This window comes from Streptomyces sp. NPDC057280, from assembly GCF_042668605.1.
Classification (GTDB): domain Bacteria; phylum Actinomycetota; class Actinomycetes; order Streptomycetales; family Streptomycetaceae; genus Streptomyces.
Map to the genome: position 1 here is coordinate 1,419,171 of NZ_JBHUYR010000002.1, position 114,749 is coordinate 1,533,919.

Below are 114,749 nucleotides of genomic sequence, written 5' to 3' on the forward strand. Positions count from 1 at the left end.
TGAGTGGGTGGAACAGCGGAATTCAGGCCGATTCGCCCTGTCCGCATTTTGAGAACCCGCAGGACGTGACCGGGGGTGTTCAGGTGTCTCAGGGGTTTTGGTAATTACCCGGAACCGTTGCTGCAGGCTACTTGTAGGGCCTCTGACAGGTGTTGGGCGTATCGCTGTCCGAGGATGAAACTGTGAACTTCTATTGCGCGCGTATTACGTAGAGTTACGTCAAGGAAAGGGAGCCCGGCGTTCCATGGCACTTTCCTGCATTGCGACACATGCATCGTGATGACGACCTTGCGGCTCGTCCCCGCCCTCGTCCTGAAGGGGACCTCGGGTGTGGAAGTCACCGACATGCCCGCGAACGGCTGCGACACGCGGGTCACGGTGACCGGCGGCCCGGCGAGCACGCTCAGCTCCACCCCGAAGCTGAAGCTGTGCCGCCCGGCGCCCGCGGGGGTGGCCTCGCCGCTGAGGTAGTGCAGGTCCGTCACTTGAGACGGGTACGGCGGGGCGGGAGGCGCCGGCGGCTGGGGCCGGGTCGCGTAGAGGCAGGCGCCGCCCGCGAGGAGGGCCGTGGCGGTCGCGGTGGCGAGGGTGGCGCGCCGGTGCCGGTCGTACCACTCGCCGAGGCGGCCGCGAGGCCGGGGCGGGGCGGTGGCGTCCAGGACGTCCCAGGGGTGCGTGCCCTCGCCCGGTTCGACCGGCCCCACGCCACTCACTGCCAGGGCCCCTTGCCGGGGCCGCCGTCGCGGTACCACCGCACGCAGCCGCTGCGGGCCTGACGGTCAATCAACTGGTCGGCGGCCGCGGTGCCTTGCTTCTTCTTCTCGGCGCGGGCGGCGTCGACGACCTTGATGAGGATGTCGTACTGGCCGTTGGACAGGCCCATCGACTGGTAGTCGCCGTAGGTGTTCTGGTCCAGCACCTCGCGGGACCAGTGGGCGACGAGGCGGGTGCAGAGGTCTTCGGGGGGTGTGGGGGCGGCCGTGGCCGCCGCCGTGGTGGTCGTCCCGGCCCGCGGGGCGGCGGCGGAGCCGGATCCTCCGCATCCGCCGAGGGTCAGCAGGACCGCCAAGAACCCGACCCCGGCCCCGAGCACCGGGGCTCCTCCCGTTCGCATGCCCCGACGCTAGGCCTTGCGGCACGGTCGGGGCCAGAGGTCTTCACCGTCAGGCGCGGGCCCCGACGTGGGCACCGTCGCCCGGGTTCACGTCCCGCAGCAGACAGGTCAGCCGCGCCGTGCACACCCGCCGCCCCGCCTCGTCGCTGATCACGATCTCGTACGTCGCTGTCGAGCGCCCCCGGTGCACGGGCGTGGCCACGCCGGTCACCAGGCCCGAGCGGGCGCCCCGGTGGTGGGTGCAGTTCAGGTCCACGCCCACGGCGATCTTCGAGCTGCCGCCGTGCAGCATCGAGCCGACCGAGCCGAGGGTCTCGGCGAGGACGGCGGACGCGCCGCCGTGCAGCAGTCCGTACGGCTGGGTGTTGCCCTCCACGGGCATGGTCCCGACGACCTTCTCCGCCGAGGCCTCGACGATCTGGACGCCCATACGGGTGCCGAGGTGTCCGGCGGAGAACAGGGCCGGGAGGTCCACGCCGAGCGCGGCGTACTCGTCGATGACCTCTTGCGGGAACTTCACGTGCTGCTGCTCGCCCATGGGGCCCGGCTCCGTTCGTCGGGATCGCTCACGTCGGTGTCACTCCACTGAGCAAACGCTCAGTCGGTCGCCGATTGTTCCAGACGGACCACGACGGACTTGCTGGCCGGGGTGTTGCTGGTGTCCGCGGTCGCGTCCAGCGGGACGAGGACGTTGGTCTCGGGGTAGTAGGCGGCCGCGCAGCCGCGCGCGGTCGGGTAGTGCACGACGCGGAATCCGGGGGCCCGGCGCTCGACGCCGTCCTTCCACTCGCTGACCAGGTCCACATAGGAGCCGTCGGCGAGCTTCAGCGCGGCCGCGTCCTCGGGGTTGACCAGGACGACCCGGCGGCCGTTCCTGATGCCGCGGTAGCGGTCGTCGAGGCCGTAGATCGTGGTGTTGTACTGGTCGTGCGAGCGCAGGGTCTGGAGCAGCAGCCGGCCCTCGGGGAGCGCCGGGTACTCGACCGGCGCGGCCGTGAAGTTGGCTTTGCCGGTGGCGGTCGGGAAGCGGCGCTCGTCGCGGGGGGCGTGGGGGAGGGTGAAGCCGCCGGGCTCGGCCACCCGCGCGTTGAAGTCCTCGAAGCCGGGGATCACGCGCGCGATGCGGTCCCGGATCGTGGCGTAGTCCTTCTCGAACTCCTCCCACGGCGTACGGGAGGCCTCGCCGAGGACGCGGCGGGCGAGGCGGGCCACGATGGCGGGCTCGGACAGCAGGTGGGTGCTCGCGGGCTCCAGGCGGCCCCGGGAGGCGTGCACCATGCCCATCGAGTCCTCGACGGTCACGAACTGCTCTGTGCTTTTCCCGTTCGGGCCGACCTGGAGGTCGCGCTCGGTGCGGCCGAGGGTCGGCAGGATCAGGGCACGCGCGCCCGTGACGGCGTGCGAGCGGTTGAGCTTGGTCGACACGTGCACGGTCAGGCGGGCGCGCCGCATGGCCGCCTCGGTGACGTCGGTGTCGGGGGTGGCGGAGACGAAGTTGCCGCCCATGGCGAAGAAGACCTTCGCCTTGCCGTCGCGCAGCGCCTCGATGGCCCGTACGACGTCGTAGCCGTGCTCGCGCGGGGGCGCGAAGCCGAACTCCTTCTCCAGGGCGTCCAGGAAGGCCGGGGCGGGGCGCTCGAAGATGCCCATGGTGCGGTCGCCCTGCACGTTGGAGTGTCCGCGCACCGGGCACACGCCCGCGCCCGGGCGGCCGATGTTGCCGCGCAGGAGGAGGAAGTTGACCACCTCGCGGATGGTCGGCACGGAGTGCTTGTGCTGGGTCAGGCCCATCGCCCAGCAGACGATGGTGCGCCGCGAGGCGAGCACCAGGGAGAGGGCTTCCTCGATCTCCGCGCGCGTGAGGCCGGTCGCGGTGAGCGTCTCGTCCCAGTCGGCGGCGCGGGCGGCCGCGGCGAACTCCTCGAAGCCGTGGGTGTGTTCGTCGACGAAGGCCTGGTCGACGGCGCCTTCCGTGTCCAGGATCAGCTTGTTCAGGAGGCGGAAGAGGGCCTGGTCGCCGCCGATGCGGATCTGGAGGAACAGATCGTTGAGGGCGGCGCCCGTGAGCATGCCCTGGGCGGTCTGCGGGTTCTTGAACCGCTCCATGCCCGCTTCGGGCAGCGGGTTGACGCTGATGATCTTCGCGCCGCCCGCCTTGGCCTTCTCCAGCGCGGAGAGCATGCGCGGGTGGTTGGTGCCCGGGTTCTGGCCGGCGACGATGATCAGGTCGGCCTTGTAGAGGTCCTCCAGCAGGACGCTGCCCTTGCCGATGCCGATGGTCTCCGACAGGGCCGAGCCGGAGGACTCGTGGCACATGTTGGAGCAGTCCGGCAGGTTGTTGGTGCCGAGCTCGCGCGCGAAGAGCTGGTACAGGAAGGCGGCCTCGTTGCTGGTGCGCCCCGAGGTGTAGAAGACGGCCTCGTCGGGGGAGCCGAGGGCGGCGATCTCCTCGGCGACGATGTCGAAGGCGCGCTCCCAGGTCACCGGCTCGTAGTGCGTGCCGCCCTCGGGGAGGTACATGGGGTGGGTGAGCCGTCCCTGCTGGCCCAGCCAGTAGCCGCTGCGCGTCGCGAGGTCGGTGACGGGGTGCGCGGCGAAGAACTCCGGGGTGACCCGGCGCAGGGTGGCCTCCTCGGCCACGGCCTTCGCGCCGTTCTCGCAGAACTCGAAGGTGTGCCGGTGGTCCGGCTCCGGCCAGGCGCAGCCCGGGCAGTCGAAGCCCTCCTTCTGGTTCACCCGCAGCAGCGTCAGCGCGGTCCGCTTCAGCCCCATCTGCTGCTGCGAGATACGCAGGGTGTGGCCCACGGCCGGCAGCCCCGCCGCCGCGTGCTTCGGCCCGGCGACCTGCGGAGCGTCCTGGACCGGATCACCCTTGGGCGGCTTCGTTGCCATCGCGGCGCTCTCCTTCGCATGCACATGTGAACTACGTCTCCGATCCTCGCACGCACCGCCGACAGCGAGGGTCGCCGGGGCGTGGGGAGGACGGAGACCATCGTTGCGTATTGAGCAATAGTTGCGAAAGGGGGAACGGTCGCGGTCGGGTGGCCCCTGCCGGGGCTTGGCCGCGGCGGGGCACGACTGTCAGTGGGGCGTGGCAGGATCGGGGGCGTGGCAGAGACAGCATCGAAGAAGACCGACAACAGCCCCGGCGGCAGCCGCCCGCGCCTGATGCTCATGGACGGGCACTCATTGGCGTACCGCGCGTTCTTCGCGCTGCCCGCGGAGAACTTCACGACCGCGACGGGCCAGCCGACGAACGCGATCTACGGCTTCGCCTCGATGCTGGCCAACACCCTGCGCGACGAGGCGCCCACGCACTTCGCGGTGGCCTTCGACGTGTCGCGCAAGACCTGGCGCTCCGAGGAGTTCACGGAGTACAAGGCCAACCGCTCCAAGACCCCGGACGAGTTCAAGGGCCAGGTCGAGCTGATCGGTGAGCTGCTCGACGCGATGCACGTATCGCGGTTCGCCGTCGACGGCTTCGAGGCCGACGACATCATCGCCACGCTCGCCACCCAGGCCGAGGCCGCCGGCTTCGAGGTGCTGATCGTCACCGGCGACCGCGACTCCTTCCAGCTCGTCAGCGAGCACACCACCGTGCTCTATCCGACGAAGGGCGTCTCCGAGCTGACCCGGTTCACCCCGGAGAAGGTGTTCGAGAAGTACGGCCTGACCCCCGCCCAGTACCCCGACTTCGCGGCCCTGCGCGGCGACCCGTCCGACAACCTCCCGGGCATCCCCGGCGTCGGCGAGAAGACCGCCGCGAAGTGGATCAACCAGTTCGGTTCGTTCGCGGACCTCGTCGAGCGTGTCGAGGAGGTCAAGGGCAAGGCCGGCCAGAACCTGCGCGAGCACCTCGAGGCGGTCAAGCTCAACCGCCGCCTCACCGAGATGGTCCGCACCGTCGAGCTGCCGAAGACGGTCGCCGACCTGGAGCGCGCCCCGTACGACCGCAAGACGCTCGCGATGATCCTCGACACCCTCGAGATCCGTAACCCCTCGCTGCGCGAGCGCCTCCTGGCCGTCGACCCGGGCGCCGAGGAGGCCGAGTCGACACCGGTCGTGACGGCCGGTGTGGAACTCGACGGCACGATCCTCGGCACCGGCGAGCTGTCCGCCTGGCTCACCGAGCACGGCACCCAGACCCTCGGCGTCGCCACGGTCGACACCTGGGGCCTCGGCACCGGCTCGGTCGCCGAGATCGCCCTCGCGGCAGCCGGCGGACCGGCCGCCTGGATCGACCCCACCCAGCTCGACGAGGCCGACGAGAAGGCCCTCACCGGCTGGCTCGCCGACGCCGCCAGGCCCAAGGTCTTCCACAACGCCAAGGGCGCGATGCGCGTCTTCGCCGAGCACGGCTGGAGCATCGCCGGCGTCTCCATGGACACCGCGCTCGCCGCCTACCTCGTCAAGCCGGGCCGCCGCTCCTTCGACCTGGACGCCCTGTCCCTGGAGTACCTCGGCCGCGAGCTCGTCCCCGCCGCCGCGGCCGACGGCCAGCTCGCCTTCGGCGCGGACGACGGCGCCGAGGCCGAGGCCCTCATGGTGCAGGCCCGCGCGATCCTCGACCTCGGCGAGGCCTTCGAGGCCAAGCTGACCGAGGTCGGCGCCGCGGACCTGCTGCGCGACATGGAGCTGCCCACCTCCGCGCTGCTGGCCCGCATGGAGCGGCATGGCATCGCCGCCGACCGGGCCCATCTGGAAGCCATGGAGCAGATGTTCGCCGGCGCCGTCCAGCAGGCCGTCAAGGAGGCCCACGCCGCCGCCGGGCACGAGTTCAACCTGGGCTCGCCCAAGCAGCTCCAGGAAGTCCTCTTCGGCGAACTGGGCCTGCCCAAGACGAAGAAGACCAAGACCGGCTACACCACGGACGCGGACGCCCTGGCCTGGCTCGCCACTCAGACGGACAACGAACTGCCGGTGATCATGCTCCGGCATCGCGAGCAGGCCAAGCTGCGCGTGACGGTCGAGGGCCTGATCAAGACCATCGCGGCGGACGGCCGTATCCACACCACGTTCAACCAGACGGTCGCCGCCACGGGACGCCTCTCCTCCACCGACCCCAACCTCCAGAACATCCCCGTGCGCACGGACGAGGGCCGGGCCATCCGCCGCGGATTCGTGGTCGGCGAGGGCTACGAGTCGCTGATGACGGCCGACTACAGCCAGATCGAACTGCGCGTCATGGCCCACCTGTCGGAGGACGAGGGCCTCATCGAGGCGTTCACCTCCGGCGAGGACCTGCACACCACCGTCGCCTCGCAGGTCTTCGCCGTCGAGCGCGACGCCGTGGACGCGGAGATGCGCCGCAAGATCAAGGCCATGTCGTACGGCCTCGCCTACGGCCTGTCCGCCTTCGGCCTCTCCCAGCAGCTGAACATCGAGGCGGGCGAGGCGCGGGCCCTGATGGACACCTACTTCGAGCGCTTCGGCGGCGTCCAGGACTATCTGCGGCGCGTGGTCGACGAGGCGAGGGCGACGGGGTACACGGCGACCCTCTTCGGCCGCCGCCGCTACCTCCCCGACCTCAACAGCGACAACCGCCAGCGCCGCGAGGCCGCCGAGCGGATGGCCCTCAACGCGCCGATCCAGGGCACGGCCGCCGACATCGTCAAGATCGCGATGCTCAACGTCGGCAAGGCCCTGAGCGAGGCGGAGCTGACCTCCCGCATGCTGCTCCAGGTCCACGACGAAATCGTCCTGGAGATCGCCCCCGGCGAGCGCGACCGCGTCGAGGAGATCGTCCGCCGCGAGATGGCGGGCGCGGTCCAGCTGCGCGCCCCGCTGGACGTCTCGGTGGGCGTGGGCCCGGACTGGGAGTCGGCGGCGCACTAGCCTCCGGCGGTGGAGCGGGGGGCTGCGGCGGGGGGTACCGAGATGCTCGCGGCGTTCGGTAGCCGGGTAGCCCGGTGACCCGGGGTCCGGTGGCCCGGTGTGCGGAGGCCTGATGGGCCGGTGATCGGCGGCGGAGGGATTGCGGGGATTCGACCCCCTCCGCCGCGACGGTGTCCGGGGCCGTGCCGTCGCGGCCGCCGTGCGTGGGCGCAAGCCGCGCCGCGGGGCCGCCGTGCCTGGGCGCAAGCCACCGCGTTTCGCCTCTGTGGCGGTGCGCGCTACGCCGGTTTCGCCTCTGTGGCGGTGTGCGCCACCCTGGTTTCTCCGCCGCGGCGGTGCGCGCCACCGCGGTTTCGCCTCCGCGGCGGTGCGCGCCACCCCGGTTTCTCCGCCGCAGCGGTGCGCGCCACCCCGGTTTCTCCGCCGCGGCAGTGTGCACCACCCCGGTTTCTCCGCCGCCGCGGTGCGCGCCCACCGCGGCGCGCCCGGCGCTGCCGGACCCGCCCCCACCCCCGAAAAGCCGTCACTCAGGTGGCCCCCGCGAAAACGCCCTCACCCACCCCCGCCCGTAAGGATGCGGACATGGGTATACGCACGCTCCACCGCCAGACGGCTCCGGCGCAGGCGACCACCGATGCGACCGCGTCCACCCCAGCCGTGCACGTCCCGCCCTTCTCGGCAGCGGCAAGCACGCCCCGCATCCCCACGGACCTTGCCACCACCCTGCGCAGGGCGGCCACAGACGTCCGTCACCGCCTCACCCGGAGGGACTGGCTGAGCCGCAGGGACCTGCGCCTGTGGGCCGACCAGGCCCGCGGCTACCTGGCGCTGCTCCTCAGCGCGGTCCCGCGCTCCCGCCCGATGCGCACCATGACCGTGTTCATCGCGACCGCCGGCACGGTCACGGCCCCCTCAGACGGCCCGGCCCCCGTCGAGACCGTCACCGACGCCCCGGACTGCTCGGCTCCCGTCGAGACCGCCCCTGACCCTTCGGACTGCCCGGCCCCCGTCAGCACCGCCACCGCCCCCTCCGCCGGCCCGGTCCCGGACAGGATCGTCACCGACGCCCCGGACGGCTCGGCTCCCGCTCGGCCGGCTTCGGCGTCCGGACCGGACGCCACGCCCTGATCGCCGCGGTGTACCCCAGCACCCCCACCACCAGCCCCGCGCCCACGCCGAAGCACAGCGTCGGGATCAGTTCCCACGGCTTCGCGGAGGCCCCCCAGTAGGCCCACCACCGCGAGGCCCGCTGCACCGCCGCGACGAGCACACAGCCGCCGATGCCGACGGCGGCCCAGCACCGGTCGCGCACCGAGAGCGCGGGCACGCCCGTCGGCTCGCTCACCGGCGCCCGCCGTACCGCGTACACGACGAACCCGGCGATCACCACCGCGGCCACCGCCGAACTGCCGTACTGCAGGTACCAGTACAGCGGTGACCCGGCGATCGTCTCGCCCAGCACCGGGAACAGCCGCATCCCCCACCGGTCGTGATGCGTGAACGCGTCCCACACGACATGCGTCAACGCCCCGAGCGCCGCCGACACATACCACCGCGCCAGCCGCCCTGGCCCTACCCGCGCGCGGGGCGTCCCGCAGCGCAGCAGTGCCGCCACCCGCCCCTGCCGCGCCCTCGGCAACAGCGCCACCAGGGGCTCCCGCACGAGCAGCCAGAGCCCCACCAGCGCCCACGCGATCAGCACGTCGACGCTGAAGACGCCCGGGAACGAATGCGTGAAGGTCCCGAACTCCATCGCCTCGGAGAACGCGCTCGCCGCGAAATAGGTCATGTCGGGAGCGAAGGAACCCGCCACGAGAACGGCCGGAACCAGCCGCCCCCGCCCGGTTCCGTCGGCACGCACAGCAGGTAACACCGCGGCCGCGTGACTGAGGGTGAACGGCAAGAGGGCCTCCCGAGGCAGGGAACGGACCGGCCCAGTATGGCCAACCGGTGAAAACCGGGCACGAACGGGTGCCCGAGCAAAGGAAGTTGCCGTAGGGTCGCCTGGGTCCCCCCGCCGGGGAGCGGGGTCGAACCGAATCACCGAACAACAGAACCAAACAGTAGAACCAACAGCAGAACCGAGCAGTAGAACCGAACAGCAGAACAACGCAGGGAAAAAGCTCCACGAGGGCAACCCGCGACGCGGGTCGATCGTCACATCATGACGAGCACGTCGGACGGAGACGGGCGCTCGGCGTCCACGGGAGGGGTTCACTTTATGTCGGCGCAATTCGGCAGGCGGCTGCGCAAGGGGGCGGTGGCCACCACCGTCGCCGCCGCGGCGGTCGCGGCACTGTCCGCGTCCCAGGCACCCGGCGTGTCGGTCGACGACAACGGCAGATCGACCACCGCCGACGCCCAGCCCACTCCCGACCTGGCCGCTGACGACGACGGCGCGACCGGCGGTTCGCCGTACTACATGGACCTGCCGCCTCTCAACAGCCCGAGCCCCGTCCCGACCGCGGGCAGCGGCGGCACCGGCGTCACGGGCACCGGCGAGGCCGGCATCCCCGCGACCGTCCTCGACGCCTACAAGAAGGCCGCGGCGGCACTCCAGGAGTCCAAGCCCGGCTGCAACCTGCCCTGGCAGCTCCTCGCCGCCATCGGCAAGGTCGAGTCCGGCCAGGCCCGCGGCGGCCGCGTCACCGCCGACGGCACCACGATCACCCCGATCCTCGGCCCGCAGCTCGACGGCAACGGCTTCGCCCTCATCCCGGACACCGACCACGGCGTCTACGACGGCAACAGCACCTACGACCAGGCCGTCGGCCCCATGCAGTTCATCCCCTCCACCTGGGAGTGGGCCGGCCGCGACGGCAACGGCGACGGCAAGAAGGACCCCAACAACGTCTACGACGCGGCCCTCGCCGCCGGCCACTACCTGTGCCGCAACGGCTGGGACCTGTCCGTGCAGGCCGACCTGAACCGCGCGATCCTCAGCTACAACAACTCCCAGGACTACCTGCACACGGTCCTGTCGTGGCTGGAGTACTACCGCAAGGGCACGCACGAGATCCCGGACGGCACCGGCAGCCTGCCGAGCCACCGCAGCGACGACAACGACACCGCGAGCCCCTCGCCGTCGCCCACCCCGCCGTCGACGCCCAGCATGCCCAGCACGCCGACGACGCCCTCCACCCCGAGCAGCCCGTCGCCGTCGGACCCCCCGTCCACGCCCGGCACCCCCACGCCCACCCCCACCCCGACCGACACGGTGGACCACCTGGAGGACGCGGGCACCGCGAAGCTCACCGCGCAGGCGGGGGACACGTTCAGCAAGCGGATCAGCACCCGCGCCGAGACCTCGGCCGGCAAGGCCGTCGGCAAGGTGCGCATCCGCTTCACGATCGTGGGGGACACCGACACCACCTTCACCGGCGGCGAGAGCGTCGCCACGATCGTCACCAGCAGCTCCGGCGTCGCCGTCGCGCCCGCGCTGAAGGCCGGTGAGAAGACGGGCGACTTCACCGTCCGCGCCACCGTCGTGGGCCGCGCGGTCGCCGGCCTCGACTACAAGGCCACCGTCACCGAGCGCGTCGCCGACGACCTCGTCCGCACCGGCGACACCGCGCTGACCTGCACCCCGGGTGGGGAGTTCGCCGACCAGGTCGAGGTCAAGGCGACGTACGACGGCGCCGTGGCGGACGGCGTCGCCGCCACCGCCACCCTGATCACCTCGGCGGACGACCCCACCGAGAACACCAAGGGCCCCTACTTCAAGGACGCGGACGGCAAGACCGTACGCACCCTGACGGGCCTGGAGACGGACGCGAACGGCCTGCTGAAGCTGCCGAAGCTGTACGCCGACGACACCACCGGCACGTTCCTGCTCCGCATCACCACCGCGGGCGGCGCGTCCCTGACCGTCGAACTGACGGTCGCGGCGGCCGCCGAGCCGACGCAGTCGCAGTCGCCGAGCCCTTCGGCCGGCACCGGCGCGTAAGTTCCCGTACCACCTCGACGGCGTCCTTCCCCGGAAGGGCGCCGTCGTCGTGTGCGACGTGTTCTCATCTCGGCCGCCCGTTGCTACGGTGCCGGACCTGACGATGTATCAGTTCCGGGCTCATGGGGTCCGGTCGGGAGGCCGTCATGCGTGCCCTCATCGCCGCCGGGATCGGCCTGGCCGTCGCGCTCGCGCTGGTGTTCACGATCACCGCGATGGGCTCGCCGACCGGCAGGACGTCGCCGAAGCCGCTGCTCACGACCGTGCCGTCACACCCGTAACCGCCCGGGAGGGAGGCCGAGATGCGCCGCAAGGCCAGCCTGATCCTGCTCGCCCTCGCCGTGTTCTTCGCGGCGCTGTCCCCGATGCTGCGCTGGTACGCCTTCCCGCGCCTGGCGAAGATCCCGGCGAACCAGTACCAGGACATGGTCCTGGAGGCGAGGGACGCCACCCTCGTCGACAACTCCCTCCAGGAGAAGAAGGTCTCCAAGATCACCATCGTGCAGACCCTCAAGGGCAACGTGGAGGCCTCGGAGAAGATCGAGAAGACGCTCGGCCGGGACGTCGTCGTCTGGGACAGCCTGTCGTACGCCCAGGACCCCGACGGCAAGATGGTCGCCTACATCCCCGAGCGCTACATCTTCGACGCCCACAGCCAGGACCCCGTCCACGCCACCGGCGAGATGGTCGACGGCGACCCGGTCAAACGCGAGGGCATCGAGTTCAAGTGGCCCTTCCGGACGGAGAAACGGGACTACGAGTACTTCGACGCGCAGACCCGCACCAGCAACCCCATCCACTACAAGGGGACGCAGAACTTCCGCGGTCTGGAGGTCTACTACTTCGAGCAGACCATCCCCTGGACCCAGGTGAAGTTCCCCAAGAAGCTGCCCGTCGCCGGCATCACCCCCGAGCAGATCGCCAAGACCGGCATGACCCGCTGGTACACCACGGTCCGCAAGTTCTGGGTCGAGCCCGTCACCGGCGCCCCCGTCTACGGCGAGGAGATCCACAAGGAGGAGCTCCGCGGCGGCACCCTCCTGGGCGACCGCGAGAAGGTCACGGCGTTCGCCGGCCACGTGAAGATGCGCGAGGACTACATCGAGCACACGGTCGACCTGGTCAAGTCCAACCGGCTGCTGGTCCTGCTGATGACGACGTACCTCCCCTGGGGCTTCCTCACCCTCGGAGTCCTGCTCCTCGCCCTCTCCCTGTGGCTCGAGGCCCGCAGCCGTCGCCCGGACGAACCGGCGCCCGCCGACGCCGACGAACCGGAACCGATCACCGCCTGAGGCGCGCGTTGGTGTGCCGCGTCGGCTCCGCGGCCGCCGGGTCCTCCGGCCACGGGTGCTTGGGATACCGGCCGCGCAGCTCCGCCCGTACGCCCTTGTAGCCGTCCTTCCAGAAGGAGGCGAGGTCGGCGGTGACGGCCGCGGGCCGCCCGGCGGGGGAGAGGAGATGGACGAGCAGGGGCACCCCGGCGACCCGCGGCGACTCCTGCAGCCCGAACATCTCCTGCAACTTGACGGCGAGAACGGGCTGTTCGGGCTCGGAGTAGTCGATCCGGATCCTGGACCCGCTCGGCACCGCGATCCGCTCGGGCGCGAGCTCGTCGAGCCGCCCCGTCTCACCCGAGGCCCAGGGGAGCAGCCGGTTCAACCCCGCCCCGGCATCGATACGCGCCAGATCAGCCCGCCGTCGCGCCCGCCCGAGCTCCGGCTCCAGCCACTCGTCCACGCGCGCGTGGAGCGCGTCGTCGGAGACATCCGGCCAAGGGTCGCCGACCCGCAGCCGCAGAAAGGCGAGCCGCTGCCGCAGTACGCAGGCCTCCGGCGACCAGCGCAACAACCCGAGCCCCTCCTGCCGCAGCCCTTCGAGCAGCGCCTCGCGTACGAGGGTGGCGTCGGCGTCCTTCAAGGGCCGTGCGGCCAGCTCGATCGCCCCGAGCCGCTCGACGCGCCGCGCGACGACGTCCCCGTCGGCCCAGTGGACCTCCTGCGCCTCGGAGTACATCGAGGCGGCCGCCAAGCGTGCCGTGTCCTCGTCCACGCTCGCGGCGAGCTGCACGCGCGCGTGCCCTTTTCCGACGGGCCGGTCGGCGACGGCCACGGCGATCCAGGGCGCGCCGCGAAGCGCGGAAGCCTCCGGCAGTTCGGCGCGAGTGCCGGAGGCCATGAGATAGGAACCCCCGTCGACTTTGGCGACCCGCTCGGGGAAGGCGAGGGCGGCGACGACACCGACAAGCCGCTCATCGCCGCCAGGGTGCCGCTGACCGGCGACGACCTTGTCCGTGCCGTTCGCGGCATCGGCCGTCGAGACCGCCCGCAGTCGCCGTACCTCCGCGCGCCACCGCCCCGCATACGCGTCACCCCCACGCCGAGCGGCCCGAAGAGCCGCCGCGAGGTCATCCCCGTACTCCCGCGGAACGTCCTCCGACAGCAGCGCCACCACCTCGGCCGCGTCCCCCGGCGCGTCCAGCAACGCTCGTCCCAGCCGCGGATGCACCCCCGTCCGAGTCAACCGCACCCCCCGCTGCGTGGCCCGCCCGGCGGAGTCCACGGCGTCCACCGCCGCGAGCGCACTCCGCGCCGCCGCCATCGCCCCACCCGGCGGCGGATCCAGCAACGCCAGCCCGGACGCGTCTGGATCGCCCCAGCAGGCCACCTGGAGCGCGAACGCCGTCAGGTCGGCCACCTTGATCTCCGGCGCCGGAAACAGCGGCAGACGCGCGTCCTCAGCCTCCGCCCAGCAGCGGTACACCGCCCCCGGCGCCTCACGCCCGGCACGCCCCGCCCGCTGCCGCCCGGCAGCCCGCGAGGCCCGCACGGTCGTCAGCGCGCTCAACCCGCGCGCGTGATCCACCCGAGGTTCCCGGGCCAGCCCGGAGTCCACGACCACCCGCACCCCGGGCACCGTCAGCGAGGACTCGGCGACGGACGTCGCCAGCACCACCCGCCGCCGCTCCGCGGGAGCCAGCACCGCGTCCTGCACGGCCGCCGGAGCCCGCCCGTGCACCTGGAGCACCTCGACATCACCCAGGCCGCCGAGCTGACCGGCCACCCGCGCGATCTCCCCGACGCCCGGCAGGAAGCACAGCACGTCCCCCGACCGCTCGGCCAGCGCCCGCCGCACCACCGACGCCACATGCGCGAGCAGCGCCGGGTCGACCCGCATCCCGTGCGGCGGCCGCACCGGCCGTACCGGCGGCGCCCACACCACCTCCACCGGGTACGACACCCCCGCCGCCTCGACGACCGGCGCCCCGCCCAGCAGCCCCGCCCAGCCCTCGGCGTCCGTCGTCGCCGACGCGGCCACCAGCCGCAGCTCAGGCCGCAGGGTCTGCCGTACGTCCCACAGGAAGGCGGCGGACGTGTCCGCGTCCAGATGCCGTTCGTGGCACTCGTCCAGCACCACCACGTCGACGCCCGTGAGCTCCTGGTCGCGCTGGAGCCTTTGAAGCAGCACACCGGTCGTGACGACCTCCACGCGCGTGTGCCGCCCGACGACCCGCTCCCCGCGCACGGTGTATCCGACGCTCTGTCCGGCCTTCTCGCCGAGCAGCCACGCCATCCGCCGGGCGGCGGCGCGGGCGGCGATGCGGCGCGGTTCGGCCACGAGCACCCGCCGCGCGGGGGCGTCGGCGTCCAGGAGACCGGCCAGCGCCAGCGGCACCAGGGTCGTCTTGCCGGTGCCGGGCGGCGCGACGAGGACCGCGGTGCCGTGCCCCTCCAGGGCCTCGTTCAGACCGGGAAGGGCACTGCGTACGGGAAGGGCGTCCAGGGCGTCGTAACGGATCACGCACTCAGTCTCGTACGCACACGAAGATCGCCGTCCCCGGGATCAGGTTCCCGCGCAGGGGCGACCAGCCGCCCCACTCCGAGGTGTTCCAGGCCGGCCACTCCGGTTCCACCAGGTCCACGAGACGGAAGCCCGACGCCGCGATGTCCCGCACCCGGTCGCCGATCGTCCTGTGGTGCTCGACGTAGACCGCGCGGCCAAGCTCGTCCTGCTCGACGTACGGCGTGCGGTCGAAGTAGGAGGCGGACACCGACAGCCCCTCTGGACCCGGCTCGTCCGGGAACGCCCAGCGGATCGGGTGGGTCACCGAGAAGACGAAACGGCCGCCCGGGCGCAGCACCCGCCGCACCTCCGTCAGGACCCGTACCGGTTCGGCGACGAAGGGCAGCGCCCCGTACGCCGAGCAGGCCAGGTCGAAGGAGGCGTCCGCGAAGGGGAGGGCGCCGGCGTCGGCGCAGACCAGGGGGAAGGAGCCGCCGATGCGCAGGGCGTGCTGGAGCTGGCGGTGCGAGATGTCGAGCGCGACCGGGCGGGCGCCCTGCGCGGCCAGCCAGCGCGAGCACTGGGCCGCGCCGGCGCCGATCTCCAGGACGCGCCTGTCCTTGAGCTCCTCCGGCGGGCCGAGCAGCTCGGCCTCCACCTCGTCCAGGCCCTCGGGGCCCCACACGAAGCGGTCGTCGCCGAGGAACGTGCCGTGTTCCACCTGGTACTCGTCGGCGTTCCGGTCCCACCAGCCGCGGTTGGCCCGGGAGCTCTCGGCGGCTCCCGCGTCGCGCCGCGTGGCCTCCGGCTCGAAGTCGGACTCGGAAGAAGTGGGCTCTTGGATGATCGGCTCCCTCGTCGTACTCTTCCCTCCAACCCGTCCCCACGGGTGTCACGGGAGAGGTGTCTCAGGCCTGCGTGGCCTCCAGAGACAGTTCTTGTGCCGGGTATGCGGCGATCCGCCCCGGGTGTGCGCCTTCGCGCATTGACCCTGCCCGGCTGCCCCCGTATGCTACAAGTTGCGCTGCGGGCCTGCGCACCTCAGACGTAGCAGGCTGCGCTCGCATCTGTTGTATGTCCCCTCGGTTGTCGAGGCGCCATCACCAGTTTCTGGTTTGGCGCTTCCTTGGCTGTCCGGCTTCATCAGAGCGATACGGGCTCCCGGCGTAGCAGTACCTACGACTTTCTGTCCGTAACCGGAGCCCTTTCCCACATGACGAGCAGCACCGAGACCACCGCCACCACCCCGCAGGTTGCGGTCAACGACATCGGTAACGAGGAAGCCTTCCTCGCCGCGATCGACGAGACGATCAAGTACTTCAACGACGGCGACATCGTCGACGGCGTCATCGTGAAGGTCGACCGGGACGAGGTCCTGCTCGACATCGGTTACAAGACCGAAGGTGTCATCCCGAGCCGCGAGCTCTCGATCAAGCACGACGTCGACCCCAACGAGGTCGTCGCCGTCGGTGACGAGATCGAGGCCCTTGTTCTCCAGAAGGAGGACAAGGAAGGCCGCCTGATCCTCTCGAAGAAGCGCGCCCAGTACGAGCGTGCCTGGGGCACCATCGAGAAGATCAAGGAAGAGGACGGCATCGTCACCGGTACCGTCATCGAGGTCGTCAAGGGTGGTCTCATCCTCGACATCGGCCTCCGCGGCTTCCTCCCGGCCTCCCTGGTCGAGATGCGCCGTGTCCGCGACCTCCAGCCCTACGTGGGCAAGGAGCTCGAGGCGAAGATCATCGAGCTGGACAAGAACCGCAACAACGTGGTCCTGTCCCGCCGTGCCTGGCTGGAGCAGACCCAGTCCGAGGTCCGCCAGACGTTCCTCACGACCCTCCAGAAGGGTCAGGTCCGCTCCGGTGTGGTCTCCTCGATCGTCAACTTCGGTGCCTTCGTGGACCTGGGTGGCGTCGACGGTCTGGTCCACGTCTCCGAGCTGTCCTGGAAGCACATCGACCACCCGTCCGAGGTTGTCGAGGTCGGCCAGGAAGTCACCGTCGAGGTCCTCGACGTCGACATGGACCGCGAGCGTGTCTCCCTGTCGCTGAAGGCGACGCAGGAGGACCCGTGGCAGCAGTTCGCCCGGACCCACCAGATCGGCCAGGTCGTCCCGGGTAAGGTCACCAAGCTGGTTCCGTTCGGTGCGTTCGTCCGCGTGGACGAGGGCATCGAGGGTCTGGTCCACATCTCCGAGCTGGCCGAGCGCCACGTGGAGATCCCGGAGCAGGTCGTCCAGGTCAACGACGAGATCTTCGTCAAGGTCATCGACATCGACCTCGAGCGTCGTCGCATCAGCCTCTCGCTGAAGCAGGCCAACGAGTCCTTCGGTGCCGACCCGGCCTCGGTCGAGTTCGACCCGACCCTGTACGGCATGGCCGCGTCGTACGACGACCAGGGCAACTACATCTACCCCGAGGGCTTCGACCCCGAGACCAACGACTGGCTCGAGGGCTACGAGAAGCAGCGTGAGGAGTGGGAGCGCCAGTACGCCGAGGCGCAGACCCGCTTCGAGCAGCACCAGCAGCAGGTCATCAAGAGCCGCGAGGCCGACGCTGCCGCTGCCGCCGAGGGTGGCGACGCCGCCGGTGCGGCTCCGGTCGCGGGTGGCGGTTCGTACTCCTCCGAGGGTGCGGACACCTCCGGTGCCCTGGCTTCCGACGAGGCGCTCGCCGCGCTTCGCGAGAAGCTCGCGGGTGGCCAGAGCTGAACGCTCACTGAGCACTAGCTCCTGACTGAGGGGCCGTACCTTCCGAGGTGCGGCCCCTCAGCCGTGTCCGGCCTCCGGCGTTCCTCGTGACACGGCGGAGCGACGCATGAAAACGCCGTAAGAGATGCCTGATCAGCTCCGCTCGTGGGAATGCCCCTGCTTCAGGGGGCGTTGAAGCGTATGAACACGAGGAGGAGCGGTCACTGTGCTTGATCCGCAGGGTTTGTACGCATGGGAGCCGAAGGGCCTGGCCGTCGTCGACATGGCGCTCGCCCAGGAGTCGGCCGGCCTTGTCATGCTCTACCACTTCGACGGATACATCGACGCGGGCGAGACCGGCGACCAGATCGTCGACCGGGTGCTCGACTCGCTGCCCCACCAGGTCGTGGCCCGCTTCGACCACGACCGGCTCGTGGACTACCGGGCCCGCCGTCCGCTGCTCACCTTCAAGCGCGACCGTTGGACCGACTACGAGGTCCCCTCGATCGAGGTGCGACTCGTCCAGGACGCCACCGGGGCGCCCTTCCTGCTGCTGTCGGGGCCCGAGCCGGACGTGGAGTGGGAGCGCTTCGCGGCGGCCGTCCAGCAGATCGTGGAACGGCTCGGTGTCCGCCTCTCCGTGAACTTCCACGGCATCCCCATGGGCGTCCCGCACACCCGCCCCGTCGGCCTCACCCCGCACGGCAACCGCAACGACCTGGTGCCCGGCCACCGCAGCCCCTTCGACGAGGCGCAGGTCCCCGGCAGCGCCGAGTCGCTCGTCGAGTACCGCCTCATGGAGGCCGGACACGACGTCCTGGGCGTCGCCGCGCACGTCCCGCACTACATCGCGCGCTCCCCGTACCCGGACGCGGCCCTGACCGTCCTGGAGGCCATCACGGCGGCCACCGGTCTGGTGCTGCCGGGCATCGCGCACGCGCTGCGTACCGACGCGCACCGCACGCAGACCGAGATCGACCGCCAGATCCAGGAGGGCGACGAGGACCTCGTGGCTCTCGTCCAGGGCCTTGAGCACCAGTTCGACGCGGCGGCGGGCGCAGAGACCCGCGGCAACATGCTCGCCGAGTCCACCGACATCCCGTCCGCCGACGAGATCGGGCTCGAGTTCGAGCGCTTCCTGGCGGAGCGGGAGGGCGACAACTGAGCCCGGCCGGGTACGTTGTCAGCGGGACCGCCTAAGCTGCGGCTCATGCTGAAGGTGGGCCTGACCGGTGGGATCGGTGCCGGTAAGAGTGAGGTGTCGCGGCTGCTCGTCGAGCGGGGGGCCGTGCTGATCGACGCGGACCGTATCGCGCGCGAGGTCGTCGCGCCCGGTACGCCCGGGCTGGCCGCCGTCGTGGAGGCCTTCGGGCCGGGTGTGCTCGCCGAGGACGGCGGCCTGGACCGGCCCAGGCTGGGGTCGATCGTGTTCGCCGATCCCGAGAAGCTCGCCGTGCTGAACTCGATCGTGCATCCCCTGGTGGGCGCCCGCTCCCGCGCCCTCGAATCCGCCGCCGACGACAACGCGGTCGTCGTCCACGACGTCCCGCTCCTCACCGAGAACGGCCTCGCCCCGCTCTACGACGTCGTGGTCGTCGTCGACGCCGCCCCCGAGACCCAGCTCGACCGCCTCGTCAGGCTGCGCGGCATGACCGAGGACGACGCACGCGCGCGGATGGCCGCCCAGGCGACGCGGGAGAAGCGCCGCGAGATCGCGGACATCGTCATCGACAACGACGTACCCCTGGACGACCTGCGGCGACGCGTGGCGGACGTATGGGACGAGCTCGTACGAAGAGTTCGCGCGCCCCGCGCGGACGAGGGCTCGCCCCGGACGTCCCAGGAATAGCGGCCCCCTGTCCGGGCGTTGAACCCTTCCAGTGAGGGAAGGACTCTGCCGTGCCCGAGACCAGCGGTTCGACCGGACGTACTCCGGAGACGCATGTCATCGACTTCCGTGCCGCCGAGCAGTTGCTGGCCGCGCGGGACCCGCAGGGCGCGGTGAAGCTGCTCGACCAGGTGATCGCCGCGCACCCCGAGAACACCGCCGCCCGCCTGCTGCGCGCGCGTGCCTTCTTCGCGGCCGCCCAACTGCGGCCCGCGGAGCTGGAGTTCACCATCGTCCTGGAGCGCGAGCCGGACAACGCGTTCGCGCACTTCGCGCTCGCCCGGACCTACGAGCGCCAGGCCCGCCCCGACCAGGCCAAACGCCACTTCCGGCTGGCCGCCGCACTGGACCCGAACCCGCAGTACCTGAAGGCGGCGCGGTTCGACGCGTAACGGCTCAGGGCGCGGGCCGGTCCGGGGGCCGGTTCCCCGGTCGCCGGTACGGCGGCCGCTGTCCTGGTGACCCGCGCGGTGGCCGGTGCTCCGCCGGCCGGTACGGTGGGACGTCCGGGCCCGGCTGGTAGTGCGGGCCCTGTCGGATGTGCCGGAGGATCAAGGTCAGATCGACAGTGATGACCAGCCAGAGCACCCCGCAGGCGGCGGCCCACCCGGGGCGGCCCGCGAGGGCGAACGCGGCTGTCCCGAAGATCGTCCAGACCAGTCCCCACACGCTCAGCCAGAACCGGGCCCGCAGCGCACTGCGCGCGGTCGCCGGCTCACTGCCCGTACGCATCGGGATCACCACTCCTCTCTGCCAACGTACTCCTCGTACTCCTCGTACTCTTCGTACTCCTCGTACTTTTCGTTCGCCTGGTACTCCTTGCCGGAGGGCGCGTGCTGCCGGACACCGATGAGCTCGCCGAGGTGCTGCTCGACCTCGCGGTACCCCATGAAGACATCAACGCGCTCGTCGCCCGGCGGCGGACGCTGGCGGCAGACGCCGGAGCGATGCGGCTGGTGGCGGAGTGCGTCGAGGCACTGGTGCGCGACATGGGGGAGATCGTCGAGTACGGCGACGGCTTGCAGCTGACCGCACGGACCGCCGAGGCGCCGGTGGCGCTGCGCCGGATCTTCCCCGCGTACGTGTTCGTCGCGGCGCTTCCGCACACGCGCGCGTACCACCGGGCACGGGGTGTCCCCGCCGACGTCTCCCGGCGCACCCTTACCGACCTCGGACGGAACATGGCCGTCCACCGCAGGCGGTACGGGACGGCGGGAGTCCAGTCCCCGCAGTGGCTGATGCTCCATCTCCGCGGTGAGATCTACCAGTTGGGGAGACTGCACTTCCAGCGGGCGCGGCTCTGGTCGGGCGCGGCGCGGGGGCTCGCGGCGGCGGGGATGCGGGCGACGACCGGCACGCTCTGTCTGGACCTGCACATCCCCGACTTCCTCGGCCCGCTGACGCCGGACGCGTGCGACCGGGCGGTGGCGCTGGCGGGGGAGTTCTTCGCGAAGCACTACCCCGAGGAGGGGTACCGGGCGGTGATGTGCCACTCGTGGCTGCTGGATCCGCAGTTGAAACGGTATCTGCCCGCCGACTCCAACATCGTCCGCTTCCAGGAGCGGTTCCGGATCGCGCCACGAGACGCCGAGTCGGCCGACACCGAGCCGGTCCAGTTCGTGTTCGGGGACCCGGAGCTGCCGGTGGCGGGGTTGCCTCGGCGTACGTCGGTGGAGCGCGCGGTGGGCGACCATCTGCGGTCGGGCGGGCACTGGTACATCGGGCACGGGTGGTTTCCGCTGCCCCAGGAGGGGCTTCAAGCGGGGCTTCAGGAGGGGGCTCAAGCGGGGCTTCAGGAGGGGTCTCGAGCGGGGCTTCAGGAGGGGGCTCAAGCGGAGCTTCGGGAGGGGCTTCGTCCCTCGGACGGGTGAATGCGTTCGGGTGGGGAACGGCCTTGCGGATGCGGGCCGTTGTACGGGCATGGAACTGAAAATGCGTGAGGGGTACGAGGGGACGGGACCGGGCGCGATCACTCCGGACGGCTGCGCGGTGGAGCTGTACTCACGGCTCCCGGTGTACGACGAGCCGGACATCATCGCCGCGGCCGTGCCGGCGGGGGCGCACATCCTGGAACTGGGCTGCGGCGTGGGCAGGATGACCCACCCGCTGCTGGAACGGGGCTTCACGGTCACGGCGGTGGACGAGTCCCCGGAGATGCTGGCCCGCGTCCAGGGGGCGCGCACGATACGCGGCAAGGTCGAGGAGCTCGACCTGGGCGAGACGTTCGACGTGGTGATGCTCGCGTCGTTCCTCGTCCACGCCGGCGACGCCGAGGTGCGACGCGGGATGCTGCGCGCCTGCGCCCGGCATGTGGCGGAGGGCGGGTGCGTACTGATCCAGCGGGAGGGCGAGGACTACCACACCAACCTGCCGCGCGAGCGCGTCGACCCCAGCGGCTTCACCCTCCGCATGGTGTCGGCGGAGCCGGTCGGCGACGGGGTGAACTCGGTCCGCGCGGAGTACGAGTTCCCGGACGCGGTATGGACCCAGACGTTTCTGGCCCGGCCGCTGACGAAGGACCAGTTCGAGGAGGCACTGGGGGAGGCGGGCCTGCGGGTGGACAAGTACCTGACGGAGGACCGGATATGGGTGCGGGCGGTGCGTGCGGAGACGGTGTCGGTCTGAGGTCGTTCGCCGGGCGCCGATGAGTTTCCGTGCGGGGGCCGGTCTACCTCTGTGACAGCACAACGGACCGCGTCCCACAGGAGCCCCCGATGTCCGAGACCACCGTATCCGTCACCGCCGCCGCGTCCGCCGACTCCGGTACCGGCACCGTCGTCGCCGAGTCCGCGACGGCCCGTGGGCGCCGCGCCAGGGTCGCCCTGCGCACCATTCAGGTGCTGCTCGCCCTGTTCTACGCGTTCGCGAGCGCGCTGCCCAAGCTGATCGCGCACCCCACGGCGGCCGACGCCTTCGCCGAGATGGGCTGGGGCAACGCGGGGATGTACACCATCGGCGCGCTCGAACTCGCCGGTGCGATCGCGTTGCTGGTGCCGGTGCTGCAGTCGGTGGCGGCGGTGGCGCTGAGCGGGCTGATGGTGGGCGCGTTCGTGGTCCAGGTCTCCTACTTCGACGGGGAGAACGCCGCGACGCCACTGATCCTGATCATCCCGCTGGCCCTGATCGCCTGGGCGCGCCGCGGTCAGAACGCGCAGCTGCTGCGGCTCCTCCGGCACCGCTCGTGACCACTGCTCCGGCGTCCTGCGAACCCCGGACGGACTGGCCAGCCCAGCCCGCCCGGGGTTCGCAGGACGGACGTCCCCTTCTCAGCGCCGGCCCGCATCTCTCAGCCCGTCCGGCGTTCGAGGACGAGGCCCTCACCGCCCGCCCGTGCGGCCACCCTTACGGCCACCCGGCATCCCGGGCACCCCGCCAGGCACTCCACCCATCCCCCGCAGCCGTTCCATGTCCCGCCGGTCCCGTTTGGTCGGGCGCCCGGCGCCCCGGTCACGGATGCCCGCCGGAGCGACCGCCTCACGCGGCGGAGGCGGCGGGCTGTTGTCGACATAGCACTGCACGGCGACAGGAGCCCCCACCCGCTTCCGGATGAGGCGCTTGACGACGACGATCCGCTCCCGCCCCTCATGGACCAGACGGACTTCGTCACCGACCCGGACGGAGTGGGCCGGCTTGACCCGCTCACCGTTCACCCGGACATGTCCGCCCTTGCAGGCGGCCGCACCGGCGGACCGGGTCTTGATCAGCCGCACGGACCAGATCCAGCTGTCGACGCGAACCGTCTCGCCCTGCTGCGGTCCGGCGGCCTCGGCGGCGGCCACAGCGGCGGCGATCTGCGGATCCTGCCCCGCACCGCCCTCACGACCGGCCGGCTCCGCTTTGGCGGACGCCGACTCCGCCCGGGCGGGCGCCGGCATCGCGCCAGGAGCGGTCGGCGCGTCCTCGACACCGTTCCGAGCGGCTGCGACGGCGTCCATGCCCTCGCCCGCCCCGCCTTCCCCACGTTCAGCAGCCATGCCTCGACCTTAGCCGCCCGCCCCCGCCCGCCCCGACGGCATTTCCCCACAGCCCCCGCTCCCCGCCACTCGTGATTCCGGGGCGGCGAGGACAGGGTCGTACGGTGGTGACGTGGACGCTCTCGACGACCTGGACCAGCGCATCGCGGGCTGCCGCGCCTGCCCGCGGCTGGTCGACTGGCGGGAGGAAGTGGCCCGTACGAAACGGGCCGCCTTCGCCGACCAGACGTACTGGGGCCGCCCGGTGCCGGGATTCGGGCCCTCGGACGCCCGGATGCTGATCGTCGGCCTCGCCCCCGCCGCGCACGGAGGCAACCGCACCGGCCGGATGTTCACCGGCGACCGGTCGGGAGACGTGCTGTACCAGGCGCTGTACGACGTCGGCCTGGCCTCGCAGCCCACGGCGGTGAGCATCGACGACGGCCTTGAGCTGCACGGCGTCCGCGTCACCTCGCCGGTGCACTGCGCCCCGCCCGCCAACAAGCCCACCCCGGGGGAGCGGGACACCTGCCGCCCCTGGCTGGTGCAGGAGCTGAGGCTGTTGCGGCCGACGCTGCGGTCTGTGGTGGTGCTGGGTGCCTTCGGCTGGCAGGCCACGCTGCCCGCGCTGTCGGCGGCGGGGTGGGACGTGCCCCGGCCGCGGCCCGCCTTCGGGCACGGGGTGCGCGTGCCGCTCGACGGGATCGAGCTGTTCGGCTGCTTCCACGTCAGTCAGCGCAACACGTTCACCGGCCGGCTGACCCCGCAGATGCTCCGGGACGTGCTGCGCACGGCGGCGGCCGTCGATTGAGGGGACCTGGGTCGCGGTACGGGAGTGGGGGCAGGGAAGTCAGCTGGGTTCCCCGAACAACTGCCGTACCGTCGACTCGTAGTTGGTCCGTACGTGCGCGAGGGCGTGGGCGCGGGCCCGCTCCGGGTCGCCGGAGGCGATCGCCTCGTACAACTCTCGGTGTTCTATGAGGAGTTGGGGCCATTCCTCGTTCCGCCGGGTCATCCAGCGCAGTCGGCCGGCGACCGGTTCGAGGGCTTCGATCAGCAGGGTGTTGTCGGCCATGGCCACGATGCGGTCGTGCAGCCGGCTGTTGATGTCCGTGATCGTCTCCGCGTCGCCCGCCTCGGTCGCGGTCGCCGCCTCGTCGAGGAGGCGCTCGACCTCGGCGAGATCCTGCGGTGTCGCGCGGGCCGCGGCCAGCCCCGCCGCGTAGACCTCCAGCGCCTCGCGCAGTTCGAAGAGCTCCTTGACGTCCCGCGGGTTCAGCCGCCGTACGACGGTCCGGCGCGGGGTCTCGAAGTGGACGAACCCCTCGGCGACCAGGGCGCGGATCGCCTCGCGGACCGGCACCCGGGAGACCCCGAAGCGTTCGGCGAGCTCTCGTTCGACCAGCCGGTCGCCGGGGCGCAGCCCGCCCGCGATGATCTCCTGCCGTAGCGAGGCCAGGACGCGTTCGCGGACGGCACCCAGGGGTTCGATCTTCGTCGTGGAGCTCATGGGGCCATCTTCGCCGACTGTGGAGGTGTTTTACGGAGCGTTAACCGAGACGACATCGGTCGGAACGCTTGACGGGAGGACTATGACCGCAGTTTGGTATACCAAACGGCGTTCCAGGCGGCCGTATCCGGCCACCCTCCTCCGTCCCCGGCTCATGGAGGTCCCGTGTCCCTCGCCGACCGCGCCACAGTCACCGGCGCCCCAGCGTTCGTCCCCGATCCGCGCCTCACCAACGAAGACCTCGCGCCCGCCGAGAAGCGGAACTGGAAGGTCTTCGACCTCTTCGCGATGTGGATGTCCGACGTCCACAACCTGGGCAACTACACCTTCGCCGCCGGTCTGCTCGTCCTCGGCATGAACGTGTGGCAGGTCTTCACCTCGCTCCTCGTCGGCTTCGTGCTCATCTACATCGGCATGAACTGGATGGGAAAGATCGGCCAGCGCCACGGCGTCCCGTTCCCGGTCGTCAGCCGCATCAGCTTCGGCATCTGGGGCGCCAACATCCCGGCCCTGATCCGGGCCGTGATCGCCATCATGTGGTACGGCATCCAGACCTATCTGGCCTCCGTCGCGGTGAACGTGATGCTGCTGGCCGCCTGGCCGGGCCTGGAGTCCTGGACGCACAGCTCCTTCCTGGGACTCGACGCGCTGGGCTGGGTCTCCTTCCTCTCCCTGTGGCTGATCCAGGCGCTGATCATCAGCCAGGGCATGGAGTCGGTACGGAAGTTCCAGGACTTCTGCGGGCCGGCGATCTGGATCGTCATGATCGCGCTCGCGGTCTGGGTGCTGGCCAAGGCCGACTGGACCATCTCCCTCACCACCACCCCGCACCCGGTGTCGGGCGGCGAGCAGTGGCGGCAGTGGTTCGGTGCGATCGGCCTGATCCTCGCCACGTACGGCACGCTGATGCTCAACTTCTGCGACTTCTCCCGCTTCGCCCCGGACTACAAGACCGTCCGACGCGGCAACTTCTGGGGCCTGCCCATCAACTCCACGGCGTTCGTGGTCGTCTCGGTGATCGTCACGGCCGGCTCGCTGGAGGTGTTCGGCGAGGCCATCACCGACCCGGCGGAGCTGGTGGCCAAGGTCGGCAACACCTGGGTCCTGGTCGTCGCCGCACTGACCTTCGCCATCGCCACCATGGGCGTCAACATCGTCGCCAACTTCGTCTCACCGGCGTACGACCTCGCCAACGTCTGGCCGCAGAAGATCAGCTTCAAGGTCGGCGGCATGATCAGCACGGTCGCCGCGCTGGTCGTCACCCCCTGGAACCTCTTCTCGAACCCGACCGTCGTCAACTACTTCCTCGGCGGCCTCGGCGCCTTCCTGGGCCCGCTGTTCGGCGTGATCATGCTCGACTACTACTGGATCAAGAAGGGCCGCGTGGACGTCGACGAACTGTTCTCCGGCGCCCCCGGCTCCCGCTACTACTACAAGAAGGGCGTCAACCCCAAGGCGCTGTGGGCGTTCCTGCCGTCGGCGGGCGTCGCGGCCGTCCTCGCCCTCGTGAAGACGTTCAGCGACGTGGCCCCGTACTCCTGGTTCATCGGCACCGCCCTGGCGGCCGGACTGTACGCGCTGCTGTGCCGGGACGAGCGCACCGCCGCCACCAAGGCTGTGGAGGTCTGACGGACGTGCGGATCGTCGTCACCAACTGCAACACCACGCAGGAGATGACCGAGGAGATCGTACGAGGTGCCCGGGCCGCGGCAGGCCCGGGCACCGCCGTGACCGGGCTGACGCCGAAGTGGGGCCCCGAGTCGGCCGAGGGCTGGCTCGACAGCTACCTGTCGGCGGCCGCGGTGATCGACCTCCTGCGGACCTACGAGGGCCCCGCGTACGACGCGGTCGTCATGGCCGGTTTCGGCGAACACGGACGGGAAGGCGTCCGGGAGCTGGTCGACGCCCCCGTCGTCGACATCACCGAGGCCGCGGCCCACCTGGCCTGTCTGCTCGGCCGGCGCTACGGGGTGATCACCACCCTGGAACGCTCCTGCGGTCAGATCGAGGACAGCCTGGAACTCGCCGGCGTGGGCCGCAACTGCGCCGCGGTGGTCGGAACGGGGCTGAACGTCCTCGAACTCGGCGACGCCGAGCGCACGGAGGCCGCCTTCGTGGCCGCCGCGGAACGGGCCATCGCCGCGGGCGCCGAGGTACTGGTGCTGGGCTGCGCCGGGATGACGGGACTGCAACGGGCGGTGGGGGAGAAGCTCGGGCCGCCGGTGGTCGACGGGGTGGGGGCCGCGGTGAAGCTGGCGGAGTCCCTGGTGGGGTTGGGACTGAGGACGAGCCGGGTGGGCGGGTATGAGCGGCCGTTGCCCAAGGGGCGGGTCTGGGGGAGGGGAGCGGGGTGAGGGGAGGAGAGTGAGGGGAGGAGGGTAGGGGAGCAGGGTGAGGGGTTCGCGGCCCTGCTGGGGGGGGCGGGCCGGCGATGCAGCGGGGCCTCGAGTCGGTGGAGGGGGGCGTCAGGGTGTGTCCGTGGTGTCGCGGTGCCTGGAGTCGTGAGAAGCCGTCGTCAGGGTGTGTCGGCGATGCCACGGCGCCCCCGGCCGGTGAGGGGCCGCCGTCGGGGTGATCCTGGCGTGGGCCGGTCGGCGGTGCGCCGAGGGCGGAAGCGGTACGACCGCACACTTCCGTCGGGACGTGGCGCCGCCCCCGCGTCTCCCCACTTCCTGATGCCCGGCGGCGGGAACGGGAGTCGCCGGTGTTCAGGTGGTCGTCGGTAGTGGATGGCCGGGCTCCGCGTACCGTGTTCGCCGCGCTGCTGCTCGTCGGGTTGTGCTGCACCGGCGCCTCGGGAGACGAGGCCGAGCCCTTCTGGGCGGACCCCGACTCCCCGGCCGCACGGCAGGCCGCCGAGTGGCGGCTGGCGGGGCGGGACCCGGACGCCGCGTTGATGGACCGCATCGCGACGCGTCCCCAGGCCGAGTGGCTGCACGGTCCGAACCCCGGCCCGGTGGTCCGCGCCCGCACCACCGATGCCGCCCTGGCCGGCCGGACCGCCGTACTCGTCGCGTACTACATCCCCCACCGAGACTGCGGCCTGTTCTCCAGCGGAGGCGCCCCGAGCGCGGCCGACTACCGCGCGTGGGTCGACGAGTTCGCCGACGCCCTCGGCGACCGGGGTGCCTATGTGATCGTCGAACCCGACGCCGTCGCCCAGGTGGTGGCGGGCTGCACCCAGGTCGTGGCGGAGGACCGCTACGCCCTGCTCGCCTACGCCGTCGACCGCTTCACAAGCAGCCCGCACACCCACGTGTACCTCGACGCGGGCAACTCGGGCTGGATTCCGGAGGCCTGGCGCCTGGTCGACGCGCTCGCGGCAGCGGGCATCGCCGAAGCCGACGGCTTCGCGCTGAACGTCTCCAACTTCCAGACCAACGCGGCCAGTGCCGCGTACGGCGACTGGCTGTCGGCGGACCTCGGCGGCAAGCACTACGTCATCGACACCAGCCGCAACGGCAACGGCCCCTACTCCGGCACCGACAGCTGGTGCAACCCGCCCGGCCGAGCCCTCGGCGAACCCCCGACGACCGACACGGGCAACCCCCGTCTGGACGCCTACCTCTGGATCAAGCGCCCCGGCGAGTCCGACGGCACCTGCCGGGGCGGCCCGGCGGCGGGCACCTGGTGGCCGTCGTACGCGCTGGAGCTGGCCCGGAACGCCGTCCGCTGAAGCCCCAGGTCGCTCACGGCCGCCATACGTACCGCACGTCCGGCTCGCGCTCCTCGTTCCCCCTCCCGTCCGTGTGCTCGACCGCGACGAAGCCATGGCGCTCGTAGAAGCGGTGGGCGGGCTTGTTGACCTGGAAGGTCCACAGCTGGAGCCCCTGGGGACTGCGCTCCTTGGCGAGCGCGACGAACCGGTCCCCGATGCCCTGCCCGCGCCGGTCCGGGGCGAGATAGAGCTGGGAGAGCAGGTCGCCGTCGAGCACCATGATCCCCACGATCTCCCCGGCCCCTGCGATCTCCTTATCCCCCACGACCTCCCGCTTCCCCGCAACGGTCGTCTCCGCGCCCTCCCGGCTCCCGGGACCGGTCGTCTCCGCGGGCTTCCGGCTCTCGGGATCGGTCGTCTCCGAGGGCTTCCGGCTCTCGGGACTGCTTGCCTCCACGCCCTCCTGCTCCCGCGGACCGGTCGTCTCCGCGACCCATGTCTCGCGCAGCGGCACGACCACGTCCCGGATGTAGGCACGCACCTCGTCGTCGGACCGCGGTCTGACGACGGTCGGGAGCGCGGCGTCGAACGACCGCAGCCAGACGTCGGCCGCCGCGGCGGCGTCGGCGGGGGTGGCGCGGCGAACCGTGACGGCCAGGGTGTCGTCGTTCATCACGCCTCCTCCGGGATCGCGGCCGTCGCCGTGATCTCCACCAATTGCCCGCTGTACCCGAGGCAGGCCACACCGATCAGCGTCGACGAGTGCGGACCGGTGCTGAGCCCGGACGCCTCCACCACCTCCCAGACGGCGGAGAGGACCGAGGTCTCCTGGCTCACGACGTACACGTCGGTGGCGAGCACATGGGCCAAGTCGCTGCCGATCGCGCGCAGTTGCTCCTCCAGATTCGCGAGCACCTGCTGGGCCTGCCGCACCGGGTCCCCTTCGCCGACGAGGCTGCCCTGGGCGTCCAGCGGCACGGCCCCGGCGAGGAACGCGAGCTTCGTGCCGGCCTCGACGACGGAGGCGTGGGAGTAGGTGGGCGGCGGGAAGAGGGCGTGGGCGGTGACGCGCCGGATCATAGGGGCTCCCGAGATGCTGTGCGGGTGACGGACAACCTGGCGATCATCCAAGGGGTGATGGGGCAGCGCATCCAGTTTTTCCGGCACGGCCGTCCGCCCCGGCCGCAGCCCGCGCCCCCGCTCCGCCGCCTCGACCCGCTCGACGCGATAGAGCCGCACCGGGGGCGCCGCCCTGACCCGCGGATTCACACTCAGCCGGTCCGGCGGCCCGAGCAGCCGGTGCACCATGCCCCCGGCCCAGCCGCGCATCCGCAGTCCGGCCAAGGAGACGTACCGCCGCCCGTCCTCTTCATGCTCCCCGCGACCCGCACTCGCCATCGCTGCCTCCCCCATGGCACACCACAGCCCTCCGGCCGCGGCCCGCCGTCACGCTCTGTGACGACGCATCCCATTGAAACGCGTCCCACTGACAATCGCCCGAGGCAGCGGTCTCCTGTGGATAACCGTTCGACGGAAAGGGGTGACGACTGTCAGCCTTCGTCGGACGTCGCTTCGCCCGACGGGCGTCGGCAACCGCACGGTGTGCTCGGTCCCAGGAGGCTCAAGCGTGTCCCGCACCGCCCACCACGTCCCCAGTCGGCACCGCACCCTCCCCGCGTACTGGTCGCTGGGCCTCCAGGGCCCCTGGACCGGCAACGACGTGCCTGAACTCCGCTACACGAACGAGGAGTTGACCCGCGCCCGGCGAGAGGGCCGTCGGCCGATGCCGAGGCGGGTCGTGCGGGGCTTCACCTCGTACACGTACCCCCGGGCGATGAACGACCGGGTGTTCAGCCCGTACGAGCGCCGCGCCCGAGCCGCTCTCCAGGCCTTCCGGTCCGCCGCCCGCCTCGGGTTGCGCGCCGCTCCCGTGGAGGAGCTGGTCCAGTGGCCCGAGGAGCTCGACCATCCACCCACTCGGCATCGGCACCAGGACCTCTGGTGAGCTGAGCGCGCTCCCCGCGTCGGACGACCGCCGTTCAGGCCGCGAGGCCGAACCTCCGTGAGGCCGAACCTCCGGCCTCCGAGCGCGACTTCACACGCCGGAGCCGTCAGGCCCCTCTGACCTGCCGAGGGGGGGTACCCCGCCCCCGAGGGCCGCGGAGTCGCAGGTCGATGAGATCGCTGACGTCCGCCACCTCCTGAAGGGTCCGGGCCGGCGAGATCAGGGTCTGGCGGAGCTCGGCGATCCGCTCCCGCAGCGCGCCCGCGTGTTCCCACCCCCGCTCCCACGCCACCGGATCGTGTCCCTCCGGCCGCTGCGACTCGTACGCCGCGAGCCGCGGATGCCAGGCCGCGAGTGTCCTGGCGGCGGACGGTCACGATGTCGCCGTCGCAGATCGCCGCCTCGATCATCGAGTCACCAGAGACCGTCAGCGCGAACAAATCTCCCTCACCGACCACCTGCCGGGGCAGGGAGTGGACGTCCTCGACCATCTCTTCGGCGAGCAGCGGGGCACCGGCGGCGATCCGGCCGACGAGCGGCACCTCGACAGGTACGGCGCCGCGGTGTCCCAGGTCGGGCGCCCAGGAGCGCCGGACCTGGCTGGGAGCAGTCGGCGCCGGCTTCGGGGTGGCCGCGGCGCCGTAATCGCGTGGAAGTGCGCCACCCGGCTTCGTACGCTCCGTCCATGCCTCCCATGCCCCCCACGCCGCCCACCCCCTCCGACGCCGCCTTCCTCGACACCACCGCCGACCGCCTCGCCGCCCTGCCGACCGTCCGGGCGGTGGCCCTCGGCGGCTCGCGCGCGCAGGGCACACACCGCCCCGACAGCGACTGGGACTTGGCGGTGTACTACCGGGGGCCGTTCAACCCCGCGGACCTCCGTGCCGTCGGCTGGGAGGGCGAGGTGTCGGACGTCGGCGGCTGGGGCGGGGGCGTCTTCAACGGCGGCGCGTGGCTGACCGTCGACGGGCGCCGCGTCGACGTCCACTACCGCGATCTCGACGTCGTGGAACACGAGTTGGCGGAGGCGGAGGAGGGACGGTTCCATGTGGAGCCGTTGCTCTTCCATCTCGCGGGGATTCCCAGCTACTTGGTGGTGGCCGAGTTGGCGATCAACGAGGTGCTGCGGGGTGATCTGCCGCGCCCGGCGACCTACCCCGAGAAGCTGCGCCGAGCAGCGAGCGGCCACTGGCACGGCACGGCTCGGGCGACCTTGGCTTACGCACGTGCCAACCACGCCCCCTCGGGCCGTCTGACGGAGACCGCAGGCGCTGTTGCCACAGCCGTCGTACAGGCCGGACACGGGGTGTTGGCGGGACGCGGAGAGTGGGTGACCAACGAGAAGCGGCTGGTGGACCGGGCCGGCCTGAGGCCGGTGGACGGCATCGTGGCCTCGCTCTCCGAAGGGGCGAGTGCCGATGCGCTGAGGCAGGCCATCGATCAGGTGCAGGCGCTGTACGAAAAGGCGGCAACCTGACGCTCTGCGAAGCAGCGCGAGCATCATGCTTTGGTGTGAACAGCGGCCTACGCCGTGTGGCCGGATCAGATTCCTCCTGGTGCTTCCTTGAGCACTCGAGGCCTTCCCCCTGATGGGATTCGGCGGACTGCGAGGCCACACAGCCGTCTGTTTCCGGCCGTCTCTGCATATTTCTCCAGCATGTACAGTCCGATCCCCACTTGAGGGGATATGCGGCTGGCGCGGGTGCGCCGTGAACACGGGGAGAGACAAGTGAAGAAGACCCTGCTGACCACCGGGATCGTAGGCGCTCTGATGGCAGGAACGGCCGCACCGACCGGCGCCATCTCCGACACCGGATCGACGGCGCTGCCCGGCACGGGTGCGAAGGTCGTCGCCAGTGCGTGGCACTGCAACGTCTATGCCGACAAATGCTCCTTCAAGACGTCGACCAAGGCCATGAAGGGCGGCCGCAGGTACAGGGTCAGCAAGATCACCAACGTGGCGACGGTGAAGGCCAACGGCTGGCAGGCCACCCTTTCGCTCAGCCCGAGCGGCACGATGGTGAGTGAGAACACCCGGCAGGTCAGCTGGACGAACAAGAACTCCTGGATCGCCGACATCAGCGGGATCGCCGACCCGGGTGGCTCGCTCAACACGAGCATCACCACCTGCTCCGACGGCGGTGCCTTCAAAGCCGGTGTCAAGGCGTTCGCCTCGGCGTGTGCCAACGACTGACCCGGCGAAACGCCGTGAAGAACAGCCTTCTTCCGCGCCGCACAGGACGCCGCGGCCGAACGATCGCCGTCGTGGTCGCGGCGTGCGCCGCGGGTGTCCTGGGAGCCTCCATGTGGGGTGGTGGGACGGTCGGCCGGCCCGCCCGCCCTGGCAGCGAACTGGCCGAGCACCTCGATGCCCTCCGCGGAGCCAATGACCTGGTCCGCGCCACCCGGGCCGACGTCGGACGGGACCCCGCGCTGTACCCGACGGCGTACGGCCGCCTGGAAGCCGAAGTGCCTGCGGGCCGACGGACCGGCGAACCGGTGCCCGAGGTCCGTTCAGGTGCCCTCGCGGAACTTCTGCGCACCGACATCCTGGACACCCCCGCGTGGCGGGCGTACTACGTCTGTCTGTCGCTGGCCGGCTCCAGGCCGGGCGACGCGGTGACCGTGCTGGAACGAGCCGGGCTCCGGAAGCATGCGGAGAAGGAGTCCCTCGCCTATCTGCGCTCGCCGGACCCTGAAGACGATGCCCCAACCTCACTCGCAACGCGGGCCGCTTTTCTGGAAATGCTGAACTGCACCGGCCGCCACGGTGAGGTACCCCGTGCAGCCGTGGACCGCCTCGCCGCGGACACCACTCGCGTCGGGCAGCCCGTTCCAGCGCTCTACGCGGTGGAAGCATTGCGGACGCTCGGCGTGCACGTCCGTCCCGCACGGGCTCTGCGGGACGCCGACGGGCTGCTGAAGGCCGACTGCACCGCGCTCGACCCCATTCAGCGAGCCGCTCTGGCGTTGCTGCGGCAGCAGTCGACGCCGCAGACCCGTGACTGCCTGACGCCCGCGCTGCACAGCTCCGATCCCCAGACCCGGTGGCTGGCCCGACGCGCGCTTTCGATCAAGGCCGGCCGTGGCGCGCCGTCACTTCCCCCACCGATGGGGCACATCCGAGCCGACGGCCTCGTCGCCAAGTCTCCGGCACAACTCGGCACCCTCACCGCGACGTACGACGCTGCCCGGGCGCTCACCGCTGGTGCGCAACACGGGCGAGTACCGGACTGGTTGACGCGACAGCTGAAACAACTGGGCTCCGACCGCGCCCTCGAACCGTCCGACCGCATCCTGCTCGCCATGACGTGTCACCGGTTGTCCCTGACCTGTGGCCCACAGGCGGAGAAGGGAACCAAGGAGGTTGCCGGGCTCCCGGTACCTCGTCGATTGACGCAGGAGAACCAGCGTCGCTGGTACGCCGCCATGGTGGCGCGAGCGGAGTTCGGTCTGCCGTGCCGCCACGCGTCCATCGGGCTTCTGCGGGGTGGGGAGTCCGCGTTGTCCACTCGATTGCTGCGCATTGTGGTGGCCCTCGCTGACGCCGGCTGTGCGGCAGAGGCGGAGCGGCTCACCGAGAATGTGGATCTTGTTGCCCAGGCCCGCCGCAGCCTGGGCGAGGGTGATCTCCTCGGCGCTTCGGACGCGGTCCAAGCAGCTCTCGCTTCCGACCAGAGCGTCCCGCAGACCTTCTGGGACGAACTGCCCGGACTGGTGAAGCGCTACTGCGACACCAAGTACCCGGACCTGTACGCCGATTCACCGGGCGGCACTGCTTCCGCGGACGCGACGAGAGCCGCGTACTACCTCCTCGCCTGACCCCCCACGCCCTAAGGAACCCCGCGACATGAACACAGCCTCCCCACCCGCGGTCATGGCCGAAGGCCTTGGCTTCACCTACGCATCCGGCGCCGGCCTGAAGCGTGCCGAGTTCGCCCTCGCGCCAGGAGGGACGGCCGCCGTCGAAGGCCCCTCAGGTTCCGGCAAGAGCACCCTGCTCGCCCTGCTCGGTCTCATCCTCACGCCGGCCGTCGGCTCCCTGCACATCGGTGGGACGGACACCGGCCCTCTCACGCCGAGTGAGCGGGATCTGCTGCGGCGGAGGGAGATCGGGATCGTTCTTCAGGACCTCGGGCTCCTGAGCTTTCTCAACGCCTGGGAGAACGTCGCCGCCGCCTTCGGGCCGCGGTTCGGTCGGCACCGCGCTGTGGCCCGGGATCTGCTCGGTGACCTCGGAATGGCGGAACTGGTCGATCGTCCGGTCGCCGAACTCTCCGGTGGGCAGCGGCAGCGCGTGGCCGTTGCCCGGGCCGCCGTGAAGCAACCCGTGCTCGTCCTGGCCGACGAGCCGACCTCGGGGCTCGATCCGAAGAACGCCGACCTTGTGATGCTTGCCCTGCGTTCGTGCGCCGCGCAGGGCGCCGCCGTACTGCTCGTCACCCACGATCGCGGCGTCACCGCGACCTGCGATCGGCGGTACGTGCTCGACGGGGGAGTGCTGTCCCCCGCCTCCATGGAGAACGTCCGCACCGACAGCGCCCGCAAGGAGAACCCGGCATGAGTCTCTGGAGTCTCCACACCTGGAAGCGGGACCGGCGTTCCCTGCGCAGGGCCCTGCCCACGCTCGCCGTCATGGCCGCGCTGCTCACCACCGCCGCGGGCGTGGCCGCCGGCGCCGCCGGGGCCGTGGAGCGGGACGTGCTCGGCTCGGGTGGGCTCACCCAGGTCGAGCTGTCGTCGTTCGAGGGGGACGGCTCCGTTCGGCCGCTCACCGACTCCGCTCTTCGGGACGTAGAGCAGACGCCCGGCGTCCGTCGTGTCGTCGCCGACTACCCCGCCACCCTGTACGCCCAGGACGAAGGAACATACGACCTCACCAGCCACACCCTCACCCCGGGCGACGACCTGCCCGTGACGAACGGTGCTCTTCCCGCCGAACTCGGCCGGGATCAGGTCGTGTTGCCCGCCTCCGCCCAGGGAACCGACTTCGCGCCGCTTCTCGGTCGTACCGTCGCCTTCGGTTACACCAAAGCGACCGGAGCCGGGTCCGGCACCACCGCCGTCGTCAAACTGACCATCGTCGCGCTGTACGACCCGAGTTGGCAGGCCGACGGCCCCGGCGTCGCGTATCTCTCCGAGGACACCGCCGCCCTGCTCTCCGCGGCACGCGCCGGGCAGAGCGTGGATGCCTTCCGGGGCAAGGAGGGTGCCCAGTCCGCCGTCGTCGTGGTCGGGCATCAGGGGCAGGTCGCCGGTGTCGTCAAGTCCCTTCAGACCGATGGCTTCTCCGCCTCCGCCGTGTCCGACCGGGTCCGGAACCTGCCCGGTCTCTTCGGCGCCGCCGATCTCGCGATGCGTATCGGCGTGCTCGTGCTGGCACTCGGCGCCTTCTGGCTGGGGGCCGTCCGGGCCGCCGACAGTGCGCGGGCGCGAATCGGGCAGTTCGCGATTCTGCGGATTCTCGGGTCCGGGAGGGCCGAGCTGCGGAGGATTCTGCTCGGTGAGGCCGTGTTGTCCGGGGGAGTGGCGGGGACGGTCGGGGCGGTGGTCGGTACGGGGGTGTCCGTCGTGCTCGCCGGTCCGCTCAGCGATGTTCTCGGTCTGCCCATCACCGTTCCGGACGCATTGCCCCGCCCTGGGTGGGCAATTGCCGCGCTCTTGCTGCCCGGTGTCGGGCTTGCCGCCGGAACTCTTCTCGGAAGCCGCGAAGTTCTTCGCCGGGATCCTTATCTCACCGCCCGCGCGCACAGCTGACGTCGCCCTCTTGCCCGAGAGCCCCGAATAACCCTTCGAAAAGCGGCCCTTGTCGCTGCTAACGTCCCTCTCGTGGCAAAACTCAACCAGATCATCGCAGTCGAGAAAGGCGTCAAGTCCAAGGCGCACCAGGACCTGACGGCCGCTCATCACGGCCTGCAGAAGCCCGCGTTGCTGGCCGGTATCGCGCGTACGTATCAGCCGAAGGACGAGGAGGGTGAGCAGTTGCCGCCCGAGTCGACGCGGGTCCAGGTGAAGGCGGAGGACGTGCTGCGGGATACCGCGGCCACGCTGACCCGGCTGTTCGATGTGACCGCCACAAAGGACTGGGCGAATTGCGAGGCCCGCGCGGACGTGACCGTGGACGGGCGCGTCCTGGTCGCCGACGTTCCCGTGTCCTATCTGCTCTTTCTCGAGAAGCAGCTCGTCGACCTCAATACCTTTGTGCGGAAGCTGCCTGTTCTCGATGCCTCGGAGGCGTGGACGCAGGACCCGTCCACCGACTCCTGGAAGACCGAGCCGGTGCGCACCCTGCGTACCAAGAAGGTGCCCCGTAATCATGTGAAGGCCGAGGCGACCGAGAAGCACCCGGCCCAGGTCGAGGTCTACTACGAGGACATCCCCATCGGGTACTGGACCACCGTGAAGTTCTCCGGTGCCTTGCCCGCCCGGCGTGTCAACGAACTCCTCGACCGCGTCGAGAAGTTGCAGCAGGCCGTGAAGTTCGCCAGGGAAGAGGCCAATGGCGCGGATGTCGTCGACCGGCGGGTCGGGGATGCCGTGTTCGGTTACCTCTTCGGGTGACGTCAAAGACCCCCCGGCGCATTGCCGCCGGGGTGCGCGAGGAGCGCAAGCTGAAACTGAAGCTTGTCGTGATGAAGCGGTGTCAGGTCCGAGAACCGGCCGTACTCAATCTCAGACTCTCGCTCCAGATTCAGTATTCGCCGTCGATCGCCGGATCGACCGGGCCCAGACCCAGGGCGTCGAGATGCTGGTTCAAGTCCAGTCCGCACAGCTCGATGTGCGGTGGTCCAAAGGCAGGACGCGACGACATGACGACTGATCTGGGTTCTCAAGCGTGCCGGCGTGCGAAATGGACGGCATCACACAGGGCCCGGGGGCAGGCTACGCCCCCGGGCCCGCTCCCGTTTCCGGCGCCCACCGACGAGCCCGCAGACCATTGAGTTCATAAAGAAAGCGGCCCCCCGGCCAACCGTCACATCCCCGAAATACGACCGCCCCATCTCCTCCCACCCCGCGATCTACCCTGGACACCTACGCCCGGCCACCGTCGCCCGAAGGCACACCCCCGCCCTCGACCAGCCGACAGGAGCCCCGTGCCACGCCCGCTCGACCTCCCGCCCTGGCTCGCCCACACCCTCCGCACCCAGCGCGGCCCCGTCCCCTGGAACGCCGTCCTGCGCGGCGCCCTCTCCGCCGGACCCCTGCTGCTCGCCGCCGTGCTCACCGGCCGCACCTCCCTCGGTGTCGTCGCCGCCATCGCCGCGATGCTCGCCGGGATCAACGACCGGCCCGGCAGTCGGCGGGCCTCCGTCCAGCGGATCGGGGTCCCGGCGGTGGCCGGGGCGCTGGGGATGCTCGTCGGGACGTACGCCGGACAGCACGTCGACGCTCTCCCCCTCACCCTCCTTCTCACCGGGCTCGGGCTGGTCGCGGGCGGCATGAGCGCCATCGGGCCCGTCGCCTCCGGGGCCGGGACGCAGCTGCTCGTCGCCGCCGCGATCGGGGCCGGGATGCCGCTGCCGGAGGCGGGTCCCGTGCGGGCGCTCGCCTATCTCGCCGGTGCCCTCTGGCTGCTCGGGCTGCGCCTGGCCCTGCCCACGCCCGGCTCGCTGGCCGGTGACTTCCGGTTCGACGGGGAACGGGAGGCGGTCGCGCGGGTGTACGACGCCGTCGCCGACCTCCTCGACGCCGTCGGCTCCGGCCACGCCACCGCCCGCCGCGCCGCCCTCACCGCCGCTCTCGACCACGCCCAGGACGCCCTCGCCGGGCCCCGACTGCGGCGTTACGCCAGCTCCGCCGCCGAGCGGCGGCTGCACGCCCAGTACGCCGCCGCCCTCCCGCTCGCCGAGGCCGCCACCGCGCTCGCCTGGGCCGGCGAACCCCTGACCGGGCGGGCCTCGGCCGGGCCCCGCCGGCTCGCCGCCGCCGTACGCGAGAACACGCACACCGGGCCGCTGCCGGCGCCCACCCGGTCCGCCGCCGCCCTGCGCGCGCTCGACGACGCCCTGCTGCACGCCGCCGAGGCCTTCGACCGGGGCAGGGGCGGGGATCTGCACACCCGTCGGCGGGCGGCCGGGGACCTGCTGCGGGCCGCGTTCGGCAGCGGCGGACGGGAGTACGGGCTGCGCGTCGCCCTCAGCTTCGGTGCCAGCGCCGCCATCGCCCAGGGCCTGCACCACTCCCACTGGTACGGGCAGCACGAGCACTGGTACTGGCTGCCCGCCACCGCCGTCTTCCTCGTCAAGCCGGACCTCGGGCCGCTGGTCTCGCGGGTGCTGTGCCGGGCCGCGGGGACCGTCCTCGGCGCGCTCGTGTTCGCCGCCTTCGCCGCCGTACTGCCCCGGCCCGAAGGGCTCATCGCGCTCGTCGCCGTGAGCGGGGCGCTCATCCCCGTGGCCACCCGGCACTTCGCTGCCCAGACCGCCGTGGTCACCGTGCTGGTGCTCGCCCTGGTGATGGTCGGCGGTGAACCGCAGGCCTCCGTGAGCCGGATCGGCGAGACGCTGCTGGCATGCGCGCTCGTGCTCGTCGTCGGGCATCTGCCGATGCCGGGGCAGCGCGGCGGGGGAGTCCGGGCCCGGCTCGGCGCGGCGAGCGAGGCCGCCCAGGCCTATCTCTCCCACGTCCTGCACGAGACGGCCCCGGACGCCGACAGCCGCCGGGTCCGCTGGACCCTGCGCCGCGAGGCCTATCGCACTCTCGCCGAGGCCCGTACCGCCATCGCCCTCGCCGCCGCCGAACTCCCGCCGCTCGCCCGGCACTCGGCGGGCGCGGGCGACGTCGTCGCCGTACTCGAAGAGCTCGTCGACACGACCACGGCATGCGCGGTGCACCTCGACGACTCGGGCGGCCTCACCTCCCGCCACACCCAGCGGCTCGCCGAGCTCGCCCGCGAACTCGAACGGGATCGCGCCCACTTGGGGGTGCGGCTCCCCGAACTCCCGCTGGCCGGCTAGCCGATCCGCACCCACACCGGGGCATGGTCCGAACCCCGTGCCTCCCGTCGCGCAACCGGATGCTCCGGGTCCACGGACGGCAGGTCCGGCGCCGCCTCCTCCGGCAGGCCGGTGCCGGCCGCCGTCACCCGGTGGACCAGGTGGTGGCTCAGCAGGATGTGGTCGATCAGCTCGCGGCGCCCGGAGTTGACGCGGGAGAAGCGCTGCTCGACCGGGATCAGCGGGGCGACGTCCCAGAGCCGGAGCGCGTCGCCGCCGTCCGGCCGGTCGAAGCCGGGCGTGCCGATCTCCGAGCCGGGCGGGCCGAGCAGGATCTGCGTGGTCGCCGCCTGCACCTCGTCGTTCAGATCACCCAGCACCACCACGTCCCGCTGCCGCCCGTCCCCCGCCAGCAGCGCGTCGGCCAGCGCGCGCAACGCCGTCGCCTCCGCCGCCCGCCGGTACAGCGCGTACGCCCCGTAGCGGGCCCGTTCGCCCTCGTCGTGGGGCTGGAACCGGCCGCCCGGATACGACAGCAGTTTCGACTTCAGATGGCAGACCGCCGCCCGCAGCGGTCCGGCCTCCGTCGCCGCCTCCACCGCCAGGAAGCCGCGGCCCGCCTCCGCGGCCACGCCGCCCTCGTCGTCCGCCTGCACCGGACGCAGCCGTGCCGGGAACGCGTTCGTGTCGGACCGCACCTCCAGCGGGACCCGGCTCAGGAACCCGACCCGGATACCCCGGCCGTCCGGGTGCTGCGACAGCGCGGTGTGCCAGTCGCCGACCAGCATGCCGACCAGGTCTTGCAGCGCCTCCGGCTCACCGACCTCCTGCACGCCCAGCAGCGTGGGGTCGAGTGCCGTGATCGTGGCGGCCAGGGCGGCGAGCTTCGTCTCGTACGCGGCCTTGTCGGGCGGGCCGAACTGGCCGCCTGGGCGGTACAGGTTCTCCAGGTTCCAGGTGCCGATGAGCATGCCGGTCCCCCTTCCGGGCGGTGTCATGAGGCAAGCGTGCTCGTCCGCACGGCGACGCGACAGAGCCGGAACCCGATGCGCGGTTCGGCTCACACGACCCGACGACCACGCCGTACGTTGGCGTGATGACCGACTCTCCCGCCGACCTCGTCATCACCGGATGCACCGCCCTCGTCCACGACGACGAGGAGCGCATCGGGTTCGAGGAGAACGCCACGATCGTCGTACGGGGAGGTGTCATCGAGTCCGTCACGGCCGCCGAGCCGCCGCCGGCCGTCGAACACGTCGACGCCCGTGGGCAGGTGGCCCTGCCCGGGCTCGTCAACTGCCACACCCACGCCCCGATGGTCGCCCTGCGCGGGGTCGCCGAGGACTTGCCGACCGAGGAGTGGTTCAACGACGTCGTCTGGCCCGTCGAGTCCAACCTCACCGAGCGGGACGTGGAGTTGGGCGCCCGGCTCGCCTGCGCGGAGATGATCCGCGGCGGTGTCACCTGTTTCGCCGACCACTACTTCTCGATGGACGCCGTCGCCGCCGTCGTAGCGGAGTGCGGCATCCGGGCACATCTCGGAGAGGCGTACTTCTCCTCCCAGGGACCTCAAGGGCGGGAGAGGTCACTGGAGTTCGCGCTCCGGCACCGCGGCGGCGCCGCCGGTCGGATCACCACCGCCCTCGCCCCGCACGCCCCCTACACCGTCGACGACGCCGACCTCGCCGCCACCGCCGAACTGGCCCGCGCCCACGGCCTCCCCGTGCACCTCCACGCCGCCGAGAACCGCGACCAGGCCGACACCAGCCTCGCACGCCACGGCGTCACCCCCATCGAGGTCCTCGCCCGCACCGGCATCCTCGACACCGACGTCCTCATTGCCCACGGCACCGGCATCCTCGACCGCGACCTGCCCGTGCTCGCGGCGGCCGGCGGCCGTGTCTCCGTCGCCACCGCACCCCGCGGCTACCTCAAGTTCGCCTGGCCCACCACCACGCCCGTCCGCGCCCTGCACGACCTCGGCATCCCCGTCGGCCTCGCCACGGACGGCGCCGCCTCCAACAACTCCCTCGACGTATGGGAGTCGATGGCGCTCACCGCGCTCATCCAGAAGTCCACGACCGGCGACCCCCGTTGGCTGACCTCCCGGCAGGCCCTGCACCACGCCACCCTCTAGAGCGCCCGCGCGGTTGGTCTCGGCGACACCCTCGGCACCCTCGCCCCCGGCCGCCGCGCCGACCTCGTCCTCGTCGACCTGGCCGGCCCGCACACCCAGCCCGTCCACGACCTCGCCGCCACCCTCGTGCACAGCGCCCGCTCCTCCGACGTCCGTACGACGATCGTCGACGGACGGGTCCTGATGCGCGACCGGGAGCTGCTGACCATCGATGTGCCCGGTGTCGTCAGGGAGTTGGGGGAGCGGATGCCCGCGCTCCTGGACCGGAGCCACGGCGGGCGGATCCAGGAGTACGACACCTGAGAGCCGCCGGAAAACCATGACGAAAAAATTCTCCGGCCCAGCGATGAGTTCCGCTCCCGCCCTCGGTCACCACCCCGAACGGACCGTTGCACAGGAGGGGTCATGTCACTTCCGGAGGTCGTCTCGCGTGCGCAGTGGCGCGCGGCGCGCGAGGAACTGCTGGTCAAGGAGAAGGCGGCGACACGGGCGCGGGACGCGCTCAACGCCGAGCGGCGCCGGCTGCCCATGGTGGAGATCGAGGAGGAGTACCTCTTCGAGGGCGGCGACGGCAAGGCGACGCTGCTCGACCTCTTCGAAGGACGGTCCCAGCTCGTCGTCTACCACTTCATGTTCGCGCCGGAGTGGGACGCGGGCTGCCGCAGCTGCTCGGCGTTCCTGGACCAGATCGGGCAGCTGGCGCACCTGAAGGCCCGCGGCACCACGTTCGCGGCGGTGTCCCGGGCGCCGTACACGAAGATCCTGCCGTTCAAGGCGCGGATGGGGTGGACCGTGCCCTGGTACTCGTCGTCCGGCGGCGACTTCAACCGCGACTTCGAGGCGACCCTCGTGCACGACGGGGAACTCGTCGAGCGGCCCGGCGTCAGCTGCTTCCTGCGGGAGCGGGACCGTGTCTTCCACACGTACTCGACGTACGAGCGAGGCCTGGACGGGCTCGGCTCCACGACCAGCCTCCTGGACCTGACCGCGCTGGGCCGGCAGGAGGAGTGGGAGGAGCCCGCGGGGCGCGCGTCGGCACTGGGGGCGCCCGCGGGGAGCGAGCGGATCCGCTATCACGACGAGTACGACGAATGACGCGGAGCGTACGGGGAATGACACGAACGGTAACGGAAGTGACCGTTCGGTAACCGATTTCTCACGCTGCGCGCTGAAGCGGTGTCAACTACGTCTCAGTCCCGCATCTCAGCGAGCCGTTCCGCCTCTCCAGAGCGTTAACTCCTCACAAGAGGGACGCTTGATCGGAGGTGCAGGATGGTGAACGGGCGAAAGGTGCTCGAGCGCTTTCCCGCCGGTGGCCCGCGTGGCTCCTGGCCCGCGGAGGAGTTCGCGCACGCACGGCGGATGGAGGGCACGCCCGCCGAGGTCGTGATGGACCTCGCGACGGACGCGTTCCTGGTCGTCGTCCCCGCGGACACCGCGGTCAGCTCGCCTTCGGTGCCGTGAACTGGTCCGCCTGGAGCGAGTACAGCTCGGCGTAGACCCCGCCGGTGGCCAGCAGCTCCTCGGGGGTGCCCGACTCGACGAGCCGGCCCTGCTCCAGGACGTGCACCAGGTCGGCATGGCGTACGGACGCCAGCCGGTGGGTGATCAGGACGACCGTCTGCCCGCTGCCCGCCAGCGCGCGGATCTTCTCGAAGACCTCCAGTTCGGCCCGGGCGTCGAGGGCCGCCGTCGGCTCGTCCACGATCAGGATGCGACCGCGCCGGTAGGCCGCCCGCGCGATGCCCAGGCGCTGCCACTGCCCGCCCGAGAGCTCGTGCCCGCCGCTGAACTGGCGGGCCAGCAGGGTGTCCAGGCCGCGCGGCAGATCCGCCACCACGTCCTGGGCGCCGGCCTCGGCGATCGAGTCGGCCAGCCGCTCCTCGGTCAGCGGCGCCGCCGACCGGCCGACCGCCACGTTGACCCGGGCCGTGAACGGCCAGCGCTTGAAGTCCTGCGCCACCATCGCGATCCGCTCGGCGAGCAGGTGCCGGTCCGCGTCCGCGGTGTCCACGCCGTCCCACAGGATGCGGCCGCGGTCCGGCTTGTAGAGCCCGGCCAGCAGCTTCACCAGGGTCGTCTTGCCCGAGCCGTTCTCGCCGACCAGCGCCACGATCCGGCCGAGCGGGAGCGTGAGCGTCACGTCGTCCAGGGCCGGGTGCGTGGACTCACCCGGATAGCTGAAGGTGACGTTCTCGAAGCGGATCTCCCGGGGGTCCTCCGGTAGTTCCCGTCCGCCGACCGGGATCGCGCGCTGCTCGGCCTCGACGTACAGCCGTTGCAGATCGCCGACGAAGAGGGCCTCCTGGTGGAGCTGGTTCACCTCCAGGACCAGGCTGTCCAGGCTGGCGGAGCCCGAGCGGATCGCGATCACCGCCGTGCCCGCCACCGACAGCGCCATCGCCCCGGCGAGCAGCAGCCCGCCGAGCGTCGCGTACGTCGCCACCGTCGCGAGCCCCGTCCAGAACGCCGCGATCAGCCCGGTACGGGCCGCGAGCCGGGCCAGCCGGGCCTGTTCCGCCTCCGCGACCTCCGACATCGCCCGGTAGTGGTGCAGCAGGAAGGGGCCGACGCCGTGCACCCGGATCTCCGGCGCCGCGGTCGGTTCGGTGAGCAGTTCGCTGAGCAGATGACCGGCCCGGGCGTGCTGCACCCAGGTGTGGAAGGACTCGTACCGGCGCCGGGCGATCGTCAGGGCGCTCCACGCGCTGGGCAGGGTCATGGTCACCAGCAGCGGCAGCAGCGCCGGGTGCAGCACGGTCAGGACGCCGGCCGCCGCGATGAGTGAGATCGCCGCGTTCATGACCCGGGTGGCGTAGGCGATCATGCGGCGGGCTGACGTGGCGCCGTACTGGGCGGTGTCCAGCAGTTTGTGGAAGGCGTGGTCCTCGATCGCGGCCAGCTCCACGGCGGCCGCCCGCTCCAGATAGCGCTCGGTCGCCACCCGCTCCACCTTCGGTTCGAGGCGCCCGGTGGCGTGTGTCGACGCGGCCCGCAGCAGCGCGGCCACCAGCATGACCGAGGCCATCGCGACGAGGGCGGGGACGGCACCCCGCAACCGGTCCTCGATCGCGCCGCCGCCGATCAGCCGCCCCAGCACGCTGTTCACGGCCAGCAGACTCACCGCCTGCGCCGCGCCCCGGCCCGCCTCGGCGCCGAGCACGACCTTCGCGGCCCGCCGGTCGGCCTGCCAGGCGAGCCGGAAACTGAGCGAGAGCAGCGCGGGCAGCTGCCGCACCATCTCCCGGAAGTTCAGCTGGAGCCGGGCGTCGGAGTGACGGTTCCAACCCATGTCGTAGCGCAGCGGCCCACCGAAGAGCAGCCGCTCCGACTCCGACACCTCAGGCTCTTCGGCGTCGCGCTTCTTCCCCACCGACGGCCTCCCCCGATCGTGGACGGAGGGCCACTATCGCGGGACGGGGACGTCAGGGGCAGGGCGCGGGGACCGGCCGGGGTTGCGCGCGGGCGTACGCCTGTACGGGCGCGGGGGAGACGAAGGATCAGGCACTGACCGGTCGCGACCAGGCGGGGGTCGTCCCCGTCAGCCGGCACAGGGCCAGATACAGGGGGATCGGCGGGGTGTAGGGGACCGTGCCCTCCGGCTTGTGGATCAGGCCGGGGACGCCCGGGGCGTCGGGGACGATCGCACCGGTGGCGTAGCGCGCGGGTGCGGGCCACTCCAGGGCGTAGTCGGAGTCCGACGGAACGATCCACCACCAGTGCGCCTCGTCGGCGTAGACGCATCCGACGCGCGGCAGCCGGGGCATCACCAGCGGGCCGAGGCGGGCGGGTACGGCGACCGCGTCGCAGCCCAGCGGGGCCGTCATGCCGTCGGGCACGGCGAGCCGTCGGGGGATGACCGGCGTGTGCAGTCCCCGCCGGAGGCGGACCAGCGTGTCCAGGGTCATGACCTGGGCACCGGTCGCGGCCCTCAGAGCCATGGGCCCCCCGTCCCGTGGTGCGGTGTCGGTCCGTGGTGCCGGGATGTGCCGTGGCCGTGGTGGCGGGCTTCCGCCCCGTCGTACCGGACTTCCGTGCCGTCGTGCCAGGGCGCCCCGTAGTGCAGGGTCTCGCCGCCGTCGCGCCGGGGCCTGCCGAGGTGCCAGGTCTCGGCGCCGAGGGTCCAGGGTTCGCCGCCGGTGTGCCGGGGGGTGCCGTCGTGCCGGGGAGCCGCGTCGTGCCGGGGCGTGCCGTCGTGCCGAGGGGCCGCGTCGTGCTGGGCGGCTCTCGCGCCGTCGGGGCCGGGTATCGCGTCGCCGGGTATCGCGTGGTGGTGTGCGTCGGCGTCGTGGCGGGGGTCGGTGTCGGCGTCGCGTCGCTTGGCGTCGTACCGTGCGTCCGCCTTGTGCAGGGCGTCCGCCTCGTCGTCCTCGCCGCCCGAGCCGCCGGCCGGGCCGGGCTTGGGGCGGGCTCCCCAGCCGAGGTCGTTGTGGGGGCCGGTGGCGGTGCCCGCGGTGTCGCTCTCGCGGGGCAGGTCCGCCCAGACCAGGAGGCCCGGGCCGTGCTCGTGGGTGCCCCAGGAGTGACACAGGGCGTCGACGAGAAGCAATCCCCTCCCGTGCTCCTCCTCGCCCCGCGGCGCGCACGGGTGCGGCTCGCCCGGAGCGCAGCCCTCGTCACGCACGGCTATGCGCACCAGCTCGCCGCCGTCGTGCAGCTCGCAGACTATGTGTCTGCTCGCGGTGTGCACGATGGCGTTGGTGACGAGCTCGGAGACCACCAGGGCCGCCGTGTCGCAGGTGTCCTCGCAGACCGCCCAGCCGTTCAGCCGGGCCCGCGTCAGCCGTCTGGCCTGCGCGGCGGAACCCGGATGTGCGGCCAGCTCGAACCGGAACCGGCGCTCGGCAGCGGGCCCCGAAGGGCGGCCTGCTCCCGATGCGGCACCGAGGCTGTGGGGGCCTGCGGCGGCGTCTGTTCCTAAGGGCGCGGACGGAATCACGCTTGCCACTATCGCCCCGCCGTGAACACTTGGCAAGTGTCACTCTGAAAATTGCAGAGTGCTGTGTGACGGTCTGGAAGGCCGTGGCACACTGCTCGCAACAAGCATGTCGAGCGGCGCCAGTTGAGATCACCGGAGATCCGACCAGGTCTTCGAATAGGTCTTCGAATGGCGCCGTCGGGCTGCCAGGATTCTTTTGCGCAGGTTTCTGTGCAGGTTTCCGCACAGGTTTCTACGGGTCCCCGACCCCGGGACGTTCAGGAGGTGGAGGGTGAGCGAGCCGCGGTCCGCGCCGACGGTCGGCCAGGTCGTCCTCGGCCGGCGCCTGCTGGACCTGCGTGAGCGCGCCGGTCTCAAGCGCGAGGAGGCCGCCAAGATCCTCCGCGTCGCCCCGGCCACCGTCCGCCGCATGGAGATGGCCGAGGTCGGCCTCAAGATCCCGTACCTCCAGCTGCTCCTGAAGTCCTACGGCGTCTCCGACGAGGAGGCCGACGCCTTCGTGCAGCTGGCCGAGGAGGCCAACAAACCCGGCTGGTGGCAGCGGTACCACGACATCCTGCCCGGCTGGTTCTCGATGTACGTCAGCCTCGAAGGCGCCGCCAGCCTCATCCGGTCCTACGATCCGCACTTCGTACCCGGGCTGCTCCAGACCGAGGACTACGCCCGCGGTGTGCTGAAGTCCGGAGCCATCGGCCAGACGCGGCCGGAAGACATCGAGCGGCACGTCGCTCTGCGAGTACAACGCCAGGAACTGCTCACCCGTCCCGATGCCCCCCGTTTCTGGGCGGTCATCGACGAGACCGCGCTGCGCCGCCCGGTGGGCGGCCCGGAGGTGATGCGTGCCCAGATCGACCGACTGCTCGAGGCCACGAAGCTGCCCAACGTGACGCTGCAGGTCGCCCCGTTCGCCAACGGGCCGCACCCGGGCACGTACGGGCCCTTCGTGCTGTTCCGATTCGCCGTGCCGGAGCTTCCGGACATGGTCTACAGCGAGTACCTGACCGGCGCCGTCTACCTGGACGCGCGCGCGGAGGTGGCGACCCACCTCGAGGTCATGGACCGCACGGCGGCGCAGGCCGCTACGGCACATCGCACGAAGGAGATCCTCCGGGATCTCCGCAAGGAGCTGTGAATGGATCGCATCAAGCCGCGCATACCGGTCTACAACGGCATGCCCGCGCGGGAGTTGGGCAGCGAGGGCTGGCACAAGCCGTGGAGCGGCGGCAACGGCGGCAACTGCCTGGAGGCGATGAAGCTGGCCGACGGCCGGATCGCCGTCCGTCAGTCGACCGATCCGGACGGCCCGGCACTGATCTACACCACGGACGAGATGACGGCTTTCATCGAGGGCGCGAAGGCGGGGGAGGCGGACTTCCTGCTGTCGTGACGTGTTGGTCCGACGCCGGCTTGAACTTCCTTGTCGCAGTGCTTAATTCATGAGAACTACCGATGAGAACCGGGAGCGACGCCGACCGGCCCGGTCGGGGCGGCCGGGGGCAGCGACGCGCACAGTGCCTCCAGCGCCGCCCCGTACCCGGCCTCGGACGGGGTCGCGTACCCGACCACCAGGCCGTCCCGCGCGGGCATGTCCTGTGCCGAGGCCTCCGGATGCCGGAACTCCGCAAGGCCGTCGAGCGCGACGCCCTGCCAGACGGCCGCCTTGACGGCCGAGCGCTCGGTGCCCGGCGGCAGCCTCAGCACCGCGTGCAGCCCGGCCGCGACCCCGCTGACCTCGACATGCGGCGCGTGCGCGGCGAGCGCCGCGACGAGCCGGTCGCGTCGGCTCCGGTACCGCTGCCGCATGCGCCGCACATGACGGTCGTACGCCCCGGAGACGAGGAAGTCGGCGAGGGCGAGCTGATCGAGGACGCTCGCCCAGGCCTCCCGCTCGCCCTTGGCCGCGAGCACGCCGTCGACGTACCGCTCCGGCAGCACCATCCATCCCAGCCGCACCGAGGGCGACAGGCTCTTGCTCACCGAGCCGAGGTAGATCACCCGCTCCGGATCGAGCCCCTGGACCGCCCCGACGGGCTTGCGGTCGTAGCGGAACTCGCCGTCGTAGTCGTCCTCCAGCACCACACCGTCCCGCGCGCGTGCCCAGTCGACGGCCGCGGCCCGCCGCTCGGCGTGCAGCGGGCCGCCGGTCGGGAACTGGTGCGCCGGGGTGAGCAGCACCGCCCGCTCGCGCGTCAACCGCCCGACGTCGGCGCCCTGTTCGTCCAGCGGCAGCGGTACGGTCCGCACGCCGGCGTCCGTGAGCAGCTCGCGGTGGAACGGCAGGCCGTACGCCTCCACGGCCAGGGGACCCTTGAGGACCCGGGCGCCCTGGAAGAGCAGCCGCAGGGCGTGCGCGAAGCCGGAGCAGATCACGATCCGGGCGGGCTCGGTACGCACCCCGCGCGCGCGTGCCAGATACTCCGCGAGTGCCTCCCGCAGCTCCACGCGCCCGGCGGGGTCGCCGGGGCCGAACACCTCGTCGGGTGCCTGCTGAAGGGCCCGCCGGTAGGAGGCCAGCCAGGTCGCCCGCGGGAACGTCGACCTGTCCGGCGTGCCCTGCCGCAGGTCGTGACGCGGCCCATGCGCGCGGGGCGGCGACTTCCGGGGTACGCGCGCGTGCCCGGCGGCCCGCAACGGCTCGGTCCGCTCCGCCACCCGCGTCCCCGAGCCCTGGCGCGCGGTGAGCCACCCCTCCGCGACGAGTTCGGCGTAGGCGTCGGCCACCGTGTTGCGGGCCACGCCGAGGTCGGCGGCAAGGGACCGGTAGGGCGGCAGCCGGGTGCCGGGGGCGAGCCGGCCGCTCCGTACGGCCTCGCGCAGGGCGTCGCCGAGCGCGGCCCGCCTGCTGCCCGGTCCTGTGAGCTCCAGGTGGAGGTCGGAGCCGAGTCCTTCGGTGGAATTGACCCACGATTTCACCATGGAAATGAACCCTACAGCCGGTCTTTCCCGACCGTAGGTTGGTGGACATGACGACGAACACGATCGCTTCCGCCGAGACCACCCGCCTGAACTTCGCCAAGTCCGCCCCGAAGGTGTTCCGCACCCTCATCGGCTTCGACGCCGCCGCCCGCGAGGGCCTCGACCCGGCCCTGGTCGAGCTGATCCAGATCCGCGCCTCGCACCTCAACCACTGCGCCTACTGCCTCCACATGCACACCAACGACGCCCGCAAGGCCGGCGAGAGCGAGGACCGGCTGCACATGGTCGCCGTCTGGCGCGAGGCCCGGCACTTCTTCACGGAGAAGGAGCAGGCGGCGCTGGCCCTGACCGAGGCCGTGACGCTGGTCGCCGACGGCGGAGTCCCGGACGAGGTGTACGCGCAGGCCGCGGAGCAGTTCGAGGAGCAGGAGCTGGCCCAGGTGCTGGCGCTGATCTTCGCGATCAACACCTGGAACAGGGTGGCCCTGGCGACGAAGAAGGTGGCGGGGACGGACGAACGGCGCTGACACCGCTTGCCGCGGCGCGCGGTGCGTCAGACGGTCATCGGGCGGTCGTACGGTCCGATCGGCGCCGGCAGTCGCGAACTCCCCGTCAGATGACGGTCAACGGCCGCCGCCACCGCCCGCCCCTCGGCGATCGCCCACACGATCAGCGACTGCCCGCGCGCGGCGTCCCCGGCGGCGAACACGCCGGGGGCGCTCGTCGCGAACCCGGCGTCCCGCGCGATCGTGCCGCGCGGCTCCATGGCCAGCCCGAGCTGGTCCACGAGGCCGTCCGCGCGGTCGGGTCCGGAGAAGCCGAGGGCGAGCAGGACGAGGTCGGCGGGGAGCGTCCGCCCGGTCCCCGACACGGGCCGCCGCGCCGCGTCGACCTCGACCAGGTGCAGCGAGCGCACCTGCCCGTCGGCGTCACCGGTGAAGCGGAGCGTGGACGCCGCGAACAGCCGCGCGTCCGCGTCCGCCGCCGGCGCGGTCCGCAGCGCACCAGCCTCCTCGTGCGCGGCCGACAGCCGGTAGATCTTCGGGTACGTCGGCCAGGGCTCGGCGTCCTCGTCGCGCTCGGCGCCGGGCTGGGCGTAGATGTCCAACTGCGTGACGGACGCGGCGCCCTCGCGCACCGCCGTGCCCAGACAGTCGGCGCCGGTGTCACCGCCGCCGACGATGACGACGTGCTTCCCGGCGGCGGACATCGGGGAGACGTCCAGATCCCCCTCGCACACCCGGTTGGCCAGCGGCAGATACTCCATGGCCTGGTGGATGCCGGCCAACTCCCGCCCGGGCACGTCCAGGTCACGCCAGGCGGTCGCACCGGTGGCGATCACGACGGCGTCGTACCGCGCCCGCAGCTCGGCCGCCCCGATGTCCCGCCCGACCGCCGTGGACGTACGGAACTTCGTCCCCTCGGCCCGCATCTGCGCGATACGGCGCTCCAGATGGTGCTTCTCCATCTTGAACTCGGGGATGCCGTACCGCATCAGCCCGCCGAGCCGGTCGTCCTTCTCGAACACGGCGACCGTGTGGCCCGCCCGCGTCAGCTGCTGTGCCGCCGCCAGTCCCGTCGGTCCCGAGCCGATGACGGCGACGGTCCGCCCGGACAGCCGGTCCGGCGGCCGCGGTGGCGCGAAACCGAGCTCCCAGGCCCGGTCGGCGATGGCCGCCTCGACGTTCTTGATGGTGACCGCGGGCTGGTTGATGGCGAGCACACACCCCGCCTCGCACGGCGCCGGGCACAACCGGCCGGTGAACTCGGGGAAGTTGTTGGTGGCGTGCAGCCGGTCGGCGGCGGCCCGCCAGTCGTCCCGGGAGACGAGGTCGTTCCACTCGGGGATGAGGTTCCCGAGCGGACAGGCGTCGTGGCAGAACGGGATGCCGCAGTCCATGCACCGGTCCGCCTGCTTGTTGATGATGGGCAGCAACGCCCCGGGGACGTACACCTCGTCCCAGTCCCGGACCCGCTCCTCGACCGGCCGGCGGGGCCAGTCCTGGCGAGGGGTGGTCATGAATCCCTTGGGATCGGCCATGGCCGTCTTCCTTGCGTTGGCATCGACGGGCCGTGCGTCATCGGGCGGCACTCTTCCGGCCACGATACGTCGCCCTGGCCACAGACGCAGAGTGGGGGACAGCGCTTTCTCGGCGGGCGGGGGCCGACCGCGGGGCACCGTCCTGCGGTCAGGTGAGGGCCAGGACGTACGCCACCGCCGCCGCCCCCGAGGCGACCGTGCGGACGTGGTTCCACAGCGTCCACTCGCGCACGTACGTCGGCCAGTACGCGGCCGCTTCGGGCGTCCCGGCGTCCAGCTCGAGCAGGGCCTCGTTGCGCGGCACGTTCGCCACCATCGTCACGCCGAACGAGCCGACCAGATACAGCGCGCTGCCCACCAGCAGCTCCACCGTGCCGTCGTCCGGCAGCAGCACGAACGTCACCACCGCGAGCACCGCGCACAGCACCGCCGAGCCGACGAACACGAGCATGAACGCCGGCCGCAGCGCCGCCACGTTGATCGCGTTCATCGCGGCGACGCCCTGCGCGGGCGGCAGCGCGGCGAGCCCCTTCATCACGAAGGTCGAGAACGCGCAGAACACCCCCGCGACCAGCCCGGTCCCCAGCACGCCCAGCACCGTCAGTACGAAGTACGGTCCAGCGATCATCTCAACGTCAACTCCCGCATCGAGCCGAGATCCTGCCCGGCACCCACCGTCACCACAAGTGAATTCCCGTACGGGACGCGTCACCATGGCCGATCGGCGCGGACACATACGCAGGCGTCCAGAGCACGTCTCCGTCCTGCCGCTCCGGTGCCGCCTGAATGTCCGGCCTCTGCCCGCCGCGGCGCCGGCGAGTCACCGCCACCCGCCCAGCACCCCCTCCACCGCCACCGCGATTCTCCGCCGGGCCTCATGCCGAGGCACTCCGCTCATCAGCAACTGGTCGTACGGCGTGTCCAGATGCCGTACGGACGCCACCACCGCCGAGACGACGGCCCCCTCCGACAACGCCCGCCCTGCCGCACTCCGCCCCACCCGTCCGCTGCCCCGCAGCGACGCGTGCGCGGCGATGCCGCGGGCCCGGTCGGCGGGGCAGCCGGGAAACAGCCGGCGGATCTCCGCCGCGAACGCCTCCGTGAACCGCACGTCCTCGACCGCCCGCCGCCGGGCGTCCCGCACCCGGCGCCGCCGCCGTGCCTCGGCGTCCGCCAGGCACCGTGCCTCCGCCCGGGCCAGGGCACTCTCCTCGACGAGGACGCCCTGCCGTTCGTACCGCCCCTTGCGCCGGTTGAACCGTACGACCACCGCCGACAGCCCGCTCTCCTCCCGCGACCTGCGCGTCAGCGCGGTGTCGCCGCGCGGCAGGAACACCAGGTGGCCGAGGTCGGCGCAGTCCAGGCACCGGGGCGCCCCGTCCTCCAGGACGAGCATCGCCAACGGCCCGCTCCGGCACTCGGCGCACTGCTTCCGCCTGACGGGCTGGAAGACGAGAAGGTCCGTGCGGTGCGCGGGAGTTGCCAGGTGTGCCATAGGGGGTTCATTCCCGTGCACGGGCCACGAACCACCCCACCGGCCCTACTCCGCGCCGGTCACCGGCACCCGCGTCCGATGCCGCGTGGGCCGCTCGATCTCGTCGACCACCGCCACCGCGGGGTCCGCGTACGACAGCGTCGGCCCCGCCCCTCGGGTGCCCGCTCACCGCAGATCGCACCGCCCGGTGCGCGGCGCACCCTCCTCCCGTCCTCCTCCCGGGGTTCTCTCGGCCGCACCCTGATCCCCCTCCTCGACGCCGCCCCCGCCAGGAGCGAGACCCGCCTCCCGCATCCGCTCGCCGCCCGCCGGTCCCACGAGCGGGACGCGTCCTGACCGTCGGCTGACGCATCATGGGCCGTGTGCGACTCGAAGCGATCACCTGGGACCGGCTCGGCGACCTCCTCGCCGACCGCCTTCTCGACCTGAAGCCGGCCGACGGCGGCCCCTGGCCGCGCATCGCCTTCGACGGCGCCCCGGCGGCCCGTCCCCAGGACCTCGCCGAACGCGTCGCGGAAGCGCTCCGCGTACGAGGCCGCCCCTCTCTCGTCGTCGGCACCCAGGGCTTCCTGCGCCCCGCCTCGCTCCGCTTCGAGTACGGCCACCAGGACGTCGAGGCCTATTACGACGGCTGGTTCGACACCGGCGCCCTGTGGCGCGAGGTCTTCGGCCCGCTCGAACCCGGCGGCGACGGCCGCGTCCTGCCCGACCTGTGGGACCCCGACACCGACCGCGCCACCCGCAGCCCCTACGTCCAACTCCCGCCCAACGGTTTCCTGTTGCTGCACGGCCCCCTCCTGTTGCGCCACTGGTTCCCCTTCGACCTGACCGTCCACGTCCTCCTCTCCCCGGGCGCACTGCGCCGCCGCACCCCCGGCCCTGAGCAGTGGACCCTGGAGGCCTTCGAGCGCTACGAGCGCGAGACCGACCCCGCGGGCACCGCCGACGTCCTGGTGCGCGCCGACGACCCCCGGCACCCGGCATGGCGGGGCTGACCGCGCTCCCAGGATTCGTTTCCGGAAGATCCAGCAAACCACTTTTATATGCGCGTGCATGTAACTACGCTGGGTCCCATGACGACTTCCACGAGCGGTCAGCTCTCTTTCGACGACTCCGTCCGCGCCCTCCTCGACGGCAAGAACTTCGCCAGCGTCGCCACCCTCGGTCCCGACGGCGCCCCGCAGAACTCCGTGGTCTGGATCAAACGCGAGGGCGACGCCGTCCTCTTCTCCTCGATCGACAACCGCCAGAAGATCCGCAACCTGCGCCGCGACCCCCGCATCAGCGTCTCGGTCTACGACCTGGCCAACCCCTACACCTCGGTCGAGATCCGCGGCACCGCCGAGATCCTCCCGGACCCCGACAAGCGCCTCCCGCACGACCTCGCGCACAAGTACCTCGGCATCGACCCGCCCGCCGAGAAGGAGGACGAGACCCGCGTGATCATCCGCGTCGTCCCGCGGAAGATCGTCGGCTTCTCCGCCTGATCCGCCTCGCCCCCCCGGCCCTCGCCTCCGGGTGCGGCGGCGGCCGGGCGCGGCGAGAATGAACGGCGCCGGGACCAGCGGAGCTCTTCCGCTCCGCGCCGGGACCAGCGGTGCGTCCGCTCCGCGCCGGCCGTCCGGCACCGGGAGGTACTTCATGACCACCGCCGGAGACATCATGCACCGCGGCGCCCAGTGGATCCCCGCGCACGAGACCCTGGACCGCGCCGCCCAGCTGATGCGTGAGCTCAATGTCGGAGCCCTGCCCATCAGCGACGCGAACGAGCGGCTCTGCGGCATCCTCACCGACCGGGACATCGTCGTCGGCTGTGTGGCCGTGGGGCACGACCCGGCCAAGGTCACCGCCGGTGAGATGGCCCAGGGCACGCCCCGCTGGATCGACGCGGACGCCGATGTCAGCGACGTGCTCCGGGAGATGCAGGACCACCAGATCCGCCGGCTCCCCGTCATCGAGAACAAGCGCCTGGTCGGCATGATCAGCGAGGCCGACCTCGCCCACCATCTGACGGAGGACCAGATCGCGGCCTGGGCGGAGAGCGTCTACGCGAAGAGCGCGCGCTGACCGTCGTCCACGGGCGAGGGCTCAGAGCCAGCCGTTGCGCCGGAAGCCGCGATACAGCACCAGGCACGCCACGGATATGACGCCGAGGACCATGGGGTAGCCGAACGTCCAGCGCAGCTCCGGCATGTGGTCGAAGTTCATGCCGTACACCCCGCAGACCATCGTCGGCACGGCGACGATCGCCGCCCAGGCCGTGATCTTCCGCATGTCCTCGTTCTGCGCGACCGTCACCTGGGCGAGGTGTGCCTGGAGGATCGAGTTGAGGAGTTCGTCGAAGGCGGCGATCTGCTCCTTGGCGCGCAGGAGATGGTCCGAGACGTCGCGGAAGTACGCCTGTATCTCCGAGCTCACCACTCGTATCGGACGCGTGGACAATTCCTCGATCGGACGGGTCAGCGGCACCACGGCCCGCTTCAGTTCGAGGAGTTCACGCTTGAGCTGGTAGATGCGGCCCGGGTCGGTCCGCGCGCCGTCCGGCGAGAAGACGTCCGTCTCGACCTGGTCGATGTCCGCCTGCACCGCGTCCGTGACGTTCAGATAGTCGTCCACCACGTGGTCCGCGATCGCGTGCAGCACCGCGGCCGGCCCCTTGGCGAGCTGCTGCGGGTCGGTCTCCAGTTCCTCGCGCAACGGGCCCAGGGAGCCGTGCATCCCGTGGCGCACGGTGATCACGAAGTCTTCGCCGACGAACACCATGATCTCGCCGGTGTTCACCACCTCGCTCGTCGCCGTGAGCTCCTCGTGCTCCACGTAGCAGACGGTCTTGAACACCGCGAACAGCGTCTCGTCGTACCGCTCCAGCTTCGGACGCTGATGCGCCTCGATCGCGTCCTCCACCGCCAGCGGGTGCAGTTCGAACAGCTCCGCGATGCCCGCGAACTCCTGGTCCGTCGGCTCATGGAGACCGAGCCACACGAAACCGTCCCCGTGCTTGCGCACCTGCTCCACGGTGTCGACCAGGTCGCCGCCGCCCGGGACCCTGGCCCCCTCCCGGTACGACACGCAGTTCACCACCGAGGAGCCCAGCGGCGACCGGGCGGGATGGCTCAGGTCCACACGCGGGCGGCGCCGCGCCAGCCTCGCCACCCTGCGGAGGCCGCCGACCCTGCTGAGGCTCGTGACCTTCCGCAGATTCCCTGCCATGGACATCTGGATCTCCTTGCGTGGATCCCCGCTCGCCGCATTGCTGCGCCCTGGCGTGCCAGTGTGCCAGCCCTGCGTGAAACGCGGGTAAGCCTGTGGGAGCAGGGCATTCCGCTTTGTTCCCGCCTGTGGACGACGGGTTTTCGAGGCGGCGTGGGAGGCTCGGGTACCCCTCGTAGGGTTGCATCGCCGTGCCGTCTTAGCCGTCTTAGCCGTCTTAGCCGTCGTGGCTGTTGCATCGGAGCGTCGACCACCGTGGACAAGCAGGACAACTGGGATGATCGCGACATGATGCGAACCGACGGATATCTCCTCGACAATCGGCAGACGGAGGCCGGAGAGCGCTTCGACGCCTTCGCCTCCCTCTTCGACCCCACGACGTTCCGGCACCTCGAAGGTTTCGGCATCGGACCCGGCTGGCGCTGCTGGGAGGTCGGGGCCGGCGGTACGTCCGTCGTGTCCTGGCTGGCCAAGAAGGTGGGGCCGACCGGCAGGGTCGTCGCGACCGACATCGACACCTCCCGGGTCGCCCCGGCCGCCCGGCCGCCGGTGGAGGTGCGGGTCCACGACGTCGGTGCGGAGGAGCCGCCGGGGGAGGGATTCGACCTCGTGCACGCGAGGCTCGTACTCGTCCATGTGCCGGACCGGGAACGGGCGTTGCGGTCGATGGTGGAGTCCCTGCGGCCCGGCGGACGACTGCTGATCGAGGACGCCGACCCCGCGCTGCAACCCCTGACCTGTCCCGACGAACACGGTCCCGCCGAGCAGTTGGCGAACCGGCTGCGCACCGGATTCCGCCGGCTCCTCGCCGACCGCGGCGCCGACCTCTCCTACGGCCGCAGACTTCCGCGTCTGCTGCGGGAGGCCGGTCTGCGTCGCGTGGCGGCCGACGCGTACTTCCCGCTGACGTCACCCGCCTGCGCGGCCCTGGAGTCCGCCACGATCCGCCAGGTCCGCACCGACCTGGTCACGGCGGGCCTGGCCACGGACGAGGAGATCGACCGGCACCTGGCGAACGTCGAGGCCGGGGGGATGGATCTGGCTACGGCGCCGATGATTTCCGCGTGGGGGCGGAAGGGGTAGACCCCGACGGAGGCGCGCCACGGCCGTCCGGACGTTCGGGTGTCGGGTCACCCATGCCCGCCGGGTGGGGCGTCCCGCCGGTGCTGTGCGGGCGGGCGTGTCACCGGCGGTCTGCCCCCTACCGTCTCGACCGCCCTCGCCCCCGCCCGGCATCCTTCCCGCGCCGCGTCCTCGGGTCCGGCGCCGGTGAGCAGGGTGGCGAGGAAGGCACCTGTGAAGGCGTCGCCGGCCCCCGTCGTGTCCGTGGGAGTGGCCGGGACCGCGGGGATGCGGGCGGACACGGTGCCCGAGCGGGCCACCAGCGCACCGTCCGCGCCCAGCTTGGTGACCACCAGCGGAACATGACGGCTGAGCTTGGCCGCCGCGTCCTCAGCGTCGGGCAGTCCCGTCAGCAGGCAGGCCTCGTCGCGGCTGGGCAGGAGGACGTCAATGCCCTCCACGAGCGTGAGGAACCGGTCGACGCCCAGCTCCACGAGGAAGCCCGCCGACGCCGGATCCAGGCTCACCGGTACCCCACGCGCGCGTGCCCCCTCCAGGGCCCTCTCCACGAACGCCCGGCTCCCCGCGGAGAACAGCAGATACCCCGACAGGTGCAGCCGGGTCACCCCGTCGAGCAAGGTGTCCGACCAGTCGTCCGGAGTGAGCCGCAGGGACGCCCCGCTGTCCGTGACCAACGTCCGCTCGGCGGCGGCACTCGTGTCGACGAGACAGATCACCGTGCCGGTCGGCGCATCCGGATCGACGACGAGAGCCGGCCGTACCCCGCACGCGGTCAGCTCCAGCTCGTGCCAGGCTGCCGCGTCCGCGCCCACCCGCCCGAGCAACCGGACCTCGCCCCCGCCCCAATGGGCCGCCCAGCAGGCCACGTTGGCACCGGCCCCACCGGGCAGCGTCCGAATCGCCGCGACGGTGTCCGTACGCGCCGCGAGCGGCCCCTGATGCCGGGCGACGATGTCGGTGATGACGTCCCCGACAACCAGCAAGGTCCCGTCCGATGAGCCGACACAGGCTGCCTCGCCCTCACCTCCCGCGACCGACCCGACGGACATCCCTCCGCCCCCGGCTGCCTCGTGTGTTCCGGCCGACGCTGCCTCGTCGCTGGCCGCCTCGGGCGATCCGGCCGGCACCGCCTCGTCCCCGGCCCTCCCCGCGCTCATCCCTACGCCCCGGCCCAGGCCGCCGCGATGCGCCCCGCCAACCGCACATTGCCCCGTACCGCCGCCAGATTGGCCTCCAGCGAGGCGCCGTCGGTGTGTCGTACCAGGTAGTCGAGGAGGAACGGGGTGACGCCCTGGCCCGTGACGCCCCGTTCCTCGCACGCGTGCAGGGCATCGGCCAGTACGCGCGCGTGCAGGTCCGGGTCCAACTGCTCAGCTTCGGGAACCGGGTTGGCGACGATCAGTGCCGACTCCGGTCCGGCCACGGTGTCCTGAGCCCGCATCACCGCCGCCACCTGCTCCGGGGACTCCAGGGTCCAGTCCACCGGATGGCCCGAGTCCGACAGATAGAAGCCGGGGAAGCGGTCCGTGCCGTACCCGGCCACCGCGACACCCAGCGTCTCCAGCCGTTGCAGGGTCGCCGGCACGTCCAGGATCGACTTCACGCCCGCGCACACCACCGTGATCCGCGTCCGCGCCAGCAGCCCCAGGTCGGCCGACTCGTCCTGCGTCACCGTCCACTCCCGGTGCACCCCGCCGAGCCCGCCCGTCGCGAACACCCGCACGCCCGCCAGCGCCGCCAGCAGCGCGGTCGCCGACACCGTGGTCGCCCCGCTCGCCCCGGCGGCCACCGCGAGCGGCAGATCGCGATGGCCCAGCTTGCGGATGCCGTCCTCGTTCGCGACCCGCTCCAACTGCTGCTTGTCCAGGCCGACATGAGGCTGCCCGTCCAGCACGGCGATCGTCGCGGGAACGGCGCCCTCCCGCCGTACGACGTCCTCCAGCTCCAGCGCCACCTGGAGATTGCGCGGCCGCGGCAGCCCGTGCGCGATGATCGTGGACTCCAGGGCCACCACCGGTCGACGCGCGTCGATCGCCTCGCGCACTTCTTCGGAAACCACCAGCACCACGCGCCTGCCTCCTGTCGATCGTCCTTCCCTCATCTCTGGCGGGCGGCACACCCGGCCAAACCCTCGCGAGCCGTGGGAGACGACACCAGCGTGGGGCCCATGACGGACAATTCCGCATGTCCCGACCATGTCGTCCTCCGGGTCTTCGAGGCACGGCACTGCGACTGACCTGCGTGCCCCCTCCGAGGGCGTCTCTTGCAGAGGTGCGCCGTCTCCTAGAACAGCGGTTCGGGGAGCACGCCCTCCAAGGCGAGCAGCTTCCGCTTGGTCTCCAGGCCGCCCCCGAACCCGCCGATCCCGCCGTCGCTCTCCACGACCCGGTGGCAGGGCACGACCACCGGCAACGGGTTGGAGCCCATCGCCACCCCGACCGCCTGCGCCGCGCCCGGCTGACCGACCCGGCCGGCCAGATCGCCGTACCCCACGACACTGCCGTACGGCACCCCGGCGGCCAGCTCGCGCAGCACCTGCCGGTTGAAGCCGGAGATCAGCGACCAGTCCAGGGACAGCTCGAAATCGCGCCGCCGACCCGCGAAGTACGCCTCGACCTGGCGTATCGGCTCGGCCAGCAGCGGGGAGCCGGGCGCCTCGACGGGCTCGCCGCCCAGACGGGAGGCGAGCCGGTCGAGCGCCTTGTCGCGCACCGGGTCGGTGGCGTGGAACACGACGTTGACGAGGCCCGCGCGGGTCGCGGCCAGCAGCAGGGGGCCGATGTCGGTGCCGACGACGGCCCATACGACCTGCTGCTCGTTCTGCCCATGGCTGTCCATGCGCCCACCGTACGGCCCACCACTGACAACGCCCCGCGGAGCGGACCCGCGGGCCTCGCGGCCCGCCCGGTGTTGGGTGGCGCGGGGCCCGCCCGGTCCGTGCGGCTCAGGACCCGTCGGTCGCGTCCCGGACCACGTCCGGCTTGTTGCTGATGATGCCGTCGACGTCGTACCCGGCGACCCGGCGGGCCGTCTCCGCGTCGTTGACGGTCCAGGCGAAGACCTTCAGCGGTTTGTCGTGCGCCCCGTCGAAGGCGTGGACCGTGGCGACGTACCCGGGGGAGATGGTGCTGTACGACGGGTTGATCTGGTCGGTGAACGCCGCGTACGCCGACAGTTTCGCGACGGACGGCGTACCGAGGATGGCGGTCTTGACGCCGGGCTTCAGCTGGTGGACGGTGCGCACGCTGTCCGCGCTGAAGCTCTGCACGATCAGCCGGCTCGCGCGGTGCGTCTGGTCGAGCCAGCCCTCGTCGGAGAGGACCTTCAGGGTCTGCTGTTCGATGCCCGGGTAGAGGGCGGGGTTCTTGATCTCCAGGAGCAGGTTCTGGCTGTTGCGCTCGACCCGGTGCACGTACTGCTCCAGGGTCGGTACGCGCGCGCCCGCGTAGGAGGGGCCGAACCAGCTGCCCGCGTCGAGGCGCGCGATCTCGGAGGCGGTGAAGTCCTTCACCTTCCAGGGTGCCCGGCCGGGGAACACCTCCTCGACGTCGGTGGTGCGCTGGAGGCTGTCGTCGTGGATGACGACCAGCTCGCCGTCCTTGGTGCGCTGGACGTCGTTCTCGACCCAGTGGATGCCCAGCCGGGCCGCCGCGTCGACGGCGGCCAGGGTGTTCTCCGGCGCGTAGGCCGAGGCGCCCCGGTGGGCGATGACCGTGGGCGGTTCGCCGTCCTCGGCGGCCCGGACGTCGGAGGAGGGAAGCAGGAGGGCGGCGGTCCCCAGAAGCGCGGTGGTCGTGGCGGCAACAGCGCGCGCGTGCATGCGTACTCCTTGCGTCGAGCGTGCACGGACAGCTCCACTGTGACAGCAGAGGGTCAACAGCAGCGAAGTGGAGAATGGCCACAGATTGAATGGAGTTGCCCAACTCCGCTCACGGGTGCCGCACAACTGCGGCAACGCCGTGGCAAGGGCGTGTTTCTTTGCCGGAAAATCGTTCGACCATTCCGGTGGAGGTCATACTCTTCGCCTCGACCCTGACCGCTCCAGCGGTCCTGGGAAGGGGCGCTTTTCAGCACATTCCGGGACGCAAGAAGGCGGAAGGGTAGCCGCGCATGCAAGGCACGGTCGACGGATTCAGCTACGGACTCGTCACACCGCTGGTGGCCTACCTCATGGCTTGCCTGGGAGGCGCCCTTGGCCTGCGCTGCACCACCAGATCCATGCTGGTCTCGAACTCGTGGCGCCCGGGCTGGCTGGCCCTCGGCGCCGCCGCGATCGGCTCCGGCATATGGACCATGCACTTCGTCGCCATGATGGGGTTCACCGTCAAGGGCGCCCCGATCCACTACGACAAGCCGACCACGTTCGCGAGCCTCGGCGTCGCGATCGTCATGGTGGGCGTCGGGATCTTCATCGTCGGCTACAAAGGCGCGAGGGGAACGGCCCTGTTCACCGGGGGCACCATCACCGGGCTCGGCGTCGCCTCCATGCATTACCTCGGCATGGCCGGAATGCGGCTCAACGGGAACCTGGAGTACAACACGCTCACCGTCACCGCCTCCGTCGTCATAGCCATGTGCGCCGCCACCGCCGCGCTGTGGGCGGCCGGCCAGGTCAGGGGGCTGATGTGGAGCGTGGGCGCGAGCCTCGTCATGGGGCTCGCCGTCAGCGGCATGCACTACACGGGCATGGCCGCCCTCAGCGTCCATCTGCACGGCACCTCCGCCGCCCCGTCCTCGGGCGACTCGCCCGCGGAACTGCTCGCGCCCATGATGGTCGGCCCGCTCGCCTTCCTGCTGATCGCCGGCGTCGTCGTGATGTTCGACCCGCTGATGGTCATGGGCAAACCCGAGTGGGCGCCCGTCGAGGACAAGCCAGGTATCCCGGCCCACGCCGAGGCCGCGCACACCGCCCGCCGCCCGACGGTCCGCACCCGCCGCGGCGCCGGCCACCGAAGCTCCCGCGCCCCGCAGAACCGCTGATCGGACCGCGTTGTCAGTGGGGGGTCGTACGGTGGTTGCATGCGGCCCGTTTCCCACATCGAACGCACGGTGGCGCCCTTCGAGGTCGTCAGCCCCTACCAGCCCAGCGGTGACCAGCCGGCGGCCATCGCCGAGCTGGCCAAGCGCATCGAGGCCGGTGAGAAGGACGTCGTCCTCCTCGGCGCGACCGGCACCGGCAAGTCCGCCACCACCGCGTGGATGATCGAGAAGCTCCAGCGGCCCACCCTGGTGATGGCCCCGAACAAGACCCTCGCCGCCCAGCTGGCGAACGAGTTCCGGGAGCTCCTGCCCAACAACGCCGTCGAGTACTTCGTCTCGTACTACGACTACTACCAGCCCGAGGCCTACGTCCCGCAGTCGGACACCTACATCGAGAAGGACTCCTCGATCAACGAGGAGGTCGAGCGCCTGCGCCACTCCGCGACCAACTCGCTGCTCACCCGCCGTGACGTCGTCGTGGTCGCCTCGGTCTCCTGCATCTACGGCCTCGGCACCCCGCAGGAGTACGTGGACCGGATGGTCCCCCTCAGGGTCGGCGACGAACTCGACCGCGACGAGCTGCTGCGCCGCTTCGTGGACATCCAGTACACGCGCAACGACCTGGCCTTCACCCGCGGCACCTTCCGGGTCCGCGGCGACACCATCGAGATCTTCCCGGTCTACGAGGAGCTCGCCGTCCGCATCGAGATGTTCGGCGACGAGATCGAGGCGCTGTCGACCCTCCACCCGCTCACCGGCGAGATCATCAGCGACGACCAGCAGCTGTACGTCTTCCCGGCCTCCCACTACGTCGCGGGTCCCGAGCGCATGGAGCGGGCCGTCAACGACATCGAGAAGGAGCTGGGCGAGCGCCTCACGGAGCTGGAGAAGCAGGGCAAGCTCCTCGAGGCCCAGCGGCTGCGCATGCGCACCACGTACGACCTGGAGATGCTCCGCCAGATCGGCTCCTGCTCCGGCGTCGAGAACTACTCGATGCACTTCGACGGCCGGCAGCCCGGCTCCCCGCCGAACACCCTGCTCGACTACTTCCCGGACGACTTCCTGCTCGTCATCGACGAGTCGCATGTCACCGTTCCGCAGATCGGCGCCATGTACGAGGGCGACGCCTCCCGCAAGCGCACCCTCGTCGACCACGGCTTCCGGCTGCCGTCCGCCCTCGACAACCGCCCGCTGAAGTGGGAGGAGTTCCAGGAGCGCATCGGGCAGACCGTCTATCTGTCGGCCACCCCCGGCAACTACGAGCTGTCCCGCGCGGACGGCGTCGTCGAGCAGATCATCCGCCCGACCGGCCTGGTCGACCCCGAGGTCGTGGTCAAGCCCACCGAGGGCCAGATCGACGACCTGGTGCACGAGATCCGCACCCGCACCGAGAAGGACGAGCGCGTCCTGGTCACCACGCTCACCAAGAAGATGGCCGAGGACCTCACGGACTACTTCCTGGAGCTCGGCATCCAGGTCCGCTACCTGCACAGTGACGTCGACACCCTGCGCCGCGTGGAACTGCTGCGCGAACTGCGCTCCGGTGAGTTCGACGTGCTGGTCGGCATCAACCTCCTCCGTGAGGGCCTCGACCTGCCCGAGGTGTCCCTGGTGGCGATCCTCGACGCCGACAAGGAGGGCTTCCTGCGCTCCGGCACCTCCCTGATCCAGACCATCGGCCGCGCGGCGCGCAATGTCTCCGGCCAGGTCCACATGTACGCCGACAAGATCACCCCGGCGATGGCGAAGGCGATCGACGAGACCAACCGGCGCCGGGAGAAGCAGGTCGCGTACAACACCGAGCGCGGGATCGACCCCCAGCCGCTCCGCAAGAAGATCAACGACATCGTGGCCCAGATCGCCCGCGAGGACGTCGACACCGAGCAGCTGCTGGGTTCCGGCTACCGCAAGCAGAAGGACGGCAAGGGCGCCAAGGCTCCCGTGCCCGCCCTCGGCGGCAAGGCGGCGGGTGGCAAGGCCGCCAAGGGCAAGGCCAAGGAGACCGTGCCGACCGACCGGCCGGCGGCCGAGCTGGCCGAGCAGATCGAGGAGATGACCGCGCGGATGCGCGCCGCCGCCGCGGACCTCCAGTTCGAGATCGCGGCCCGGCTGCGCGACGAGGTCTCGGAGATGAAGAAGGAACTGCGCCAGATGCGGGAGGCGGGTATCGCCTGACGGACACGCGACGCCCCTGTTGTACGCGCAGTGTTGCAAGACCGACACAAAGTACGGCCCCGGGTAGCGGCACTGTCAGTGCTCCTGCGTAGGGTTCTGGTCAACCGCGGACTCCGCGGCAACAGGGGACAGTTCGAGAGGGGAATCAGCGCGTGACCGTCAACATGACCAAGGGTCAGGCCATCAGTCTGCAGAAGAACGACGGCGGCAGCCTGACCGCGGTGCGCATGGGTCTCGGCTGGCAGGCGGCCCCCCGCCGTGGCCTGTTCGGTTCGCGCACCCGTGAGATCGACCTGGACGCGTCCGCCGTGCTGTTCGCGGACAAGCAGCCCGTCGACGTCGTCTTCTTCCGCCACCTGGTGAGCGATGACGGCTCGGTGCGCCACACCGGCGACAACCTCGTCGGCGGTGTCGGCCAGGGCGGCGACGACGAGGCGATCCTCGTCGACCTCGCGCGCGTCCCGGTCCACATCGACCAGATCGTCTTCACCGTGAACTCCTTCACGGGCCAGACCTTCCAGGAAGTGCAGAACGCGTTCTGCCGTCTGGTCGACGAGACCAACGGCCAGGAACTGGCCCGCTACACCCTCGCGGGCGGCGGCGCCTACACGGCCCAGATCATGGCGAAGGTGCACCGCAACGGCCCGGGCTGGACGATGACGGCGCTGGGCACCCCGGCCAACGGCCGCACCTTCCAGGACCTGATGCCGGCGATCCTGCCGCACCTGTAGGCCGCCCGGCCAGGGCCCGTGACGTCGGCATGATCCGGCGGACGGGCCCTGGCGGCACCGGACACCGAAAGCGACACAGGGGGACGAAGGCATGACGGCCGAGCTGGTGCGGGGGCAGAACCACCCGCTCTCCCAGGCCCGCCTCGAGATCCGGGTCTCGGCCGGCAAGCCGGTCGTGGCCGGCGCGACGCTCAGCGACGAGCACGGCAAGGTCCACGGCGTGGAGTGGGTGGCCCACCCGGGCGCTCCCACGCTGCCTGGCCTGGAGGTCTCCCGGCAGGCCGCCGCCGACCACCGTCTCGCGGTGGACCTCGGCGCCATGCCGGAGGCCGTGCACCGGATCAGCGTGCTGCTCGCCCTGCCCACCGGGGTGGGCGGGCCCGTCCGGTTCGGCGGCCTCGCCGCTCCCTTCCTCGCGGTCACCGGCCTCGACGGCTCCGAGATCGCCAACTACACCATCACCGGCCTGGACGCCGAGTCCGCCGTCGTCGCCCTGGAGCTGTACCGCCGCCAGGGCGCCTGGAAGGTCCGCGCCGTCGGCCAGGGATACGCGGGGGGTCTCGCCGACCTCTTCGCCGACCAGGGTCTGCCCGAGGCCCACCAACTGGCCGCCGGCATCAACGACGCCGTGGCCCAGGGCCTCGCCCGCTCGGTGCAGGCACCCCGCACGACCGACGGCGACCGCACGCGGCACGCGTCGGCCCCGACCCTCGGCGCCGACCAGGGCGGCGCTGCGGCTCAGGGCGCCGTACCGCCGTCCCCGCCCGTGTCGCCGTACGGCACGCAGACGCCGGGCACACCTGGCCAGCCGTCCTCGCCCTACGGCACCCCGGCCCCAGGTCAGCCGGCTTCCCCCTATGGCACGCCACCGCCCGGTCAGCCCTCGTCGCCTTACGCGGCCCAGCCGCCCGGCACCCCCGGACAACCGCCGGCCTCGCCCTACGACCCCCCGGCCGCCCCGGACCCGTCCGCCGCCCCGCAGCCCGGCTCCACCACCGGCGGCTCCGTCGACTACAGCCACCCGCGCCGCCAGACCACGGCCCCGCCGCCACCTCCGCCGACGGCGCCCCCGGCCCAGCCCGGACAGCCCGCGCAGCCCGTCGCCGGGGACGCGACCGGCTGGTCCATGGACGAGCGGCTCTACAACCAGGTGTGGGGCATGTTCGAGGACCTGGCCCGCACCATGGCCGCGTACCGCAGCGCCGTCGACTTCGCCGACTCGCGCATGGAGAAGGAGCTCGACCAGGCCCTGTCCGACCCGCGCAGCCGGATCGGCGGTCAGAGCGACGCCGCGCGCGAGGCGGCCCGCGCCAAGCACACCCAGCTCGTCGACCAGGCCCGTACCGCCCTGGACCGGGACCTCGCCCAGCTCGCCGCCGAGGCCGACGTCGTCGAGCCCGCGCTGCCCGCGGCCTACGCCCGCTGGGACAACCCCGTCTGGCACGGCTACCGCGTGCCGATGGAGATCCCCATGGCCCTGCGCCTGGGCGACCTGCACCTTCCCGAGGCCCCGCAGCTGCGCATCCCGATGCTGGTCAGGCTGCCGCTGGAGCGCGGGCTGTGGATCGACAGCGGACGGGCCGACTCCCTCGACGGCTCCTTCACCGACTCCCATGAGCTCAAGCGCCTGGCGATGGAGTCGGCGGTGGCGCACGCGGCCCGGCTGCTCGCCGTCTATCCGACGGGCGAGTTCACCGTGCACGTCATCGACCCGGCGGGCTCCGGAGGCCAGGCGCTCGTCCCGCTGGTGCAGACCGGTGTGCTCGCCGGCCCGCCGGCTCTCGGTGCGGCCGGTGTCGCCGATGTTCTGGCCCGGCTCACAGAGCGCGTCGACCTGGTGCAGATGGCGGTGCGCGGAGGGGCGCCCGACGCGCTCCCGCCGGGCTTCGACACCTCCGAGCAGCTGCTGATCGTCAACGACTTCCCGCACGGCTTCGACGACCGCGCCGTGACCCAGCTGCGCTACCTCGCCGACGAGGGCCCGGCGGTCGGCGTCCATCTGATGATGGTCGCGGACCGCGAGGAGGCCGCCGCGTACGGCCCGTTGCTCGACCCGCTGTGGCGTTCGCTGCTGCGACTGAGCCCGGTGCCCGACGACCATCTCGCCGACCCGTGGGTGGGGCACGCCTGGACGTACGAGCCCGCGCTCGTGCCGCAGGGCAGCCAGGTGCTCCAGCAGGTGCTCAATCAGGTGGCCGCCGCCCGTACCAAGTACACGTAAAGCTGCCTGACCAGCTATTTTGACCTTTCTTTTGCCAATCGCTTTACCTTTCCTTGGTGATTGGGGTACCGTTTTCCTCACGGAGGGGAGTACTCCCTGTCGATGCGGCGTACCCGTCAATACGGAACAGATCCCCTGGATCTGCTCCCGGGGCGTCGGCCCACCTTGGGTGGAAGAGACCTCCGGCAGCGCGACGACGCTGGTTATTTGCCGTTACGTAATGCCGGAGGATCAGTGGATGTTTCCGTGACCCTGTGGGTCCTGACCATCGTGGGCCTCGCCGCCCTCATCGCGGTCGACTTCTTCATCGGCCGCAAGCCGCACGACGTCTCCATCAAGGAAGCCGGAATCTGGACGGTCGTCTGGATCGCCCTGGCCGGCCTCTTCGGCCTCGGCCTGCTGATCTTCGGCGGCGGCCAGGCCGGCGGAGAGTTCTTCGCGGGCTTCATCACCGAGAAGTCGCTGAGCGTCGACAACCTCTTCGTCTTCGTCCTGATCATGGCGAAGTTCTCGGTGCCCTCGCAGTACCAGCAGCGCGTGCTCCTCGTCGGTGTGCTCATAGCCCTGGTCCTGCGGGCGATCTTCATCGCCGCGGGCGCCGCCATCCTCGCCAGCTTCGCGTGGGTCTTCTACCTCTTCGGCGCCTTCCTGATCTGGACCGCCTGGAAGCTCATCCAGGAGGCCCGGGCCGACGAGGAGGACGAGGAGTTCGAGGAGAACAAGCTCCTCAAGGCCGCCGAGCGCCGCTTCGGTGTCGCCGACCGCTACCACGGCACCAAGCTGTGGATCGAGCAGAACGGCAAGCGGGTCATGACCCCGATGCTGGTCGTGATGCTCGCGATCGGCACCACCGACGTGCTCTTCGCCCTCGACTCCATCCCCGCGATCTTCGGCCTGACCCAGGACCCGTACATCGTCTTCACCGCCAACGCGTTCGCCCTGATGGGCCTGCGCCAGCTGTACTTCCTCATCGGCGGCCTGCTGAAGAAGCTGGTCCACCTCAGCTACGGCCTGTCGATCATCCTCGGCTTCATCGGCGTCAAGCTGGTCCTGCACGCACTGCACGAGTCCGGGGTCCATGTCCCCGAGATCAGCATCCCGGTCTCCCTCGGCGTGATCTGCGGTGTCCTCGTCGTCACCACGATCACCAGCCTCCGCGCCTCCAAGAAGCAGGCGGCGGCCGAGGCGGCGCAGACGCGGAGCGATGGCGCTCCGAAGGACAGCATCGACGTCTGACCACGTCGGACGTAGGAACAACCAGCACCGGGAGCGGCGTACGGCCGATTGCCGCTCACCGCTCCCGGTGCTTGCTTTGTTCTGAGCGCGTTCCCCGCTCGGGGACGCCCCGGCCGACGGAGGCAGCCATGAAGTTCGTGCAGATCATCGACTTCGAAACAGAGCGCTTCGACGAGATGGAGCAGCTGATGGAAGGCGCCAGGCAGCGCATGGAGGGCCAGGAAGGCGGCCCCACCCACAGCATCCTGCTGAAGGACCGCGACACGCCCGGACGCTACCTCGCCGTGATCGAGTTCGAGTCCTACGAGGAGGCCATGCGCAACAGCGAACGCCCCGAGACGAGCAAGATGGCCGAACAGATGGGCGAGTTGTGTACCCGGGCGCCACGCTTCGTCAACTGCGACCTGTTGGAGTCGCGCGAGCTGAAGTAGCCCGAACCGCCGAAGGAGGCCCCGCGGCACCGAAATGCGGGGCCTCTGTACCTTTGGGAGGATCCCTGCATGATCGTTCGGCTCAGGTCGCTCACCACCCAGTGGACGTTCCTCGTGCCGGTGCTCGCGGTCGTCCTCCTGGCATTCACCTGGGGACGCGACCTGCCGGGCGCGGTCGTGGCCTTGGTGACGCTGGTCCTCGCGGGGGCGGTCCTGGCCGCCGTGCATCATGCCGAGGTCGTCGCCCACCGGGTCGGCGAACCCTTCGGCTCGCTCGTCCTGGCCGTCGCCGTCACGATCATCGAGGTCGCGCTGATCGTCACCCTCATGGCCGACGGCGGCGACAAGAGCTCGACCCTCGCCCGGGACACGGTCTTCGCGGCTGTCATGATCACCTGCAACGGCATCGTCGGCCTCTGCCTCCTGGTCGCCTCGCTGCGCCACGGCCTCGCGGTCTTCAACCCCGAGGGCACCGGCGCCGCCCTCGCGACCGTCGCCACCCTGGCCACCCTCAGCCTGGTGCTGCCGACGTTCACCACGAGCAAGCCCGGCCCGGAGTTCTCCGGCGTCCAGCTGACCTTCGCGGCGCTGTCCTCGCTGGTCCTGTACGGCCTGTTCGTCGCGACCCAGACCGTACGGCACCGCGACTACTTCCTCCCCATCACCCGCCAGGGCGAGGTCATCACCGCCGACGACCACGCTGACGCGCCCTCCGCGCGCACCGCCCTGATCAGCCTGGCTCTGCTCGGCCTCGCCCTGATAGGCGTCGTAGGACTGGCCAAGGGCGTGTCGCCCACCATCGAGTCCGGCGTAGAGGCCGCCGGACTGCCGCATGCCGTCGTCGGCGTGATCATCGCCCTGCTGGTGCTGCTGCCCGAGACCATCGCCGCGCTGCGCTCGGCTCGCCGCGACCGCGTTCAGACCAGCCTCAACCTCGCGCTCGGTTCGGCGATGGCCAGCATCGGCCTGACCATCCCCGCGGTCGCGCTGGCCTCCGTCTGGCTCTCCGGCCCCCTCGTCCTCGGCCTCGGCGCCACCCACATGGTGCTGCTCGCCCTCACGGTGGTCGTGAGCTCCCTGACCGTGGTGCCGGGGCGGGCCACCCCGCTCCAGGGCGGCGTCCACCTGGTGCTGTTCGCGGCGTATCTGGAGCTGGCGATCAACCCGTAGGCCGCCCGCCCGCAACTCCGCCCATGCGCAGCTCCGCCTGTCCGCAGCTCCGCCCGTTTCCAGCTCAGTCCAGAGCAGGCTCCGCCGCGCCCGTCACCGCCAGGGGCACCGGCCGTGTCTCCGGCAGCAGCGCGAAGCACCCCAGACTGAGCAGTGCGATCCCCGTGAGATACGCCCCCACTCCCCACGGCACCCGGCCCCCCTGTTCGGCCAGGGCCGTCGCCACGATCGGCGTGAGCGCGCCCCCGAGGACCCCGCCGAGGTTGTAGCCGACCGCGGCACCCGTGCAGCGCACCCGCGGCTCGTACAGCTCCGGCAGATACGCGGCGATCACCGCGAACATGGTGATGAACGCGAGCATCGCGCCGGTGAACCCCAGGAACATCAGCAGGGGTTCACCGGTCGAGAGCAGCGCGACCATGGGGAACATCCACAGGGCCGCCGCCCCGCACCCGGCCAGGCACAACGGCCGCCGCCCGTACCGGTCGCCGAGCAGTGCCACCACCGGCGTGAGCGAGCCCTTCACCAGGACCGCCGCCATGATGCAGGCCAGCATCACCGTACGGCTGACGCCCAGCCGTTCGGTGCCGTAGGCGAGGGACCAGGTCGTCACGGCGTAGAAGATCGCGTACCCGACCGCGAGCCCGCCGGCCGTCAGCAGGACCAGCCGCCAGTGGTCGCGCACGACCTCGGCGAGCGGCACGCGCGCGTGGTCGTCGAGTGCGAGGAAGGACGGACTCTCGGCGAGCGACGACCGCAGCCACAGACCCGCCAGGGCCAGCACCCCCGCCGCCCAGAACGGCACCCGCCATCCCCATGACGCGAACTGCGCCTCGGTCAGGGTCGCCGACAGCGCCAGCATCACGCCGTTGGCGAGCAGGAAGCCCAGCGCGGGCCCGACCTGCGGAAAGCTCGACCACAGCCCGCGCCGCCCGGCCGGCGCGTGCTCCGCCGTCAGCAGCACCGCCCCGCCCCACTCCCCGCCGAGCCCCAGCCCCTGGAGGAACCGGAGCACGAGCAGCAGCAGGGGAGCGGCCACCCCGATCGAGCCGTACGTCGGCACACAGCCGACCGCCACGGTGGCGCCGCCGGTCAGCAGCAGCGACAGCACGAGGACCGGTCGCCGCCCGTGCCGGTCCCCGATGTGCCCGAACACCACCGACCCCAGCGGCCGGGCGACGAACCCCACCCCGAACGTGCCGAACGCGGCCAGCGTCCCGGCCAGGGGCGAGAAGGTCGGGAAGAACAGCGGTCCCAGGACCAGCGCCGCCGCGGTGCCGTAGACGAAGAAGTCGTAGAACTCGATGGCCGTCCCGGCGAGCGAGGCGGCCGCGAGCCGCAGCATGGAGGGCGCCCTTACGGTGCGTACGTCGTGCATGCCGCGTCAACTACCCACGGTGACCGCGGGTTACGGGGGCGTACGGGCGCTTCAGTAGGTGACCGTGATGCGCCGGGCGGGTCCGTCGACGCGGACGAGCCCGCCGTAGGGGATGACCAGTTGGGGGTCGGTGTGGCCGAAGTCGACGTCGAAGACGATCGTGGTGTCGGGAGCGTACGCCCGCATCGCGCGCAGGACGGCCTCGCGCTGCTCGGTGGCGTAACGGGCGGCCTCCTCGGGGCTGTTGGGCCGCTCGAACGACCAGGTCTTGGCGCGGCCCATCAGCAGCGCGGAGAAGCGCTGGAGCAGCCCGCGCTCGCCCATGTTGCGCAGGGTGCGGAAGACCTCCGCACTACTCGGCATGTCCTCGGAGGTCTCCAGGAGCAGCACACCGCCGTCGTACACGCTCAGGTCGCGGGAGATCTCGCGGTCGGCCATCAGCAGCCATCCCAGGATCTCCAGGCAGCCGCCCCAACTGCGGCCCTCGATCACCCGGTCGGGGTTCACCCAGGTCCAGCCGTCTCCCGGCCTGGTCTCCGGCTCCGCGTCGAAGGTCGCCGGGTCGGCCCAGTCCCGGTTGACGTCGTTCCAGCGCTCGGCGGGCGTGAGCTCGTACTCGCCGGAGGTGAACAGGGCCGCCCGCAGGGACTCGGCGGTCAGCTCGTCCATGGCGACGGGCCGTCCGAGCTGCACCATCACGGTCGCGCCGTGGTAGCCGACGATGCCGGTGTTGCTCAGAAACGCCAGCAGGTTCGTGTTGTCGCTCATCCCGAAGAACGGCTTCGGGTTCGCGCGGATCAACTCCCGGTCCAGGAAAGGCAGTACGGTGATCTGGTCGTCGCCCCCGATCGAGGCCATGATCACCTTGATGTCCGGATCGGCGAAGGCGGCGTTGACATCGGCGGCCCGCTGCTGAGGGCTCGCCCCCATCGTGCGGGTCGTCGGGTACTCGACGGGTTCGAGGCCGAACTCCTTGCGCAGGCGCTCCAGGCCCAGTTCGAAGGGGCGTGGGAAGAGCCCGGGCAGCCCGGCGCCGGGGGAGATGACGGCTATGCGGTCGCCGGGGGACGGCTTGGGCGGGTACGAGATCGTCGTCATTCAGGGAGGGTACGGGCCGCACCGCGTCCGGCGCACCGTGATAAACCGGGTCTGAGCAGCGGTCTTCAACCGACCGCCCACCCGTCACCGGACCGGAGGAACCGTGCCCCGCACCCTGGCCAACGCCCCGATCATGATCCTCAACGGCCCCAACCTGAACCTGCTCGGGCAGCGTCAGCCGGAGATCTACGGCAAGGACACCCTGGCCGACGTCGAGGCCCTGTGCGCCAAGGCGGCGGCCGCGCAGGGCGGCACGGTGGACTTCCGCCAGTCCAACCACGAGGGCGAACTGGTCGACTGGATCCACGAGGCGCGGCTCAACCACTGCGGCATCGTCATCAACCCCGGCGCCTACTCGCACACCTCGGTCGCCATCCTGGACGCGCTCAACACCTGTGACGGACTGCCGGTGTTGGAGGTCCACATCTCCAACATCCACCAGCGCGAGACCTTCCGGCACCACTCGTACGTCTCCCTGCGCGCCGACGGTGTCATCGCGGGCTGCGGGGTGCAGGGGTACGTGTTCGGGGTGGAGCGGGTCGCCGCCCTGGTGGGGGCGGCCCAGGCCGAGGCGTGAGCCCCGGCCGCGGGGTGGCCGGGTAAGGACCGCACGCCATGGCGAGCGCCCCTTACGGCCGACGTACGCCAAGGCAGCGCCTTTTACAGCCGTCCCGCCTCCACGATCCGCCGCAGGAAGCGCCGCGTGCGCTCCTGCTGCGGATCGCCGAAGATCTGCTCGGCGCTTCCGCGCTCCAGCACGACCCCTCCGTCCAGAAAACAGACCTGGTCGGCGACGTCCCGCGCGAAGCCCATCTCGTGCGTGGCCAGCACCATGGTCATGCCGTCGCCCTTGAGGTCACGGACGACATTCAGCACCTCGCCCACCAGCTCCGGGTCGAGGGCGGCCGTGATCTCGTCGAGCAGCAGCAGCCGCGGCCGTACGGCGAGCGCGCGCACGATCGCCACGCGCTGCTGCTGGCCGCCGCTCAGCCGGTCCGGGTACTCGCCCGCCTTCCCGCCGAGCCCGAGCCGCTCCAGCAGCTCCCTGCCGCGCTCCTCGGCCTCCGCGCGGGACACCCTGTGCACCCGGCGCGGGGCGAGGGTGATGTTCTCCAGCACGGTCATGTGCGGGAAGAGGTTGTACGCCTGGAAGACCACGCCGATACGGCGGCGTACCGCGTCCTGGTCGACGCGCGGGTCGGTGATCTCCTCGCCGTCCAGCCAGATCGCGCCGTCGTCGATCTCCTCCAGGAGGTTCGCGCAGCGCAGCAGCGTCGACTTGCCCGAGCCTGAGGCGCCGATCAGCGCGGTCACCGTGTGCGGGGCGACCTCCAGATCGACGTCCCGCAGCACGACCGAGCCGCCGAAGGTCTTGCGGACGGACTCCATCCGCAGCACCGGTGCGTCCGTGTCGCTCATGCGATCCCTCCCTGGGCCCGCCGCCGGTCCATCCGCGCCGTCACCCAGTCCGTGAAGCGGGTCATCGGGATGGTCAGCGCCACGAACACCAGGCCCGCGACGATGTACGGCGTGTAGTTGAGGCTGCGGCCCACGATGATGTCGGCGGCCCGTACGGCGTCCACCGCGCCGCCGATCGACACGAGCCCGGTGTCCTTCTGCAGCGACACCAGGTCGTTGAGCAGCGGCGGCACCTGGCGTCGTACCGCCTGCGGCAGCACCACGTACCGCAGCGCCTGCCGGTTGGAGAGGCCGAGCGAGCGGGCCGCGGCGCGCTGCGAGGGGTGGATGGACTCGATGCCGGCGCGGAACACCTCGGCGACGTACGCCGAGTAGGTCAGCGTCAGTGCCGTGCCGCCCAGCCACACCGGGTCGACGGTCACGCCCTGGAGCCGCAGCGCGGGGACGCCCAGGACGACGATCATGAGGTTGATGATGAGCGGGAGCCCGCGGAAGAAGTCCGTGTAGGCGGCGGCCAGGAACCGCAGCGGGAAGAACACCGGCCCGCGCAGCGTGCGGGCGACGGCGATGAGCATGCCGAGGACGAGCACGGCCACACCGCAGATCAGCAGCAGCCGGACGTTGAGCCAGAGCCCCTCGAGGACCTTGGGCAGCGCCTCGCGCGCGTACTGCCCGTTGAAGAAGGTCTCCTTGGTGCGCGGCCAGCCGGGCGCGTTGACGACCACGAGATACAGGACGACCGCCGTGGCGAGCGTCGAGACGGCGGCGATCGCCGTGGCGCGGCGGGAGCGGGCGCGCTTGTGGCGCTCGCGCTCCAGCCGCCGCGCGGAGGGCGTGTACGCGTCGACCGGGTCCGGCGTCTCCGCGCCGGACTCGTCCTTCGTGAGCGTCACTTGAGCACCGGGGCGTCGACGGCGTCGGACAGCCACTGCTTCTCGATCTTCGCCAGGGTGCCGTCCTTGCGCAGGGCGTCGACGGCGCCGGTCACGCAGGACGTGAGCGCGCTGCCCTTGTCGAGGACGAGGCCGAACTGCTCCGGGGTGCCGCCCTGGTTCTCGAACTGGCCGACGATCTTGGCGTCCGTGACCTCGGCCGCGGTGATGTAGAAGGCGGTCGGCAGGTCGACGACGATCGCGTCCACCTGGCCGTTCTTCAGGGCGGACTTGGCCTGGTCGTTCTTGGCGTAGGCGGCGGCCTCCCGCGTCGGCTTCACCACGTCCTCGATGTAGTTGAGGCTGGTCGTGCCGACCTGGGCGCCCAGCTTGAGGCCCTTGAGGTCCGCGATGCTCGTCGCCTTGGCGGCCTTGGAGTCCTTGAGCGCGATGACCGCCTGGCGCACGTCGTAGTAGCCGGACGAGAAGTCCACGGCCTTCTTGCGCTCGGCGCTGATCGACACCTGGTTGATGTCGAAGTCGAACGTCTTCTCGCCGGGCGCGAACGCCTTGTTGAAGGGGACGCTCTGCCAGACGACGGCGCTCTTGTCGTAGCCGAGGCGCTCCGCCACGGCGTAGGCCACCGCGGACTCGAACCCCTTGCCGTTGGCCGGCTTGTCGTCCTTGAACCAGGGCTCGTACGCCGGCTCGTCGGTGGCGATCGTCAGCTTGCCGGAGGTCTTGGTGGCGAGCTTGCCCTTGGCGCACGCGGCGCCCGTCGTCGACCCCGACGGCTTGGCGGCGGCGTCGTCCTCGGGCTGCGGAGCACAGCCGACGGCGGTGGCGAGGAGGGCTATCGTTGCGGCGGCTACGGCGCGGCGCAGGGCGCGAGGGGCGAGGTGCATGGCGGGAGATTGACAGCACGTCGACCCGTTTGTCGAGGTCACGTCGGCTTTTGTCCGCATACTGGGAACACGTGTTGCGTTCTCGTGAACGTTCCCTGTGTGACCGGTTCGCCGGGGCCGCCGGTCGAGGGCGGGGATCGGAAGACCGGCGGCCCGTACCGCGCAGGAGCCGTCATCCTGTGCGGGGCTGCTACCAGTTGACCCCGCAACAACGTGGGCCGGGAGCGTGCGGATGACACCGGCGCGTGCGAAGGGTTCACACGGGGCGCGCGAGAGTAGTCGCGCGCCCGTTGCTCACCACCCGCGCGCGTGCCACTCCGGCAGATGCGGTCGCTCCGCGCCCAGCGTCGTGTCGTTGCCGTGGCCCGGGTAGACCCAGGTCTCGTCCGGGAGGACGCCGAAGATCTTCGTCTCCACGTCGTGGATGAGGCTGGCGAACGCCTCAGGGTCCTTGCGGGTGTTGCCCACACCACCGGGGAACAGGCAGTCACCGGTGAAGACATGCGGGTGGCCGTGCGGGTCGTCGTAGACCAGGGCGATCGAGCCCGGCGTGTGGCCGACCAGGTGGCGGGCGGTGAGCTCGACGTGGCCGACGCGGATGGTGTCGCCGTCTTCGACGAGGACGTCGGTCGGCACGGGGATGCCCGCCGCGTCGTCCCGGCCCGCGTACGTGCGCGCGCCCGTCGCCTCGACGACCCGGGCGAGCGCCTGCCAGTGGTCGCCGTGCTGGTGGGTGGTGACGACGGAGGTGATGCCGTCGTCACCGATCATCCCGAGCAGGGTGTCCGCGTCGTTGGCCGCGTCGATCAGCAGCTGCTCGTCCGTGGCCCGGCAGCGCAGCAGATAGGCGTTGTTGTCCATCGGACCGACCGCGATCTTGGTGATCATCAGGTCCTTGAGCTCATGCACGTCCGCCGGGCCGCCGACGGTCACCTGTCCGCTGTACGTCATGACGGCAGCCTATAGCGGGGAGCGGCCCGGGGACCGTGTACGTCCTACAGCGGGGGCAGCGCCGGGAGCGGGCCGCCGGACACCGTCAGCCGCGAGCCGTCACGGCGGCCGGCGAGCCAGCCGAGGAGGTCGGCCGCTCCACCCGTCACCGTCACCTCCGATGTCTGCGCCTCCCGCCCGGTGCTCCACGCGCGCGTGCCGTCGGTCACACGGGTCGGCGGCACGTCGGGGTGCCCGGCGAAACGGTCGGCGAGGAACTCGATCTCGCGTTGCGTGAACTCCTCCGGCACGTCCTCCAGCTCGTACCCGATCCCCAGGTCCACGTGGTGCAGCTCCACCTCCACCCACCGCCGGAACGGCACCCGCGACGCCGAGTCGGTCACGCCGTTGCGCAGCTCGACGGTGCGGGACCAGTCGCCCGGCACGGCTCCCGCCTCCTGGAAGCGGGCCGCGCTGTCGCGGACGTCCGCGAGCTGGACGTCGAGGGGACGCGGGGCGTCGCGCTCGATGTCGGCGTCCCGGGCGTCGCCGGAGGCGTACATGGGCAGGCCCCGCAGAACATTCACGAGGGCGTCCGCGTTGCGGGCGAGGTGGGCGAGGATGTGACCCCGGCTCCAGCCGGGAAGCCGTGACGGCTCGGCCACCGACGCGTTGTCCAGCTTGGCGACTGCGGTGAGCAGCCGATCCGTAGCGTCACGTACAGACGCCAGGTCATGCGCGTGATCAATCATGGTGCTGACCCTAGACCCGCCACACCTTTGGGTGAAGGTGGTGAAGCTGTGCCGTAAATCGAATGCGCGTGCTATATGGTCGGTCGTGGCGTCGGGCATGCTGGATGGTCCGGGATTGTTCTCCCATTCGGGAATCCGACCGGCGTTGTCAGTGGCTCCCCCTAGTGTGAGAAGACACGGGGGCCTCGCCCCTGTCACTTCTCTCAAGAAAGGTGCGGACCGGCGTGGCCGACCGTCTCATCGTCCGTGGCGCGCGCGAGCACAACCTGAAGAACGTCTCGCTCGACCTGCCACGCGACTCGCTCATCGTCTTCACGGGCCTGTCCGGGTCGGGCAAGTCCTCCCTGGCCTTCGACACCATCTTCGCCGAGGGCCAGCGTCGCTACGTGGAATCGCTCTCCTCGTACGCCCGCCAGTTCCTCGGCCAGATGGACAAGCCGGACGTCGACTTCATCGAGGGCCTCTCCCCGGCGGTCTCGATCGACCAGAAGTCGACCTCCCGCAACCCTCGCTCGACGGTCGGCACCATCACCGAGGTCTACGACTACCTCCGGCTGCTCTTCGCCCGCATCGGCAAGCCGCACTGCCCCGAGTGCGGCCGTCCCATCGCGCGCCAGTCGCCGCAGGCCATCGTCGACAAGGTCCTGGAGCTGCCGGAGGGGAGCCGCTTCCAGGTCCTGTCGCCGCTGGTGCGCGAGCGCAAGGGCGAGTTCGTCGACCTCTTCGCCGACCTCCAGACCAAGGGCTACTCCCGCGCGCGTGTGGACGGCGAGACGATCCAGCTCTCCGAGCCGCCCACGCTGAAGAAGCAGGAGAAGCACACCATCGAGGTGGTCGTCGACCGGCTCACGGTGAAGGACTCCGCCAAGCGCCGCCTGACCGACTCCGTGGAGACCGCCCTCGGCCTCTCCGGCGGCATGGTCGTCCTCGACTTCGTCGACCTGCCCGCCGACGACCCCGAGCGCGAGCGCATGTACTCGGAGCACCTGTACTGCGCCTACGACGACCTGTCCTTCGAGGAGCTGGAGCCCCGCTCCTTCTCCTTCAACTCGCCCTTCGGCGCCTGCCCCGAGTGCACGGGTATCGGCACGCGCATGGAGGTCGACCCGGAGCTGATCGTCCCGGACGAGGACAAGTCCCTCGACGAGGGCGCCATCCACCCCTGGTCGCACGGCCACACCAAGGACTACTTCGGCCGCCTGATCGGCGCCCTCGCGGACGCGCTCGGCTTCCGCACGGACATCCCGTTCGCCGGGCTGCCGCAGCGCGCCAAGAAGGCCCTGCTCTACGGCCACAAGACGCAGATCGAGGTGCGGTACCGCAACCGGTACGGCCGCGAGCGCGTGTACACGACGCCCTTCGAAGGCGCCGTCCCCTTCGTCAAGCGCCGGCACAGCGAGTCCGAGAGCGACGCCAGCCGCGAGCGCTTCGAGGGCTACATGCGCGAGGTGCCCTGCCCCACCTGTCAGGGCACGCGCCTGAAGCCGATCGTCCTCGCGGTCACCATCATGGGGAAGTCGATCGCCGAGGTCTCCGGCATGTCCATCAGCGACTGCGCGGACTTCCTGGGCGAGCTCAAGCTCAACGCCCGCGACAAGAAGATCGCCGAGCGCGTGCTGAAGGAGGTCAACGAGCGGCTGAAGTTCCTGGTCGACGTCGGCCTGGACTACCTCTCGCTCAACCGCGCGGCCGGCACCCTCTCCGGCGGCGAGGCCCAGCGCATCCGCCTGGCCACCCAGATCGGCTCCGGACTCGTCGGCGTGCTGTACGTCCTCGACGAGCCCTCCATCGGTCTGCACCAGCGCGACAACCACCGGCTGATCGAGACCCTGGTCCGGCTGCGCGACATGGGCAACACGCTCATCGTCGTCGAGCACGACGAGGACACCATCAAGGTCGCCGACTGGGTCGTCGACATCGGCCCCGGCGCGGGCGAGCACGGCGGCAAGGTCGTGCACAGCGGCTCCATGAAGGAGCTGCTCGCCAACGCGGAGTCGATGACGGGCCAGTACCTGTCCGGCAAGAAGGCCATCCCGATCCCGGACATCCGCCGCCCGCACGACCCGTCCCGGCGGCTCACCGTGCACGGCGCCCGGGAGAACAACCTCCAGGACATCGACGTCTCGTTCCCGCTCGGCGTCTTCACCGCGGTCACCGGCGTCTCCGGCTCCGGCAAGTCCACCCTGGTCAACGACATCCTGTACACGCACCTGGCCCGTGAGCTGAACGGCGCCCGGAGCGTCCCGGGACGGCACACGCGCGTGGACGGCGACGACCTCGTCGACAAGGTCGTGCACGTCGACCAGTCGCCCATCGGCCGCACCCCGCGGTCCAACCCGGCGACGTACACCGGCGTCTTCGACCACGTCCGCAAGCTGTTCGCCGAGACCACCGAGGCGAAGGTCCGCGGGTACATGCCCGGACGCTTCTCCTTCAACGTCAAGGGCGGCCGCTGCGAGAACTGCGCGGGCGACGGCACGATCAAGATCGAGATGAACTTCCTCCCGGACGTCTACGTCCCGTGCGAGGTCTGCCACGGCGCCCGGTACAACCGGGAGACCCTGGAGGTCCACTACAAGGGCAAGTCCATCGCCGAGGTCCTGAACATGCCCATCGAGGAGGCGATGCACTTCTTCGAGGCCGTTCCGGCGATCAACCGCCACCTGAAGACGCTCAACGACGTCGGTCTGGGCTATGTCCGCCTCGGCCAGTCCGCGACGACCCTCTCCGGCGGTGAGGCCCAGCGCGTGAAGCTCGCCAGCGAGCTCCAGAAGCGCTCCACCGGGCGCACGGTCTACGTCCTCGACGAGCCGACCACCGGTCTGCACTTCGAGGACATCAGCAAGCTGCTGAAGGTCCTCTCCGGCCTGGTCGACAAGGGCAACACGGTCATCGTCATCGAGCACAACCTCGATGTGATCAAGACCGCCGACTGGATCGTCGACATGGGTCCCGAGGGCGGCGCGGGCGGCGGTCTCGTCGTCGCCGAGGGCACGCCCGAGGAGGTCGCCGGAGTCCCCGCCAGCCACACCGGCAAGTTCCTCCGCGAGATCCTCGGCGCCGACCGCATCAGCGACGGAGCCTCGGTGAAGGCCCCGCGCCGGGCGGCGACGAAGAAGTCGACGGCGGCCAAGACGACGGCCAAGAAGACGGTCGCGGCCAGGTCGACGGCGAAGAAGACGGCGACGGCCAAGACGGGCGCTGCCACCGCCAAGAAGGCGGCTTCCGCGAAGAAGGCGGCTCCCGCGAAGAAGGCCACCCGGGCCCGCAAGGCCTGACGGGGCAGAACACCGGACAACCGGGAGGCGGCTGCGCGACAGCCGCCTCCCGGCGCCGTTTCAGGCCCCCGGCCTCCGGAGCCGCCGGGCTGGGACCCCGGCCTCTGGACCCCGCCGGCCGGACTCCCGCCCGCTAGATCCCCGCCACCTCGTCGGCGTACGGCGGCTCCGCCCCGGCCCGTGAGCAGGTGACCGCCGCCGCGCGTGCCGCGAACCGCAGCAGTCGCGTCCAGTCGTCCCGGCGCAGTGCCTCGACCCCCTGCGCGGAGAGGGCGTCGAGGGCGGAAAGCCCGTGCAGCAGGGCCGCGTTCACGGTGTCGCCCGCGCCGATCGTGTCGACGACGTCGACCTCCTCACCCGGCACCGTGTGCACGCTCCCGTCCCGGGTGAACGCGGTCAGCCCGTCACCGCCCTGCGTGATGACCACGGCCGAGGGCCCCGAGGCCAGCCACTCGCGCGGGGTGCCGCCCAGCCACAGCGCGTCCTCCTCGGAGAGCTTCAGCAGCGACACCGACGGCAGCCAGCTCTTGAAGCGGGCCCGGTAGGCGTCCGGGTCCGGGATCAGCCCGGCGCGGATGTTGGGGTCGAGCGCGGTGAACACGCCCTGCGCGGCCGCCGCCCGCATTAGCTCCTCGTAGGCGCTCGCCCCCGGCTCCAGCACCAGCGAACAGGTGCCGAAGGACACCGCCCGCGTACCGGCGGGGAGTTGAGAGGGGGCCGTGAACAGGCGGTCGGCGGTGCCGTCGACGTAGAAGGAGTAGGCGGCCGAGCCGTGCGCGTCGATCGTGGCCACGGCCAGGGTGGTCGGTTCCGGGCCGCGCTGGACGGCCGACACGTCCACCGACGCCCGCCGCAGCCCGTCCAGCAGCGCCTCGCCGAACGCGTCGGACGACGTACGGGAGCAGAAGGCGGTGGGGGAGCCGAGGCGGCCGAGGGCGACGGCGGTGTTGTACGGGCCGCCGCCGAGCGCCGGCGTGAGCCCCGCCAGGGCGCCCGTGCCCTGCGGCACCAGATCGATGAGGGCCTCACCGGCGACGACGATCACGAGTCGGGTCCTTTCTCGGGCTTCTCAAACATCTCGAACTGCGCGGACACCTCGAACAGCTCGGACTTCTCGAGCAGCTCGGACTTCTCGAACTGCTCGGACTTCTCAGGGGTTTCGGCGCAGCCGCACGAGCTGCGGTGGACGAACGTGCACGGCAGACGCACGGTGCCGGCCGGTCGGTCCGGGGCGGCAAGCCGCGCCAGGAGCACCCGGACCGCCTCGGCGCCCAGCTCCTTGCTGGGCTGGGCGATCGCGGTGAGCCGGGGCGAGAAGAGGTCGGCCCAGGCGAAGTCGTCGAAGCAGCACAGCGCGAGGTCGCCGGGCACGGACAGGCCGCGGTCGCGCAGGGTGCGCAGGGCGCCGATGGTCATCGCGTTGTTGGCCGTGACGAGGGCCGTGGGCGGATCGGCGAGGGCCAGCAGCGCGGCGGTAGCCCGCTCGGCACCGGCCGACGCGGAGTCGCCGTACGCGACGAGCTGTTCGTCGTACGGCAGTCCGGCGGCCGTGAGGCCGGACCGGTACCCGGCGAGCCGCTCGCCGCTGGTGCTCAGCCCCGGCAGGCCCGCGACCAGGCCGATCCGCCGGTGGTCGAGTCCGGCGAGGTGGGTGACGAGCCGGCTCGTCGGCCCGGCGTTCTCGGCGCAGACCTGGTCGAAGTGCGGCGGGCCCTCGACCACCCGGTCCAGGAGCACGGTCGGCACCCGGTGGCGGTCGAGGTAGGCGAGCAGCTCGCCGGGCTCCGCGGAGGGCGCGACGATCAGACCGTCCACGCGCCGCTCGTGCAGCAGCTGGACGACCTTGCGCTCATGGGCGGGGTCGTCGTGCGGGTCGGCGATGAGGAGGCTGTAACCGTGCCGCAGGGTCTCGGCCTCGACGCCCTGGAGGATCTCCGTGAAGTACGGGTTGCTGATCGCCGACACCGCGAGGCCGATGGACCGGGTGCGGGACGTCACCAGGGAACGGGCGAGGGTGTTGGGCGTGTAGCCGAGCTCGTCCATGGCGTCCAGGACGGCCTGGCGGGTGTGGGGGAGGACCGGCCGGGTGCCGTTGAGCACGTGTGAGACGGTCGCCACGGAGACGCCCGCGCTGCGTGCCACGTCGGCCATGGTCGGCATGACGTCCCCCTGTTCTCCGCCGACGAGATCCCCGCCGACGAGATCCGCGCCGGCGAGATCCGCGCCGGCACCTTCCGGCAACACCTTCAGGCCGGGAACGTATCCCATCCGGAGCCGCGCGTAAACGCTTGCGCAAGCGTTTACGCGCAGTACCGGACGTCAACGGGCGCGCCCTACTCCCAGTCCCAGCCGATCCCCACGATCCCGCTGCGCACCCGTGGCTCGACGATGTGGACCGAGCGGTGCAGGCCGGTGAGGGCCAGTTCCTGGCGTCCGCTGCGCGGAGCCGCCGGCGAGTGCTGGGTGAAGCGGTGGCAGCGGGTCGGCAGCGCGTTCTCGTCGAACCGCACCTGGAGCGCGTACTGGCCGCCGGCCGGCCCGAAGCCGCGGACGTACTCGCGGGAGACGCCGGCGGTGCCGTCCTCGACGGCGTAGCGGAACAGGAACGTCTCGCCGGCCCGGAGCCGGGTGTCGAAGAGCAGTTCGGCGACGAGCACCCCGGTGTCGTGGTGCAGCCGGACGCGTCCCGTGCGGCAGTTCTCCAGGGCGTGCACCTGCATCCGCGCCGGCGCGCATCCCGGGTCGCCGTGGTGGACAGCCACGAAGCGGTCGACGCCGTCCTTGTGGGCGCGCACGATGTGGTGCGACTCGCGCCCGAGGAGTTCGCGGCGCCCGCCTATCCGTACCCGCTCGTGGTGGCCGAGGGTATGCAGGCCGCCGTCCATGGGCGAGCCCAGCTCGGCGAGCAGCCGGTGCAGCACGCCCGAGGCCTCGACGAGTGAGCGGTAGGAGCGGGCGGCGGGGCGCTGGCCGGCCGCGGTGTCGTCGCTCTCGGCGAGCAGCCTGATCAGCGACTCCTCGGGCAGCTGGAGGATCTCCTCCAGGGCGCGGACGGCGCGCAGCGACTCGGGGCGCTGGGGACGCCGGGCGCCCTGCTGCCAGTAACTCAGGCTGGTGACGCCGACTTTGACCCCGTGACGTGACAGGTGGTGCTGCACCCGCTGGAGCGGCAGACCGCGGGCGGCGATCGCGGCACGCAGGGCCACGTGGAAGGGGCCGCCTCGCAGGGCCGATTCCAGTTCCGCGGTGGCGACGACGGCGGCGACGTCCGCGTGCTGAGTGGCGTGCGGCATGCAGGGGCCTTTCTGTGGGTGTTCGCAACGGCTGGTCAGACCGTGCGCGGGGATGTCCTCGGGGTCACCCGTCGGCGCGGCGGCGTCTTCGAGTACGTACGCCGTTGCTTGCGTGCGCCGTCGTTCACGGCCCCGAGTTCCCCCGCATTGAAGCGTGTTGACCTAGTCCCGACAACACCTCCGGCCCAACCGCGGCCGATACGCTACTGGTCAGGTCAAGTCGGCGCGCCGGAACCGCCGTTGTCGAGTACGGCCCTGATCGCCCGGGCGGAGAGCGCCGACTTGTGCAGGAAGCCGCGGGCCGGGCTGGCGGCGACGAGTTCCTCGAAGTCGTCCAGCGAGTGCGTGGAGATCAGGATGATCACGGCCGTGACGCGGCTGGTCAGGGCGATGGCGAGGTCGAAGCCGCTCTCGCCGTCGAGGTCGATGTCCACCAGGACGATGTCCGGGGTCAGTTCGGCGGCCCGCGCGAGAGCCTCCGGCCCCGACCGGGCGACGCCGACGACGGCGACACCGTCGCGCTCCAGCAGGGCGCGCGCGGCCTCCAGGAACCGGATGCTGTCATCGACGAGAAGACAGCGCATGGACATGCTCACAGGGTGCCAACGGGTCGGTGGCCGCGCTTTCCGGCTAGCCGGAAAGAGTGGGCGCACGTCACTACCAGCCAGCTGGAATGTGCCGAAGTCCGTTGCCGGACAGGGCCGTTCACGCTCACCCACAGCCATGGCGCATCACGCGCGGTAGCATGTGGGCTGCCCTGGAATGGCCGTGGAAGCCGGTCGGATGGGGGTGTGCGATGAGAACGTCGGTCGGGAACGACGCAGCGGTCGCCATCGGCCGCCGGGACGGTCCGGGCATCGAACACCGCGGCCGGGACCATCCGGGCGCCGGGCATCAGCGTCGTGGTTGTCCGGGCGCCGGGCACCGGGGACACTGAGGACCGGCCGTGCGTCCCCCGCTTCTCTCCCGTCTCCGCGTGGGCCGCAAGCTCATGCTCCTCGCGCTGCTGCCGGTGACCGGGCTGCTGGCCCTCATCGCCCCGAGCACCGAGGACCAGTGGGAGGACGCCGACTCGCTGCGGACGTTCCACTCCGCGACCGTCGTGTCTTTCGCGCTCATCGATGTCTGCGACGCCGTCGCGCGCGAGCGGATCACCGCCGTCCAGGCCGTACTGCGTCCCGGGCCGCGCACCCCGGCGGAGCGCGCCGCGGCCGAGCGGGCCACCGGCCGCGCACTGGACCGGGCCGCCGACCGCGCCGCCTCCTGGACCAGGACCGATGTCACCGGCGTCCTCACCACCGTGGGCCGCCGACTCCAGGGCGTGCGCACAGGCGCGGACACCGGCACGCTCTCCGCGTCTGCGGTGACGCGCCGGTACGCGGAGGACGAGGGCGCCCTCCTCGACGCCGTCGCCGCCCTCGAATCCGGACGCCCCACCCGCAGGGCCGGCCAGGCCGCTGACGCCCACATCGCGCTCCTGCGCGCCGTGGAGGCTGCGGAACGCGAACGCGCGGACCTCGCCGTCCTGCTCGCCGCACCGCCCCACCCGGGCCCCACCGCCGTCGGCCGCTGGGGCGTCCTGGAAGACGCCGAGCTGGACATCTTCGAGCAGAACACCTCGGACGCACTGCGCGGCCGGCTCCACGCCGTCGAGGCCCAGGCCCCGGCCCGGGCCGTCCGCGAGGTCCGCGACCTGCTGGACGCCACCACTCCCGAGACCGCCCGCCTGCCTTCGTACGAGGACTGGACGGCCGACTCCGGGGCCCGCATCGCCGCCCTGCGCGGCCTCCAGGACAGGGCCGCGCGGGAACTCGCCGACGCCGCCGCCGAGGACCGCCACAGCGCGGAGAGCCGGGTCGTGCGCGACCTCGGCCTCGCGGTCGGGGTCGTCGCCGTCGTCACCGGCCTCGCCCTGGCGCTGCGCCGGTCCCTCACCCGCCCGCTCGCCGAGGTCGCCGAGGGCGCGCGAAGACTGTCGTACGGCGAACTGTCGTACGACATCCGGTACGCGGGCCGTGACGAAGCGGGCGACGTCGCCGACGCCGTCCGTGAACTGCGGGACACCACCGAGCGGTTGGCCGGCGAGATCCGGGCCATGACCACGGCGATCGACCGCGACCAGCTGGACCACCGGGCCGACGTCGCCGCCTTCGACGGCACCTGGGCCCGGCTGCTCGCCGGCCTCGACGGCACCATGGCCTCCTACGCGGCGGAGCACGGAAGGCGCGAGAAGGCCGAACAGGAACTGGCGAACCTCTTCGAGCTCTCTCCCGAGCTGCTGTACGTCTGCGGACCCGACGGCTACCTCAAGCGGGTCAACCCGGCCCTCGAACGCACCCTGGGCTACCCGGCCGACGAGCTCCTGGCCCGGCCGTTCCTGTCGTTCGTGGACGAGCGGGACGAGGAACGCGTCCGGGAAGGCCTCGCCCGACTGGACGAGGACACCGAACTCACCGAGGCCGAGAACCGCTTCCTGCGACGGGACGGCACCGAGCTCTGGCTGCGGTGGAGCGCCCGGCTGGACCGGCAGGAAGGGCTCGTCCACGCCGTCGCCCGGGACGTCACCGAGAGCAGGCGGGCCGCCTCGGAACAGGCCGCCCTGCGCCGGGTCGCCGCCCTGGTGGCCCGCGGCGCGCCACCGCGCGAGGTGTTCCAGGCGGTGGCGGAGGAGGTCGGGGGCCTGTTCGACACCACCGCGACGGTTCTGCGGCAGGAGCCGGACGCCCGCCATACCGTCGTCGGGATCGCGCTCGGCATCCCGGAGGAGATCGAGCGGGCCACGCGCGAGGAACGCCGGCAGGCCGGGAGGAAGGCGATACGGGAGATGGCCCGGACGCGACTCCCGGTGCACGTGGGGCACGCGGCGGGCGCTCCCGTCGCCGTCGACGGCCGGCTCTGGGGTGTCGTCGTCGTGGCCTCCCCGTCCGGACGGCTCCTCTCCGGCACCGAGTCGCGGCTGGCCGCCTTCACCGAACTCGTCGCCCCCGCGCTCGCCAACGCCGACAGCCGCGCCCTGCTGACGGCGTCACGCGCGCGCCTGGTCGCCGCGGCCGACGCCTCCCGGCGCCGCATCGAGCGCGACCTGCACGACGGGGTCCAGCAGCGGCTCGTCGCCCTGCGGCTCGAGTTGAGGATGGCTGAGTCGTTGCTGGGGGATCTGGTGGATCTCGGGGGTATGGGGGGCCGGGTGGATCTGACGGGTCCGGCGGATGCGGCGGGGCAGGTGGGTTCGGCGGGTTCGGCGGATGCGGCGGGGCCGGTGGGGCCGGTGGGGCCGGTGGATTCGGCGGGTTCGGTGGGGCCGGTGGGGCCGGCGGATGCGGCGCGTCCGGCGGATGCGGCGAGGCCGGTGGATCCGGCGGGTTCGGCTGGTTCGGCGGGGCAGGTGGGTTCAGTCGGGCCGGGGGATTCGGTGCATTCGGCGGCGGACCTTCCGGACCCGCCGGGCCGGGCACGCTCGTCCGGCACGTCGCCCGAGCTCGCCCGGCAGCTAGCCCGGCAGCTGACCCTGCAACTCGCTCACGTCGGCGAGGGCCTCGACGACGCCTTTCAGGAGCTGCTCCAGGTGGCCCGTGGCATCCACCCGGCCATCCTGTCGCAGGGGGGCCTGGGTCCCGCCCTGCGGTCCCTGGCCCGGCGCTCCGCCGTCCCCGTGGAACTGGACCTGGAGCTGCCGCGGGACCGGCTGCCGGAACAGGTGGAGGTGGCCGCGTACTACGTCGCCTCCGAGTGCCTCACCAACGCCGTGAAACACGCGCACGCGCGTGTGGTGAAGGTTCGGGCCGGGATCGAGGACGGGGTGCTGGAGCTGGTGGTCAGGGACGACGGCGTGGGGGGCGTCGAGACAGGCCGTGGTTCCGGACTGATCGGGCTCGTCGACCGGGTCGAGGCGATCGGCGGCAAACTGGAGCTCGGCAGTCCGCCCGGCGCGGGCACCACCCTGCGGGCGCGACTGCCGCTGGACGCGCCCTTGACGGACGGGTGACCGCCCGGGGCGCACGCGGGGGGAGCCGTCCAGGCGGGGGAACCTCGGACGTGATGACGTTCGCGTACGCACCGGGCGGTCGGTTCGGACGGATGAGGCTGCCGTCCGGTACGGGGGGCGGGGGTGGGTGACCGGCCCTTCCGGCCCTTCCGTCCGGCCCTTCCGTATCGCGGTGCTACGAGCATCGCTCACCCACGCGCGCGTGTCGTCACGGCAGGCTTCCAAATCCGCTTCCTGCTAGCCGTAACCCCGAGGGTGGGGCAGGCTGTTGGGCGCGCACCGCACCGCACCGCACCGCACCGCACCGCACCGCACCGCTCCGTTCGGGCAAGGGGAGCCGGGACCATGGACGACGCATCGCAGCGGCAGACGCGGGGACGGGTCGTCCTCGCCGACGACAACATCCTGCTCAGGGAAGGCCTGGCGAGTCTGTGCGAGCGGGGCGGGTACGAGGTCGTGGGCCAGGCCGGTGACGCGCCGGGGCTCCTGGACCTCGTCCAGGAACACCGACCCGACCTGGCGATCGTCGACATAAGAATGCCGCCCGACCACTCCACGGACGGCCTGAAGGCGGCCCGCACGATCCGCGAGCGCCACCCCGGCACCGGCATCCTCGTCCTGTCGGCGTTCGTCGAGGTCGAGGACGTCCTGGAGCTGCTGGCGAGCGGCCGGGGCATCGGCTACCTCCTCAAGAGCCGGGTCACGGTGGTCGAGGAGTTCATCGAGGCCCTGGACCGCATCGGCAGGGGCGGCTCGGTGGTGGACCCCTCGCTGGTCCACGAGCTGTTCACGGCCCAGCGCCGCGACGACCCGCTGGCCCACCTCAGCTCCCGCGAACGCGAGGTCCTCGCCCTCATGGCCGAGGGCCGCTCCAACGCCGGCATCGGCCGCCGCCTGTGGGTCACCGAGGGCACCGTCGAGAAACACGTCCGCAGCATCCTGGGCAAACTCCACCTCACCGAGGACACGGACGACCACCGGCGGGTCCTGGCCGTTCTCACGTTCCTGGAGTCGCGCTAGCGTCGTCCACAGCCCCGCCGGACTGTCACCGCCCGCCAGTAGGGTGTGAAGCATGGCCGACCCCTCCAGCTACCGCCCCGTGCCGGGACAGATCCCGGACTCTCCCGGGGTCTACAGATTCCGCGACGAGCACCGCCGGGTGATCTACGTCGGAAAGGCGAAAAGCCTTCGCCAGCGCCTGGCGAACTACTTCCAGGACCTGGCGAACCTGCACCCCCGCACCCGCACGATGGTGACCACCGCCGCGTCCGTGGAGTGGACGGTGGTGTCCACGGAGGTCGAGGCACTGCAGCTGGAGTACTCCTGGATCAAGGAGTACGACCCCCGGTTCAACGTCAAGTACCGCGACGACAAGAGCTACCCGTACCTCGCGGTGACGATGAACGAGGAGTTCCCGCGCGTGCAGGTGATGCGCGGTCACAAGAAGAAGGGCGTCAGGTACTTCGGCCCGTACGCGCACGCGTGGGCGATCCGCGACACCGTCGACCTCCTGCTGCGCGTCTTCCCGGTCCGCACCTGCTCGGCCGGCGTCTTCAAGAACGCCGCCCGCACCGGCCGCCCCTGCCTCCTCGGCTACATCGGCAAGTGCTCGGCGCCCTGCGTCGGCCGGGTGTCGGCCGACGAACACCGCGAACTCGCCGAGGAGTTCAGCGACTTCATGGCCGGACGCACCGGCACCTACCTCCGCCGTCTGGAGAAGCAGATGACGGAGGCCGCCGAGGAGATGGAGTACGAGCGGGCGGCCCGCCTGCGCGACGACATCGAGGCCCTGAAGAAGGCCATGGAGAAGAACGCGGTCGTGCTCGCCGACGCGACCGACGCCGACCTGATCGCGGTCGCCGAGGACGAGCTCGAAGCGGCCGTCCAGATCTTCCACGTGCGCGGCGGACGCGTGCGCGGCCAGCGCGGCTGGGTCACCGACAAGGTCGAGGAGATCACCACCGGCGCCCTCGTCGAGCACGCCCTGCAGCAGCTCTACGGCGAGGAGACCGGCGACTCCGTCCCCAAGGAGGTGCTCGTCCCGGCCCTGCCCGACCCTCTCGAGCCGGTCCAGGACTGGCTCACCGGCCGCCGCGGGTCGAACGTCTCGCTGCGCATCCCGCAGCGCGGCGACAAGAAGGCCCTCATGGAGACCGTGGCGCGCAACGCCCAGCAGGCCCTCGTGCTGCACAAGACCAAGCGCGCCTCCGACCTGACGACCCGCTCGCGCGCCCTGGAGGAGATCGCCGAGGCCCTCGACCTGGACAGCGCGCCCCTGCGCATCGAGTGCTACGACATCTCCCACCTCCAGGGCGACGACGTCGTGGCGTCCATGGTCGTCTTCGAGGACGGCCTCCAGCGCAAGAGCGAGTACCGCCGCTTCCAGATCAAGGGCTTCGAGGGCCAGGACGACGTCCGCTCCATGCACGAGGTCATCACGCGCCGCTTCAAGCGGTACCTCGCCGAGAAGGAGAAGACCGGCGAGTGGGTGGACGAAGCCTCCCAGGAGGCCGCCCTGGGCGACTTCCGGGACGCCTCCGGGAACACCCTCACCGAGGACAACGGCCGGCCCAAGAAGTTCGCCTACCCGCCCCAGCTCGTCGTCGTCGACGGCGGCCGGCCGCAGGTGGCCGCCGCCAAGAAGGCCCTCGACGAACTCGGCATCGACGACGTCGCCGTCTGCGGCCTCGCCAAGCGCCTGGAGGAGGTCTGGCTGCCCGACGACGAGGACCCGGTCGTCCTGCCCCGCACCAGCGAGGGCCTCTACCTCCTCCAGCGCGTCCGTGACGAGGCCCACCGCTTCGCGATCACCTACCAGCGCACCAAGCGGGCCAAGCGGTTCCGGTCCAGCCCCCTGGACGACGTGCCCGGGCTGGGGGACACCCGTAAGCAGGCGCTTCTGAAACATTTCGGCTCGTTGAAGAAACTTCGGTCTGCCACCATCGATCAGATCTGCGAGGTTCCCGGCATAGGCCGCAAAACGGCCGAGACCATTGCCGTGGCACTCGCCCAGGCGGCACCGGCCGCCCCTGCTGTGAACACGGCCACTGGAGAGATCATGGAAGAGGAACCCGGCACCATGGGTTCCACAGGGGAGCCCGCGACGGCGGGCGCCCCGGACGAACGACGGGGGCAGGAGACATGAATGTGAACGAGCACGAAGGCCAACAGAACCCAGGCCAGGAGACCCCGGGCGGAGAGAGCCAGGGCGGAGACGGAGCACAGGTGAGCACGGGCACGAGTACGGGCGCGAACGGCGACGCCGCCGGGATCCCGGAAGCGGCCATCCCCGAGCTGGTGATCATCTCCGGGATGTCCGGAGCCGGCCGGTCGACCGCCGCGAAGTGTCTGGAGGACCTCGGCTGGTTCGTCGTCGACAACCTGCCGCCCGCGCTGATCCCCACCATGGTGGAGCTCGGCGCCCGCTCCCAGGGCAATGTCGCCCGGATCGCGGTGGTCGTCGACGTCCGCGGCCGGCGCTTCTTCGACAACCTCCGCGAGTCCCTCGCCGACCTGGAGGCCAAGCACGTCACGCGGCGGATCGTCTTCCTGGAGTCCTCCGACGACGCCCTGGTGCGCCGCTTCGAGTCCGTGCGCCGCCCGCACCCCCTCCAGGGCGACGGCCGCATCGTCGACGGCATCGACGCCGAGCGCGAACTGCTGCGCGAGCTGCGCGGCGACGCCGACCTGGTCATCGACACCTCCAGCCTCAACGTCCACGAACTGCGCGCCAAGATGGACGCCCAGTTCGCCGGCGAGGAGGAGCCCGAGCTGCGGGCCACCGTCATGTCCTTCGGCTTCAAGTACGGCCTCCCCGTCGACGCCGACCTGGTCGTGGACATGCGCTTCCTGCCCAACCCGCACTGGGTCCCGGAGCTGCGCCCGTACACCGGCCTCAACGAGGAGGTGTCGGCGTACGTCTTCAATCAGCCCGGCGCCAAGGAGTTCATCGACCGCTACAGCGAACTGCTCCAGCTCATCGCGGCCGGCTACCGCCGTGAGGGCAAGCGGTACGTGACCATCGCGGTCGGCTGCACCGGCGGCAAGCACCGCTCCGTCGCCACCTCCGAGAAGCTCGCCGCCCGCCTCGTCTCCCAGGGCGTGGAGACGGTGGTCGTACACCGGGACATGGGACGCGAATGACCGCACGTTCTCCGCGGCTGGCCCGGCTCGGCAGGGCGGCCCGGACGGTGCCCGAGTCCCGCGCGGGCCGGCCCGTCGAGACCCGGGGCGCCCGGCCCCGCCGCCGCGGCGCCCAGCCCAAGGTCGTCGCCCTCGGCGGCGGCATGGGCCTGTCCGCCTCGCTCGCCGCGCTGCGCCGCATCACCGGTGACCTCACCGCCGTCGTCACCGTCGCCGACGACGGCGGCTCCAGCGGCCGGCTCCGCGACGAACTGGGCGTCCTGCCGCCCGGCGACCTGCGCAAGGCGCTGGCCGCGCTGTGCGGCGACGACGACTGGGGCCAGACCTGGGCCCGGGTGATCCAGCACCGCTTCCACTCCAAGGGCGACCTGCACGACCACGCGGTCGGCAATGTGCTGATCGTCGCCCTGTGGGAGCAGCTCGGCGACCATGTCCAGGCCCTGGACCTGGTCGGCAAGCTCCTCGGCGCGCACGGGCGCGTGCTGCCCATGTCGGCCGTGCCCCTGGAACTCCAGGCCCTGGTCAAGGGGCACGACCCGGAGCGGCCGGAAGAGGTGGACACCGTCCGCGGTCAGGCCACCGTCGCCCTCACTCCCGGTGAGGTGCAGTCGGTGCACGTGGTGCCGCACGACCCGCCCGCCGTCCCCGAGGCGGTGGCCGCGGTCATGGACGCGGACTGGGTGGTCCTCGGCCCCGGCTCCTGGTTCTCCTCGGTCATCCCGCACCTGCTGGTGCCGGAACTGCTGGACGCCCTCACCGAGACGAAGGCGCGCCGGGTACTCTCGCTGAACCTCGCCCCGCAGCCCGGAGAAACCGAAGGCTTCTCCCCGCAGCGTCATTTGGAGGTTTTGGGACGACACGCCCCTAAACTCGCCCTGGACGTGGTGCTGGCCGACGAGGCCGCCGTGCCCGACCGTGACTCGCTCACTGATGCCGCCAAGCGGTTCGGCGCCGCGGTCGAGCTGGCCCCGGTGGCCCGGCCCGACGGAACCCCGAGGCACGACCCGGAGCTGTTGGCCGCCGCGTACGACCGTATTTTTCGGATGCATGGAAGGATCGGCCCATGGCGATGACGGCAGCGGTGAAGGACGAGATCTCCCGGCTCCCCGTCACCCGGACCTGCTGCAGAAAGGCGGAGGTCTCCGCCATCCTGCGGTTCGCCGGCGGCCTTCACCTGGTGAGCGGGCGCATCGTGATCGAGGCGGAGCTGGACACCGCGATGGCGGCCCGCCGCCTCAAGCGGGACATTCTCGAGATCTTCGGCCACAGCTCGGAGCTGATCGTGATGGCGCCGGGCGGACTGCGCCGCGGCTCGCGTTACGTCGTCCGGGTCGTCGCCGGCGGTGACCAGCTGGCCCGGCAGACCGGCCTGGTCGACGGCCGGGGCCGCCCGATCCGCGGCCTGCCCCCGCAGGTCGTCTCCGGGGCCACCTGTGACGCGGAGGCCGCCTGGCGCGGGGCGTTCCTGGCGCACGGTTCGCTCACCGAGCCCGGCCGCTCGTCCTCCCTGGAAGTGACCTGCCCGGGCCCCGAGGCCGCGCTCGCCCTGGTCGGCGCCGCCCGCAGGCTGTCCATCGCCGCGAAGGCCCGCGAGGTGCGCGGCGTGGACCGCGTGGTCGTCCGGGACGGCGACGCGATCGGCGCGCTGCTCACCCGGCTCGGCGCCCATGAGTCGGTGCTGGCCTGGGAGGAGCGCCGGATGCGCCGCGAGGTGCGGGCCACGGCGAACCGGCTCGCCAACTTCGACGACGCCAACCTGCGCCGCTCGGCCCGCGCGGCCGTCGCCGCCGGTGCCCGGGTGCAGCGCGCGCTGGAGATCCTCGCCGACGACGTGCCCGAGCACCTCGCCGCCGCCGGGCGCCTGCGCATGGAGCACAAGCAGGCCTCGCTGGAGGAGCTGGGCGCGCTCGCCGACCCGCCGCTGACCAAGGACGCCGTCGCCGGCCGTATCCGCCGGCTGCTGGCGATGGCCGACAAGCGGGCCCAGGACCTCGGCATTCCGGGCACGGAGTCCAGCATCACCGAGGAGATGGCCGACAACCTCGTGGGCTGACCCCTCGTCAACACGCCGGTGCCGCCGCCCGCTCGGGTGAACGGCACCGGCTTTTGCATGTCTGTGAGGCACCCTTGACTGGATCATGAAGTGTCATGAGCCTGGCATCTGTTCGCTGCTGTGGCGGACCACTGCAAGGGGGGCACATGAGTCGAAGAGCGAGACCGATCCTCGCCGTTGGCGCACTCCTCCTGGGCGGCGCGGGCCTCGCGCCCCTCGCCCAGGCCGCGGAGAGCAGCGGCTCTCCCGGTCCCGACGAGATCAAGGTCTTCCGGGCCGACGTCACCAGCGCGCAGGTACCCCTGCTGCTGGCGGCCGGTCAGGACGGCCACGAACTGAGCGAGCAGGTCCCCGCGAAGGGCACCGCGACCGTCGAGGTCTACCTCACCGACAAACAGGCCGACAAGCTGGAGAACCAGGGCGTCGACCTCACCGAGCACACTCTCTCCGCCAAGGCCGAGGCCCGCGTCGAGGCCGCCGCCGAAGGCGTGTACCGCCCCTACAGCGGCAGCGGCGGCCTCAAGCAGGAGATCCTCGCCACCGCCCAGGCCAACCCGGGCCTCACCAAGGCCGTCTCCATCGGCAAGACGGTGAACGGGCAGGACATCCTCGCGCTCAAACTGACCAAGAACGCGAAGCAGACCAAGGACGGCGGCAAGCCCGCCGTCCTCTACATGTCCAACCAGCACGCGCGCGAGTGGATCACTCCGGAGATGACGCGGCGCCTGCTGCACTACTACCTGGACCACTACAAGACCGACAAGCGGATCAAGAAGATCGTCGACTCCACCGAGCTGTGGTTCGTCCTCTCGGCCAACCCCGACGGCTACGACTACACGTTCACCGGCACCGACCAGCGCCTGTGGCGCAAGAACCTCCATGACAACAACGGCGACGGTTCCATCGCCATCGGTGACGGCGTCGACCTCAACCGCAACTTCGCCTACAAGTGGGGCTACGACAACGAGGGTTCGTCCCCCAACCCCACCAGCGAGACCTACCGCGGCACGGCACCGAGCTCCGAGCCCGAGACCAAGGCGCTCGACGCGTTCGAGAAGCGGATCGGCTTCACATACGGCATCAACTACCACTCCGCCGCCGAACTCCTCCTCTACGGTGTCGGCTGGCAGGTGGCCACCGACACCCCGGACGACGTCATGTACAAGGCGCTCGCCGGCACCCCCGACAACTCCGCGATCCCCGGCTACCGTCCGCAGGTCTCCTCGGAGCTCTACACCACCAACGGCGAGGCGGACGGCCACGCGTCGAACGTCAACGGCCTGGCGATGTACACGCCCGAGATGTCGACCTGCCAGACCGCCTCGGACCTCGACCCGAACGACCAGTGGAACGCGGCCGACTGCCAGTCGGTGTTCAACTTCCCCGACGACGAGAAGCTGATCCAGCAGGAGTTCGAGAAGAACATCCCGTTCGCGCTGTCCGTCGCCGAGTCGGCGAAGCAGCCCGACCAGCCGAAGTCCTTGCTCGGCCTGAAGGCCGCCGACTTCACCCCGAAGACCTTCGCCACGTCCTACTCGCGCGGCGCCGGCCAGGAGGTCTCCGTCGTCGTCCGCAGGGCCGTACGCGGCAAGGAGCTCAAGTACCGCGTCAACGGCGGTCATTCGCACAGCGTGCCGCTCCGCGCGTGGAAGGGCGGCGAGACGTACGGCGGTGAGGACAACCTCTACTTCGACGAGTACCGCGCGAAGGTCCCCGAAGGCGGTCCGGGCGACAAGGTCGAGGTGTGGTTCACCGGCTGGACGCCCGACAAGAAGCGCACCTCCAGCGAGCACTTCACCTACACGGTCGCCGAACGGCCGCGCGCGGACACCCTCGTGGTCGCCGAGGAGGGCGCGACCGCGACCCAGGCGCAGACCTACGTCGACGCCCTGAAGGCCAACGGCCGCAAGGCGATCGTCTGGGACGTCGCCACCCTGGGCGCGCCCGACGCGCTCGGCGTGCTCGACCACTTCAAGACCGTCGTCCACTACACGGGCGCGAGCGTCCCCGGCAACGCCACCCAGCTCCAGCTGCGCGCCTTCCTCAACGAGGGCGGCAAGCTGATCGAGGCCGGTGAGCGGGCCGGCGGCAGCGTCGACCTCGGCGGGGGCACCCTGTCGAACGACTTCAGCCAGTACTACCTGGGCGCCTACACCCGCACCTCCCTGCCGAACGCCACCGCCTTCCAGGGCAGCGGCAAGCTCGCCGGAGCCGGCGCGGCCCTCGGCGCGGCGCCGGGCAACCCGCTCGACACCGCCGGGTCGTTCAGCGTCACCTCCGACAACCTGCCGGCAGCCACCTTCCCGCAGTTCGCCAGCGCGGGCGGGGGCAGCTACCCCGGCACGGTCAACCCGTACGGCCCCTACGAAGGCGCCTCCATGGCCGCCGTCACGCACAGCGACTACGCCTGGAACCGCCTCACCCGCACCATCGACCTCACCAACGTGACCGCCGCGCAGGCGCCCACGTTCCAGACCCGGATGCTGTGGAACACCGAGGAGGGCTACGACCACGCCGTCCTGGAGGCCCACACGGCCGGGGCCGACGACTGGACCACCCTCCCGGACAAGAACGGTCAGACCAGCACCGCCGTACCCGCCGAGTGCGAGGCCGGGTACTTCATCGCTGCCCACCCCGCGCTCAAGCGGTACCTCACCCTCGGCTCCGGCGGCTGCACCAACACCGGCACCAGCGGCCAGTGGAACAGCTTCACCGGGGCGTCGGCCGGGTGGCAGCAGGTCGCCTTCGACCTGTCCGCCTACGCGGGCAAGAAGGTCGAGATCTCCATCAGCTACATCACCGACCCCGGCAGCGGCGGTCGCGGCGTCCTGGTCGACAACGCCTCCGTCGTCGTCACCGGCCAGGCCACCGAGACCGAGGGCTTCGAGACCTCGCTGGGTGCCTGGAGCGTCCCCGGACCGCCCGCGGGCAGCCCGGCGGTCGTCAAGGACTGGGGACGCTCCGGTGAGCTGTTCAAGACGTACGGCGCGATCACCACGGACGACACCGTGCTGCTGGGCTTCGGCCTGGAGCACGTCACCGCGGCGGCCGACCGCACGGCACTGCTCGGAAAGGCGCTGGCCACGCTCAACGGATGAGCGCGGACTAACACGTACGAGCGGGGCGTGCACTGGTCAACAGTGACGGACTCTCCGTAGTCAATTCGAGCTATATGGCCTTTCGGCCCGGGCGGTCCGTACCCCTACTGGCGGGTACGGACCGCCTGCCCGTGTATGCGGCATCTCGATGTCACCGACGAGGCGTCGGAGAGGTAGGGTCGTAGGCGGTCGGGGACATCCCAAACAGAGCTCGCCGGCACCGCATAGCCGGCGTACCAACGAGGAGATCGGTTCGTGACGATCCGCGTAGGCATCAACGGCTTCGGTCGTATCGGTCGCAACTACTTCCGCGCGCTGCTGGAGCAGGGTGCAGACATCGAGATCGTGGCTGTCAACGACCTGGGTGACACCGCGACCACCGCTCACCTGCTGAAGTACGACACCATCCTGGGCCGCCTCAAGGCCGAGGTGTCGCACACCGAGGACACGATCACGGTCGACGGTCACACCATCAAGGTGCTGTCCGAGCGCAACCCGGCCGACATCCCCTGGGGCGAGCTGGGCGTCGACATCGTCATCGAGTCGACCGGCATCTTCACCAAGAAGGCCGACGCCGAGAAGCACATCGCCGGTGGCGCGAAGAAGGTCCTCATCTCGGCTCCGGCCAAGGACGAGGACATCACCATCGTGATGGGCGTCAACCAGGACAAGTACGACCCGGCGAACCACCACGTCATCTCCAACGCCTCCTGCACCACCAACTGTGTGGCGCCGATGGCCAAGGTTCTGGACGAGAACTTCGGCATCGTCAAGGGCCTGATGACGACGGTCCACGCGTACACCAACGACCAGCGCATCCTGGACTTCCCGCACTCGGACCTGCGCCGCGCCCGCGCCGCCGCCGAGAACATCATCCCGACCACGACGGGTGCCGCGAAGGCCACCGCCCTGGTCCTCCCGCAGCTCAAGGGCAAGCTCGACGGCATCGCGATGCGCGTGCCGGTCCCGACCGGTTCGGCCACCGACCTGGTCGTCGAGCTGCAGCGCGAGGTCACCAAGGACGAGGTCAACGCCGCGTTCAAGAAGGCCGCCGACGACGGCGACCTCAAGGGCATCCTGTTCTACACCGAGGACCCGATCGTGTCCTCGGACATCGTCAGCGACCCGGCCTCCTGCACCTTCGACTCCTCCCTGACCATGGTCCAGGAGGGCAAGTCGGTGAAGATCCTCGGCTGGTACGACAACGAGTGGGGCTACTCCAACCGCCTCGTCGACCTGACGGTCTTCGTCGGCAACCAGCTCTGATCTACAGAGCAGGCAGCTTGATGTGAGTGCAGGGCTCGGGCAGCGCGAGGGCGCGTTGTCCGAGCCCTCGCTCATGTGATCAGCTTTCCTACGAGCCAGAGCCCTCTCCAGGAGTCCCCTATATGAAGACGATCGACGAACTTCTCGCCGAAGGCGTCGCAGGCAAGCGGGTCTTCGTCCGCGCCGACCTCAACGTGCCGCTGGACGGCACCACCATCACCGACGACGGCCGTATCCGCGCGGTGCTGCCCACCGTCAAGGCGCTGGCCGAGGCCGGCGCCCGCGTGGTCGTCGCCTCGCACCTGGGCCGCCCCAAGGGTGCCCCGGACCCGGTGTTCTCCCTCGCCCCGGCCGCCGCCCGCCTCGGTGAACTCCTCGGCGCCGACGTCGCCTTCGCGACCGACACGGTCGGCGAGTCCGCCACGGCCACCGTCGCCGGCCTCGCCGACGGCCAGGTCGCGGTCGTCGAGAACCTCCGCTTCAACGCCGGCGAGACCTCCAAGGACGACGCCGAGCGCGCCGCCTTCGCCGACCAGCTCGCCGCCCTCGCCGACGTCTACGTCGGTGACGGCTTCGGCGCGGTGCACCGCAAGCACGCCTCGGTCTTCGACCTCCCGGCCAAGCTGCCGCACTACGCCGGCTACCTCATCGCCACCGAGGTCGGCGTCCTGAAGAAGCTCACCGAGGACGTCCAGCGGCCCTACGCCGTGGCGCTCGGCGGCTCCAAGGTCTCCGACAAGCTCGCCGTCATCGACCAGCTCCTCGGCAAGGCCGACCGCATCCTCATCGGCGGCGGCATGGCCTTCACCTTCCTCAAGGCCCAGGGCCACGAGGTCGGCACCTCCCTCCTTCAGGAGGACCAGATCCCGGCCGTCACCGAGTACCTGGAGCGCGCCGAGAAGCTCGGCGTCGAGCTGGTCCTCCCGATCGACGTCGTGGTCTCCCCGGGCTTCCCGGACCTGAAGGCCAAGGCGGCCACCGAGCACACCGCCGTCGACGCGGACAAGATGCCCGAGGGCCAGCTCGGCCTCGACATCGGCCCGAAGACCGGTGAGCTGTACGCGAGCAAGCTCGCCGACGCCAAGACCGTGTTCTGGAACGGCCCCATGGGCGTCTTCGAGCACCCCGACTACGCCGAGGGCACCAGGGCGGTCGCCCAGGCCCTCATCGACTCGGACGGCTTCACCGTCGTCGGCGGCGGAGACTCCGCCGCCGCCGTGCGCACGCTCGGCTTCGACGAGAACGCGTTCGGCCACATCTCGACCGGCGGCGGCGCCTCCCTCGAATACCTCGAGGGCAAGACGCTCCCCGGCCTCGCCGCACTGGAGGACTGACCCCGCATGACCACTCGCACGCCGATCATGGCGGGTAACTGGAAGATGAACCTCAACCACCTCGAGGCCATCGCACACGTTCAGAAGCTCGCTTTCGCCCTGGCCGACAAGGACTACGAGGCCGTCGAGGTCGCCGTCCTGCCGCCCTTCACCGACCTGCGCTCCGTGCAGACCCTGGTCGACGGCGACAAGCTCAAGATCAAGTACGGCGCCCAGGACCTCTCGGCCCACGACTCCGGCGCCTACACCGGCGAGATCTCCGGGGCGATGCTGGCCAAGCTGAAGTGCACGTACGTGGCCGTCGGCCACTCCGAGCGCCGCCAGTACCACGCCGAGACCGACGAGATCGTCAACGCCAAGGTCAAGGCCGCCTACAAGCACGGCCTGACCCCGATCCTGTGCGTCGGCGAGGAGCTGGACGTCCGCGAGGCGGGCAACCACGTCTCCCACACCCTCGCCCAGGTCGAGGGCGGTCTGAAGGACCTCCCGGCCGAGCAGGCCGAGTCCGTCGTGATCGCCTACGAGCCCGTGTGGGCCATCGGCACCGGCAAGGTCTGCGGCGCCGAGGACGCCCAGGAGGTCTGCGCCGCCATCCGCGGCAAGATCGCCGAGCTCTACACGCAGGAGCTGGCCGACCGGGTCCGCATCCAGTACGGCGGCTCCGTGAAGTCCGGCAACGTCGCCGAGATCATGGCGCAGGCCGACATCGACGGGGCGCTCGTGGGCGGTGCGTCGCTCGACGCCGACGAGTTCGTCAAGATCGTGCGCTTCCGCGACCAGTAAGTATGCGGTAGCGGCGATCCGTCGTACCCTTGCGGGGGCACAGCCCGGTGGCTGTGCCCCTGTCGTCCGTCCAGATCCGAGGAAGTTGGTCCAGCCGTGGTTATGGGGTTCTCGATCGCCCTGATCGTCTTCAGCGCGCTGATGATGCTGCTGGTGCTGATGCACAAGGGCAAGGGCGGCGGCCTCTCCGACATGTTCGGCGGCGGCATGCAGTCGTCCGTCGGCGGTTCCTCCGTCGCCGAGCGCAACCTCGACCGGATCACCATCGTGGTCGGTCTGCTCTGGTTCGCGTGCATCATCGTGCTCGGTCTCCTGATGAAGACGAACAACTGACCGCCTCGCACATTCCGTACGTAAGGCCCCATGTTCGGTACGCGCTCCTGAGCGCGGCCTATCATGGGGCTTGCGTCTAGATGTGGGGGCTGTAACTCCAATCACTGGACGCGCGTTGGGCCTTACGTAGACTGAGGCGCTCGCAACGAAGCGAAACGCCGACTCGCTTCGCGGCACCATCACGCAGGGAGTTACGACCGTGGCAAGTGGCAACGCGATCCGTGGAAGCCGGGTCGGGGCGGGGCCGATGGGCGAGGCCGAGCGGGGCGAGTCCGCGCCCCGACTGCGCATCTCCTTCTGGTGCTCCAACGGGCACGAGACGCAGCCCAGCTTCGCCAGCGACGCGCAGGTTCCCGAAACCTGGGACTGCCCGCGCTGCGGCTTCCCCGCCGGACAGGACCGGGACAACCCGCCGGACCCGCCGCGTACCGAGCCGTACAAGACACACCTCGCGTACGTACGGGAGCGGCGCAGCGACGCGGACGGCGAGGCGATCCTCGCCGAGGCGCTCGCCAAACTGCGGGGCGAGATCTAGAAGTTGATGACCGGCCGGGTACCGAGAGGTGCCTGGCCGGAGGTGTTTTGACGCCGGGAGCCCCCGGTTATCCACAGGCCCACCACGTTGTCAGTGGTGGCCTCTACGGTTTGTGCATCGCTTCGGTGCAGGTGAATCGTGAGGGGGAGCTGTGGCGACGGTCGAGGCTGCGGGCGTGCGTGCGCCCGCGTGGCGCGGGGGGTTCGGGCGGCTGTGGAGTGCCGCGGTGCTCTCCAGCTTCGGAGACGCGCTGCGTACGGCGGCGCTGCCCCTGCTGGCCACCACCCTGACCGACGAGCCCCTGGCGATAGCGGCGGTCACCGCCTGTGGCTATCTGCCCTGGCTGGTCTTCGGACTGCTCGGCGGCGCCGTCGCCGACCGCGTGGACCAGCGGCGCGCGATGTGGACGGTGGACGCCCTGCGCGGTCTGCTCGTCGCCTGCTTCGCGGTCGCCGTCGGCCTCGGCCACGCCTCCATCGGCCTGCTGATCGCGCTCGCCTTCGCGCTGACCACGTTCCAGACCCTCTTCGACAACGCCTCCACCGCCCTGCTGCCGTCCCTGGTCGACGACGACGCCCTCGGCAGCGCCAACGCCCGGCTGATGACAGGGCAGAGGATCGCGGGCGGACTGCTGGGCGCCCCCGTCGTCCCGCTGCTGCTCGCGGGCGGCGCCGCACTGCCCTTCGCGGCCGACGCGGCGACCTTCCTGCTGGCCGCCGCCCTGGTGGCCTCGCTCCGGCCGGCGTCCCCCGCCCGGGGGCCCGGACCGGCGGGCAGCACCCTGCGCCGGGAGATCGCCGAGGGCCTGCGCGCCCTCGCCCGCGACCGTGCCCTGCGCGGCCTGTGCGCCGCCACCGCCCTGTGCAACATCGGCGTGGGCGCCCTCATCGCCACCATGGTGCTGCTGGTGACCGGCTGGCTGGACGCGGGCCACACCGGGTTCGTGGTGGCGACGACCGCCTACACCGTCGGCTCGCTGGCCGGTGGAGCGGTCAACCGGCTACTCGTCTCCCGGGCGGGCCGGGTGCGGGCGGTACTGCTCGCGGGGAGCGCGCAGATCGGCGCCCTGGTCGTCATGGGGACGGTCCGCAGTCTGCTCGCGCTGGTCGCCGCGATGGCCCTGTTCGGGCTCATGGGCATGGTGTGGAACGTGAACACCACGACCCTCATGCAGCAGCGCAGCCCCGCCGACATGCTGGGCCGGGTCAGCTCCGCCTTCCGGACCCTGGGCGTGGCCGGGGCGCCCGTAGGAGCCCTGCTGGGCGGCGCCGTCGCCACGGCCTGGGGACTCAACACCCCGGCGCTGCTCGCCGCCGCGTTCTTCACGCTGTCGGTCGCCTCGTTGATACCGGCGTTCAAGCGGGACGTACCTGTTGTTGCACCGCAGGACAGCGCCACGACAGCTCACGTCACCCGCTGATCAACTAGGTTGGACCAGCTGGGACAGGCACGAAAAGAAGGCGGAAGTCGGACATGAACGCAGACGGCCGTACCAGGCTCAACCAGACGCCCGAGTGGACCGCTCTGGCCAAGCATCGCGAGGAACTCGGCGAGGTGCGGCTGCGCGAGCTGTTCGCCGCCGACCCCGGGCGCGGCACCGGCTACACGGCGCGGGTGGGCGACCTGCACATCGACTACTCCAAGCACCTGGTCACCGACGAGACCCTGCGGCTGCTGCGTGAACTGGCCACCGCGACGGACGTGTTCGGGCTGCGGGACGCCATGTTCCGCGGCGAGAAGATCAACCTCACCGAGGACCGGGCGGTCCTGCACACCGCGCTGCGGGCGTCGCGGGACGCGGTCGTCGAGGTCGACGGCGAGAACGTCGTGCCGCAGGTGCACGCCGTCCTCGACAAGATGGCCGGCTTCGCCGACCGGGTCCGCTCCGGCGAGTGGACGGGTCACACCGGCAAGCGGATCAGGAACGTCGTCAACATCGGCATCGGCGGCTCCGACCTCGGACCGGCGATGGCGTACGAGGTGCTGCGCGCCTACACCGACCGCGACCTCACCGTCCGTTTCGTGTCGAACGTCGACGGTGCCGACCTGCACGAGGCCACTCGCGACCTGGACGCGGCGGAGACGCTGTTCGTCATCGCCTCCAAGACCTTCACCACCATCGAGACCATCACCAACGCCACCTCGGCGCGCGCGTGGCTGCTCGGTGAGCTGAAGGCCGGTCAGGAAGCCGTCGCCAAGCACTTCGTGGCGCTGTCGACCAACGCGGGGAAGGTCGCCGACTTCGGCATCGACACGGCCAACATGTTCGAGTTCTGGGACTGGGTCGGCGGGCGGTACTCCTACGACTCGGCGATCGGCCTGTCGCTGATGATCGCCATCGGCCCGGACCGCTTCCGGGAGATGCTCGACGGCTTCCGCATCGTCGACGAGCACTTCCGCACCGCCCCCGCCGAGGCCAACGTGCCGCTGCTGCTAGGCCTGTTGGGCATCTGGTACGGCAACTTCCACGACGCGCAGTCGCACGCGGTGCTGCCCTACAGCCACTACCTGTCCAAGTTCACGGCCTACTTGCAGCAGCTGGACATGGAGTCCAACGGCAAGTCGGTGCAGCGCGACGGCCGGCCCGTGGACTGGCAGACCGGCCCGGTGGTGTGGGGCACGCCCGGCACCAACGGGCAGCACGCGTACTACCAGTTGATCCACCAGGGGACGAAGGTCATCCCGGCGGACTTCATCGGCTTCGCCGAGCCGGTGGCCGAGCTCAGCGAGGGGCTGAAGGCGCAGCACGACCTGCTGATGGCCAACTTCTTCGCCCAGACACAGGCGTTGGCCTTCGGCAAGACGCCGGAGGAGGTGCGGGCCGAGGGAGTGCCGGAGGAACTGGTGGCCCACAAGACGTTCAAGGGCAACCACCCGACGACGACGATCCTCGCCAAGGAGCTCACGCCGTCGGTGCTCGGGCAGCTGATCGCGCTGTACGAGCACAAGGTGTTCGTGCAGGGTGCCGTCTGGAACATCGACTCCTTCGACCAGTGGGGTGTCGAGCTGGGCAAGGTGCTCGCCAAGCGGGTCGAACCCGCGCTGACCGAGGGCGCGGACGTGCCGGGGCTGGACACCTCGACGCAGGCGTTGGTCGCCAAGTACCGGGAGCTGCGCGGTCGGTGATCGCCGCGGATGTCTCGATGCGGGAAAGCGGGCGGTGCGCGGACGTCCGCTTCCCGTAGAATCCCCGACGATCATGGAGGCCATGGCTCGGGGGAGTGCAAAGTGGCTGGTTCGCACGGCAGTTGGACAGGTGGCTCGCTGACGGCGAGGGATCTGCTGAGGCCGAAGCACGCAGCGCGGGCCGCGTTTCATCCGGCGTGGATCCCGGAGTCCATCGACCCCGCGGTCGAGCAGCTCAAGAAGATCCGCCTCATCGCCGGGACGGTCGCGGCGGTGGGGGTCTACACCTTCGTGGAGGGCGGCTTCGCCTTCGACGAGATGCTGGAGAACATGCTGACGGCGTCCGTCGTCCTGCTGTTCATCACGCCGCTGACGGTCGGCATCATGCTGCTGGTGTGGAAGCGCGACGGCGACATCCGGGCGTTGAAGCCGCCGCTGTTCAACTCGCTGAAGCTGCTGCTGCTCTTCGTCGGTTCGATCGTGCTCACGGTCGTGCTGCTGCAGTCGACGGCCGCCGCGGGACTCTTCCTCCTGCTGCTGGCCCCGATGGTGATCTGGCTGGCGGTCTTCGTCGGCCGTGGTGCCTGGCACGTGGGCGCGAACTTCTTCGGCACCGCCGGTGTGCACCGCTGCCTGCCGCCGCTGCTCGCCACGGTCACCACCTGGCTGATGGCCCTCCCCGACCTCCTCACGGGCGACCTGCACGGACTCAGCCTCGGGATGGGTGTGCTGTTCATCCTGGGCGCGCCGGTGACGGTCACGGCGATCGCGCTGACGGAGATGCGACGACTGGACCAGCGCTACGGCATCCGTCTGAAGGCCCACCCGGCCGCCCAGGCGCCCCCGGTTCCGCCGATGCCACCGATGCCGCCCCACACTCCTGCGGGGACGCCGTATGTGCCGCCGCAGGGGAACCCGTACGGGCCCGGCGCGGGGCAGCTGTACCACCCCGGCAACCCGTACGGCCCGCCCGCCGGCAACCCCTACGGCCCGCCTGCCGGGAACCCGTACGGCCCGCCTGCCGGAAACCCGTACAACCCCTACAACCAGGGCAATCCCTACGGCCCTGGTCCGCACGGCTCCTGAAAGTCTGTGGGTGTTCCGTGGGCCGTGCCTTAGGGTCCTCCTGAAATCAGGGGTGACCAGAGGGGCAGAGGATGCGTGGGGGACGGTTCGCCGTGGCGATGACGGCGGCCTTGCTGGGGGCGGCACTTTCCGGCTGCGGGCAGAGATATGTGCCGACCGGGGACGAGCCGCGCAAGCCCGGCGACCGGGAGGCCGTGGTCGCGTACACGAGCCTGGACGACGTACCCGAGAAGCTTGCCGCGGACGGGGTCACGGTCGTGGTGGGCGATCCGCACGCGCCGGTGGCGGTGCATCTGTACGAGGATCCGCGCTGCCCGGTCTGTGAGGAGTTCGAGAGCACCGGCGGTGGTCCACAGCTGCGGGCGGCGACGATCCGGCGGGACGCGAAGGCCGAGTACACCCTCGCGTCGTTCCTCGACGACCGCATGGGGGGCGGCGGCTCGAAGAAGGCCGTCAACGCGCTGCGGGCCGCCCTGGAGGAGGGCAAGTTCGCCGAGTACCACCAGGTGCTGTACGCCCACCAGCCGCCAGAGGCCGTCGACGGCTTCACCGACGCCCATCTGCTGGAACTGGCCGGTCGTGTCGAGGGGTTGCGGGGTCCGGCGTTCGACTCGGCCGTCAAGGAGATGAAGTACCGCACCTTCGTGGCGGCGTCCGAGAAGGCCTATGAACGCGCCGGGGGCGCCAAGGAGCCCGACGGGCCGGGAACACCCACGGCCGACATCAACGACGTGCGCATTCCCGCGATGTACAACGGCCTGCTCTTCGATCCCGAGCTCTTCAGCGCGTTCCTGGAGCAGGTCGGCGAGGATCCCGACCTGCTCCAGGAGATGCGCTTCTGAACGGTGCTCAGGGTGACGCCGGCGGGTACAGCGACCGCGGCAGCTGTGAGGCCGCTGCCGCGTCCAGGAGCCACAGGGTGCGGGAGCGGCCCTGGGCGCCGGCCGCCGGGGCCTGGATCTCGCCCGCGCCCGACAGGGCGATCGCCGCGGCCTGGGCCTTGTCCTCGCCCGCCGCCAGGAGCCAGACCTCGCGGGCGGCGCGGATGGCGGGCAGGGTGAGGGTGACCCGGGTCGGCGGCGGCTTCGGGGCGCCGTGGACGCCGACCACCGTGCGGTCCGTCTCGCGGACCGCGGGGAGCTCGGGGAACAGCGACGCCACGTGCGTGTCCGGGCCGACGCCCAGCATCAGGACGTCGAAGGTCGGCACCGAACCGTGGTTCTCGGGGACGGCCGCGCGGGCCAGCTCCTCCGCGTACCCGGCCGCCGCGGCGTCCACGTCGGCGCCGTAGGGGCCGTCCGAGGCAGGCATGGCGTGCACCCGCTTCGGATCGAGCGGCACCGCGTCCAGCAGGGCCTCGCGGGCCTGCGTGACATTGCGGTCCGGGTCGCCCTCGGGCAGGAAGCGCTCGTCTCCCCACCACAGGTCGAGCCGGCCCCAGTCGATCGCGTCCCGGGCCGGAGCCGCCGCCAGCGCGGCCAGCAGGCCGTTGCCGTTGCGGCCGCCGGTGAGGACCACGGACGCCTGGCCCCGGGAGGCCTGCGCGTCCACGATCTTCGTGATCAGGCGGGCCGCCGCGGCCTGGGCCATCAGCTCCTTGTCGCGGTGCACGACCAGCTGCGGAGTGCTCACTTCGCCGCCGCCTTCTTGGCCGGGGCGCGCTTGGCGGCCGCCTTCTTCGCCGGAGCCTTCACGGCCTCCTCCACAGGCGTCTCGACGGCAGCCGGGGCACCGCCCGCAGCCGGCGCACCGTCCGCAGTCGGGGCACCGCCCGGCGCCGAAGCGCCGTTCAGCTTCTCCACTCCGAACCGCAGCGCGGACGCGTACGTGTCGTCCGGGTCCAGCCGCCGCAGCTCCTCCGCGATCAGCTCGGCCGTCTCGCGCCGCTTGAGCGCCACCGCACGGTCCGGCTGGCCCTCGATGGACAGCGTCGCGAGGGCGCCGTCCGCGCGGTCGAGGACGATCGGGCCGTGGTTGGTGTCCATGCGGACCGCGGTGAGGCCGGGGCCCGAGGACAGCGACCGCTTCACCGGCACGTCCAGCCGGTCCGCGAGCCACATCGCCAGCAGCTCGCAGCTCGGGTTGAACTCCTCGCCCTCCACCTCGACGCCCTTGACGTCCACGGTGACCTGGTCCAGGGCCGCCGCCAGCATCGAGCGCCAGGGCGTGATGCGGGTCCAGGACAGGTCGGTGTCGCCGGGGGTGTAGGTGTCGGCACGGGCGCCCAGGTCCCGTACCGGCTGCTCGGAGGCGTACGTGTCGGTGACCCGGCGCTGGGCCAGCGCGCCCAGCGGGTCGTTCGCCGGGTCGAGCGGCGCGTCCACCGGCCACCAGACGACCACGGGGGCGTCGGGCAGCAGCAGCGGCAGGACGACCGACTGGGCGTGGTGCACGACCTCGCCGTACAGCCGGAGCACGACCGTCTCGCCGGTGCCCGCGTCCGCGCCCACCCGTACCTCGGCGTCCAGGCGGGACTTCGTCCGGTCGCGGGGCGAGCGCGAGACCCGCTTGATGACCACCAGCGTGCGCGAGGGGTGCTCGCGCGACGCGTCGTTGGCGGCCTTCAGGGCGTCGTAGGCGTTCTCCTCGTCCGTGACGATGACCAGCGTCAGCACCATGCCGACGGCCGGCGTGCCGATGGCCCGGCGACCCTTGACCAGCGCCTTGTTGATCTTGCTGGCGGTGGTGTCCGTGAGGTCTATCTTCATGGCCGGCGCCAGCTCCGTCCCTCGCGTGCGAGCATTTCGTCCGCCTCGACCGGCCCCCACGTCCCGGACGGGTACTGGGCGGGCTTGCCGTGCTTGTCCCAGTACTCCTCGATCGGGTCGAGGATCTTCCAGGACAGCTCGACCTCCTCGGTGCGCGGGAAGAGGTTCGAGTCGCCGAGCAGCACGTCGAGGATCAGCCGCTCGTACGCCTCGGGCGAGGACTCCGTGAAGGACTCGCCGTACGCGAAGTCCATCGACACGTCCCGGATCTCCATGGACGTACCGGGGACCTTGGAGCCGAAGCGGACCGTGATGCCCTCGTCCGGCTGGACGCGGATGACGATCGCGTTCTGCCCGAGCTCCTCGGTGGCCGTGGAGTCGAAGGGGGAGTGCGGGGCCCGCTGGAAGACGACCGCGATCTCCGTGACCCGGCGGCCGAGCCGCTTGCCGGTACGCAGGTAGAAGGGGACGCCCGCCCAGCGGCGGTTGTCGACCTCCAGTTTGATCGCGGCGTACGTGTCGGTCTTCGACTTGGGGTCGATGCCCTCCTCCTGGAGGTAACCGACCGCCTGCTCGCCGCCCTGCCAGCCCTCGGCGTACTGACCGCGGACGGTGTCCCGGCCCAGGTCCTTCGGCAGCCGGACGGCACCGAGCACCTTGGTCTTCTCGGCGGCCAGCGCGTCCGCGTCGAAGGACGAGGGCTCCTCCATGGCCGTGAGGGCCATGAGCTGGAGGAGGTGGTTCTGGATGACGTCACGGGCCGCGCCGATGCCGTCGTAGTACCCCGCACGGCCACCGATGCCGATGTCCTCGGCCATGGTGATCTGCACGTGGTCCACGAAGGACCGGTTCCAGATCGGCTCGAACATCTGGTTGGCGAAGCGGAGCGCCAGGATGTTCTGGACGGTCTCCTTGCCCAGGTAGTGGTCGATGCGGAAGACCTGGTCCGGGGCGAAGACCTCGTGGACGACCTTGTTGAGGTCCTCGGCCGACTTCAGGTCGTGGCCGAACGGCTTCTCGATGACCGCGCGCCGCCAGGAGCCGGAGGACTGGTCGGCGAGGCCGTGCTTCTTCAGCTGCTGGATGACCACCGGGAAGGACCGCGGCGGAACCGACAGATAGAAGGCGAAGTTGCCGCCCGTGCCCTGCGCCTTGTCGAGCTCCTCGATGGTGCCGCGCAGCCGCTCGAACGCGTCGTCGTCGTCGAAGGTGCCCTGGACGAAGCGCATCCCCTGGATGAGCTGCTGCCAGACCTCCTCACGGAACGGCGTACGGGCGTGCGCCTTGACGGCGTCGTGGACCTCGGCGGCGAAGTCCTCGTTCTCCCACTCCCGGCGTGCGAAGCCGACCAGGGAGAAGCCCGGCGGCAACAGACCCCGGTTGGCGAGGTCGTACACGGCGGGCATGAGCTTCTTGCGGGACAGGTCGCCCGTGACGCCGAAGATGACCAGGCCCGACGGCCCCGCGATACGCGGGAGCCGTCGGTCCGCGGGGTCACGAAGCGGGTTCGCTCCGGAACCGGAAAAGGCTGGCAAGGTTTAGCCCTCCGAGGGTGCGAGGCGCTCCAGCTCCGCCTCGGTCGACTTGAGCAGGTCGTTCCAGGACGCCTCGAACTTCTCGACGCCCTCGTCCTCCAGCAGCTGCACGACCTCGTCGTACGAGATCCCGAGCTTCTCGACGGCGTCGAGCTCCGCGCGGGACTGCTCGTAGGTGCCGGCGACCGCGTTGCCGCGGATCTCGCCGCTCTCCTCGGTGGCCTGGAGGGTGGCCTCCGGCATGGTGTTCACCGTGTTGGGGGCGACGAGCTCGTCGACGTACAGGGTCGGCTTGTAGGCCGGGTCCTTCACGCCGGTCGAGGCCCACAGCGGGCGCTGCTTGTTGGCCTGCGCCTTGTCGAGCGCGGCCCAGCGGTCGGAGGAGAAGACCTCCTCGTACGCCTGGTAGGCGAGCCGGGCGTTGGCGACACCGGCCTTGCCGCGGGCGGCCTTGGCCTCGTCGGTGCCGAGCGCGTCGAGGCGCTTGTCGATCTCGGTGTCCACGCGGGACACGAAGAAGGACGCCACCGAGTGGATCTGCGACAGGTCCAGGCCGCGCTCCTTGGCCTTCTCCAGACCGGCCAGGTAGGCGTCCATCACCTCGCGGTAGCGCTCCAGCGAGAAGATCAGCGTGACGTTGACGCTGATGCCGAGGCCGATGACCTCGGTGATCGCCGGGATGCCGGCGCGGGTGGCCGGGATCTTGATGAGGGTGTTGGGGCGGTCCACCAGCCAGGCCAGCTGCTTGGCCTCGGCGACCGTCGCCTTGGTGTTGTGGGCCAGGCGCGGGTCGACCTCGATCGACACGCGGCCGTCCTGGCCGCCGGTGGCGTCGAAGACCGGGCGCAGGATGTCGGCGGCGTCACGGACGTCCGCCGTCGTGATCATGCGGATGGCCTCTTCGACGGTGACCTTGCGGGCGGCGAGGTCGGACAGCTGCTGGTCGTAGCCGTCGCCCTGGGAGATCGCCTTCTGGAAGATCGACGGGTTGGTGGTGACGCCCACGACGTGCTGCTGGTCGATCAGTTCGGCGAGGTTGCCGGACGTGATCCGCTTGCGCGACAGGTCGTCCAGCCAGATCGCGACGCCTTCTTCGGAGAGGCGCTTGAGTGCGTCTGTCATGGAATTACATCTCCTACGTGTCGTATGTCAGCGTCAGCGCTGGGCGTCGGCGAGGGATTCCCGGGCCTTGGCGGCCACGTTCTCGGCAGTGAAGCCGAACTCCTGGAAAAGGACCTTGCCGTCGGCGGAAGCACCGAAGTGCTCCAGGGAAACGATGCGACCGGCGTCACCGACGTACTTGTGCCAGGTCAGACCGATCCCGGCCTCGACCGCGACCCGGGCCTTGACGGCGGGCGGCAGGACGCTTTCCCGGTACCCCTGCTCCTGCTCCTCGAACCACTCCACGGACGGCATGGACACCACACGCGTGGGGACGCCGTCGGCCTCCAGCTGCTCGCGCGCCTCGACGGCGACGTGCACCTCGGAACCGGTGGCGATGAGGATGACCTCGGGGGTGCCGGTCGACGCCTCGAAGAGCACGTAACCGCCCTTGGCCGCGTCCTCGTTGGGCTCGTACGTCGGCACGCCCTGGCGGGTCAGCGCCAGGCCGTGCGGGGCGCCCTTGCCGAAGACCTTGGTCCAGCGCCTGAGGATCTCGCGCCAGGCGATGGCCGTCTCGTTGGCGTCGGCCGGGCGGACCACGTTCAGGCCCGGGATCGCGCGCAGCGAGGCGAGGTGCTCGACCGGCTGGTGCGTCGGGCCGTCCTCACCGAGACCGATGGAGTCGTGCGTCCACACGTACGTCACCGGCAGGTGCATGAGGGCCGACAGGCGGACGGCGTTGCGCATGTAGTCGGAGAACACGAGGAACGTGCCGCCGTAGATGCGGGTGTTGCCGTGCAGCGCGATGCCGTTCATCTCCGCGGCCATGGAGTGCTCGCGGATGCCGAAGTGGATCGTGCGGCCGTACGGGTTCGCCTCCGGCAGCGGGTTGTCCGCCGGGAGGAACGAGGAGGACTTGTCGATCGTGGTGTTGTTCGAGCCCGCGAGGTCGGCGGAGCCGCCCCACAGCTCGGGGATCACCGCGCCGAGCGCCTGGAGCACCTTGCCGGACGCGGCACGCGTGGCGACGCCCTTGCCGGGCTCGAAGACCGGGAGCTTCTCCTCCCAGCCCTTGGGCAGCTCGCCCGCGGCGATGCGGTCGAACTCGGCGGCGCGCTCGGCGTTGTTGTTGCGCCACTCCTGGAGCTGCTTCTCCCACTCGGCCTTGGCCTCACGGCCGCGGTCGAGGGCCTTGCGGGTGTGGGCGATGACCTCGTCGGCGACCTCGAAGGTCTGCTCCGGGTCGAAGCCGAGGACGCGTTTGGTGGCGGCCACCTCGTCGTCGCCGAGCGCCGAGCCGTGGGCGGCCTCGGTGTTCTGCGCGTTCGGGGCGGGCCAGGCGATGATCGAGCGCATCGCGATGAAGGACGGCTTGTCCGTCACCTGCTTCGCGGCCTCGATGGCGTTGTAGATCGCGTGCGGGTCCAGGTCGCCGTCCGGCTTCGGGGCGATCCGCTGGACGTGCCAGCCGTACGCCTCGTACCGCTTGACGGTGTCCTCGGAGACGGCCGTCTCGGTGTCGCCCTCGATCGAGATGTGGTTGTCGTCCCACAGCAGGATCAGGTTGCCCAGCTTCTGGTGGCCGGCCAGCGAGGACGCCTCGGCGGAGATGCCCTCCTGGAGGCAGCCGTCACCGGCGATGGCGTACACGAAGTGGTCGAACGGGGACTCGCCCTGCGGAGCCTCCGGGTCGAACAGACCGCGCTCGTAGCGGGCGGCCATGGCCATGCCCACCGCGTTGGCGACACCCTGGCCCAGCGGACCGGTGGTGGTCTCCACGCCCTTGGTGTGGCCGTACTCCGGGTGACCGGGGGTCTTCGAGCCCCACGTCCGGAACGCCTTCAGGTCGTCCAGCTCCAGGCCGAAGCCGGCCAGGTAGAGCTGGGTGTAGAGGGTCAGGGACGAGTGGCCGGCGGACAGCACGAACCGGTCGCGCCCGACCCACTCGGGGTCCGCGGGGTCGTGCCGCATCACCTTCTGGAAGAGGGTGTACGCGGCGGGGGCAAGGCTCATCGCCGTACCCGGATGGCCGTTGCCGACCTTCTGTACGGCGTCGGCGGCCAGGACGCGGGCGGTGTCGACGGCCCGCTGGTCCAGCTCGGTCCACTCGAGGTCTGTGGTGGTCGGCTTGGTGCTCACCCTGGGTCAGGGCTCCTCTCCACATGTCAGGCATGTCGAAAATGCCGGTGCACGGGACGCCCCGGCCGTTGTCGAGCCTACCCCCGTATGTACGTGCGTTTTTGCGCGTCATTCCAGACTGCCGGGAGTCGGGTCGATCCGCCTCCTGACTGGGCCGAACCGTCATTCGGCAACTGAATACGGACGCGCTCGTTCGAGTGCTCAACCGAGTGCGGATCGGCTCTTCCGGCACCCCGTGGGCCACTCGTCCGGGGGTGCCTCCCAACACGACCCCACCCCCGCGAATGTCGGGGTATGGGCAACGTCTACAGTGGCGTGGTACGCGCGGGCCTTTACCGGGACTTCACACGGCTGAGGCTTGCTGGGATGTCTCTGTAGGGGTGTGCGTGACGGCCGTCGAATCCCGTCCAGCCGGTGTGCTGGGGGAGAGCAAGCGCTCGAGTCACCGGCCGTTCGGGGCCCGTGTCAAGGCATTCGTGGCGCTGACCAAGCCGCGGATCATCGAGCTCCTGCTCATCACCACCGTTCCGGTGATGTTCCTCGCCGAGCAGGGGGTGCCCGACCTGACGCTGGTGCTGCTCACCTGCGTCGGCGGCTACCTGTCGGCGGGCGGCGCGAACGCGCTGAACATGTACATCGACCGGGACATCGACGCCCTCATGGACCGCACCTCGCAGCGTCCGCTGGTCACCGGCATGGTGTCGCCGCGCGAGTGCCTGGTCTTCGGCATCAGCCTCGCGGTCGTCTCGACGCTGCTGTTCGGGCTGACCGTCAACTGGCTGTCGGCCTGGCTGTCCCTCGGCGCGCTGCTCTTCTACGTCGTCGTCTACACGATGATCCTCAAGCGCCGCACCTCGCAGAACATCGTGTGGGGCGGCATCGCCGGCTGCATGCCGGTCCTGATCGGCTGGTCGGCCGTGACGAACTCCCTCACCTGGGCGCCGGTCATCCTCTTCCTGGTCATCTTCTTCTGGACGCCGCCGCACTACTGGCCGCTGTCCATGAAGGTGAAGGAGGACTACGCGCGCGTGGGCGTGCCCATGCTGCCGGTCATCGCCTCCAACAAGACGGTCGCCAAGCAGATCGTCATCTACAGCTGGGTGATGGTCGCCGTCTCCCTGCTGCTGACGCCCCTCGGCTACACCGGCTGGTTCTACACGCTGGTCGCCCTGGTCGCGGGCGGCTGGTGGCTGTGGGAGGCGCACGCGCTGCAGAACCGCGCGAAGGCGGAGGTGACAGGCGCGAAGCTGAAGGAGATGCGCCTGTTCCACTGGTCGATCACCTATGTGTCGCTGCTCTTCGTGGCGATCGCGGTGGACCCCTTCCTGCGCTGACGTACATCACAGTGCCCTGGCCTCGCCAGTGGACCTACCGGTGAGTAGCATCCTGGCCATGGCAGACACGCAGCAGGTTGACGCGAAGGCGGACCGCAAGGCGGCCAAGCTCGCCAAGCAGATCACGGCCTTCTCCAAGGCACACGGCGGCGCCGAGGGCCAGGTGGCCTACATCGGTCAGCG

99 protein-coding genes and 6 pseudogenes (1 of these 105 only partly in view) are annotated in these 114,749 nt (G+C 71.1%); 62 read left to right on the forward strand and 43 right to left on the reverse strand.

Annotated features, from left to right (window positions below):
* Window positions 1-104: 104 nt before the first annotated feature.
* The 4 genes from ACFUO4_RS16955 to ACFUO4_RS16970 are packed head-to-tail and all read right to left on the reverse strand — an operon-like array spanning window position 105 to window position 4,006.
* Window positions 105-713, reverse strand: a complete 609-nt coding sequence (locus ACFUO4_RS16955) for a Tat pathway signal sequence domain protein (RefSeq protein WP_383485050.1) — start codon at window positions 711-713, stop codon at window positions 105-107.
* Window positions 710-1,114, reverse strand: a complete 405-nt coding sequence (locus ACFUO4_RS16960) for a hypothetical protein (RefSeq protein ID WP_383485053.1) — start codon at window positions 1,112-1,114, stop codon at window positions 710-712. Before ACFUO4_RS16960 ends, ACFUO4_RS16955 begins: the two co-directional genes overlap by 4 nt.
* Before the next feature lie 49 nt (window positions 1,115-1,163).
* Window positions 1,164-1,652 carry a hotdog fold thioesterase gene (locus ACFUO4_RS16965; RefSeq protein ID WP_383485056.1) on the reverse strand — a complete coding sequence of 163 codons (489 nt, stop codon included), beginning with the start codon at window positions 1,650-1,652 and terminating at the stop codon, window positions 1,164-1,166.
* A gap of 59 nt (window positions 1,653-1,711) precedes the next feature.
* Window positions 1,712-4,006, reverse strand: a complete 2,295-nt coding sequence (locus tag ACFUO4_RS16970; RefSeq protein WP_383485059.1) for an FdhF/YdeP family oxidoreductase — start codon at window positions 4,004-4,006, stop codon at window positions 1,712-1,714.
* 216 nt (window positions 4,007-4,222) lie between these two features.
* On the opposite strand from ACFUO4_RS16970, the gene polA reads away from it, so the two are divergent.
* The gene (gene polA, locus ACFUO4_RS16975; RefSeq protein WP_383485062.1) at window positions 4,223-6,949 is read left to right on the forward strand and encodes a DNA polymerase I; all 2,727 of its coding nucleotides are present in this window, start codon (window positions 4,223-4,225) and stop codon (window positions 6,947-6,949) included.
* A 582-nt stretch (window positions 6,950-7,531) separates the two neighbouring features.
* Window positions 7,532-8,077 (forward strand): hypothetical protein, encoded by a 546-nt coding sequence (locus tag ACFUO4_RS16980; protein ID WP_383485065.1) that lies wholly within the window; start codon window positions 7,532-7,534, stop codon window positions 8,075-8,077.
* Here ACFUO4_RS16980 and ACFUO4_RS16985 read toward each other — a convergent pair.
* Window positions 8,007-8,852 (reverse strand): DUF4184 family protein, encoded by an 846-nt coding sequence (locus ACFUO4_RS16985; RefSeq protein ID WP_383485068.1) that lies wholly within the window; start codon window positions 8,850-8,852, stop codon window positions 8,007-8,009. The genes ACFUO4_RS16980 and ACFUO4_RS16985 overlap by 71 nt on opposite strands.
* Before the next feature lie 318 nt (window positions 8,853-9,170).
* Between ACFUO4_RS16985 and ACFUO4_RS16990 the strand changes: the two genes are divergently transcribed.
* The 3 genes from ACFUO4_RS16990 to ACFUO4_RS17000 all read left to right on the forward strand — a co-directional run bounded on the left by ACFUO4_RS16990 (window position 9,171) and on the right by ACFUO4_RS17000 (window position 12,187).
* Window positions 9,171-10,895, forward strand: a complete 1,725-nt coding sequence (locus ACFUO4_RS16990) for a lytic transglycosylase domain-containing protein (RefSeq protein WP_383485071.1) — start codon at window positions 9,171-9,173, stop codon at window positions 10,893-10,895.
* A gap of 146 nt (window positions 10,896-11,041) precedes the next feature.
* A complete protein-coding gene (locus ACFUO4_RS16995; protein ID WP_128112384.1) occupies window positions 11,042-11,176 on the forward strand; it encodes an SPW_0924 family protein in 135 nt (44 codons plus the stop codon).
* 21 nt (window positions 11,177-11,197) lie between these two features.
* Window positions 11,198-12,187, forward strand: coding sequence for a DUF3068 domain-containing protein (locus ACFUO4_RS17000; RefSeq protein ID WP_079312482.1), 990 nt, complete (start codon window positions 11,198-11,200; stop codon window positions 12,185-12,187).
* On the opposite strand, the gene hrpB is transcribed toward ACFUO4_RS17000, so the two are convergent.
* Window positions 12,177-14,693 carry an ATP-dependent helicase HrpB gene (gene hrpB / locus ACFUO4_RS17005; RefSeq protein ID WP_383485076.1) on the reverse strand — a complete coding sequence of 839 codons (2,517 nt, stop codon included), beginning with the start codon at window positions 14,691-14,693 and terminating at the stop codon, window positions 12,177-12,179. The two genes, ACFUO4_RS17000 and hrpB, sit on opposite strands and share 11 nt — an antisense overlap.
* A 4-nt stretch (window positions 14,694-14,697) precedes the next feature.
* Window positions 14,698-15,522, reverse strand: a complete 825-nt coding sequence (locus tag ACFUO4_RS17010) for a class I SAM-dependent methyltransferase (protein ID WP_383485751.1) — start codon at window positions 15,520-15,522, stop codon at window positions 14,698-14,700.
* 366 nt (window positions 15,523-15,888) lie between these two features.
* On the opposite strand from ACFUO4_RS17010, the gene rpsA reads away from it, so the two are divergent.
* The 4 genes from rpsA to ACFUO4_RS17030 all read left to right on the forward strand — a co-directional run bounded on the left by rpsA (window position 15,889) and on the right by ACFUO4_RS17030 (window position 19,644).
* Window positions 15,889-17,385 (forward strand): 30S ribosomal protein S1, encoded by a 1,497-nt coding sequence (gene rpsA / locus ACFUO4_RS17015; protein ID WP_079312486.1) that lies wholly within the window; start codon window positions 15,889-15,891, stop codon window positions 17,383-17,385.
* A 205-nt stretch (window positions 17,386-17,590) separates the two neighbouring features.
* A complete protein-coding gene (locus ACFUO4_RS17020; RefSeq protein WP_079312488.1) occupies window positions 17,591-18,529 on the forward strand; it encodes a PAC2 family protein in 939 nt (312 codons plus the stop codon).
* A gap of 45 nt (window positions 18,530-18,574) precedes the next feature.
* Window positions 18,575-19,213: a dephospho-CoA kinase gene (gene coaE / locus ACFUO4_RS17025; RefSeq protein ID WP_383485081.1), complete on the forward strand. Its 639-nt coding sequence runs from the start codon at window positions 18,575-18,577 to the stop codon at window positions 19,211-19,213.
* A gap of 50 nt (window positions 19,214-19,263) precedes the next feature.
* Window positions 19,264-19,644 (forward strand): tetratricopeptide repeat protein, encoded by a 381-nt coding sequence (locus tag ACFUO4_RS17030; RefSeq protein ID WP_059197416.1) that lies wholly within the window; start codon window positions 19,264-19,266, stop codon window positions 19,642-19,644.
* A gap of 79 nt (window positions 19,645-19,723) precedes the next feature.
* On the opposite strand, the pseudogene ACFUO4_RS17035 reads toward ACFUO4_RS17030, so the two are convergent.
* Window positions 19,724-19,984, reverse strand: a pseudogene (locus tag ACFUO4_RS17035) (DUF6343 family protein); the annotation flags it as partial.
* A 101-nt stretch (window positions 19,985-20,085) separates the two neighbouring features.
* Between ACFUO4_RS17035 and ACFUO4_RS17040 the strand changes: the two are divergent.
* The 3 genes from ACFUO4_RS17040 to ACFUO4_RS17050 all read left to right on the forward strand — a co-directional run bounded on the left by ACFUO4_RS17040 (window position 20,086) and on the right by ACFUO4_RS17050 (window position 22,437).
* Window positions 20,086-21,123 carry an acyltransferase domain-containing protein gene (locus ACFUO4_RS17040; RefSeq protein ID WP_383485085.1) on the forward strand — a complete coding sequence of 346 codons (1,038 nt, stop codon included), beginning with the start codon at window positions 20,086-20,088 and terminating at the stop codon, window positions 21,121-21,123.
* A 61-nt stretch (window positions 21,124-21,184) separates the two neighbouring features.
* Entirely contained in the window at window positions 21,185-21,877 is a 693-nt protein-coding gene (locus ACFUO4_RS17045; protein ID WP_383485088.1) for a class I SAM-dependent methyltransferase, read from the forward strand.
* An 89-nt stretch (window positions 21,878-21,966) separates the two neighbouring features.
* Window positions 21,967-22,437: a DoxX family protein gene (locus ACFUO4_RS17050; RefSeq protein WP_383485091.1), complete on the forward strand. Its 471-nt coding sequence runs from the start codon at window positions 21,967-21,969 to the stop codon at window positions 22,435-22,437.
* Between the two features lie 132 nt (window positions 22,438-22,569).
* Here the strand turns inward: ACFUO4_RS17050 and ACFUO4_RS17055 are convergent, their stop codons facing one another.
* Window positions 22,570-23,226 carry an RNA-binding S4 domain-containing protein gene (locus ACFUO4_RS17055; RefSeq protein ID WP_383485094.1) on the reverse strand — a complete coding sequence of 219 codons (657 nt, stop codon included), beginning with the start codon at window positions 23,224-23,226 and terminating at the stop codon, window positions 22,570-22,572.
* 112 nt (window positions 23,227-23,338) lie between these two features.
* Between ACFUO4_RS17055 and ACFUO4_RS17060 the strand changes: the two genes are divergently transcribed.
* Complete coding sequence (locus tag ACFUO4_RS17060) at window positions 23,339-24,016, forward strand: uracil-DNA glycosylase (RefSeq protein ID WP_383485097.1); 678 nt, start codon at window positions 23,339-23,341, stop codon at window positions 24,014-24,016.
* Between the two features lie 39 nt (window positions 24,017-24,055).
* Here ACFUO4_RS17060 and ACFUO4_RS17065 read toward each other — a convergent pair whose 3' ends face one another.
* Entirely contained in the window at window positions 24,056-24,715 is a 660-nt protein-coding gene (locus ACFUO4_RS17065) for a GntR family transcriptional regulator (protein WP_079312500.1), read from the reverse strand.
* Between the two features lie 165 nt (window positions 24,716-24,880).
* Here ACFUO4_RS17065 and ACFUO4_RS17070 point away from each other — a divergent pair, with 165 nt between their 5' ends.
* The 3 genes from ACFUO4_RS17070 (at window position 24,881) to ACFUO4_RS17080 (ending at window position 28,391) form a co-directional block, all read left to right on the forward strand.
* Entirely contained in the window at window positions 24,881-26,344 is a 1,464-nt protein-coding gene (locus tag ACFUO4_RS17070; RefSeq protein WP_383485100.1) for an NCS1 family nucleobase:cation symporter-1, read from the forward strand.
* A 5-nt stretch (window positions 26,345-26,349) separates the two neighbouring features.
* Entirely contained in the window at window positions 26,350-27,069 is a 720-nt protein-coding gene (locus ACFUO4_RS17075; protein WP_383485103.1) for an aspartate/glutamate racemase family protein, read from the forward strand.
* Between the two features lie 371 nt (window positions 27,070-27,440).
* Window positions 27,441-28,391 (forward strand): glycoside hydrolase family 6 protein, encoded by a 951-nt coding sequence (locus tag ACFUO4_RS17080; RefSeq protein WP_383485106.1) that lies wholly within the window; start codon window positions 27,441-27,443, stop codon window positions 28,389-28,391.
* Between the two features lie 13 nt (window positions 28,392-28,404).
* Here the strand turns inward: ACFUO4_RS17080 and ACFUO4_RS17085 are convergent.
* The 3 genes and pseudogenes from ACFUO4_RS17085 to ACFUO4_RS17095 form a co-directional block, all read right to left on the reverse strand.
* A pseudogene (locus ACFUO4_RS17085) lies at window positions 28,405-28,671 on the reverse strand (GNAT family N-acetyltransferase); the annotation flags it as partial.
* Between the two features lie 183 nt (window positions 28,672-28,854).
* Window positions 28,855-29,046: pseudogene (locus ACFUO4_RS17090) on the reverse strand (histone acetyltransferase); the annotation flags it as partial.
* Window positions 29,046-29,771 carry a RidA family protein gene (locus ACFUO4_RS17095; protein ID WP_383485109.1) on the reverse strand — a complete coding sequence of 242 codons (726 nt, stop codon included), beginning with the start codon at window positions 29,769-29,771 and terminating at the stop codon, window positions 29,046-29,048. The gene ACFUO4_RS17095 and the pseudogene ACFUO4_RS17090, both read right to left, overlap by 1 nt.
* Before the next feature lie 229 nt (window positions 29,772-30,000).
* On the opposite strand from ACFUO4_RS17095, the gene ACFUO4_RS17100 reads away from it, so the two are divergent.
* The gene (locus ACFUO4_RS17100) at window positions 30,001-30,378 is read left to right on the forward strand and encodes a hypothetical protein (protein WP_383485112.1); all 378 of its coding nucleotides are present in this window, start codon (window positions 30,001-30,003) and stop codon (window positions 30,376-30,378) included.
* Between the two features lie 359 nt (window positions 30,379-30,737).
* Here ACFUO4_RS17100 and ACFUO4_RS17105 read toward each other — a convergent pair.
* Window positions 30,738-30,920, reverse strand: a pseudogene (locus ACFUO4_RS17105) (LexA family protein); the annotation flags it as partial.
* 143 nt (window positions 30,921-31,063) lie between these two features.
* On the opposite strand from ACFUO4_RS17105, the gene ACFUO4_RS17110 reads away from it, so the two are divergent.
* The 7 genes from ACFUO4_RS17110 to ACFUO4_RS17140 all read left to right on the forward strand — a co-directional run bounded on the left by ACFUO4_RS17110 (window position 31,064) and on the right by ACFUO4_RS17140 (window position 39,335).
* The gene (locus tag ACFUO4_RS17110; RefSeq protein ID WP_383485115.1) at window positions 31,064-31,855 is read left to right on the forward strand and encodes a nucleotidyltransferase domain-containing protein; all 792 of its coding nucleotides are present in this window, start codon (window positions 31,064-31,066) and stop codon (window positions 31,853-31,855) included.
* Window positions 31,856-32,107: 252 nt separating this feature from the next.
* Complete coding sequence (locus ACFUO4_RS17115; RefSeq protein WP_383485117.1) at window positions 32,108-32,572, forward strand: hypothetical protein; 465 nt, start codon at window positions 32,108-32,110, stop codon at window positions 32,570-32,572.
* A gap of 71 nt (window positions 32,573-32,643) precedes the next feature.
* Window positions 32,644-34,200 carry a hypothetical protein gene (locus ACFUO4_RS17120; RefSeq protein WP_383485119.1) on the forward strand — a complete coding sequence of 519 codons (1,557 nt, stop codon included), beginning with the start codon at window positions 32,644-32,646 and terminating at the stop codon, window positions 34,198-34,200.
* Between the two features lie 28 nt (window positions 34,201-34,228).
* Window positions 34,229-34,942 carry an ABC transporter ATP-binding protein gene (locus ACFUO4_RS17125; protein WP_383485122.1) on the forward strand — a complete coding sequence of 238 codons (714 nt, stop codon included), beginning with the start codon at window positions 34,229-34,231 and terminating at the stop codon, window positions 34,940-34,942.
* A complete protein-coding gene (locus tag ACFUO4_RS17130) occupies window positions 34,939-36,135 on the forward strand; it encodes an FtsX-like permease family protein (RefSeq protein ID WP_383485125.1) in 1,197 nt (398 codons plus the stop codon). Before ACFUO4_RS17125 ends, ACFUO4_RS17130 begins: the two co-directional genes overlap by 4 nt.
* Before the next feature lie 72 nt (window positions 36,136-36,207).
* Window positions 36,208-36,939 (forward strand): hypothetical protein, encoded by a 732-nt coding sequence (locus tag ACFUO4_RS17135; RefSeq protein ID WP_079312906.1) that lies wholly within the window; start codon window positions 36,208-36,210, stop codon window positions 36,937-36,939.
* A 533-nt stretch (window positions 36,940-37,472) separates the two neighbouring features.
* Complete coding sequence (locus ACFUO4_RS17140; RefSeq protein ID WP_383485128.1) at window positions 37,473-39,335, forward strand: FUSC family protein; 1,863 nt, start codon at window positions 37,473-37,475, stop codon at window positions 39,333-39,335.
* Here ACFUO4_RS17140 and ACFUO4_RS17145 read toward each other — a convergent pair.
* The gene (locus tag ACFUO4_RS17145) at window positions 39,332-40,285 is read right to left on the reverse strand and encodes an endonuclease/exonuclease/phosphatase family protein (protein ID WP_383485754.1); all 954 of its coding nucleotides are present in this window, start codon (window positions 40,283-40,285) and stop codon (window positions 39,332-39,334) included. The two genes, ACFUO4_RS17140 and ACFUO4_RS17145, sit on opposite strands and share 4 nt — an antisense overlap.
* Before the next feature lie 125 nt (window positions 40,286-40,410).
* On the opposite strand from ACFUO4_RS17145, the pseudogene ACFUO4_RS17150 reads away from it, so the two are divergent.
* The 3 genes and pseudogenes from ACFUO4_RS17150 (at window position 40,411) to ACFUO4_RS17160 (ending at window position 42,915) form a co-directional block, all read left to right on the forward strand.
* Window positions 40,411-41,754 (forward strand): annotated as a pseudogene (locus ACFUO4_RS17150) (amidohydrolase).
* 102 nt (window positions 41,755-41,856) lie between these two features.
* A complete protein-coding gene (locus ACFUO4_RS17155) occupies window positions 41,857-42,546 on the forward strand; it encodes a DUF899 domain-containing protein (RefSeq protein ID WP_383485131.1) in 690 nt (229 codons plus the stop codon).
* 180 nt (window positions 42,547-42,726) lie between these two features.
* Window positions 42,727-42,915, forward strand: a complete 189-nt coding sequence (locus ACFUO4_RS17160) for a hypothetical protein (RefSeq protein WP_079308865.1) — start codon at window positions 42,727-42,729, stop codon at window positions 42,913-42,915.
* On the opposite strand, the gene ACFUO4_RS17165 is transcribed toward ACFUO4_RS17160, so the two are convergent.
* The 3 genes and pseudogenes from ACFUO4_RS17165 to ACFUO4_RS17175 form a co-directional block, all read right to left on the reverse strand.
* Entirely contained in the window at window positions 42,893-44,824 is a 1,932-nt protein-coding gene (locus ACFUO4_RS17165) for an ABC transporter ATP-binding protein (RefSeq protein WP_079308803.1), read from the reverse strand. The two genes, ACFUO4_RS17160 and ACFUO4_RS17165, sit on opposite strands and share 23 nt — an antisense overlap.
* 127 nt (window positions 44,825-44,951) lie before the next feature.
* Window positions 44,952-45,392, reverse strand: a complete 441-nt coding sequence (locus tag ACFUO4_RS17170) for a hypothetical protein (protein WP_079308804.1) — start codon at window positions 45,390-45,392, stop codon at window positions 44,952-44,954.
* Window positions 45,393-45,790: 398 nt separating this feature from the next.
* Window positions 45,791-46,426 (reverse strand): annotated as a pseudogene (locus ACFUO4_RS17175) (ATP-binding protein); the annotation flags it as partial.
* Window positions 46,427-46,661: 235 nt separating this feature from the next.
* Here ACFUO4_RS17175 and ACFUO4_RS17180 point away from each other — a divergent pair.
* Entirely contained in the window at window positions 46,662-47,522 is an 861-nt protein-coding gene (locus ACFUO4_RS17180) for a helix-turn-helix transcriptional regulator (RefSeq protein ID WP_383485136.1), read from the forward strand.
* Window positions 47,523-47,777 (forward strand): DUF397 domain-containing protein, encoded by a 255-nt coding sequence (locus ACFUO4_RS17185; protein WP_059197394.1) that lies wholly within the window; start codon window positions 47,523-47,525, stop codon window positions 47,775-47,777.
* Window positions 47,778-47,833: 56 nt separating this feature from the next.
* Here the strand turns inward: ACFUO4_RS17185 and ACFUO4_RS17190 are convergent, their stop codons facing one another.
* Window positions 47,834-49,306: a PLP-dependent aminotransferase family protein gene (locus tag ACFUO4_RS17190; protein WP_383485139.1), complete on the reverse strand. Its 1,473-nt coding sequence runs from the start codon at window positions 49,304-49,306 to the stop codon at window positions 47,834-47,836.
* A gap of 47 nt (window positions 49,307-49,353) precedes the next feature.
* Here ACFUO4_RS17190 and ACFUO4_RS17195 point away from each other — a divergent pair, with 47 nt between their 5' ends.
* Entirely contained in the window at window positions 49,354-49,833 is a 480-nt protein-coding gene (locus tag ACFUO4_RS17195) for a carboxymuconolactone decarboxylase family protein (RefSeq protein WP_383485142.1), read from the forward strand.
* Window positions 49,834-49,859: 26 nt separating this feature from the next.
* Here ACFUO4_RS17195 and ACFUO4_RS17200 read toward each other — a convergent pair whose 3' ends face one another.
* The 3 genes from ACFUO4_RS17200 to ACFUO4_RS17210 all read right to left on the reverse strand — a co-directional run bounded on the left by ACFUO4_RS17200 (window position 49,860) and on the right by ACFUO4_RS17210 (window position 52,842).
* Window positions 49,860-51,347, reverse strand: coding sequence for a glutamate synthase subunit beta (locus ACFUO4_RS17200; RefSeq protein WP_079308805.1), 1,488 nt, complete (start codon window positions 51,345-51,347; stop codon window positions 49,860-49,862).
* A gap of 148 nt (window positions 51,348-51,495) precedes the next feature.
* The gene (locus ACFUO4_RS17205) at window positions 51,496-51,975 is read right to left on the reverse strand and encodes a DUF1772 domain-containing protein (protein ID WP_079308806.1); all 480 of its coding nucleotides are present in this window, start codon (window positions 51,973-51,975) and stop codon (window positions 51,496-51,498) included.
* Between the two features lie 192 nt (window positions 51,976-52,167).
* On the reverse strand, window positions 52,168-52,842 hold the full coding sequence (locus tag ACFUO4_RS17210) for a DUF2293 domain-containing protein (protein ID WP_383485145.1): 675 nt from the start codon (window positions 52,840-52,842) through the stop codon (window positions 52,168-52,170).
* 78 nt (window positions 52,843-52,920) lie between these two features.
* Here ACFUO4_RS17210 and ACFUO4_RS17215 point away from each other — a divergent pair, with 78 nt between their 5' ends.
* The 4 genes from ACFUO4_RS17215 to ACFUO4_RS17230 all read left to right on the forward strand — a co-directional run bounded on the left by ACFUO4_RS17215 (window position 52,921) and on the right by ACFUO4_RS17230 (window position 54,909).
* Complete coding sequence (locus ACFUO4_RS17215; protein ID WP_383485148.1) at window positions 52,921-53,178, forward strand: hypothetical protein; 258 nt, start codon at window positions 52,921-52,923, stop codon at window positions 53,176-53,178.
* Window positions 53,179-53,195: 17 nt separating this feature from the next.
* Window positions 53,196-53,837 (forward strand): uridine kinase, encoded by a 642-nt coding sequence (locus ACFUO4_RS17220; protein WP_383485151.1) that lies wholly within the window; start codon window positions 53,196-53,198, stop codon window positions 53,835-53,837.
* 78 nt (window positions 53,838-53,915) lie between these two features.
* The gene (locus tag ACFUO4_RS17225) at window positions 53,916-54,329 is read left to right on the forward strand and encodes a PPOX class F420-dependent oxidoreductase (RefSeq protein ID WP_079308809.1); all 414 of its coding nucleotides are present in this window, start codon (window positions 53,916-53,918) and stop codon (window positions 54,327-54,329) included.
* 154 nt (window positions 54,330-54,483) lie between these two features.
* Window positions 54,484-54,909, forward strand: a complete 426-nt coding sequence (locus ACFUO4_RS17230; RefSeq protein ID WP_383485154.1) for a CBS domain-containing protein — start codon at window positions 54,484-54,486, stop codon at window positions 54,907-54,909.
* Window positions 54,910-54,930: 21 nt separating this feature from the next.
* On the opposite strand, the gene corA is transcribed toward ACFUO4_RS17230, so the two are convergent.
* Entirely contained in the window at window positions 54,931-56,058 is a 1,128-nt protein-coding gene (gene corA, locus ACFUO4_RS17235) for a magnesium/cobalt transporter CorA (protein ID WP_383485158.1), read from the reverse strand.
* 282 nt (window positions 56,059-56,340) lie between these two features.
* On the opposite strand from corA, the gene ACFUO4_RS17240 reads away from it, so the two are divergent.
* Window positions 56,341-57,135, forward strand: a complete 795-nt coding sequence (locus tag ACFUO4_RS17240) for a methyltransferase (protein ID WP_383485161.1) — start codon at window positions 56,341-56,343, stop codon at window positions 57,133-57,135.
* A gap of 47 nt (window positions 57,136-57,182) precedes the next feature.
* Here ACFUO4_RS17240 and ACFUO4_RS17245 read toward each other — a convergent pair whose 3' ends face one another.
* The 4 genes from ACFUO4_RS17245 to ACFUO4_RS17260 all read right to left on the reverse strand — a co-directional run bounded on the left by ACFUO4_RS17245 (window position 57,183) and on the right by ACFUO4_RS17260 (window position 60,955).
* Window positions 57,183-58,184 (reverse strand): carbohydrate kinase family protein, encoded by a 1,002-nt coding sequence (locus ACFUO4_RS17245; protein WP_383485164.1) that lies wholly within the window; start codon window positions 58,182-58,184, stop codon window positions 57,183-57,185.
* A 110-nt stretch (window positions 58,185-58,294) separates the two neighbouring features.
* A complete protein-coding gene (locus ACFUO4_RS17250) occupies window positions 58,295-59,203 on the reverse strand; it encodes a pseudouridine-5'-phosphate glycosidase (RefSeq protein ID WP_383485167.1) in 909 nt (302 codons plus the stop codon).
* 215 nt (window positions 59,204-59,418) lie between these two features.
* Window positions 59,419-59,973, reverse strand: coding sequence for a methylated-DNA--[protein]-cysteine S-methyltransferase (locus tag ACFUO4_RS17255; protein WP_383485170.1), 555 nt, complete (start codon window positions 59,971-59,973; stop codon window positions 59,419-59,421).
* A 106-nt stretch (window positions 59,974-60,079) separates the two neighbouring features.
* On the reverse strand, window positions 60,080-60,955 hold the full coding sequence (locus ACFUO4_RS17260; RefSeq protein ID WP_383485173.1) for a glycerophosphodiester phosphodiesterase: 876 nt from the start codon (window positions 60,953-60,955) through the stop codon (window positions 60,080-60,082).
* Between the two features lie 290 nt (window positions 60,956-61,245).
* Between ACFUO4_RS17260 and ACFUO4_RS17265 the strand changes: the two genes are divergently transcribed.
* From ACFUO4_RS17265 to ACFUO4_RS17295, 7 genes are all read left to right on the forward strand, one after another.
* Window positions 61,246-62,115: an MHYT domain-containing protein gene (locus tag ACFUO4_RS17265; RefSeq protein ID WP_079308816.1), complete on the forward strand. Its 870-nt coding sequence runs from the start codon at window positions 61,246-61,248 to the stop codon at window positions 62,113-62,115.
* A 39-nt stretch (window positions 62,116-62,154) separates the two neighbouring features.
* Window positions 62,155-64,290 carry an excinuclease ABC subunit UvrB gene (uvrB, locus tag ACFUO4_RS17270; protein WP_383485177.1) on the forward strand — a complete coding sequence of 712 codons (2,136 nt, stop codon included), beginning with the start codon at window positions 62,155-62,157 and terminating at the stop codon, window positions 64,288-64,290.
* Between the two features lie 152 nt (window positions 64,291-64,442).
* Window positions 64,443-65,021 carry a TerD family protein gene (locus ACFUO4_RS17275; protein WP_079308817.1) on the forward strand — a complete coding sequence of 193 codons (579 nt, stop codon included), beginning with the start codon at window positions 64,443-64,445 and terminating at the stop codon, window positions 65,019-65,021.
* A gap of 91 nt (window positions 65,022-65,112) precedes the next feature.
* Entirely contained in the window at window positions 65,113-67,242 is a 2,130-nt protein-coding gene (locus ACFUO4_RS17280) for a TerD family protein (RefSeq protein WP_383485181.1), read from the forward strand.
* 234 nt (window positions 67,243-67,476) lie between these two features.
* Entirely contained in the window at window positions 67,477-68,478 is a 1,002-nt protein-coding gene (locus tag ACFUO4_RS17285; RefSeq protein ID WP_128112101.1) for a TerC/Alx family metal homeostasis membrane protein, read from the forward strand.
* A 128-nt stretch (window positions 68,479-68,606) separates the two neighbouring features.
* Window positions 68,607-68,909, forward strand: coding sequence for a hypothetical protein (locus ACFUO4_RS17290; protein ID WP_079308819.1), 303 nt, complete (start codon window positions 68,607-68,609; stop codon window positions 68,907-68,909).
* Between the two features lie 69 nt (window positions 68,910-68,978).
* Entirely contained in the window at window positions 68,979-70,079 is a 1,101-nt protein-coding gene (locus ACFUO4_RS17295; protein ID WP_079308820.1) for a calcium:proton antiporter, read from the forward strand.
* A gap of 64 nt (window positions 70,080-70,143) precedes the next feature.
* Here ACFUO4_RS17295 and ACFUO4_RS17300 read toward each other — a convergent pair whose 3' ends face one another.
* Together ACFUO4_RS17300 and ACFUO4_RS17305 are read right to left on the reverse strand one after the other, a co-directional pair.
* Window positions 70,144-71,457 carry an MFS transporter gene (locus ACFUO4_RS17300; RefSeq protein WP_383485187.1) on the reverse strand — a complete coding sequence of 438 codons (1,314 nt, stop codon included), beginning with the start codon at window positions 71,455-71,457 and terminating at the stop codon, window positions 70,144-70,146.
* A 51-nt stretch (window positions 71,458-71,508) separates the two neighbouring features.
* Complete coding sequence (locus tag ACFUO4_RS17305) at window positions 71,509-72,555, reverse strand: S66 peptidase family protein (protein WP_079308821.1); 1,047 nt, start codon at window positions 72,553-72,555, stop codon at window positions 71,509-71,511.
* Window positions 72,556-72,658: 103 nt separating this feature from the next.
* Between ACFUO4_RS17305 and aroQ the strand changes: the two genes are divergently transcribed.
* Entirely contained in the window at window positions 72,659-73,132 is a 474-nt protein-coding gene (gene aroQ / locus ACFUO4_RS17310; protein WP_383485190.1) for a type II 3-dehydroquinate dehydratase, read from the forward strand.
* Between the two features lie 83 nt (window positions 73,133-73,215).
* On the opposite strand, the gene ACFUO4_RS17315 is transcribed toward aroQ, so the two are convergent.
* The 5 genes from ACFUO4_RS17315 to ACFUO4_RS17335 all read right to left on the reverse strand — a co-directional run bounded on the left by ACFUO4_RS17315 (window position 73,216) and on the right by ACFUO4_RS17335 (window position 77,433).
* On the reverse strand, window positions 73,216-73,974 hold the full coding sequence (locus tag ACFUO4_RS17315) for an ATP-binding cassette domain-containing protein (RefSeq protein ID WP_179143345.1): 759 nt from the start codon (window positions 73,972-73,974) through the stop codon (window positions 73,216-73,218).
* Window positions 73,971-74,867 carry an amino acid ABC transporter permease gene (locus tag ACFUO4_RS17320; protein WP_079308822.1) on the reverse strand — a complete coding sequence of 299 codons (897 nt, stop codon included), beginning with the start codon at window positions 74,865-74,867 and terminating at the stop codon, window positions 73,971-73,973. The genes ACFUO4_RS17315 and ACFUO4_RS17320 overlap by 4 nt, the downstream gene beginning before the upstream one ends.
* Complete coding sequence (locus ACFUO4_RS17325) at window positions 74,864-75,751, reverse strand: ABC transporter substrate-binding protein (RefSeq protein ID WP_383485194.1); 888 nt, start codon at window positions 75,749-75,751, stop codon at window positions 74,864-74,866. The genes ACFUO4_RS17320 and ACFUO4_RS17325 overlap by 4 nt, the downstream gene beginning before the upstream one ends.
* Window positions 75,752-76,045: 294 nt before the next feature.
* On the reverse strand, window positions 76,046-76,702 hold the full coding sequence (locus tag ACFUO4_RS17330; protein WP_079308824.1) for an MBL fold metallo-hydrolase: 657 nt from the start codon (window positions 76,700-76,702) through the stop codon (window positions 76,046-76,048).
* A 44-nt stretch (window positions 76,703-76,746) separates the two neighbouring features.
* A complete protein-coding gene (locus ACFUO4_RS17335) occupies window positions 76,747-77,433 on the reverse strand; it encodes a maleylpyruvate isomerase family mycothiol-dependent enzyme (RefSeq protein WP_383485197.1) in 687 nt (228 codons plus the stop codon).
* Between the two features lie 224 nt (window positions 77,434-77,657).
* Between ACFUO4_RS17335 and uvrA the strand changes: the two genes are divergently transcribed.
* A complete protein-coding gene (uvrA, locus tag ACFUO4_RS17340) occupies window positions 77,658-80,711 on the forward strand; it encodes an excinuclease ABC subunit UvrA (RefSeq protein WP_383485200.1) in 3,054 nt (1,017 codons plus the stop codon).
* Window positions 80,712-80,844: 133 nt separating this feature from the next.
* On the opposite strand, the gene ACFUO4_RS17345 is transcribed toward uvrA, so the two are convergent.
* The 4 genes from ACFUO4_RS17345 to ACFUO4_RS17360 form a co-directional block, all read right to left on the reverse strand.
* A complete protein-coding gene (locus ACFUO4_RS17345; protein WP_383485203.1) occupies window positions 80,845-81,756 on the reverse strand; it encodes a carbohydrate kinase in 912 nt (303 codons plus the stop codon).
* On the reverse strand, window positions 81,753-82,871 hold the full coding sequence (locus ACFUO4_RS17350; RefSeq protein WP_383485758.1) for a LacI family DNA-binding transcriptional regulator: 1,119 nt from the start codon (window positions 82,869-82,871) through the stop codon (window positions 81,753-81,755). Before ACFUO4_RS17350 ends, ACFUO4_RS17345 begins: the two co-directional genes overlap by 4 nt.
* A 173-nt stretch (window positions 82,872-83,044) precedes the next feature.
* Complete coding sequence (locus tag ACFUO4_RS17355; protein WP_079308828.1) at window positions 83,045-84,004, reverse strand: hypothetical protein; 960 nt, start codon at window positions 84,002-84,004, stop codon at window positions 83,045-83,047.
* A gap of 215 nt (window positions 84,005-84,219) precedes the next feature.
* A complete protein-coding gene (locus ACFUO4_RS17360) occupies window positions 84,220-84,594 on the reverse strand; it encodes a response regulator transcription factor (RefSeq protein ID WP_079308829.1) in 375 nt (124 codons plus the stop codon).
* Window positions 84,595-84,995: 401 nt separating this feature from the next.
* On the opposite strand from ACFUO4_RS17360, the gene ACFUO4_RS17365 reads away from it, so the two are divergent.
* The 16 genes from ACFUO4_RS17365 (at window position 84,996) to ACFUO4_RS17440 (ending at window position 106,588) form a co-directional block, all read left to right on the forward strand.
* The gene (locus ACFUO4_RS17365; protein ID WP_383485761.1) at window positions 84,996-87,989 is read left to right on the forward strand and encodes a nitrate- and nitrite sensing domain-containing protein; all 2,994 of its coding nucleotides are present in this window, start codon (window positions 84,996-84,998) and stop codon (window positions 87,987-87,989) included.
* Between the two features lie 345 nt (window positions 87,990-88,334).
* On the forward strand, window positions 88,335-89,009 hold the full coding sequence (locus tag ACFUO4_RS17370; protein ID WP_383485208.1) for a response regulator: 675 nt from the start codon (window positions 88,335-88,337) through the stop codon (window positions 89,007-89,009).
* A 52-nt stretch (window positions 89,010-89,061) separates the two neighbouring features.
* Window positions 89,062-91,134 (forward strand): excinuclease ABC subunit UvrC, encoded by a 2,073-nt coding sequence (uvrC, locus tag ACFUO4_RS17375; protein WP_079308833.1) that lies wholly within the window; start codon window positions 89,062-89,064, stop codon window positions 91,132-91,134.
* Window positions 91,131-92,132, forward strand: coding sequence for an RNase adapter RapZ (gene rapZ, locus ACFUO4_RS17380; RefSeq protein WP_079308834.1), 1,002 nt, complete (start codon window positions 91,131-91,133; stop codon window positions 92,130-92,132). The genes uvrC and rapZ overlap by 4 nt, the downstream gene beginning before the upstream one ends.
* On the forward strand, window positions 92,129-93,205 hold the full coding sequence (gene yvcK, locus ACFUO4_RS17385) for a uridine diphosphate-N-acetylglucosamine-binding protein YvcK (RefSeq protein ID WP_383485212.1): 1,077 nt from the start codon (window positions 92,129-92,131) through the stop codon (window positions 93,203-93,205). The genes rapZ and yvcK overlap by 4 nt, the downstream gene beginning before the upstream one ends.
* Entirely contained in the window at window positions 93,196-94,185 is a 990-nt protein-coding gene (gene whiA / locus ACFUO4_RS17390; protein ID WP_059197355.1) for a DNA-binding protein WhiA, read from the forward strand. Before yvcK ends, whiA begins: the two co-directional genes overlap by 10 nt.
* 146 nt (window positions 94,186-94,331) lie before the next feature.
* Window positions 94,332-97,283, forward strand: a complete 2,952-nt coding sequence (locus ACFUO4_RS17395) for a M14 family zinc carboxypeptidase (RefSeq protein WP_383485215.1) — start codon at window positions 94,332-94,334, stop codon at window positions 97,281-97,283.
* Window positions 97,284-97,538: 255 nt separating this feature from the next.
* On the forward strand, window positions 97,539-98,549 hold the full coding sequence (gene gap / locus ACFUO4_RS17400; protein WP_079308836.1) for a type I glyceraldehyde-3-phosphate dehydrogenase: 1,011 nt from the start codon (window positions 97,539-97,541) through the stop codon (window positions 98,547-98,549).
* Between the two features lie 122 nt (window positions 98,550-98,671).
* The gene (locus tag ACFUO4_RS17405) at window positions 98,672-99,883 is read left to right on the forward strand and encodes a phosphoglycerate kinase (RefSeq protein WP_383485218.1); all 1,212 of its coding nucleotides are present in this window, start codon (window positions 98,672-98,674) and stop codon (window positions 99,881-99,883) included.
* Between the two features lie 6 nt (window positions 99,884-99,889).
* Window positions 99,890-100,666, forward strand: coding sequence for a triose-phosphate isomerase (tpiA, locus tag ACFUO4_RS17410; protein ID WP_383485221.1), 777 nt, complete (start codon window positions 99,890-99,892; stop codon window positions 100,664-100,666).
* A gap of 102 nt (window positions 100,667-100,768) precedes the next feature.
* Window positions 100,769-100,999 carry a preprotein translocase subunit SecG gene (gene secG, locus ACFUO4_RS17415; RefSeq protein ID WP_059197350.1) on the forward strand — a complete coding sequence of 77 codons (231 nt, stop codon included), beginning with the start codon at window positions 100,769-100,771 and terminating at the stop codon, window positions 100,997-100,999.
* A 199-nt stretch (window positions 101,000-101,198) separates the two neighbouring features.
* Window positions 101,199-101,534, forward strand: a complete 336-nt coding sequence (locus ACFUO4_RS17420) for an RNA polymerase-binding protein RbpA (protein ID WP_003976875.1) — start codon at window positions 101,199-101,201, stop codon at window positions 101,532-101,534.
* Between the two features lie 151 nt (window positions 101,535-101,685).
* Window positions 101,686-102,954: an MFS transporter gene (locus tag ACFUO4_RS17425; protein WP_383485224.1), complete on the forward strand. Its 1,269-nt coding sequence runs from the start codon at window positions 101,686-101,688 to the stop codon at window positions 102,952-102,954.
* A 53-nt stretch (window positions 102,955-103,007) separates the two neighbouring features.
* On the forward strand, window positions 103,008-104,660 hold the full coding sequence (gene pgi / locus ACFUO4_RS17430) for a glucose-6-phosphate isomerase (RefSeq protein WP_383485227.1): 1,653 nt from the start codon (window positions 103,008-103,010) through the stop codon (window positions 104,658-104,660).
* Between the two features lie 102 nt (window positions 104,661-104,762).
* Window positions 104,763-105,746: a DUF3824 domain-containing protein gene (locus tag ACFUO4_RS17435; protein WP_383485230.1), complete on the forward strand. Its 984-nt coding sequence runs from the start codon at window positions 104,763-104,765 to the stop codon at window positions 105,744-105,746.
* 71 nt (window positions 105,747-105,817) lie between these two features.
* On the forward strand, window positions 105,818-106,588 hold the full coding sequence (locus ACFUO4_RS17440; RefSeq protein WP_383485233.1) for a thioredoxin domain-containing protein: 771 nt from the start codon (window positions 105,818-105,820) through the stop codon (window positions 106,586-106,588).
* Window positions 106,589-106,595: 7 nt separating this feature from the next.
* On the opposite strand, the gene pgl is transcribed toward ACFUO4_RS17440, so the two are convergent.
* From pgl to tkt, 5 genes are read right to left on the reverse strand one after another with little or no spacing between them, the layout of a single operon-like run.
* On the reverse strand, window positions 106,596-107,378 hold the full coding sequence (pgl, locus tag ACFUO4_RS17445; RefSeq protein WP_079308841.1) for a 6-phosphogluconolactonase: 783 nt from the start codon (window positions 107,376-107,378) through the stop codon (window positions 106,596-106,598).
* Entirely contained in the window at window positions 107,375-108,454 is a 1,080-nt protein-coding gene (gene opcA, locus ACFUO4_RS17450) for a glucose-6-phosphate dehydrogenase assembly protein OpcA (protein ID WP_079308842.1), read from the reverse strand. Before opcA ends, pgl begins: the two co-directional genes overlap by 4 nt.
* Window positions 108,451-109,989 (reverse strand): glucose-6-phosphate dehydrogenase, encoded by a 1,539-nt coding sequence (gene zwf, locus ACFUO4_RS17455; protein WP_097262519.1) that lies wholly within the window; start codon window positions 109,987-109,989, stop codon window positions 108,451-108,453. The genes opcA and zwf overlap by 4 nt, the downstream gene beginning before the upstream one ends.
* Window positions 109,990-109,992: 3 nt before the next feature.
* On the reverse strand, window positions 109,993-111,111 hold the full coding sequence (tal, locus tag ACFUO4_RS17460; RefSeq protein WP_383485238.1) for a transaldolase: 1,119 nt from the start codon (window positions 111,109-111,111) through the stop codon (window positions 109,993-109,995).
* A gap of 33 nt (window positions 111,112-111,144) precedes the next feature.
* Window positions 111,145-113,232 carry a transketolase gene (tkt, locus tag ACFUO4_RS17465; protein ID WP_383485241.1) on the reverse strand — a complete coding sequence of 696 codons (2,088 nt, stop codon included), beginning with the start codon at window positions 113,230-113,232 and terminating at the stop codon, window positions 111,145-111,147.
* Window positions 113,233-113,612: 380 nt separating this feature from the next.
* On the opposite strand from tkt, the gene ACFUO4_RS17470 reads away from it, so the two are divergent.
* Complete coding sequence (locus tag ACFUO4_RS17470; protein ID WP_079308846.1) at window positions 113,613-114,566, forward strand: heme o synthase; 954 nt, start codon at window positions 113,613-113,615, stop codon at window positions 114,564-114,566.
* A 58-nt stretch (window positions 114,567-114,624) separates the two neighbouring features.
* Window positions 114,625-114,749, forward strand: the start of a protein-coding gene (locus tag ACFUO4_RS17475) for a hypothetical protein (protein WP_383485244.1). It continues 208 nt past the right edge of the window; 125 of the gene's 333 nt are visible here — the first part of the coding sequence; it begins with the start codon at window positions 114,625-114,627; the stop codon falls past the right edge of the window.

Coding starts and splice junctions, on each gene's coding strand:
- ACFUO4_RS17195 (WP_383485142.1), top strand. CDS start 49,354: ATGACGACGAACACGATCGCTTCCGCCGAGACCACCCGCCTGAACTTC.
- ACFUO4_RS17200 (WP_079308805.1), bottom strand. CDS start 51,347: ATGGCCGATCCCAAGGGATTCATGACCACCCCTCGCCAGGACTGGCCC.
- ACFUO4_RS16965 (WP_383485056.1), bottom strand. CDS start 1,652: ATGGGCGAGCAGCAGCACGTGAAGTTCCCGCAAGAGGTCATCGACGAG.
- ACFUO4_RS17155 (WP_383485131.1), top strand. CDS start 41,857: ATGTCACTTCCGGAGGTCGTCTCGCGTGCGCAGTGGCGCGCGGCGCGC.
- uvrC (WP_079308833.1), top strand. CDS start 89,062: ATGGCCGACCCCTCCAGCTACCGCCCCGTGCCGGGACAGATCCCGGAC.
- opcA (WP_079308842.1), bottom strand. CDS start 108,454: ATGAAGATAGACCTCACGGACACCACCGCCAGCAAGATCAACAAGGCG.
- ACFUO4_RS16995 (WP_128112384.1), top strand. CDS start 11,042: ATGCGTGCCCTCATCGCCGCCGGGATCGGCCTGGCCGTCGCGCTCGCG.
- ACFUO4_RS16980 (WP_383485065.1), top strand. CDS start 7,532: ATGGGTATACGCACGCTCCACCGCCAGACGGCTCCGGCGCAGGCGACC.
- yvcK (WP_383485212.1), top strand. CDS start 92,129: ATGACCGCACGTTCTCCGCGGCTGGCCCGGCTCGGCAGGGCGGCCCGG.
- rpsA (WP_079312486.1), top strand. CDS start 15,889: ATGACGAGCAGCACCGAGACCACCGCCACCACCCCGCAGGTTGCGGTC.
- ACFUO4_RS17000 (WP_079312482.1), top strand. CDS start 11,198: ATGCGCCGCAAGGCCAGCCTGATCCTGCTCGCCCTCGCCGTGTTCTTC.
- ACFUO4_RS17265 (WP_079308816.1), top strand. CDS start 61,246: ATGCAAGGCACGGTCGACGGATTCAGCTACGGACTCGTCACACCGCTG.
- whiA (WP_059197355.1), top strand. CDS start 93,196: ATGGCGATGACGGCAGCGGTGAAGGACGAGATCTCCCGGCTCCCCGTC.
- coaE (WP_383485081.1), top strand. CDS start 18,575: ATGCTGAAGGTGGGCCTGACCGGTGGGATCGGTGCCGGTAAGAGTGAG.
- ACFUO4_RS17355 (WP_079308828.1), bottom strand. CDS start 84,004: ATGCCGCACGCCACTCAGCACGCGGACGTCGCCGCCGTCGTCGCCACC.
- ACFUO4_RS17225 (WP_079308809.1), top strand. CDS start 53,916: ATGACGACTTCCACGAGCGGTCAGCTCTCTTTCGACGACTCCGTCCGC.
- ACFUO4_RS17125 (WP_383485122.1), top strand. CDS start 34,229: ATGAACACAGCCTCCCCACCCGCGGTCATGGCCGAAGGCCTTGGCTTC.
- ACFUO4_RS17065 (WP_079312500.1), bottom strand. CDS start 24,715: ATGAGCTCCACGACGAAGATCGAACCCCTGGGTGCCGTCCGCGAACGC.
- ACFUO4_RS17050 (WP_383485091.1), top strand. CDS start 21,967: ATGTCCGAGACCACCGTATCCGTCACCGCCGCCGCGTCCGCCGACTCC.
- ACFUO4_RS17295 (WP_079308820.1), top strand. CDS start 68,979: ATGATCGTTCGGCTCAGGTCGCTCACCACCCAGTGGACGTTCCTCGTG.
- ACFUO4_RS17280 (WP_383485181.1), top strand. CDS start 65,113: ATGACGGCCGAGCTGGTGCGGGGGCAGAACCACCCGCTCTCCCAGGCC.
- rapZ (WP_079308834.1), top strand. CDS start 91,131: ATGAATGTGAACGAGCACGAAGGCCAACAGAACCCAGGCCAGGAGACC.
- tpiA (WP_383485221.1), top strand. CDS start 99,890: ATGACCACTCGCACGCCGATCATGGCGGGTAACTGGAAGATGAACCTC.
- ACFUO4_RS17360 (WP_079308829.1), bottom strand. CDS start 84,594: ATGTCCATGCGCTGTCTTCTCGTCGATGACAGCATCCGGTTCCTGGAG.
- ACFUO4_RS17110 (WP_383485115.1), top strand. CDS start 31,064: ATGCCTCCCATGCCCCCCACGCCGCCCACCCCCTCCGACGCCGCCTTC.
- ACFUO4_RS17220 (WP_383485151.1), top strand. CDS start 53,196: ATGGGCCGTGTGCGACTCGAAGCGATCACCTGGGACCGGCTCGGCGAC.
- ACFUO4_RS17290 (WP_079308819.1), top strand. CDS start 68,607: ATGAAGTTCGTGCAGATCATCGACTTCGAAACAGAGCGCTTCGACGAG.
- ACFUO4_RS17190 (WP_383485139.1), bottom strand. CDS start 49,306: ATGGTGAAATCGTGGGTCAATTCCACCGAAGGACTCGGCTCCGACCTC.
- ACFUO4_RS17210 (WP_383485145.1), bottom strand. CDS start 52,842: ATGGCACACCTGGCAACTCCCGCGCACCGCACGGACCTTCTCGTCTTC.
- ACFUO4_RS17330 (WP_079308824.1), bottom strand. CDS start 76,702: ATGACGTACAGCGGACAGGTGACCGTCGGCGGCCCGGCGGACGTGCAT.
- ACFUO4_RS16960 (WP_383485053.1), bottom strand. CDS start 1,114: ATGCGAACGGGAGGAGCCCCGGTGCTCGGGGCCGGGGTCGGGTTCTTG.
- ACFUO4_RS17305 (WP_079308821.1), bottom strand. CDS start 72,555: ATGACGACGATCTCGTACCCGCCCAAGCCGTCCCCCGGCGACCGCATA.
- ACFUO4_RS17315 (WP_179143345.1), bottom strand. CDS start 73,974: ATGAGCGACACGGACGCACCGGTGCTGCGGATGGAGTCCGTCCGCAAG.
- pgi (WP_383485227.1), top strand. CDS start 103,008: ATGAACGCAGACGGCCGTACCAGGCTCAACCAGACGCCCGAGTGGACC.
- uvrB (WP_383485177.1), top strand. CDS start 62,155: ATGCGGCCCGTTTCCCACATCGAACGCACGGTGGCGCCCTTCGAGGTC.
- ACFUO4_RS17370 (WP_383485208.1), top strand. CDS start 88,335: ATGGACGACGCATCGCAGCGGCAGACGCGGGGACGGGTCGTCCTCGCC.
- ACFUO4_RS17205 (WP_079308806.1), bottom strand. CDS start 51,975: ATGATCGCTGGACCGTACTTCGTACTGACGGTGCTGGGCGTGCTGGGG.
- ACFUO4_RS17045 (WP_383485088.1), top strand. CDS start 21,185: ATGCGTGAGGGGTACGAGGGGACGGGACCGGGCGCGATCACTCCGGAC.
- ACFUO4_RS16990 (WP_383485071.1), top strand. CDS start 9,171: ATGTCGGCGCAATTCGGCAGGCGGCTGCGCAAGGGGGCGGTGGCCACC.
- ACFUO4_RS17440 (WP_383485233.1), top strand. CDS start 105,818: ATGCGTGGGGGACGGTTCGCCGTGGCGATGACGGCGGCCTTGCTGGGG.
- ACFUO4_RS17405 (WP_383485218.1), top strand. CDS start 98,672: ATGAAGACGATCGACGAACTTCTCGCCGAAGGCGTCGCAGGCAAGCGG.
- corA (WP_383485158.1), bottom strand. CDS start 56,058: ATGTCCATGGCAGGGAATCTGCGGAAGGTCACGAGCCTCAGCAGGGTC.
- ACFUO4_RS17260 (WP_383485173.1), bottom strand. CDS start 60,955: ATGCACGCGCGCGCTGTTGCCGCCACGACCACCGCGCTTCTGGGGACC.
- ACFUO4_RS17245 (WP_383485164.1), bottom strand. CDS start 58,184: ATGTCCGTCGGGTCGGTCGCGGGAGGTGAGGGCGAGGCAGCCTGTGTC.
- ACFUO4_RS17350 (WP_383485758.1), bottom strand. CDS start 82,871: ATGCCGACCATGGCCGACGTGGCACGCAGCGCGGGCGTCTCCGTGGCG.
- ACFUO4_RS17395 (WP_383485215.1), top strand. CDS start 94,332: ATGAGTCGAAGAGCGAGACCGATCCTCGCCGTTGGCGCACTCCTCCTG.
- ACFUO4_RS17145 (WP_383485754.1), bottom strand. CDS start 40,285: ATGCTCATCGGCACCTGGAACCTGGAGAACCTGTACCGCCCAGGCGGC.
- ACFUO4_RS17255 (WP_383485170.1), bottom strand. CDS start 59,973: ATGGACAGCCATGGGCAGAACGAGCAGCAGGTCGTATGGGCCGTCGTC.
- tal (WP_383485238.1), bottom strand. CDS start 111,111: ATGACAGACGCACTCAAGCGCCTCTCCGAAGAAGGCGTCGCGATCTGG.
- ACFUO4_RS17215 (WP_383485148.1), top strand. CDS start 52,921: ATGCCGCGTGGGCCGCTCGATCTCGTCGACCACCGCCACCGCGGGGTC.
- ACFUO4_RS17300 (WP_383485187.1), bottom strand. CDS start 71,457: ATGCACGACGTACGCACCGTAAGGGCGCCCTCCATGCTGCGGCTCGCG.
- ACFUO4_RS17095 (WP_383485109.1), bottom strand. CDS start 29,771: ATGGCGAGTGCGGGTCGCGGGGAGCATGAAGAGGACGGGCGGCGGTAC.
- ACFUO4_RS17325 (WP_383485194.1), bottom strand. CDS start 75,751: ATGCACCTCGCCCCTCGCGCCCTGCGCCGCGCCGTAGCCGCCGCAACG.
- secG (WP_059197350.1), top strand. CDS start 100,769: ATGGGGTTCTCGATCGCCCTGATCGTCTTCAGCGCGCTGATGATGCTG.
- ACFUO4_RS17365 (WP_383485761.1), top strand. CDS start 84,996: ATGCTCCTCGCGCTGCTGCCGGTGACCGGGCTGCTGGCCCTCATCGCC.
- ACFUO4_RS17185 (WP_059197394.1), top strand. CDS start 47,523: ATGGATCGCATCAAGCCGCGCATACCGGTCTACAACGGCATGCCCGCG.
- ACFUO4_RS17130 (WP_383485125.1), top strand. CDS start 34,939: ATGAGTCTCTGGAGTCTCCACACCTGGAAGCGGGACCGGCGTTCCCTG.
- ACFUO4_RS17170 (WP_079308804.1), bottom strand. CDS start 45,392: ATGGCTCTGAGGGCCGCGACCGGTGCCCAGGTCATGACCCTGGACACG.
- ACFUO4_RS17055 (WP_383485094.1), bottom strand. CDS start 23,226: ATGGCTGCTGAACGTGGGGAAGGCGGGGCGGGCGAGGGCATGGACGCC.
- ACFUO4_RS17335 (WP_383485197.1), bottom strand. CDS start 77,433: ATGATTGATCACGCGCATGACCTGGCGTCTGTACGTGACGCTACGGAT.
- ACFUO4_RS17240 (WP_383485161.1), top strand. CDS start 56,341: ATGATGCGAACCGACGGATATCTCCTCGACAATCGGCAGACGGAGGCC.
- ACFUO4_RS17230 (WP_383485154.1), top strand. CDS start 54,484: ATGACCACCGCCGGAGACATCATGCACCGCGGCGCCCAGTGGATCCCC.
- ACFUO4_RS16970 (WP_383485059.1), bottom strand. CDS start 4,006: ATGGCAACGAAGCCGCCCAAGGGTGATCCGGTCCAGGACGCTCCGCAG.